We start from the raw sequence: 112,244 nt of genomic DNA, 5'->3' as shown, positions 1-112,244 counted from the left end.
CGCGCGCAATTACGACGCCCTGCTGTCCGCCGCGCGCGAGGCGTTCGCCGTGCACGGCGCCGAGGCGTCGCTGGAGGACATCGCGCGTCGCGCGGGGGTCGGCATCGGCACGCTGTACCGGAACTTCCCGTCCCGTCGCGAACTGTTCGAGACCGTGTACGCGGACGAGGTCAACGAACTGGTCCGCGTCGCCGAGGAGGTCGCCGACCTGGAGCCGTGGGAGGCCCTGACCTCGTGGCTGGCCCGGTTCGCGGGCTACATGGTGACCAAGCGGGCCGTGCGCGAGGCGCTCGACGACGAGTCCGAGATCTTCGACGCCTGCCGCGAGTCGATGTACGCGGCAGGCGGCCCGCTCTTCGAGCGGGCGCAGGAGGCGGGCGTGGCCCGCAAGGACATGGACTTCAACGACCTGCTGCGGATGGTCGCGGGCGTCACCGGGACGGTCTTCAGCGACGACGCCCAGCGGGACCGGATCCTTGCCATCGCGCTGGACGGGGTGCGCGCCGGGCGCTGAGCCTGCCGGCCGGCGGGTGGGGGCGCCCAGGAGCTCGGGGGCTCCGTCCTCGGCGACGGCGCGTGGTCCCTGGCTGATCGCGCGGTTCCCGGCGCGCTCGCTCGGCTCCCTGCACGGGGCGGGTGAACCGGCGTTTCAGCCGCTGGACGGGCGAACATCTCCGCGCCGAGAGCCAGTTGGGTTCGGCCGATCAGGCCCGGCTGCTCATGCGCCGAGGTAGCGCAGTACCGCCAGCACCCGCCGGTTCGCGTCCTCGGACGCCGGGAGGCCCAGCTTGCCGAAGATGGCGGCCACATGCTTCTCCACCGTGCCGGCCGACACCGCCAGCGTCTGGGCGATCGCGGCGTTCGACCGGCCCTCCGCCATCAGCGCCAGCACCTCGCGCTCGCGTGTCGTCAGCGTTTCGAGGGCATCGAGCCGGCGGCCGGCACCGGCGAGTTGGGTGACGACCTCGGGGTCGAGCGCCGTTCCGCCCGCCGCCACCCGGGCCAGGGCGTCGGTGAACTCGGCCACGTTGGCGACCCGGTCCTTGAGCAGATAGCCGACGCCGGCCGCGCCCGCGGCCAGCAGTCTCATGGCGTACCTGGTCTCGATGTACTGGGAGAAGAGCATCACCCCGGTACCGGGATGCTCCCGCCGGATGTCGATGGCGGCGTGCAGTCCCTCGTCCGTGTGGGTGGGCGGCATCCGGATGTCGATGACGCCGACGTCCGGCCGGTGCTCGGCCACGGCCGCGCGCAGCGCGTCGGCGTCACCAACGGCGGCACACACCTCGTGGCCGCGCTCGGTGAGCATCGCGGCCAGCAACTCCCGCAGGACCGCGGCGTCTTCGGCGATCACGACGCGCATACGGGCATGCTCTCACGGCCTCGCTCCCTGATCGTCGCTCACGCGTGCAGCGGCAATGCCACCGTCACTGCGGTCGGCCCGCCCTCCGGGCTGGTGATGTCCAGGGTCCCGTCGACCGTGCGCACCCGCTGCAGCAGACCCGGCAGACCGCTGCCCGCGCCGAGCGTCGCGCCGCCGCCTCCGTCGTCCGTCACCCGCAGCTGTAGCAGGCCCTCCTCCTGGCTGACGCCGAGGACCGCGCGGCGGGCACCGCTGTGCTTGATGACGTTGGTGAGCAGCTCGGCGGCGCAGAAGTAGGCGATCGTCTCGATCGCCGGCGTGGGCCGCTGGGGGACGTCCACGGCCAGCTCCACGGGTACGGTGCTGCGTGCCGCCAGCGTCGCGAGCGCGTCGGGCAGGCCGTCGTCCAGCACCGGCGGGTGGATGCCGCGGGCCAGGTCGCGCAGCTCGGTGAGGGCTTCGGTGGCGTTGCTGTGGGCGGTCTCGATCAGCCGGCGCACCCGCTCGGGGTCGGCGACCGGTTCGCCCTCCGCGCCCAGCCGCTCCTTCGCCATGTCGAGGCTCATGGCCAGCGCGACGAGTCGTACCTGCGCGCCGTCGTGCAGGTCCCGCTCCAGCCGCCGCAGCTGGGCCGCGGAGTCGTCGACGGCGAGGGCGCGGGTCTCCTCCAAGTTCCTTACGCGCTGGGCGAGTTCACCGGGCCCCAGCAGAGCGCGCACCAGCCAGCGGTCCATGGCGACGATGCCGCGGGTGAACCAGGGCGCCGCGAGGAGCGTGGCGACGCCGATCGCGGCGGCCACGAAGGTCCCGGCGAAGGTGGTGCTGTGCGGGGCACCGCCGCCGACCGGGATGGGGGTGATGGTCGGCGCGCCCTCCATACCGTGCTGCGGGCGCTGGCCGAAGGCGGCCCAGCGCAGCGGCGCCGACAGGTTGAACAGGCCGGTGAACCACCAGGCAACGGCATACAGCTCCAGCGCGGCGACAGGCAGCTTGACCAGTACGTACCCCACCGAGCGCCATCCGGCGGCGTCCCGCAGCCGCGCGTCCAGCCGTGCGAAGGCCCTGTCGGCGGGCCTGAGCGGTGGCGGTGCCGGCACCTTCTCCCCCAGCAGCCCTGCGGCCAGCCCGCGGTGCACGGCGGCGAAGGCGCGGGCGAGAGCGGCCGAGGTGACGACGAGCAGCAGCCCGAGGACCGCACCGATGAGGGAGACGGTGAGGCCGGTGCCAAGGGCGAGCAGGACGAGGACCAGGACGAATCCGACTACGGCGACGGGGAAGCCGGCCAGACAGTAGGCGGCCTCGGCCCATGCACGACGGGTGAACGGGGCGACCAGCACGGACCGCAGCCGGCCGACGCCTACTCCCACCGGCCGCCGGCCCGCGGGAATCACGCCGGAGGCCTGAGCCCGACGGGCCCCCGTGGCAGCGCAGGGGGCGGCCCGGCCCTCCGCGGGCATGGTCGCGTCCTCGGCCGCGCGGTCGCCGGTCCCGGAACCGGCGCCGCCGGCGAAAGGTGAGTCGTGCATGGCTCCAGTGTCCCGGCCCCGCGTCCTCTACGGTGGCCGGTTGCCGGTCGGTGCCGGATGGTGCGCCGACTTCGAGGAGCGCCTCGGGCATGAAGCCACTCATCCCCGCTGCGACCTCCCGCCGACTGGCGTGCGCCTCGGCCGCCTGGTGCACGGCCGTCACGCCAAGGCGCCTTCACCCAGGCCCAGTTCATCGGCGGAGTCATCAGCAACCGCCTGGCATCCGGCACCCACGCCCTCCTCGGACGCCCGGTAACCGGCCGCCCCCTCACACCACGTGCACCGGTCAGACGTCGGAGAACTCCGGCGGACCGCCCTCAAATGCCGCCCGCAGCACGGCAAGCGCCCCTTCCACCGTCACCTCGCGCGGGTTGGCGTATGCCTGGCCGACGGTTTGGGTGGCTGCCTTGGTCAAGTCGGCTTCCTTCAGGCCCAGTTCGGCGAGGGAGTGGGGGGCGCCGAGGCTCTCGGCCAGGTCTCTGAGGGCGTTCGGGGCGTCGGTCGTGTCCAGAGCGCGGGCCACGGTGGCGGTCGCTTCGGGGGCCGCGGGCGCGTTGTAGGCGAGGGCGTACGGCAGGACCACCGTGTGTGTTTCGGCGTGCGGCAGACCGAAGGTGCCGCCGAGGACATGGCACAGCTTGTGGTGCAGGCCCATGGTGGTGGCGCCGAGGCAGGAGCCGCACAGCCAGGCGCCGTACAGGGCACGGCCGCGGTCCGGAAGGGAGTCCGGGGCGGCGGCCAGCGCGGGGAGCGCCGCCGCCATGGCCCGTACGCCCTCCTCCGCCATCAGCGCGATCAGCGGTGAGGTGTCGGGGGCGTACAGCGCCTCGACGGCGTGGGCGATCGCGTTGATGCCGCTGGTGACGGAGAGCGGTACGGGGAGGGAGAGGGTGAGGGCGGGGTCGTAGACGACGCTGCGCGGGAGGACGACGGGGTCGCGGCCGGTGCGTTTGACACCGTGTTCGGTCAGGCCCCAGACGGGGGTCATCTCCGAGCCGGAGTAGGTGGAGGGCACGGCGATCAGCGGCAGGCCGGTGCGCAGGGCGATCGCCTTGCCCAGGCCGATCGAGGAACCGCCGCCGACGGCCACGCAGCCGTCGGCGCCCGCCGCCCGGGCCACCTCCACGGCCCGGTCGGCGACCTCGGTGGGCACATGCATCCGGGCGCCGTCGTGCAGGCCCACGCAGGCGGGGCCGAGCGAGTCGGCGACCGCCCGCGCGGTGTCCGCGCCGTGGCTGCCGCACACCACCAGCAGCCGCCGCAGGCCCAGCCCCGCGGCCTCGGCGGCCGTGGCGGTGGTGGCGGCGCCTGGCCGGAAGACCACCCGCACGGGCCGGGACTCGTGGGAGAAGTCGAGGACGTCCTTCACGATCGCTCCAGTACGAGATCGACGCGGGCGTGGCGGAAGGGGTTCGCGACGCCGAACTCCTTCGCCAGCGACGGATCGTCCGTCTCGGTGAAGTCCTGCACCAGGCTCCCCTTGACGGCGAACACCGCGTCCGAGTCGAGGTAGTCGCTGCCCGCGACGAAGATGTGCGTGGTGACCGGCACATGCCCTGCGGCCGAGGCGATGAAGTGGATGTGGGCCGGTCGGTAGGGGTGCCGGGCGGTCGCGCGCAGGAGGTCGCCGACCGGGCCGTCCGTGGGGATCGGGTACGGGCTCGGCACGCAGGTGCGGAACCGGAAGCGGCCCTCGGCGTCCGCGGTGAACAGTCCGCGGCCGTTGCCCGGCGGCTGCTCGTCGGGACGCTGGACGTCGTAGAAGCCGTTCCCGTCGGCCTGCCAGACGTCGACTACGGCGCCCGGCAGCGCACTTCCGTCGCTGGACAGCACACGGCCGCTGACCACGCAGGGCTCGCCGCCGCCCACCAGGTCGATGTTCGCGCCGACTTCGCGCACCGGGGACTCGGTCATGTGGAAGGGGCCGAGGACCGTCGACTCGGTGGCGCCGGGCGCGCGGTCGCCGTTGATCGTCTCGACCAGCATCGACAGGCCCAGGACGTCCGACAGCAGGATGAACTCCTGCCGGGTGTCCGTGCACGCCTGCCCGGTGGCCGTGAGGAAGCCGACGGCCTGCTCCCACTCCTCCTGCGTGAGCCGCGTCTCGCGCGCGAAGGCGTGGAGGTGGCGGATCAGGCCGGTGAGCAGCTCGCGCAGGCGCGGATCGGCGGTGCCGTCGAGGCTGCTCACCGCCTCGTCCGTCACCGTCGCGTCGGTGCCGTGTGTGGCCTTTGTGGCGTCTGTGGTCATGTCGGCTCCCTTCCCTGGTGCTTGGGTCAACCGAACCAGACGACGAGCCGTACGTCCTCGTCGCCGTGCCCGGCCGCCAGGTCCCGCACGGTCCTCCACACCTGTGCCCAGGTTCCCTCGTCCGGCGGGGCGAGCATCCGCGCCGTGAGGACCACCGGGCGGTACACCGCACCGTCGAGAGGCACCTCGGCACCGGGAGGCCATTCCGGCGGCGCGAGGAGCAGGTCCGATCCCAAGGTGCGGGCGGCGGCCTCGCGCAGGGTAGGAGTCACCCGTACGAGGTGCTCGCCTGCCGGATCCGACCTGTGCGCCCAGTACCAGGCGGGGCGGGCCGCGAGCGGCGCGTCCCAGTCGGCCGCGGCGACCTCGGCCCAGCTCACGTAGGTGTGGCTGTGCTGGTAGTCGCCGACGGCTGCTTCCCGTACCGGTTCCGAGACGTCGTCCGGCAGTCCGCGGTCGGCGAACAGCGGACGCTCCACGTCTCCCGTCCCGCGCACGCCGAAGAGACAATCCCAGGCGACGTAGTCCCGCGGCGGCCGGAAGTCCAGCAGATCGACCTCCAACTGCCAGTACCCGTCCGTGTTTCGGCGCTCGATGGCGCCGTCGATGTCCGTCCCCACGCGCAGACCCTAAGGCAGGACGGGGGTAGTTGGCGCCCTCACTTGATGATCGCGTTGGCCACAACGACGATCACGCCCAGCAGAGCGTCCACCAGACCGATCAGAACGGCGACGGGCGGGGAGCGGTGCGACCTCAGCGCCGTCACCAGGCCGAGCGTGAACAGCAGGGCGATGTTCAGGACGAACGCCGCGTACTCCACCCCCTTCGGCGGCCACCAGCCCCAGCCCGCCCCCGCGAGCAGCAGCACCGTCGGCAGCACGGCCGTGACCAGGGGCCACTCGTCGACGAGGGTGCGCAGGACGTCCCAGCGGCGGTGCGGTTCGCGTTCGGCGATGTAGTGGGCGTAGCCGTGGGCGAGGGCCGAGGCGAGCGCGGTCACCAGCAGCCAGAGCGCGTCGTAGCGGCGGCTGGCCCGGGACGTGTGGCCGTACTGGCTGAGCGCCGCGACCATGGAGCAGGCCAGTACGGCGCCGTAGACACCGCCGAAGAGGACGGCCTCGCGGGTGTCGTGCTGCCGTGGCCCGGGGACGGCCGTCGTGGTCTGCGCCATGCCCTCCACGATCACCCGGCGTCCGCGGGGCCGCCAGTCGCGACGAAGTGTCCTCCCGCCTGGGCCGACACCGCACACAGTGTCCACGCACGGCGCCCGGCGATCTCGTTAGGGTCGGCCCATGACCCACAGCTTCGTGGTGCACATCCCGGACGCCGAGCTCGAACCCGATCCCCTCGGCCCGGAGCAGATCGTGTCCGGGACCCCGGAGGTGACCGGCAAGGTCGTCTGGGAGTCCGCGGACGGGAAGCGGATCCGCGGCATCTGGCAGATCACGCCGGGCGTCGTCACCGACACGGAGGCCGACGAGCTGTTCGTCGTCATCAGCGGGTCGGCGACCGTCGAGATCGAGGGCGGGCCGACGCTGACGGTGGGGCCCGGGGACATGGCCGTCCTGCGCGAGGGCGACCGTACGACATGGACGGTGCACGAGACACTGCGGAAGGCGTACGCGATCAGCCTCTGAACGCCATCAGCTGTGGACGGCGTCAGTCCGTGGGCGGTGCGGCTGTCGTGCCGCGGATCTCCAACGTCGGTGCCGTCAGGCTCAGTCGGCCCTCTCCCCCGGGCCGCTCGAAGCGGTCCAGGAGGCAGCGCGCCGCGCGACGGCCCAACTCGTGGCCGTCGCTGTCGACCGTGGTCAGCCAGACGTGGCGCAGGCGGGAGATGCTCGTGTTGTCGTAGCCGACCACGGACACGTCGTGCGGGACGCGCAGACCCAGCTCCTCGGCGGCCGAGATCGCGCCGACGGAGGCGATGTCGTTGACGGCGAAGAGTGCGGTGGGCCGGCCGGGGCGGCTCAGCAGACGCACGGCGGTGCGGTAGCCGCCCTCCTCGGTCATGTCGCTGGGCTCGACCTGCGCCCGGATAGCGAGGCCGTGCGCCCGCATCGTCGCCTCGAAGCTCCGCCTGCGCAGCTCGCCGACGGAGCCGTAGCCCGCGATGTGCGCGATGCGCCGGTGGCCGAGCCCGATGAGGTGCTCGGTGACCAGTCGGGCGCCGTGCTCGTCGTCGCCTGCCACGACGTCAACTCCCGCCGGGACCGGTTCGCGGGCGCCCGCGACGACGACCGGGATGCGCTCGGCGGCCCTGCCGAGGGCTGCCGGGTCGGGCAGGGTGCCGACGACGACCAGGCCGTCCACCCGCAGGTCCAGGAGCGGGTCGGCGGGGTCCTGGCCGGTGCGGCGGTTGAGGCGGGCGTCCGCCAGCAGCATCCGCAGGCCGTGGTCGTGCAGGAGTGAGTTGAGGCCGTCGAGCAGGTCGACGAACCAGGGGTTGCGCAGGTCGTTGAGGAGCACGCCGACCGTGCGGGTGCGCTGCTCGCTGAGGCTGCGCGCGGCCGCGTTGGGCCGGTAGCCGAGCTCCCGCACCGCCCGCAGGACGGCCTCCCGCTTCTCGGGACGCACCTGTTCGGCGCCGCGCAGCACGAGCGAGACCAGCGACTTGGACACTCCGGCGCGTTCGGCCACGTCGCGGATCGTCGGCGCTTTCATGCTGTGGACCGTTCCATGTGCCGCCATGGCTTGTCAAAGGATCCGGCGGTGCTCCGGTGAGGGTTGACAGTCGCTGAGCACGGGCTTCAGGGTGGCCTGGACAGGTTGTGGACCGGTCCAAAGAGGGGCTGTCATGGTGGATTCGCTCGGTGTCGCCGTCGTCGGGTTCGGCTGGATGGGCCGGGTGCACACCCAGGCGTACGCCCGCGTCCCGCACCACTTCCCGCGGCTGGGCCTGCGTCCGCGGCTGGTGACGGTCGCCGAGGAGGTGCCGGGCCGGGCCGAGGAGGCCGCCGCACAGTTCGGGTTCGCCTCGGCGACCCGGGACTGGCGCGAGGTGGCCGGGGACCCGCGGATCCAGGCGGTCAGCATCACCGCCCCGAACTTCCTGCACCGTGAGATCGGTGTCGCGATGGCCGAGGCCGGCAAGCACATCTGGATCGAGAAGCCGGTCGGGCTGAGCACGGCGGACGCGCAGGCGGTCGCAGGCGCGGTGGCCGGAGCGGGCGTCCAGGGCGCCGTCGGCTTCAACTACCGCAACGCGCCCGCCGTCGAGGCCGCCCGCGAACTCATCTCCTCGGGCGGCATCGGCACCGTCACCCACGTCCGCGTGCGCCTGTTCAGCGACTACGCCGCCCACCCCGAATCCGCCCTGACCTGGCGCTACGAGAAGCAGCGCGGCGGCAGCGGAGTGCTGGGCGACCTCGCCTCGCACGGCGCGGACCTGGCCCGGTTCCTGCTCGGCGACATCGCCTCCCTGACCGCCGACACCGCCGTGTTCATCCCCGAGCGGGCCCGCCCCACCGGCGCGACCGCCGGCCACACCCGCGCCACGGGCGGCGAGCTGGGACCGGTCGAGAACGAGGACTACGTGAACTGTCTGCTGCGCTTCGCCTCCGGCGCCCGCGGCGTCCTGGAGGCCTGCCGGGTCTCGGTCGGCGAGCAGAACAACTACGGCTTCGAGGTGCACGGCACCGAGGGCGCGGTGTTCTGGGACTTCCGCCGGATGAACGAGTTGGGTGTCAGCCGCGGCACCACGTACCAGGACCAGCCCGTCAGCACGGTGTACGTCGGCCCGGGCGACGGGGAGTACGGCGCGTTCCAGCCGGGCGCGGCGAACGGCATGGGCTACGACGACCTGAAGGTCATCGAGGCGCACCGCTTCCTGCGCTCGATCGCGGAGGGCAGGCCGCAGGGGGCCACACTCCCGGACGCCGTGCACAGTGCCGCCGTACTGGAGGCGATGGTGCGCTCGGCGGAGAGCGGCGCGTGGGTCAGCGTCGGGTGACGGACCGGGTCGCCAGCAGCCCCACGCCGGTGACCAGGGCGTCGACGACCGCCGGCGGAGGCGTGTCGGGGACCTCCGGGTCCCAGCCCGGCCGCCGGGTCCGGGCGGAGAGCGGGAGTTCCACCTGGACGCCGCCGCCGCGGGTCAGGTTCACCGGGTTCCTGGCGTGCACGCCCCGCAGGGCCGCGGGGATGTCGGCGAGGTCCGTGACCGGGTCGAACTCCGGGCGCAGGGCGCTCAGCCCCGAGGCGAGGAGGTGCGCGGCGGGCCGGTTGGCCCCACCGAGGAAGATGGACCGTGGCGTCGCCCGTCTCCTGTGGCCGTGCAGGGAGACCGTGACCGCGACGTGGGACAGGAACAGCCGTAGGAGTGCGCAGTGCTCCACGGCCATGCGCGGGGACGGGATGTGCACCGGCTCCCGCGCGCCCGGCTGGGTGAAGACCAGGCTGGTGGCGCCGCAGCGCTCGGCCACGGAGCGCGCGAGTTCGGCGGTACCGCCCTCGTTGCTGCCGTGCAGCGCGAGCAGCCCGGTCTCGCCGCCCGTCGTGAGCGTGGCCAGAAGGCGGACACCTTCGATCTCCACGTGCTCGGTCCTCGTCGTCACCCGTCTCCTCGTCATCCGTCTCCTCGACTCGTCGCCTGCGGTGGCATGTTGTACGGCGTCACCACCTGGATCGCCGACGGCAGCGTAGGCCCCGCGGGGGGCAGGGCGCCGTGGGCGCGCATCACGATGTGGCAGGCCTCGCGCATGTCCTGGCGCAGGTCGTGGTGGAGGACGGCGGAGAGGCGGTGCTCGCGCAGCAGGCGGGTGTTGTCGTGGTCGAGGTCGTGGGCGACGAACACCGCGCACTCGCGGTCCAGGTCCTCGAAGGCACGCAGGGTGGCGATGTTGCCGCCGCCGATCGAGTAGACGGCGCGGATGTCCGGGTCGCGTGCGAGGGCGGCGCGGACCAGGTCGTACTGGGTGGCGTCCAGGCCGTGGCCCTCGGTGATCTCGACCAGCGTGCGGTCCGGGTGGTGGGTGCGCATGGCGCTGCGGAAGCCCATCTCGCGCTCCTCCTCGTTGCGGAAGAAGCCGCTGCTGAGGCTGGTGAGCACATTGCCGGGGCGCTCGCCGAGCCACTGGCCCATGAGGTACGCGGCGGTCGCGCCGGCGGCCCGGTTGTCGATGCCGACGTAGCCGAGGCGGGCGGTTGCGGGCAGGTCGGTGACGAGAGTGACGACGGGGATGCCGGATTCGGCGAGCCGGCCGACCGCGGCCGTGACCTCGGGGACGTCCGGAGCCTTGAGGATCACGCCCTGCGAGCCGCGGCGGGCGATCCGGTCCAGGGTCCGGGTCAGCTCGGCCACCGGACCGGTCTCGCGGAAGTGGAAGCGCGAGCGGACGACGGCCGGGTGGAGCGAGGGCAGCTCCGTCTCCAGGGCGGCGCGTACGGCGGTGGAGAACCGCTCCGGCGTCTGCATCACGATGTCGATCATGAAGGTGCGGCCGACCAGCCGGACCTGGGTGCGCTGCCGGTCCAGGTCTGCGATGGCCTGCTGGACCTCCCGCGCGGTGCTCTCACGGACGCCACCCCTGCCGTTCAGGACCCGGTCGACGGTCGCCTCGCTCAGGCCCGCCTGACGTGCGATCTCCCGGATCGGGAAGGGATGGCCCATACCGTGGCTCCTTGAGGGGTTTTTGATGGCCGCGTGCCGGTTGTTCGACGGGTTTGTCATGACAAGAATGACAGCGTGGCCCGACGGTGTCACCGAGAGCCGTGCCGTCCCCCCGACCGAAAGGACGCCGATGTCCGCCACCCCCGTGGACCACCGCGCCTGGCTGTCCGAGCGGGACTGCGACCTGGCCGACTTCCGGGAACTCGTCGAGCGGACCACCGACCTCGCGGACTACCCGCACGCCTCCGCCGTCGAGCAGGGCGTCCTGGTCTACGACAGCGAGCGGCTGCGCAAGGCGGAGCGGCGCCCGGTGCGGGCCGAGCTGGTCCGGGCCCTGACCGACGGCCCCGGCATCGTGGTCCTCGAGGGCGCGTTCCCCGACCCGTCCGTCGTCGACCGGCTCAGCGCGGTCTTCGACGCCCTGATCGCCGAGCAGCGCGCCTCGGGCACGAACGCCGGGGACCACTTCGCCAGGCCGGGCGCCAACGACCGCGTGTGGAACGCGCTGGAGAAGGCGGCCCTGTACGACCCCGAGGCGTTCGCCGACTACTACGCCAGCGACGTCCTGTCGCTGGTCTCGGCGGCCTGGCTCGGCCCCGGCTACCAGGTCACCTCGCAGGTCAACGTGGTCAATCCGGGCGGCGCGGCGCAGACCGTGCACCGGGACTACCACCTGGGTTTCCTGTCCAACGAGGCCGCGGCCGCCTACCCGGCGCATGTGCACGCCCTCTCCCCCGTGCTCACGCTCCAGGGCGCCGTCGCGCACTGCGACATGCCCGTCGGGTCCGGGCCGACGATGTACCTGCCGTACTCGCAGCGGTACGAGCCCGGCTACCTGGCCTGGCGACTGCCGGAATTCCAGGCGTACTTCGAGGCCAACCACGTCCAGCTCCCCCTCTCCAAGGGCGACGCGGCCTTCTTCAACCCCGCGCTGTTCCACGCGGCCGGCACCAACCGCTCGGCGGACATCCGCCGCATGGCCAACCTGCTGCAGGTGTCCTCCGCCTTCGGGCGGGCCATGGAGACGGTGGACCGCGAGGCCGTCGCGAACGCGATGTTCCCCGTGCTGCTCAGGCGCCGCACCGAGGGGGTCGGTGAGGAGTGGCTGGAGAACGTGATCGCCGCGAGCGCCGAGGGCTATCCCTTCCCCACCAACCTCGACAGCGATCCGCCGGTCGACGGACTCGCCCCGCCCGCACAGGCGGACGTCGTACGGCGCGCACTGCGCGAGTCATGGACGCCCGAGGCTCTTCGGGACGCACTGCGGGCCGGCGCCGAGCGCCGTGAAAGCTGAAAGGACCCGGAACGTCATGGGACTTCTCGACGAAAAGGTCGTCCTCGTCAACGGCGGCAGCCAGGGCGTCGGCGCCGCCATCGCACGGGCCGCGGTCCGCGAGGGCGCCGTGGTGGCCGTGACCGGGCGGCGTCCGGCACCGGGCGAGGCGCTGGTGACGGAGCTGACGGCCGCCGGCGGCAAGGCGATGTTCGTGCGCGCCGACCTCTCGGACGCCGAGCAGGCGGGGACCGCCGTGGGTGACGTGGTCGCCGTGTACGGACGGATCGACTGCCTGGTCAACTCCGCCGGGCTGACCTCCCGTGGCACGCTCCTCGACACCACGCCGGAGCTGTTCGACCAGCACATCGCGATCAACCTCAGGGCGCCGTTCTTCGCGATGCAGGCCGCCGTCGCGGACATGGTCTCCCGCAAGGCGCCCGGCACGGTCGTCAACATCATCACCTCCTCGGCGCACGGCGGGCAGCCGTTCCTGGCGCCGTACGTCGCCGCGAAGGCGGGTCTGATCGGCCTGACCCGCAACGCGGCGCACGCGCACCGCTGGGACCGGATCCGGATCAACGGCCTCAACATCGGCTGGACGGCGACCGAGGGCGAGGACGCCACGCAGCGCAAGTTCCACGACGCCGACGACGACTGGCGCGAGGAGGCCGGCGCCAGGCTCCCTATGGGCAAGCTCGGCCAGCCGGACGAGATCGCGGACTTCGCGGTCTTCCTGCTGTCGGACCGCTCGGGCGTCGTCACGGGTTCGGTGATCGACTGGGACCAGAACGTCCTGGGCGGCCTGGACTGATATTCAAGCCCGTCCGGCGGTTGAGGACGGGCCGAAGGGCGACCGGGGTCCGGGACGGGCCCCGGGGCGAACAGCAACCACACACCAGGAAAGCAGCGGAGCTCATGCGTATCGGAATCCTCGGCCTCGGCCGCATCGGCGCCTTCCATGCCGAGACCCTCTCCGGACTCGACGCGGTCGAGTCGCTGGTGCTCACCGACCCGTTCGCGGACGCCGCCAAGTCCGCGGCGGAGCGCTTCGGCGGCGAGGTCGTGGACTCGCCTCAGGCCCTGCTGGCCGCCGGTGTGGACGGCATCGTGATCGCGGCCGCCACGGACGCCCATCCCGGGCTGATCCTGGCCGGGGTCGAGGCCGGTGTCCCGGTCTTCTGCGAGAAGCCCGTCGCCAGGACGATGGCAGAGGGCGTCGAGGTCCTCAAGGCCGTCGAGGGCCGTGACGTGCCGATCCAGATCGGCTACAACCGCCGCTTCGACGCCGGATTCGTCGCCGCCCGCGCCGCCGTGCGGAGCGGCGAGCTGGGCAAGCTGCACACCGTACGGTCGACCACGCTGGACCCGGCGCCTCCGCCGGCCGCGTACATCGCCGCCTCCGGTGGCATCTTCCGCGACTGCTCCGTGCATGACTTCGACATCATCCGCTGGGTGACGGGCCGCGAGGTCGTCGAGGTGTACGCGGTCGGCGGCAACCGGGGCGCCGACTACATCAAGGACGCGGGCGACGCCGACACCACCGGCGCCCTCCTCACCCTGGACGACGGCACGATCGCCGTGGTGTCCAACTCCCGCCACAACGCTCGGGGTTACGATGTCCGCATGGAGATCCACGGATTCCAGGACTCCATCGCGGTGGGCCTGGAGGACAAGCTGCCGCTGCGCTCGGTCGAGCCCGGCGTGACCTTCCCGGCCGGCACCCCGCACGACTTCTTCATGGACCGCTTCACCGAGGCCTACCGTGCCGAACTCACCGCGTTCACCGAGGTCGTGGCCGGTTCCCGGCCCTCGCCCTGCACGGTGGCGGACGCGCTGGAGGCCGGCTGGATCGCCGACGCGTGCACCCTGTCGCTGCACGAGCACCGGCCCGTGACGATCGCCGAGGTCCGCAGCGCCTGACGGTGCCCACAGCTCTCGTGTCCCGGGCGCGGGGTGGCCTCCGCCGGCCCGGAACACGAGTATGCGGAACACCTCGTGAACGCCCCGTCTCCCGCAACGAGTTACCCTGCGCGGCGTGATCGTCATCGGCACGGGCCGAACGGGCTCGCTCTCGCCCGTGGACCGGAGCGCGCCGGACACCGGGTGACCGTCCCGGAGGAGCGGGAGACGGTGGCCGGGAAGTTCCAGAGCGTGCACGTCGACGGCCGGGCCCACGACCAGTAACGCATCGAGGAGGAACGAAGTCATGAGCGACACGGTCCACGAACCCCTGCGCATCGGCGTCCTGGGCGCCGCACGGATCACCGAGCGCGCCCTGATGGACCCCGCCCGCACGGGCGGCCACCGCCTGGTCGCGGTGGCCGCCCGCGACCGGTCCCGCGCCGAGGCCTTCGCCGCCGCGCACGGCGTGGAGCGGGTCGCGGACTCGTACGCCGACCTGCTCGCCGACCCCGAGGTCGAGGTCGTCTACAACCCGCTCGCCAACGGCCTGCACGGCCCGTGGAACAGCGCCGCCCTCGCGGCCGGCAAGCACGTCCTGAGCGAGAAGCCGTCCGCGAGCAACGCGGAGGAGGCCGCCGAGGTGCGGGAGGCGGCGGCGAAGGCCGGCACGGTCTTCATGGAGGCGTTCCACTACCTCTTCCACCCGCTCACCCGGCGTCTGCACGAGCTCCTCGAAAGCGGTGAACTGGGCGACCTGCGGCGGGTGGAGACGACGGTCGCGATACAGGCCCCCGCGGACACCGACCCGCGCTGGTCCCTGCCGCTCGCCGGCGGCGCCGTGATGGACCTGGGCTGCTACAGCCTGCACGCCCAGCGGATGCTGGCGCCCTGGGCGGGCGGCGCGCCGCGACTCGTCCGCGCGCGAGGCGGGGAGCGGGCGGGCGCACCGGGCGTCGACGAATGGCTCGACGCCGACCTGGAGTTCCCGGGCGGGGCCACCGGATCGGCGCGCTGCCACATGGCGTACGACGAGCTGGAGATGAGCTGCCGCATCGTCGGCAGCCGGGGCGAGGTCCACGCCCCGAACTTCGTCCTCCCCCAGCTCGACGACCGGCTGGTTATCCGTACGGCACAGGGCGAGCGGACGGAGCACCTCGGGACCCGGTCGTCGTACACGTACCAGCTGGAGGCGTTCGCCGCGCGGGTGCGGGAGGGTGTCGCGCTTCCGCTGGACGCGGACGACGCGGTGGCGACGATGACGCTGATCGACGCGTGCTACCGGGCGGCGGGGTTCGAGCCGCGGCCGCGATCGGTCGTGGGCGGGTAGGCCAACGCGGTCGGCGTCAGACGCGCCAGCACCGCCCCCATCGCGCGGTGGACGGCGTCACGCCACTCCTCGACGGGGGCGAGCGTCTCGAAGCCGTGGCGGCCGTGCGGTACGTCGACCACCTCGACGTCCGTCCCGGCGTCCTTGGCCGCGGCCAGGAACTCCTCGACGGTGACGGCGATCTCGGGCATCTCCAGGCCCACGCGGGTCAGTACGACCGGCAGGCCGCCCGCGTGTGCCACCGCCTCGGCGGGGAAGAACCTGCTGCCGGCCAGCCCCCAGTTCGGCAGCGGCGCCAGGATCGGATACGTCGCGGCGACGCAGCGCAGCCACACCGGTCGAGCCCGCAGCCAGTCCGCCACGATGAGCCCGCCCGCCGAGAAGAACCACAGCGCGATCCGGTCCGCGTCCACCCGCGGGTGGGCCCGCGCCAGTTCCACCGCGGCGGTCACGTCCTCGGCGGCGCGCTCGTAGTCGGCCACGTCGTGCAGCCGGTGGTCCAGGGTGACGCCCACCGCACCCTGCGCTGCCGCGAGACGGGCGTACCCCCTCAGGGTCGGCCAGTCCCGCGGGGTCGGCCGGACCCCGGCGGGCACCGGTCCGCCGTGCACGAAGACCACCGCCGGGCGCGGGCCATCGGCGTCGGGCGGCAGGTACAGGTCGACGTTGCCCCTGCGCTCGCGCGGCAGTTCGGGTACCTCCAGCGGGAACGGCCGTAGATGCGGGGGCGGTTGGGTGTCGTCGGCCGGCTTGAGCCGCTGCCCCTCGCCGGCCGCGGCCCGCAGCAGGGCCACCGCGAGTTCGGTCGGGCAGGACAGCATCGGCCAGTGTCCGGTGGCCAGTTCGAAGAAGCTCACCCGGGGATCGGTCAGGAACCGCAGGTCGGGGTCGCCCAGGCTCACCAGCTGCTGGACGAGCGCGATGCTCGCGCCGTTGCCGGTGCACAGCACGCCGGTGGTGGGGACCGCGGTCACCGCGCCGGTCAGCCGCAGCGGCTGGAGCAGGGTGGCCGTCGGCTGCGGTGCGGCCAGCGCGACCAGCCGGTCCAGCGCGGTGTCGGAGACGCCGGCCGTGCTGCCCCAACGCTGCCATTCCGCACGGGACTTGGGTGCCTGCGCCCCGTCGGCCCCCTCGACCACCTGCGCACGCAGGTCCGGGTCGGGCACCGCGGCGAGGGCCGGGACGCCGTCCTTCGGCATCCCCGTGTCCAGGCAGACGATCCGGGCGATGCGCTCCGCCCGCCGGTCGGCGGCGCCCACCACGGGATGGACGCCGTAGTCGTGGCCCACCAGCACGATGTCCCCGGCCGCCGCGTCCACCGAGTCGATCGCCGCGATCACATCCGCGATGTGTGTCTCCAGGTCGATGCGGACCCCCGTGCCGCGCCGGGACCCGTCGAGTCCGGTGAGGGCGACCGAGCGCACCTGAGCACCCGACGCGGCCAGCCGCGCGGCCGTCTCCTGCCACACGTGTGCGCCGGTGAACGCGCCTGCCACCAGAACGAATACGGTCATGAGCCTCTCCTCCACTGCGCCGCCGTCCGCGGACCTGGCCCCCTCCGCCAGGTCCGCGCTCGCCGGTACCGTAGGAACTCCCCCTGAGGGAGGTTCAACTGTCCATGCCCTACGACGGCCTGTGGAGCATCGGGGAGCTCGCCGAACATGCGGGCGTCACCGTCAAGACCGTGCGCTTCTACTCCGACCGCGGTCTGCTGCCGGAGACCTCGCGCAGCGCCGGCGGACACCGCCGCTACGGCCACGGCGCCCTGGACCGGCTGCGGCTGATCCGTTCTCTGCGCGGCCTCGACCTGCCGCTGCCCGAGGTACGCCGCGTCCTCGACGAGGCGGAGGGCGAGCCGGGCGGCGCGTTCGAGCACGCGGTGGCCGGCCGGCTGCGCGCACTGGGCTCCGAGCTCAGGGCCCTGCGCTGGCGGGAGGCCGCGCTGCGGCTGGTGCAGGAGTGTCCGCCCGGGGAGCGGGCCGACCGGCTGCGTCTGATCGGTGCGGTGAGCGCCCCGCCGAGCACGGCCCCGCTGGCCCGGTTCTGGCGTGCCTGGCTGCCGGTGCGGATGCCGGCGCGGTCGGTCAAGGCGTTCCTGGAGGTGGCGGTCCCGCAGCCGCCGGACGATCCGGACCCGGCCCAGGTGCTCGCGTTCGCCCGGCTGCACGCCCTCACGACCCGCCCGTGCAGCGGCGCCGGGCAGCCGCAGCCGGAGGCGCACCGGGCCGCGGGGGCCCGCGGATCGGCCGTCCTGTATGCGGGCCTCGCCGAGGCGTACGACCTGGCGGGCGTGCGACTGCGCCGGGACCTCGCCCCGTGCCCCGACGAGGCGCTGGACGCCTTCGTCGCCGCGTACGCGAGCGCGTACGGCACCCGGGACACCCCGGACTTCCGCCGGCTGCTGGCGCGGCAGCTCGCGGCCGACCCGCGGATCGACCGCTACTGGGAGCTGGTGACCGTGGTGGTGACCCCTCCGGGCCGCCGTCCGGAGCCGACCCCCGGATCTGCGCACGACTGGCTGCTCTCGGCCCTGGCCGAGCAGACCACGGCGACCGCCTGAACCCCGGCTCCGGCACGCTCTGTCATGATCGGCGCCATGGCCGCACAGATCGTCCCCGCCCATGTCACCGACATCCAGCAGGTCCTGACGGACCACGCCCGCTACTGGGGCGACCGTGACCTGCGCGCCCTCCATCTCCTGCCCCTGGTGCACGAGTTCGGGTCGACGTGTCTGGTCGCCCGCTCGGACGACGGCATCCTCGGCTATCTCATCGGCTTCGTCACACCCGACCGCACCGGGTACGTGCATGTGGTCGCGACGAGGGACGATGCCCGCGGTATCGGTCTGGGGCGGGCGTTGTACGCGGCCTTCACGGAGGCCGCGCGGCGTCAGGGCGCGGTCCGGCTGAAGGCGATCACGACCGTCGGCAACGAGGGTTCCGTGGCCTTCCATCGCAGCCTGGGCTTCGATGTCCGTGTGGAGGAGGAGTACCACGGCCCCGGTCGGCCCCGGATCGTCTTCACCCGTACGGAGCCCTGAGTACGTCAGCGGTACAGCGCCGGGCGTTCCACCAGCCGCACCTCCGCCCGGCCGCCCTCCTCCAGCGCCCGCACCCCCGCCTCGCACACCGCCGCCACCGCGTAGCCGTCCCACACGCTCGGGCCGGTGACCTCGCCGCGGCGGGTGGCGTCGACCCAGGCCTGGACCTCACGGTCGTAGGCGTCGGCGAAGCGCTCGACGAAGTCCTGGGCGACGGTGCCGCCCCAGCGGCCGGCCATGTTGGTGACCATGGCGTGGCCGTCGCCGATGCGGGCGGTGCCTCGTTCGCACACCACCTCGGCCTGGACCTGGTAGCCGAAGCCGCAGTTGACGAAGATCTCGACGTCGACGACGGCGCCGCCGTCGGTCTCGAAGACGACGAACTGCGGGTCCTGGATCCCGTCCGGCGCGTTGGCGGACGGCGTCGGGCGCAGGACCGTGACGGAGGTGATCTCCTGGTCGAGGAGCCAGCGCGTCACGTCCATCTCGTGCACGAGGGAGTCGTTGATGAGCATCTCGCTGCTCCACCCGGGCGGGGAGGCGACGTTGCGGTGCCGGTTGTGCAGCATCAGCGGGCGGCCCAACTGACCTGTGTTCAGCAGGGACTTGAGTTTCATGTACTCGGCGTCGTAGCGCCGCATGAAGCCGACCTGGACCAGGCGCCGGCCCAGCCGCCGTTCGGCCTCCAGCACGCGCAGCGCGGACGCCGCGTCGGGGGTGAGCGGCTTCTCGCACAGCACGGGCAGATCGTGCTCGAACGCCGCCAGCAGGGCCGCCTCGTGGGCGGGCCCCGGGGAGGCGACCAGTACGGCGTCGACATCGTCCGCCGCCATGGCGGCGGCCGGGTCGGTGTAGGCGGTGCAGCCGTCGACGCGGGCGGCGACGGCCTTGGCGCGTTCCGCGTCCACGTCCACGACGGCACTCACTCTGGCCCCGCTGGTGACCTCCTGGATGCGGCGTACGTGGTCGGCGCCCATCTTGCCGGTGCCGACGACGGCGACTTGCAGTGTTCCGGGCTGAGCCATGGTCGTCCCCCTTGGACGGTCAGGCGCCGCAGGACCTCAGGAACTTGCGTGTCCGCACGGCGATCGGCAGCGGCTTGTCCGGTTCGCAGGGGTACATGTCCTGCTCGACGATGGCGAAGAGCTCCACCCCGAGCCGCTGCGCCGCGGCCAGCACCGGCCCCAACTCCGGCACTCCGGACGGGGGTTCGCACATCACTCCGCGCTGCACCGCAGGGCCGAAGGGGACCTCGTTGCGCACGACGTCCGCGAGGATCTCCGGGTCGACCTGCTTGAGGTGGAGATAGCCGATGCGTTCGCCGTAGGTCTCGATCAGCTTGACGCTGTCGCCGCCGCAGTAGGCGTAGTGCCCGGTGTCCAGGCAGAGGCCGACCAGTTCGTCGTCGGTGGAGTCGAGGAAGCGCTCGACGTGGTCCTCGGTGTCGATGTGGGTGTCGGCGTGCGGGTGGACGACGATGTCGAGGCCGTACGTCTCCTTCACCTCGTGCCCGAGCCGTTCCATGCCCCTGGTCAGATGGGCCCACTGCTCGTGGGTCAGCTCCGGCGGCTCCAGGATCTCGGCGGTCTTGTCGTCCCGCCAGAAGGAGGGGATGACCACCAGGTGCTTCGCGCCCATGGCCTGGGTGAGCGCGGCGACCTGGCTGACGTGCTCCCAGGTGGACTCCCAGACGGACGGGCCGCGGTGCAGTCCGGTGAAGACCGTGCCTGCCGAGACCTTCAGGTCCCGCTTCGCGATCTCGTCGGTGAGGCGGGCCGGGTCGGTCGGCAGGTAGCCGTACGGGCCCAGCTCGATCCACGGGTAGCCGGCCTCGGCGACCTCGTCGAGGAAGCGTTCCCAGGGCACCTGCCGGGGGTCGTCCGGGAACCAGACGCCCCAGGAGTCGGGCGCCGATCCGACCCGGATGCGGTCCAGGGCGCCGGCCATGTCAGGAGGTTCCTTCCTGGGCCTTCGCCACGGTCGCGGTGAGGTCGTCCGCTTCCGGGAGTTCCTCGACGTCGACACCGCTGACCTGGGACAACTCATGCTTGAGTGCGGCGAGTTCGGCGCCGCCCGCCATGTGGTTGGTCAGTTCCTCAAGGGTGATGTCGCTGCGTTCGGCGGAGAGTTCGAGGGTGCCCAGGCGCAGCACGCTGAAGTGGTCGCCGACCATGTAGGCGTGGTGCGGGTTGTGGGTGATGAAGATGACGCCCAGGCCCCGGTCGCGGGCCGCGGCGATGTACTTGAGCACGACGCCGGACTGCTTCACACCCAGCGCGGCGGTGGGCTCGTCCAGGATCAGCACGCGGGCGCCGAAGTAGACGGCTCGGGCGATGGCGACGCACTGGCGCTGGCCGCCGGAGAGGGTGCCGATGGGCTGTTCGAGGTTGTCCAGGACGATGCCCATGTTGCGCAGTTCCTCGTCCGCGGTCCTCTTCATCCGCTCGATGTCGAGGCGGCGCACGGGCCAGGGGCCCTTGGTCATCTCGGAACCGAGGAAGAAGTTGCGCCATACGGGCATCAGCGGGACGGTCGCGAGGTCCTGGTAGACGGTGGCGATGCCCTTGTCGAGCGCGTCACGCGGGGTGGAGAAGCGCACCGGGGCGCCGTCCACGAGGAATTCGCCCTCGGTGTGCTGGTGCAGCCCCGAGATGATCTTGATGAGGGTGGACTTGCCGGCGCCGTTGTCGCCGAGCACACAGGTGACCTGGCTGGGGCGGACCTGCAGGCTCACCCCGTGCAGGGCACGGATGTTGCCGTACGACTTGCCCGCGTTGCGCAGTTCGACGATCGGGCCGTCCTCGCCCTCGGGCACGGTGTCCTGGAGGATGGCTCCGTGAGTTCCGGTTCCGTTGTCTGTCATCGGGTCACCTCCTGGTCATGGCGCGCTGGACCCACAGATTGATCAGGACGGCGCCGAGCAGCATGACGCCGAGGAAGGCCTTGAACCAGTCCGGGTTCCAGCCGGCGTAGACGATGCCCTGCTGCACCATGCCGAACATGAACGCGCCGAAGACCGGGCCGATCGCCGAGCCGTAGCCGCCGGTCAGCAGACAGCCGCCGATCACCGCCCCGGAGATGTAGATCAGCTCGATGCCGACGCCCTCGCCGGACTGCACGGTGTTGAACGAGAACAGCTGGTGCATGCCCACGAACCAGGCGCCGAAGCCGACCAGCATGAACAGCGAGATCTTGGTGAAGGCCACCGGGACACCGACCGCGCGGGCCGACTCCTTGTTGCCGCCGACCGCGAAGGTCCAGTTGCCGTACTTGGTGCGCAGCAGCACCCACGAGGCGATCACCGCGAACAGCAGCCACCAGAAGACGGTGATTTTCACCTGGACGCCGCCGATGTCGAAGCTGGAGGCGAAGACCTTCCTGGCCTGGTCGAAGCCGTCCATGTTGCTGATGTCGTCGGTGGCCACGTTGCCGGTGACCATCTTGGTCACCGCGAGGTTGACGCCCTGGAGGATCAGGAAGGTGCCCAGGGTGACCAGGAAGCTGGGCAGGCCGGTCCTGACCACCATCCAGCCGTTGAAGAACCCGATGCCCAGCGACACGACCAGCGCGGCGATCACGCCGACCCATACGTTCATCGTCAGCTGGTAGCTGATCATGCTCGCGGTCAGCGCAGAGGTGATCACCCCGACACCGGCGGACAGGTCGAACTCGCCGCCGATCATCAGCAGGGCCACCGGGATCGTCACGATCCCGAGCGTGGAGGACTGGTAGAGGATGTTCGCCATCGAGCTGCCGTCGCGCACCGGTGGCGCCGCGATCAGGAAGAACACGTACACCGCGACGGCGCCGAGAAAGACGCCCACCTCGGGACGGGCCAACACCCTGACCATCAAGGGACGTTCGGCCGTACGGCCGTCACTCCCCTTGGGGCCGGGGGCCGGCGGTGTGTTCACCGCCGGCTCGGCGTGCTGGGTCATACGGATCACCGAGTGCCCTTCGCGGCGAACTTGGCGACCACGTCGACATTCGACTTGTCGACGAACGCCGGCCCGGTCAGGACGGGCTGCTCACCGCCGCCGCTGTAGTTGCCGTTGTTCTTGTAGAGCCACAGCGAGTCGACGGCCAGGTAGCCCTGCAGATACGGCTGCTGGTCCACCGCGAACTCGATGGTGCCCTTGCTGATGGCACCGGTCAGTTCCTTGTTGAGGTCGAAGGTGGCGACCTTGGCCTTGCTGCCCGCGTCGCCGACCGACTGCACGGCGATCAGTGCGATCGGGGCGCCGAGGGCGACCACGTGGTCGATCGCGCTGTCCTGCTTGAGCTTGGCGGTGATCGTCGACTGCACGGACGGCGCGTCGGTGCCGTTGACATAGGCCCTCTCCAGCTTGCCGGAGAAGGTCTTCTCCACGCCGTCGCAGCGCTGGGTGAGGCCGACGTTGCCCTGCTCCTGAATGACGCAGAGGGCCTTTTTGGATCCGAGTGCGTTCAGCTTGTTGCCGAGCGCCTCACCGGCCACCGTCTCGTCCTGGCCGAAGAACTCCATCAGGCCGAGCTTCTTCCAGTCGCTGAGACCGGAGTTGAGGCCCACCACGGGTATGTTCGACGACTTCGCCTTGCCGATGACGCTCTTCAGGGCGTCCGGCTTTGCAAGGGTGACCGCGATGCCGTCGACCTTCTGGTCGATCGCGTTCTGCACCAGGTTGGACTGGGTGCCCGCGTTCGGGTCGGCGGAGTAGATGAGCTTGATGTTGTCCTTGTCCGCGGCGGCCTGGGCACCCTTGCGGACGATGTCCCAGAAGGTGTCTCCGGGAGCCTGGTGCGTGACCAGCGCGACGGTCATACGGGGCGTGGTCGCCTTGCCGGCCGAGGCGTTGCCGCCACCCTCCTCGGACTTCTTGCCCCCCGAACTGCTGGAGCAGCCGGCGAGGGTCAGAGCAGCTGCTGCGGCCACCGCCACGACGGGTACGAGTCTGCGGGAGAGGGGGTGAGAAGAGCGGTCCATCTTTCCTGGCACCTCACTGTGCGTTGCGGAGGGAAAGGGAGAGCGGGATCACGAAGATCCAGGGCCCGGGATCTTGGCATGTCCGGGTCGTCGGCCGCAAACGCGGCGGTTGGCCTGGGACGGGATCAAACCCCCGGCCGCGCCCGCTGTCAATACTTTGTTAAGACATCATTTCACGTGCAGGTCCGAATGTAAGTACAAACTATTGACAGCTTCGCCCTTCGAGGCCTACACCTGGGAGGCGGCAGGCCCTTCGGGACCCGCACCCCCACACGAGGAGCGTCGCGCATGGCCGAGTCAGCCCAGCCCTTTGACTTGATCACTATGGGCCGTATCGGGGTGGATCTCTACCCCCTGCAGTCGGGCGTGGACCTGGCGAAGGTCGAGACCTTCGGCAAGTTCCTCGGCGGTTCGGCGACGAATGTGGCGGTTGCGGCCGCAAGGCTCGGCCGCTCCACCGCGGTGATCACCCGTACCGGGGACGACCCCTTCGGCACCTATCTGCACGAGGCGCTGAAGGAGTTCGGCGTCGACGACCGCTGGGTCGCGCCCGTCGCCGCGTACCCGACACCGGTGACCTTCTGCGAGATCTTCCCTCCGGATGACTTCCCTCTCTACTTCTACCGGCAGCCTAAAGCCCCTGACCTGGAGATACACACCGAGGAGCTGGACTTCTTCGCCATTCGGGCGACCCGGGTCCTCTGGATCACCGGCACCGGGCTGAGCGAGGAACCGAGCCGCTCGGCCACCCTCGCCGCCCTCAAGGCGCGCGACAGGGCGGGCACGACCGTCTTCGACCTCGACTGGCGGCCCACGCTGTGGAACGACACAGCCTGGAAGGACCCGGAGGAGGCACGCCCGTACTACGCGGAGGCACTGCGGCACGCCACGGTCGCCATCGGCAACCTCGACGAGTGCGAGGTGGCAACCGGCGTCCGCGAGCCGCGAGCCTGCGCCGAGGCGCTGCTGGCGGCCGGGGTGGAGCTGGCGGTCGTCAAGCAGGGCGCCAAGGGCGTGCTCGCGGTGCACCGCGACGGCACCATCGCCGAGATCGAGCCGGTACCGGTCGAGGTGGTCAACGGCCTCGGCGCGGGCGACGCCTTCGGCGGCGCACTCGTCCACGGGCTGCTGTCCGGCTGGGAGTTGGCTGAAATCGTGCGGTACGCCAACGCGGCCGGTGCCCTTGTCGCCTCCCGTCTCGCCTGTTCCTCCGCGATGCCCACCGAGGCCGAGGTCGAAGACCTCCTCGCGCGCGCCACTGCCTGAACGGAGCCTTTCGTTGACCATCAGCATCCCCGACCTCGTCTCGGTCAGGGCCCGCCACCCCGAAGCCGTCGCCGAAGCGGCCGCCCGGCGCGTCCGCCGCCCGCTCGTCGGCGACAGCGGCCGCCTGATGATCGTGGCCGCCGACCACCCGGCACGCGGCGCGCTCGGCGTCGGCGAGCGCCCACTCGCCATGGCCAACCGGGCGGACCTGCTGGAGCGCCTGTGCATCGCGCTCTCGCGGCCCGGTGTCGACGGGGTGCTGGCCACCGCCGACATCCTGGAGGACCTCCTCCTGCTCGGGGTGCTGGAGAACAAGGTCGTCATGGGCTCCATGAACCGTGGGGGCCTGGCCGGCGCCGTCTTCGAGATGGACGACCGCTTCACCGGCCACCGCGCCGAGGACATCGCCCGCCTGCGCTTCGACGCGGGCAAGCTGCTGCTGCGTATCGACCACGACGACCCGGGCTCGCTGACCACCCTGGAGTCCACCGCCCGCGCCGTCGACGCCATGGCGGCCCGCCGGCTCCCCCTGTTCGTCGAGCCGTTCGTCTCCCGCCGGGTCGACGGCCGGGTGCGCAACGACCTGTCCGCCGAGGCCGTCACCAGGTCCGTCGCCATCGCCTCGGGCCTCGGCGGCACCTCCGCCTACACCTGGCTGAAGCTGCCCGTCACCGACGACCCGGACGACATGGGCGAGGTCCTGGAGACCTCCACGCTGCCGACCGTCCTGCTGGGCGGCGAGGTGGGCGAGTCCGCAGCGGAACAAGCGGGTGTGTACGAGCGCTGGCGCAAGGCTCTCAAGCTCCCCACCGTGCAGGGCCTGGTCGTCGGCCGGTCGCTGCTCTACCCGGCCGGGGGCAGTGTGGAAGCAGCGGTCGACACGGCCGTAGGCCTGCTGTGACGTGGTTGTCGTGACACGGAGGAACGCAATGACGTATCACCTTCCCGCCGGAAAGGCCCTCGGCGGCCCCTACGTCGTGGACATCACGCCGGAGAAGGCCGGCTGGGGCTACTCCAGCCTGCGCGTCCTGGAGCTGCCGCCGGGCGGCACGCACACCTTCGACACCGGCGACAGCGAGTGGATCGTGCTGCCGCTGAGCGGCGGCTGCACGGTGTCGGCCGCCGACGACTTCGGCCACGACACCTTCGAACTCACCGGCCGCGACAGCGTGTTCAGTGGCGTCAGCGACTTCGCCTACGTGCCGAGGGACGCCCGTACGACGGTCACGTCCGACGGCGGCGGACGGTTCGCGCTCACCGGCGCGCGCTGCATCCGGCGGCTGCCCGCCCGCTACGGACCGGCATCGGCCGTACCGGTGGAGCTGCGCGGCACGGGGAACTCCTCCCGCCAGGTCAACAACTTCGGCGCGGCGGCCCCCGCCGGAGGCGCCGATGGACAGGGTTTCGACTGCGACAAGCTGATCGCGGTCGAGGTGATCACGCCCGGCGGCAACTGGTCGTCCTTCCCGCCGCACAAGCACGACGAGCACCGGCCCGGCGAGGAGTCCGTCCTCGAAGAGGTCTACTACTTCGAGTTCGCCGACCACGACGGCACCCCCGGTCTCGGCTACCAGCGCGTCTCCCCGTCCGGGCAGGGCCGTAACACGGACGTCCTGGCCGAAGTCCGCAGCGGAGACGTCGTGTTGATCCCCGACGGATGGCACGGGCCGTCCATGGCCGTGCCCGGCCACCACATGTACTACCTGAACGTCATGGCGGGCCCCGAGCCCGAGCGCGCCTGGCTGATCTGCGACCACCCCCATCACGCCTGGGTCCGCGACACCTGGCCCCAGCAGCCGGTCGACCCCCGCCTCCCCCTCTACACGGCCCCGGAGAAGTCCTGATGAGCACCCCCACCCGCCGTCTGACCGCAGCCCAGGCCCTGGTGCGCTTCCTGTCCGTCCAGTACACCGAGCGCGACGGCGTACGCCACCGGCTGATCGCCGGCACCTGGGGCATCTTCGGCCACGGCAATGTGGCGGGCCTCGGCCAGGCTCTGATGGAGGCGGGCATCGAACCGGGCACCGCGATGCCGTTCCACCAGGGGCGCAACGAGCAGGCGATGGTGCACGCGGCCGTCGGCTATGCCCGCCAGCTCGACCGCCTCTCCGCGCAGGCCGTGACGACCTCCATCGGCCCGGGTGCCACGAACCTGGTCACCGGCGCCGCCCTGGCCACCATCAACCGCCTCCCGGTCCTGCTCCTGCCCGGCGACTACTTCGCCACGCGTGCCGCCGACCCGCTGCTCCAGCAGCTGGAGCACCCGACCGAGGCGGACGTCTCCGTCAACGACACCCTGCGCCCGGTGTCGAGGTACTTCGACCGGGTCACCCGCCCCGAGGCCCTGATCCCCTCCGCGCTGAACGCCATGCGGGTCCTCGCCGACCCCGTCGAGACCGGCGCGGTCACGCTGGCCCTCCCCCAGGACGTGCAGGCGGAGGCGTACGACTGGCCGGAGGAGTTCTTCACCGAGCGCGTGTGGCACGTACGGCGTCCCGCGCCCGACCCGTTCGAGCTGGCGGAGGCGGTGGCGGCGATCCGGGCCGCCGAGCGTCCGCTGATCGTCGCGGGCGGCGGCATCCACCACAGCCGGGCCGAGGAGGCGCTGAAGGCCCTGGTGGACGCCACCGGCATCCCGGTCGCCTCGACGCAGGCGGGCAAGGGCTCGCTGCGCCACGACCACCCCGCCGACCTCGGCGGCATCGGCCACACCGGCACGTCGGTCAGCGACGACATCGCGCGCACGGCCGACCTGGTGATCGGCGTCGGCACCCGCTACACGGACTTCACCACCGCCTCCCACACCCTCTTCCAGAACCCGGACGTCCGGTTCGTCAACCTCAACATCGCCGCGTTCGACGCCCACAAGCTGGCGGCGCGCCCGCTCGTCTGCGATGCGCGGGCCGGTCTGGAGGCGCTCCTGGACGGGCTGGCCGACCACCACGTCGGTGACGGGTACGAGGCCGAGTACCGGGCCGGCCGGGCGCGTTGGGAGCAGGTCGTCGAGGCGGCCTACAGCGCGCCCGACGAGAACGCCGTACCGACCCAGACGCAGGTGCTCGGCGCCCTGGACGCGGTCGTCGGCGACGACGACGTCGTGATCAACGCGGCCGGTTCGCTCCCCGGCGACCTGCACAAGCTCTGGCGGGCGCGCAGCCCCCGCCAGTACCACCTGGAGTACGGCTACTCCTGCATGGGCTACGAGATTCCGGCCGGCATCGGCGTCCAGCAGGCCACTCCCGACACCCCGGTCTGGTCCCTGGTCGGCGACGGCACCTACCTGATGATGCCGACCGAGATCGTCACGGCCGTCCAGGAGGGCCTGCCGGTCAATCTCGTCCTCATCCAGAACCACGGCTACGCGTCCATCGGCGGCCTCTCCGAGACGGTCGGCGGCGAGCGCTTCGGCACCGCCTACCGCTACCGGGCGGCCGACGGGACGTTCTCCGGGGCCCCTCTCCCGGTCGACCTGGCCGCCAACGCGGGCAGCCTCGGCATGGACGTCCTGCGCGCCAAGACGGTGCGCGAGCTGCGCGAGGCGCTCGCCACGGCCCGCGCCTCCGACCGCCCGACCTGCGTCTACGTCGAGACCGACACCGCCACCCCGACCGCTCCCCCGGCCGAGGCCTGGTGGGACGTGCCGGTGGCCGAGGTCGCCTCCCGTGCGGCGGCGGCGAACGCCCGCGACGAGTACGACCGCCAGGTCGTCGACCGGCGCCGCCACCTCTGAACTCCCCGAACTGATTAGGCCCTTCACCATGAAGACCCTCACCCGCCGGGTCGGCGTCAGGCCCGCCGAGTCCGTCTCCGGGCGCCACGACGGCGTTCGAGAGCCGGGGAGTGTCCTCGATCGCCACGACGCGGGCGTCAACCTCGTTTTCCCCAGCCACTTCTGACAGTTCGTCAGCTCATCAGAGGGAGGTACCCGATGGCGAGGACCGGCGCCACCCCACGTGCCACGACGGCCGCACTCGACTCGCTGGACTTCGCCCTGGACCGGGGCAGTCCGGTGCCGCTGTACTACCAGCTCGCCCAGCAGCTGGAGGCGGCGATCGAGCACGGGGTCCTCGCCCCGGGAAACCTCCTGGGCAACGAGATCGACCTCTCGACCCGGCTCGGCCTGTCCAGACCGACCGTCCGCCAGGCCATCCAGTCGCTGGTCGACAAGGGGCTGCTGGTGCGCCGCCGCGGCGTCGGCACGCAGGTGGTGCACAGCCAGGTCAAGCGCCCACTGGAGCTCAGCAGCCTCTACGACGACCTGGAGGCGGCCGGCCAGGGCCCGACCACCCGGGTGGTGCGCCACGAGCACAGACCGGCGCCCCCGGACGTCGCCGCCGCGCTGGGCATCGCGGAAGGCAGCGAGGTCATCGTCCTGGAACGACTGCGCCTCACCCACGGCCAGCCGGTCGCCCTCCTGTGCAACCACCTGCCCGCGACGCTGCTCGACCTCAACACCGAACGCCTGGAGTCGACGGGCCTCTACCGGATGATGCGCACCGCGGGCATCACCCTGCACAGCGCCCGCCAGACCATCGGCGCCCGCTCCGCCACCGCCGAGGAAGCGGCCCGCCTCGACGAGGAGGAGGGCGCCGCCGTGCTGACGATGCAGCGCACGGCGTACGACGACACCGGCCGCCCGGTCGAGTACGGGACGCACATCTACCGGGCGTCGCGGTACGCGTTCGACTTCCAGCTGCTCGTCAGGCCGTGAAGGGAGAGGGCGCCGGGAGAACGCGCGTCCCGGGGGTGCCGCCCCTCCGTCGGCTGCATGTGCCGGGCGTACCAGTCGACGGTGCGCCGTACGCCTTCGTCGAGCGGCACCGTCGGGGCATATCCCGTGAGGGAGCGCAGGCGGGTGAGGTCGGGGCAGCGGCGGGCGACCGAGTGGGCGGGCGCGTGCCTGTACTCGAGTGTCGGGTGGTGGCCGGTGATGTTCAGGATCAGCTTGATCAGGTCACCGATGTTGGTCTCCTCCGTGTCGTTGCCGATGTGGACGATCCGGCCGTCGGCGGCCTCCTCGGCCATCAGCCGGTGAACCGCGTCGACGGCGTCGTCGACATGGCAGAACGCCCGGGACTGTTCGGCGCCGAACACCGTGAACGGGTCCTCTCGACGCAGTGCACGCAGGGCCACCTCCGGGATCACATGGGCGGCGCCCATCCGAGGGCCGTAGACATTGTGGAATCGTCCGATGACGTAAGGCAGGCCCTTCGCCCGGGCCGTGTGGATGACCGCGGCCTCGCCGAGCATCTTGCTGGTCCCGTAGGCGAAGCGCGGGGCCGAGATGTCCCGCACCGTCAGGGGGACGGTCTCCGGGGTGGGTACCGGCACCGTGCCGGCGCTGACTCCGTCGGCGTACACCTCGCTCGTGGAGGCGAAGAAGAGGCGCTCGCCCGGCCGCATCCAGTCCAGTGTGTTGAGCAGGGCCAGGGTGTTGATCCGGATGGCCCTGGCAGGATCCTTGTCGACGTTACGGACCCCGACGACGGCCGCCAGCATGTAGATCTGGTCCCACCCGTGCGGGATGTCCCGATAGCAGGAGGCTTCGGTGAGGTCGGCGTGTAGCACTTCGGCGTCGACGGACGCGAGGTCGGGGTCGTCCCGCCCGCGCGAGAAGTCGTCCACGATCGTCACGGCGTGCCCCTCGGCCAGCAGCCTCCGCGTCAGGTGCAGCCCGATGAAGCCGGCACCGCCCAGTATCAGCGTCTTCATGTCGTCACCGCCGGGGCCGGAGGGACAGTGGCCGCGGGCCGGTAGCCGAGGCCGGCATAGCGCACACCTCTGGCGGTGATCTCGGCGGCGTCGAGGATCCGCCACGAGTCGAACACCAGCTGTACGCGGGAACCGTCGAGTGCGGGTCCCACGTCGAGGTTGCGGTAGTCGGGGTGGTCGGTGATGACAAGCACCGCGTCCGCGTCCTGGAATCCGGCGTGGACGTCGACGGGCTCCCCGCCGTATGCGCGGATCACGTCGGCGCCCACCAGGGGGTCATGGCCGAGGATCCGCAGTCCGGCCGCCAGGAAGACCGGCATCATCACCGCGATCGGAGTACCCCGCATGTCGTCGGTGGGGGGCCATCCCTTGTACGCCCAGCCGAGCACGGCCAGGGTCGTTCCGCCCGCCTCACGCATCATCTCGACGACTCTGCACGCGACATGTACCGGGAGATCCTCGTTCAGCCTCCTGGCAGCACCGACCAACTGCGGTACATACCCGACGCGTTCGGCAGCGGAGGACATGATGTAGGGATCCTTCGACAGGCAGCCGCCGCCCACGTATCCGGGCTTGTGGATATCTGGTCGCGGATAGTCCAGATTCGCCGCCCTGATCACCTCCAGCGGGTCGAGGCCGAACCGTTCGGTGAGTTCGGCCACCTCGTTGCCGAACGCGAAGATCACGTCGGTGTGGCAGTTGTTCGTGAGCTTGACCAACTCGGCGGCTTCGAGGCTGGAGACGGGAACGACCTGGGTGGCGAGGCCGCCGAACAGGTCGAGGCCAAGGCGCAGGCTGTCCTCGTCGAGCCCGCCCACGACCTGGGGCAGCTCCAGCAGTTCCCGCAGGGCCCGTCCTTGGACCGTCCGTTCCGGCGCCATCACCAGCCGGGCCCGGCCCCAGGCGTTCATCAGGTGCGGAAGGACCACCGCACGGCTCGTGCCCACGGGCACGGTGCTGCGTACCACGACGAGGGTGTCGGGCGTGCAGTGCTCGGCCACCTGCTCGGCGGCCGCGGCCAGGTTCTTCAGAAACGGTTGGCGCGTGGCCTCGTCGACGGGCGTGGACACACAGATGACGGCCGCGTCCACAGGCGCATCAGGCAACTCGGACGCTATGAAGATGTTCGTCCCGACGAGTTGGGCGAACGTGTCGTCGACGCCTGGTTCGTAGACGTGGGCCCGCCCCTGCCCCAGGGTCTCCACCACCGAGGGCTGGACGTCGACTCCATGGACCTCAAAGCCTTTGCGGGCCATTGCCGCAGCCAGGGTCAGACCTACGTACCCCATGCCGATGATGCCGACCCGGTGAAATTCTCGCGCTTTTGTTTCCTTCATGACCGGATCTCCTCCTGTTCTTTCACGGACACGGCGGAAGAACCGCATCCAGGTCACGCACCGTCACATATCCGGCAAAACGCTCTTTCCGGTAGTTGCGACAGGCGTCGGCAATGTTCGCCGGGCGCTTTGCGTAGTCGACTGCGAACACGATCTTTCCGGCTCTCCGCAACGCGCGCGTCGCGCGCAGTTTCGGCGCGCAGAAATCTTCGGTGCAGGGGACGTCGGTGGCCTGGAAAAACAGGCCTTCCACACCGATCCCGTCGATGGCATGGAGATAGCCCGGGTAGTGCTGCAGTTCCGGAGCGTTCAGCGGGAAAACCCAGAATCCAGGTTTGGCTGCTTTACCGTACGCGCTGATCCGCCTGATCAGAGCGACCATTTTCGCAGCCAAGTCGCTCTTGCTCTCGCCAGGCACCCACGCCGGGTTGATCTCGTCATAGGCCACCACGGTGTCAAGGAACACACCATCGAACCCGGCGGCTATGGCCCGATCCACCCGCGGCTTGATCGCCTCCTGCCACCATCGCTGATCCCAGTACTTCACGAAGTACTCACCGGGCCAGTCCGACCATTCATGGATGATGAGATCGGGGTTTCTCTTCGTGAAGCTCGGAAAATCAGGCCGGAACCATTCGAGCGAGCCGATCTCGAAGTACGCAAGGACCCTTTTCCCGGACTGCTTCAGTCGGCTGATCTCGTCCGCCGTGAAATATGATCCCCCTGCGTCCCTCGCCAGGTCGATGACGGCCAGTTGGTACGGACCGCGGGCCAACTCGTCGAGGTTCCCGTTCTTGTATCCCTGAAGCTGCACCACCGCATTGGTGATGTCGTCCGGGTTGTCCGGAGGGGGTGTACTGGCGCGTGTCCTGGGCAGTTGGTTCGTACCCTGAGCCGTGAAACAGCCCGCGAACACGACGATGCAGCATGTGAAGAGAATTGCTCTCAAGATCCGCTGCGATTTCACGGGGACTCAGCCTTCCCAGCTCGCCCTGATCGATGCTTCGAGGTCGCGGACGGGCTTCCAGCCGAGCACACTGCGGATCCTGTTCACGTCGGCGGCGATCCACTGCACCTGGCGCGAACGCGCAGGTGCCCCTGCGGACTCGTGTACATGCCCGGTGAACCCCGCGACGCGGGCAAGCAGCGCAACCGCGTCACGCGCCTTGACAGCGACACCACTGCCGACGTTGAACACGGGCTGCGGCAGGCGATCCGCCAGCGCTGCCTCACCGATCGCCGCTGCGACGTCCCGTACGTCGACGAAGTCCCGGTAGGAGTCCAGCGGCCCGAGCGTGACGCCGTCCGCTCCGTTTCTGAAGGCCGTGCGGATGCCCTGCGCTGCGCGGCCGAGCAGGTTCTCGGGCGGCAGTCCGGGGCCGACCGGGTTGAACACCCGCAGCGCCACAGCGTCCAAAGACCCCTCTCGGGCGGCGAGTTCGATCAGCCGGGTACTCGCCAACCGCGTCACCCCGTACGCGCTCACAGGTCTGCCCGGCTCATCCTCGCCGACCAGCGTGCCGCGGGCGACTTCGCCGTACTCGGCCGCCGAACCGAGCACCACCAGCCTCGCGTCCGGAACGACGATCTTCATGACGTCCAACAGGCGAGCCGTGACCAGAGCGTTCGACTCCATCAATGCGACGGTGTCGCCGGACAGCCGACCTGCGCAGTTGATGACGACATCGGGAGCGATCCGCTGCAGCAGCACGGCGAGTTCGTCGGCGGGCCCGTCGACCAGGTCGTGCCGAACCCAGCCGGAGTCGTCCGACCGCTGCTGCCGGCTCGCCCTGATGAGCGCGCCGACGCGCACGTCGTGGGCTAGGAACTCAGCGGCCGCGCGGCCGAGGAAACCCGACGCGCCGAACAGCAGCACTGTCGCGGTCATACGACCACTTCCTCGGCGGCCGGGATGGCCGGCAGCAGTGTGGAGCGCTTTTCCTGGAAGCTGCGGTTGGCTGCCTCGTAGTCGTCCGGGCAACCGATGTCCATCCAGTAGCCGTGGAAGTCGTAGACCCTTGGCTTCTCGTCACAGGCCAACAGGTCGAGCACCAGCTGGTCGAAGCCGAGAGGCGTGTTCTTCGGATACCGGGCGAGCGTCCTGCCGGAAATGGCGTACACGCCCATGCTGACTCCGTAGGACAGCGTCGGCTTCTCGCTGAACCTGACGAGGCGGTCGCCGATCGTCTCCAGCGTGCCGAAGTCGATTTTGACCTTGCGCTGGTAACTGGCGATGGTCAGGGGCGCACCCGACCTCTCGTGGCCCCTCAGGAGCGAGGCGTAATCGAGGTCGGTGAGAATGTCGCCGTTCATCACCAGAAAATGCTCGGGCAGCCGGTCGAGGAAATTGAACAGCGGTCCGATGGTGGACAGCGGCTGGTCCTCTTCCGCATAGTCGGCCGTCACGCCCCAGCGTGCTCCGTCGCCGACGAATGCGCGGATCAGTGAGCTGAGGTGCCCCACCGCGAGCGTCACCCGCCGAAAACCCTGGGCCCGGAGCTGCTGCAGGATGATGTCGATGATGGCGTACTCGCCCCCGATCGGCATCAGCGGCTTGGGGAGTGCGGTGGTGTAGGGCCTGAGGCGCACCCCACGGCCCCCTGCGAGGATCACGACATGCATGACATGGCCTCCTTGGAAATGAAGTCTGCTCCGGATCACCTGTAGTGATGGACATCTCCGATGTTCAGCCGCAGAGCCAACAGCAGCAGCGTGAGCAGAACGGCACAGCTCGCCAGGAAGATCGGCACCTCCCCATAGGGTGCGAAATAATGGGACAGCGAAATCGTGGCGGCGATGTTCAGTACGAGCACCGTCCCCGTGATTTCCAGAATCGAGCGGAAGTGGCCATGATTGGCCGTGATGAAGCCGATGAAATAGGCTCCGCCGAGCATCAGATACGCACCGAGGAGCAGCCCGCCTCGCGGGGTGAGATGCCCGGCCACGGAAAGGGATACGAGCAAGAGGCTGCCGAGAGATGCCACAACCAGGATGCACAGCAACATCTCGCGCAGCAGCAGGCGCCACACACGGTGCTGGAAATCGGTGGTCGTTCGTGCACGCTGCACCAGCTCGACGGCCTCGAGGTTGAACCTGTGCGTGCGCCATTCCACGGTTCCCATGCCCAGCACCAGCGGAGCCATCGCGAGGGCGAGGTCCAGCGGCGCCGTCACGAAGGGGACGGTGTTGTACAGCAGGAACGTTGCGGACAGCATCGCGTAGCCGATGCAGGGCAGCACGGAGAACAGCGCGGAGGCAAAGGGGGCCGGCTGTGCCCGGTCACGCGGCTGCCTCGCCGGTCCAGTGGCCCACCATGCCACTCCCGCCGACAGCGCGCATGAGCCGACGCCCGTGATCAGCACGGCTGTCGCACGGCCGGCGTCGTACCCGTGAGCGAGGTAGGTCCCGCCGGCGACGAACAGGGGCAACGCGATCACCGCAAGGCACCACTCCATGCGGTAGAAGACCAGCACGCCGGACGTGAGCTGGAAACTCATCTGCAGTACGACGAATGCGACCAGCCCTGCTGCCCCTTCGCCGGTGGCCGCGAGCACGGTGGCGTCCGCCACCGCCATGCCCAGTCCGATGACGCCCAGCCAACGCCACAGCCGCGCAGCCGACTGCGGGTATCCCTGCCCCAGCAGCCGGTAGGCGGCAACACTCGTGCCCATGCCCCAGATCCAGCCCAGGGAGGTGGCCATCAGCATTCCGCGCACCAGCGCGGGCTCACCGATGGCGACGAGCAGCGCCGGATACACCGCGCCGGGTGCCGCGTAGAGCAGGCCGTGCGTCAGCAGTACCAGCCGTCGCGGCTGATGCGCGGACGTTTCACCCGGGGACGGGGCCGTGCGGGCGGGCAGACGCCGGAACACCTCCCCGGCCAGCGCGAAGACATCCTCGCGGCCGTACGTGTCAAGGGCATCCTGGTCGGTCACCCCCTGGCGTTCGAGCAGGGTGGCCGTGTGGAGCTCGTCGACCACGACCGGCGGGATCGGCGCCAGTGTCGCCGTCAGCTGCCCGACCGGGTCGGCACGGCCCGACCCGCCGGGGTTCGCATACCCGTTGACCCGTTTCATGGGATCGCCATCCTCTCCGGGTCCGCAGTACGGCGGATTTCGGAACGCGGGTCGGGCACCAGGTCGTCGTACATCTGGCGGTAGCCGTCGTTCCACTGCGCCAGCGTGAACTTCTCCAGCACCCGCGCCCGCGCGGCGGTGCCCAGGCGGCGCCGCAGTGCGGGGTCACGGAGCAGCCGCACGCATGCCTCTGCCACGGCGGCCTGATCGCCGGGCGGCACGAGGATCCCCGCATCCCCGACCGCCTCCGAGACACCGCCGACGCTGGTGCAGACCTGCGGCCGTCCCGTGGACATCGACTCCACGACGGTGTACGGGAATCCCTCCGACACGCTGGTCAGCACGGTCAGATGGCCGGCCTGGTAGGCGTCCACCTGACGAGGCACCCTGCCCTCGAACACCGCGGCGCCCGACAGCCCCAGCTCCTCGACCAGCGCCAGACAGCTCGCGTGGTAGTTCTTGTTCTCCCTCGGGACCGGACCGAAAATACGCAGTCGGGCTTCGGGAACCTCGCGCCTCACCAGGGCGAACGACCTGATCAGGGTGTGCAGGTCCTTCAGCGGGTCGATCCGTCCCACGAACACGATCGTCGGGACGTCCGGCTCCCCCTCGGCCACCGGGTAGTCGGCCGGGTCGATGCCGTTGTACATGGTCCGGATGCGGGCCGGGTCGGCTCCGCCGTACAACTGCCAGCGCCGGTTGTACTGGGAATGCGGGGCCAGCACGTCGACGGCGCGGTAGGCCGCCACCGTCATCGCACGGCAGAACCGGAGCATGAGCAACTGGCCTGCGTCCGGATGCGGTTCGCGGAGCATCTCCATGTACCGCTCCCGGAGATAGACGCCGTGTTCGGACATCACCATCGGAGTGCCGTATGCCCATTTGCTGGTCAGGCCGACGAGGACACTGGACCCGCACATCGCGGTGTGACACACGTCCGCGGCGATCGGGGGGCGGGAGAGCGGGCGCAGTGCGTGCTCCATGAGGTCGGCCGCGGTGAACGCGTCGTACAGGGAGAGCGGGCCGCCGTGCCCGGCCGCGTCGGCCGGACCGTCGCCGTTGGCCTCCTGCCACGCCCGCGCCATCCGGTCCAGCGCGTCATTGGAGACGAACACCGTTCGGACATCGCCGACTTGGGCGTAGTCGTACAGGGCCCGCGCCATGAACAAGAATGATTCTGCAAGCCGACGGTCGTGGTCCGGGTCCTGCACGGGAGGACGCATCAGGATCCGCAGGAAGTTCTCGTGGGCTTCGACGACCGACTCCGGTGGGCGGCCGCAGGAGGGCTTCGGCGGGGCCCACATCGGCAGGTTGACGACCTCGGTGAGGTTGTCGGGAGTGGGCCAGACGCTTGGTTCCGTGCCGTCCACGGTGAGCGCCACGACGGTGAACGAATTCTGCGGCATGCCCCGGATGATCTGGTCGCACCACAGACTCACCCCGCCGGGGTGGTAGGGGTAGGTGCCCTCGGCGACCAGCAGGACACGCAGCGACCGGCCCGCGCGGTCGGGAGCCAGGTCCGCATATCGAGGACCGCCGTCCTGCCCGGGGCGGCCCCGGCCTCGATTCACCCGTACCGGAATGGTCATCGCGGCCTCGCAGTGAGGGTCACGGTGTCGCCCTTGCTCAGACCGAGCCGGGAGACGGTGTCGGAGCCGTATCGCTCCGCCTCATCCGGACCGTGCTGGTCGGAGTCGGTCGCGGGCCTGGTCGCAACGCCGGTGATGAACAGGGAACCGTGGGCGGTCGGGGTGTATGTGATGGCGTTCGTGACCCGGTTCCATATGGCGTCCTCATGGCTCTTGAGCTCGGCGAAATGACTGGTTCGGGCTTCGACGTACTGCGCGAGGGTGAGCCAGTCGGGATTTTCCAGCGGAACCCGGAAGTACGCGCTGTACTTGGCCAGCAGGGCCTGCAACCAGTCGAAGACGAGACACCTGCCGGGCGCGTACTGATGCGCGTTGCCCTGGTGGAGGGTGTGAGCGTAGACCGATCCGGTCATCAGATGCACCAGAGCCAGGTCGGCCTCGTGTTCGATGGCCTTCTTGTAATAACTCGCCGTGTTCTTCTTGCCGTTCGAGTGGGGGTAGTAGTTCTCCACCTGCTCTCGGGGCGTGGTCGCCTCGAAGGCGATGTCGACCGGCCAGTCCGGAACCACCATGACGTCCGGCTGCAGTGGGTGGCGGATGCCGCAGTTGAAGCAGCCGGGCTTGTGGCTGGGGAAGGACAGGTCGCCGTGCAGGTATTTGACACCGAGATCACTCGCCGCTTGGAGCAGTGCCCTGTTGGAGGCTTTGAGACCGTGGTCGACGACCGGCGCGGTCGGTGAGTTCGCTCGGGTGGGATATGCACCGAGCCCTGAGTACTCCGGGGGCTTGAGCACCGTTGTGGGCACCTGGAGACCGATCGCCGCTGCCCTGGTGAGGTTGTCCTGGATCTCGTGGTAATTGCGGTCGTACGATGTCGTGTTCATCGCGGGATGGGTCAACGTGTGGCTGATCCAACGGAATTGGTCCTTCAGACAGCGGCTGTAACTCGTCAGTCCGTCCGGCGTCTTCCCGGGATGGCACATCGCCGGTGCGGCCGGGTTCAGCAGGCTGCCGTTGTAGGCAAGGTTGAGCTTGAAACCCGCGGCGAGTGAATACCGGCGCCCGAACTCGGCCTGCTCCCGGCTGAGTACCAGTGCTTCCGGGCCCGTCAGGCGGAACTTCGCGGCCGGGCCGCGCGCTGTGGACGTACCGTGCAGCGTGGTGAGGAACCAGTCGTCGATGTCGACGTTGAGCCAGTGTCGCTGCTCGCCGAGGAAGACGCCCCTCGTAGCCCACCGGACCAGCCCGAAGCCGAGCAGGTCACCCGCCACGTCATCGGGCCCGACGGCGAATCCCACGCCGAGCTCCTCCCGGCCGTCCGTGCTGGAGAGCGAGCCGACGACCGAGGAGCCGAGGGTCAGGAGTGATTGCGCACGGCAGCCCGCCTTCGGCGTCGAGCGGTACACGTAGCTGTTGATCAGCGGGATGCGCAGGCCGGGTGCGAGGTAGTCGAAGATCTTCCGGCCGCTGTCGGTCAGCCCGACATCGACCGGCGCGGTGCCTATCGGCCCCTCGGATTCGGGACGCAGGCAGGGGGAGCCGACCGCGGCGGCGTTCAAGGAGGCCTGCCGCACCTTGTAGGTGCGTTCGTAGGCCCACAGGACGTCCCACTCCGCATTCGTGACGGTGCTCGCACCCGCGGCATCGGTCAGTGTGCTGTTGGACAGCAGGATGGCGTTGTATCTGCCGGTGCCGTCCGGGCGTACCAGCGTGTGCGCGTCGAACCGCTCGTTCTTCGTCAACAGGATGTCGTAGGGCGTGCCTATCCGGTCCAGGATCGCCCGCCATCCCGGCAGGCCGTAGTCCCGGGCATCGGTCGCGATGATCAGCTGCCTCAGCGCGACCCGGTCGCCCCGCTTCACCGGGGTCGCCGGAACCGCGTCGCTGCGCACCGGCACCAGTTCCTTCCTCGGAACCGGCGGTGCGGGCGGAGTCGCTTCCGTGCCCGGGCTCAGGGGGAAACCCGAGGCCGCCCGCCCGACGGTCGCTCGGGGCGCCACTGCGAGCGTGATGATCAAAGGGATGACAGCGACCGCAATGGCCAAGAGGACCAGCGGACCGCGAGGCTTCCTGATAAGGGCGCTCAATTTCATCGAACATCCTCGAGCGACTTGTTCATGCGGTCACGGTGTGGACTGCGCCGGAGCTCATCTGCAAACCGGTAAACTTACGTCGTATACGCCCACTTTGCTCCTATATGCACGAATGGCCAAGCGGGAGGAGGGAAGCGACAGGACGACCAGAGGTCCCGAGTCGTCCATCTGGTATATTTACGATGTAAACGTACAACCTACAGTGAAAGGTACATACCGTCAAGGCAAAGGCTCTGCACCAGGGCGGTGGCCGCTGGAGGAGGCCCGGGATGGCGAATGGCTCTAGGGCCGACGGCCCGGCCCTCCGCGCCGGCGATCGCGGGCGCCCCGGCCGGCTCAGCCACGAACGCGTACGGACCGCCGCGCTTGACCTGGTGGACCGCGAGGGCCTCCCGTCACTGAGCATGCGCCGCCTCGGCACCGAGCTCGGCGTGGAGGCGATGTCGCTCTACCGGTACGCCTCGAGCAAGGAAGCCCTGCTGGACGGCCTGGTCGATGCCCTGTATCGCGAACTCGAGGAACGCCTGATCACCGAGGACCGCCCGGGCGCGACACCCGGCACGCCCGCCTGGCGCGCCGAACTCCACCGAATCGCCCGCACGACGTACGACATCTGCCTCGCCCACCCGCATGCCGTCCCGCTGCTCACCACGCGCGTGCCGGCGGCCCCGCCGACCTGGCGGCCGACCGCCGTCCTGCGGGACCACGAGAGGGTGCTCCGGCTGCTGCGCGACGCCGGGCTCGACGACGTCCGCAGCGCCACCGCCTTCCAGGCGATCACCGCCTGGCTCCTCGGTTATGTGTCCGTGGAGCTGCGCCCCGCGGTGGACGACCCCGACGAACCGGATCCGGCATTCCGTCTCGGACTGCACCGCTTGTCGGCCCACGAGACGCCCACGCTCCGCGAGACCGCCACCGCGCTCGCCGAGCGGGTCGGACCGGACGGCCTGGCCGCCGGGCTGGACGCCCTGCTCGACCGGTTCACGCGGGAGCAAGCATGAATGTCCTCGGCGCGACCCTCCCTCTTGACACCTACGCACAAAGGGGTAAAAGTCGTATACATACAACGTAAACGTACTGGCGGTCGCAGTCGGGAGCCTGGTGCCATGACACGGAGCGAGCCGGTCTCAGTGGTGCCGTCCCCAGCGGCGCGAACACCGGCGGATCGCCCGCCGCCGGGCCCTCCGTCGACGATCCTCGTGACCGGCGGAGCCGGTTTCCTCGGCAGCCACGCCTGCGTCGAACTGCTCGACCACGGCTACGAGGTGATTGTGGTCGACGACTACTCCAACAGCACCCCGCATGTCCTCCCCCGTGTGGAACGCATCGCCGGCCGCTTCGTGGGCGCCGTCTACGAGCTGGACATCCGTGACCGGTGGGCCCTGTCCGCCGTCTTCGACCGGCACCCCGTGGACGCCGTGATGCACTGTGCCGGCGTCAAGGCCACGGGGCCGTCGACCCGGATACCCGTCGAGTACTACGACACGAATGTCGGCGGCACGACGGCCCTGCTGCGCACCATGCACGACCACGAGGTGCACCAGCTCGTCTACTCGTCCAGCTGCTCGATCTACGGCGATGCCGGACCCGGGCCGCTCGACGAGCGCACCCCCGCTCGGCCCACCAATCCGTACGCGGTTTCCAAGTGGCTGTGCGAGCAGATCCTCGCCGACGTCTGCCGCCTGCACCCCGAGTACTCCGTGCTGTGTCTGCGCTACAGCAACCCGACCGGCGCACACCCCAGCGGGCTGCTCGGCGAGGATCCCCCCGGCAACCCCGACGACCTGATGCCTTATCTCGCCCAGGTGGCCATCGGCCGACAGGCTCGGCTCAGCATCTTCGGCGGGGACTACCCCACGGACGACGGCACCGCGGTCCGGGACTACCTTCATGTCGTGGACGCGGTCGAGGCACACCGCGTCGCGCTCGACCACTTCGGCGACGCACCGGGCCTGCACGTGTACAACCTGGGTGCAGGCCGGGGCACTTCGGTACTGGAGGTCGTCGCCGCGTTCTCCGAGGCGAGCGGCAGGACGATTCCGTACGACATCGAGCCCCGCCGTCCCGGGGACGTGGCCGAACTCGTCGTCGACGCGAGCGCCGTGGCGCTTGACTGGGGCTGGCGGCCCACCCGGGACCTGACGGACATGTGCCGGGACGCGTGGCGGTTCGAGCAGCTCAAACCGGACGGTTACGCGGGCGTCGCGAGCCGTCCGAACCCGAAGCGCTGAGCGCGAACGCCGTCTCCACCAGGGCGATATGACTGAACGCCTCCGGGGCGTTGCCCAGTTGGCGGCCGACGTCCGGATCCCACTGTTCCGAGAGCAGGCCGACGTCGTTGCGGACGGCGAGCACCCGCTCGAAGACCTCCCGGGCCTGTGCCGCGTGGCCGGTCGCGGCGAGGGCGTCGGCATACCAGAAGGAGCACGCCACGAACGTGCCTTCGGTGCCCGGCACGCCGTCCCCGGGGGCACCGTCGCCGCTCGTCGCGTACCGCCGTACGAAGCCGCCGTGGCTCAGTCTCCGCATGGCGCGGACGGTTCCGCGCACCCGCTCGTCCCAGGCCGGCAGGAAGCCGAGCCGGGGCATCAGCAGGGCCGAGGCGTCCAGGGCGGAGGAGCCGTAGGTCTGCACGAACGTCCGCTGCCGAGCGTCCCATCCCTCCCGGCACACCTGGCGATGCACCTCATCGCGCATCGCGGACCACTCCCCCGAGGAGCCGTTGCGGCCGAGCAACTCCCCCATCCGCAGGGCACGGTCGGCGGCCACCCAAGCCATGACCTTGGAGTGGACGAACTGCCGTCCCGGCCCACGCACCTGCCACAGCCCCTGGTCAGGGTCCCGCCAGTGGCGCTGCAGATAACCCATCATCGCCTCCACCAGGCTCCACACATGGGCGGGCATGGGGATCCCGGCCCGCAGCGACAGACAGAGGGCGTCCAGGACCTCGCCGTAGACGTCCAACTGGAGCTGGTTCATCGCGGAGTTGCCGAACCGGACGGGCCGCGATCCCTCGAAGCCGGGCAGCCACGGCGCCTCGGTCTCCGGCAGCAGGCGCTGTCCGCCGACGCCGTACACGGTCTGCAGGTCGGCGGGGTCGCCCGCGATGGCCCGGACCAGCCAGTCCAGCCAGGCCTTCGCCTCGTCGCGGTAACTGCTGCGCAGCAGACAGTTCAGGGTCAGGGTGGAATCGCGCAGCCAGCAGTAGCGGTGGTCCCAGTTGCGCTCGCCGCCGATGCATCCGGGCAGCGACGTCGTCGGCGCGGCGACGATGCCGCCCGTGGGTGCGTAGGTGAGCGCCTTCAGCGTGATCAGGGAGCGCACCACGGCGTCCCGCCACGGTCCGGTGTAGCGGCACTGAGCGCTCCAGCGCCGCCAGAAGTCGGCGGTCTCCTTCAGCAGCGTCTCGGCCGGGACGCTCAGCGGCGCTGGTGACTCCGGCAGATGGGACGGCGACCATACGAGCGTCAGTGCCAGGCGTCGGCCGGCCGCGACGGTGAAGTCGTACACCAGGGAGTCCGCGCGGTCGAGCGCTCGTACCGGGCCGTCGGCGTCCAGCCAGACGGCGTCCGGGCCGGCGACCGCCACCGTGCACTGGTCGACGGCCCGGATCCAGGGCACCACCCGGCCCTGGTGGAAGCGCAGCCGCAGCTCGCTGCGCAGAGAGACGGTGCCGGAGAGTCCCTCGACCACCCTGACCAGGCAGGGAAGTTGGGCGCGGGGCGGCATGAAGTCGGTGACCCGTACGGTTCCTGTCGGGGTCTGCCACCGGGTGTCCAGGACCAGTGTGTCGGGCCGGTAGGTCCGCTGGGTGCAGCGCCCGCGGGCCACGGGGGCGACCCGCCAGAAGCCGTTGTCCTCCGTGCCCAGCAGCGCGGCCAGACAGGCCGGCGAGTCGAAGCGGGGCAGACAGAGCCAGTCGACAGAACCGTCCCTGCCGACCATGGCCGCGGTCTCCAGGTCGCTGATGAGGGCGTAGTCCTCGACGGGAGCACTCATGATCGCCAGTCACTCGGTAGTCGGGACGCCAGGAGCAGTGCGTCGAGCCACATCCCCGATCACCGCCGTGGCCAAGTCGTATATTTACGACGTATACATATATCTTCGCGCCGTGCGGGCCCGGAGTCAACCCGGAACACCCGCACGGCGGTCGGTCACCGGTATCCGTTGCCGGCTGCCAGTGCGGCGCTGATCCGCCGGGCGGTGAATCCCGTGCCGCACACGAAACGCAGCAGCGGTCCGAAGGTGGGTGCGGCGGCCAGGCCCGCGAAGTACAGACCCGGCACCGATGCCTGGAAGTCGGCGGACAGCTGCGGCGCACCGGCCAACTGGGGCGGATCGGCGGCGCACTTGCGCACCGCCCGTCCCAACTCGGGGCTCAGCAGCTCCACCCTGTCGATGTCGACCAGGTATCCGGTTCCCGCGATGACGTGGTCGGCGTAGAGGGTCTCCACGTCTCCGCCCGCATTGCGCACCTTCAGCAGCACCCCGCCGTTCCGACGCGCCGCCGAGTGGAGGCTGCGGCCGGACAGCACCGGGACGGTGCCCTGCACGCGCTCCCGCAGCCACCATGCACCGGACGGCCCGAGGACCGTGCGCAGCAGGTGGGCACGGATACGGGCCGGCATGTGCCGGATGGCCCCGGGGCCGCGACTGCAGACCACCAGCGGCCACCCGGTACCCATCACGGCCTCCGGCCACAGCAGCCGGGCGTGCAGCGAACGGTCCTTGGCCCAGTCGGCCTCGGGGGGAGGACCGAAGGACGGACGGGTGCGGGCGACCACGGTGGGCTGCGCTCCCGTCTCGTGCAGCAGAGCCGCGGTCTCCAGGGCGGACTGCCCGCCTCCCACCACGACCACTCGCTTGCCCGCGAACACCGACAGGTCGGTGTGATCCGCCGTGTGGGAGACAAGGCCGTCCTCCCGCTGCAGCCCGGTCAACTCGCGCGGGACGTACGTGAAGGGGTTGACTCCGGTGGCGACGACGACAGCGGGAACGGTGAATTCCTCCCCGGAGGCCAGCGCGACCCGGAAGCGGCCGTCCGGGGGGCGGTCGATGCGGCGCACCGCGGTCCGCTCCAGCTCAGGGGCGCAGTTCTGCTGGAACCAGAGCCCGTAGCGGACGAATTCGGGCAGCGGCACCGGTTCCCGCTCGCGGCCCGGGTGGCGCCCTTCCTGGGCCCGGAATTCGCCGAGCCCGTACCCGGGCTCGGGGGCGGAGATCGACGAGGAGAACGGGGACGACTTGAGGTACATCTCGCGCGGCATGTGCGAGCGCCAGCCCTCCATCGGTTCGCCGAAGATCCGGTACGGCACTCGGCGGGCCTGGAGGTGGGCGGCGACGGCGAGCCCATAGGGGCCCGCTCCGACGACGGCGACTTTGGCGTGGGCTGAAGGCTTCATGGCGTGCGGGCCCTTCCCATCGACGACTTCTTGACTATTGCCCGATATGGGGCGTATGTATATATACATCGTAAACATACGCGATAGGGCAATCAAGACGGTCCGAGAGGTGAGGTAGCGAGCCGTGGTCGTCGTAAGCGATACGACCAGCACCCGACCGGCGAAGAGCGCGGGAAGGACGCGCAGGCGTCGCCGACGCGGTTCTTCGGTGCCGGTCCTGCTCGTGGCCGACACGGTCGCCGCTGCCGCCGCCGCGGGCGGTGTGTATCTGCTCTTCCACCGCTGGTTGGTCCCTGCCGTGCTCGTCCCGCTGTGGCTCCTGCTGCTGGCGTCACAGCGGGCGTACGGGCCCGATGCCGACGCGGAGTGCTTCCGCCGGGTTCTGCGGGCGGCCTGCGCGGCCTGCGCCGTGGCCGGCGCCGCATGGTGGTGGGCACCGCGCGACGAGCTGCTGCACGACGCGTTGATCGCCGTGCCGCTCGCCGCCGGGATGACGCTCGGGCTTCGCCAACTCCGGCAGGCGAGGATGCGCACCGGCGGGGGCCGGGGCCGCAGCCCCTGTCGTGTCCTCGTGCTCGGACCCGTCGAGTCCGCGGTCGAGTTGACCGCGGCACTGCGCAGAGGGCACGACCCCAGGCCTCAGATCGTCGGCGTCTGCCGCACCGGCCGTGCGGCCCCCGAGGGCGATGGCGTCGACCTGCTCAGCGCGGTCCGACGATCCGGCTGTGACGCGGTCATCGCACTGCCGGGCCCCGACCTGGGCGCCGAGAGGCTGCGGCGGCTGTCCTGGGAGCTGTGGGCAGTGGGCGTCGACCTGATGCTGGCGCCGGTCCTCGCAGATGTCACGGCCCGCAGGCTGGTTCTGCGTCCGGTCGCCGGCGTGCCCCTGCTGCAGCTGCGAGCACCCGGACTCCCCCCGCTGCCCCGCGTCCCCAAAGAGCTGACCGATCGTCTGCTGGCCCTGATCGGCATCCTGCTGCTGGCTCCGCTGATGGTGGCCATCGCCGCCTGGGTACGGCTCGACAGCCCAGGACCCGCGTTCTTCCGGGAGCGCAGAATCGGGCGCGACAGCCGTGAATTCACGCTTCTGAAGTTCCGGACGATGCACCGTGGTGCGGATCGGCGCAAAGCCGAGTTCGCCCATCTCAACCGCTACGGCAGCGACCGGTACTTCAAGATCACTGACGATCCGCGCATCACCGGAGCAGGGGCATTCCTGCGCTCGTCCTCACTGGACGAGCTGCCGCAGCTGTTCAACGTGGTGGCGGGCCATATGTCCCTCGTCGGTCCGAGGCCACTGGTGAAGGACGAGGTCGCCGCCCTGAGCGAGGACGGCAGTCACCGCCTTCTGGTGAAGCCGGGAATGAGCGGGCTGTGGCAGGTCAGTGGCCGCTCCTGCCTGCCGACCGAGGAGCGCGACCGGCTCGACGTGAGCTACGTCGAGAACTGGTCGCCCGCCCTGGACCTGTCCATCCTGCTGCGGACCCCTTCCGCAGTGGTGCGCCGAACCGGCGCCTGCTGACAGGAGCCCCCATGAGCGACCAAGTACCGGCACTGCTCGTCAAGTTGGGGCGCTTCCCCCAGCTCCACGGCGGGCTGGCGGTCGTACGCACCCTGGGTCGCACAGGCGTCCCCACGTACGCCATGGTCGAGGACCGCTTCACCCCGACCGCCCTCTCCCGCCATCTCGCCGGCCGCTTCGTCCACCCGACGACCGGTGCGGAGGATCCGGAGGAACTCGTCGCGGCACTCCTGCAGATCGGCCGACAGATCGGGCGCCCCACGGTCGCCGTCGCGGAGGGTGACGAGGCCGCCGTGCTGCTGGGGGAGAACGCCGATCGCCTGGCCGAATGGTTCGTACTGCCTCCCGTGCCGCCCACGCTCCCCCGCAGGCTGGCCAGCAAGGAGGGACTGCACCAGATCTGCCAGGAGCACGGGGTGCCGACTCCCCGGACCCGATCCCCGGCCGACCGGACCGAGTTGGTCTCGGTCAGTCGTGAGTGGGGCTTCCCGGTAGTCCTGAAAGACCGGGAGGCGTTCACCAAGCTCAACGGCTCCGCCATGGGCCACACCACCGTCGTGCACGACGAGGACGAGTTGCTCGCCAGATGCGGGGCGACCGAGTCCCCCTCCGTCATCGTGCAGGAGTACATCCCCCTCGAGATCGCGGAGGAATGGTTCACCCACCTGTACTGCAGCGCAGGCGGCATCCCCCGACTCGTCTTCACCGGCCACAAGTTCCGCTCCTGGCCCCCCAGGACGGGCCTCACCACCAGAGCCTGGGCCCGGCCCAACGCCGCCCTCTCGACTCTCGCCGGCGAACTGTGCCGTGCGATCGGCTACTGCGGGATCGCCGACCTCGACTGGCGGTTCGACCGGCGCGACAGCCGCTACAAGCTGGTGGACTTCAACCCTCGCTTCGGACAGCAGTTCCGGCTCTTCAGCACCGCGCGGGGACTGGACGTTGTCCGGGCGCTCTATCTGGACCTGACCGGCCACCGCTTTCCGGACGAGGCGCAGATCCACGGCCGGGGCTTCATCGTGGGCAATCTGGACGCGGTGTCGGCCACGGTGACCGCTTGGCGCGACCGCCGACTTCCGGCGGCCCTGCCCCGGCACAACCTAGAGCGGGCCTGGCTGAGCCGGGACGATCCCGTGCCCGCCGTCGCCGAGGCGGTCCGCTTCAGCGGCACCGTGGCACGGCGGGTCACAAGACCGCTGCGGGTATTGGCACAGAAGGGCGTGGCGCCGTGAGGCGGACCATTCTGCACATTGCGCAGTCGAGCGAGGCCGGCGTCGCCCGAGTGGTCACGGACCTGGCCGCCGGGCAGTGCGCGCGCGGTGACCGGGTGGTCGTGGCATGTCCCATGGCCGGCACACTGCCCCGGACGGCCGGACAGTGCGGGGCCCGAGTGGTGCAGTGGGACGCCGTACGCTCCCCCGGCCCGGCGCTCTGGCGCGAAGTGGCCGGAGTGGGGCACATCGTGGGCATGGTGCGTCCGGACGTGGTGCATCTGCACAGCGCGAAAGCAGGTCTCGCGGGCCGCATGGCGATACGCGGGCGCCTCCCCACCGTCTACCAGCCGCATGCCTGGTCCTTCGACGCCGTGCCCGCCGCCCTGCGGACGGCCACTGTGCAGTGGGAGAGGGCGGGAGCGCGCTGGGCGCACCAAGTGGTGTGCGTCAGCGAGGGCGAGCGCGCCCACGGGGTGGCCGCCGGCATCCGGTGCCGGTACACCGTCGTACGCAATGGGGTCGACCTCGAGTGGCTCGACCCGCCGGAACCCTCCGCGCACAGGACCGCGCGGCACCGGCTCGGCATCCCCCGCGCCGGGCCACTGGCCGTGTGTGTGGCGCGTCTTTGCCGTCAGAAGGGGCAGGACGTGCTGCTCGACGCCTGGGTCGAGGTCGAGGCCGTGACTCCGCGGGCGCGACTGGTACTCGTCGGAGGCGGGCCGGACCGTACGGTCCTGGCGGCGCGGGCATCGTCGACCGTCCGCTTCACCGGAGCCGTCGCCGACCCCCGCGACTGGTATCTCGCGGCTGATGTCGTGGTGCTGGCCTCTCGCTGGGAAGCGGGGATGGCGCTCGCCCCGCTGGAGGCCATGGCCTGCTCCCGCCCCGTCGTCGTCACCGATGTGCCGGGAGCGCGGGAATTCCTCCCGCCCCGTCATGTGCCGTACGCGGTCGTGCCGTTGGAGGAACCCGGTGCGCTCGCAGTCGCGGTGGCACGCCTGCTGGCCGATCCGACGACCAGCCGTGCACTCGGCGAGGAGGCCCGGGCACATGTCCGCCGCCACCACGACGTGCGGCAGGTCGTCGGGCGCATGTACACCGTGTACGACGACGCCCGGCATGTCTGGGCCGCGGGCACTCCAGGGCAGGACCGTGCGAGGATCGACGCCCGGCATGCATGAACTTGATCACGGCCGCTGGGCGCAGCCGATCAGCGAGTGCAGGGCCGGGCGCAGCGACGGCACCGCCCGGGACATCCGGCGGACGGCGGGGTAGCCTCGCCAGGTCTTCACGCGGAAGGTCGCGGCGACCTCGGTGGCGTTGATGTCGACGCGCGGGACGGCGTAGCGCCCGGCACCCTCGTGCACGCTGAACGCGATCTCGAAGCCGGCTTCGGCCACCGCGCTGCGGGCGGCAGCGTCGTGCGTTCCGTAGGGGTAGGCGAAGGCGCGGGCGCGTCTGCCGGTGATGTCGGCCAGCGCCGCCGCGGCATCCGACAGGTTGCGGGCGAGGGTCGCGCGGTCGGCGTTCGCCAGGTCTCTGTGATCCCATCCGTGGCATTCGACGTCCAGCCCCGCATCGGCCAGCGCGCGCACTCCGTCGGCGTCGAGCAGGGGCTCGTCCGGCATCTCGGCCATCCAGGTGGAGGTGCCCCCGAGTACGCCGCTGAGCACGAAGGCGGTGGCCGGGAACCCCAGCCTGCGCAGGACCGGCAGCCCCTCGTCCAGCAGGGCCTGATAGCCGTCGTCGAAGGTCACCAGCACGCTGCGCCGGGGGAAGGCACCGCGCAGGTACCGGCCGAGCGTCAGGGGTGTCCACCCTCGGTCGAGGAGCCCTCGCAGCTGTCGGTGCAGCGTGTCCGGCGGAACGAACAAGCAGAAGGGGTCCTGGCGGGCGGGCCGGCTGCCGACGCCGTGGTACATCAGCACGAGCGCTCGCCTGGCCGTGCCGACGTGACTCACCGTGTGCCTCCCGGATCCCGATCGTCGGCAGGGGCGCAGCCCGCTCTCACCCGACCGGCCAGCCCACGCCCGGCCCCCGCCGCCTTGGCGAGGTCGCGCACGGCCGCGGCGAAGGGGATGAGGGGCAGCGCCGTCCAGTCGCGTCGGCGGACGGCCCGGATGAGCGGCAGCGACACATAGGCCGCGAACGCGGTGGTGGCCACGGACCGGGCGTGCCGGCCCGTCACCACCGAGGCAAGGGCGCCGGCGTAGGCGAACGCCCGGACCGTGTCCCGTCCCCACAGGCGCGGGTCCGCCGAGCGGCCGTCGCCCTCGCCGTATCGGTAGTACATCGCCACTGTCTGACGCAGCGTCGGCCGCTGCTCCCAGCTCACCTCGGCGGAGGTGGCCAGGATCGCCCGGCGGCCGGCCGCGAACACGGCGCGGCCGAAGAGCACGTCCTCCGCGGTCCGCAGGTGTTCGGGGAAACCCCCGGCGTCCTGCCAGGCGGCGCGGGAGAAGGCCATCGAACGCCCGGTGGGCATGGTCGCGTCGAGTCCCCGGCCGAAGAGCCGACAGTACACGCGGGTCCAGGGTCCGGGATGACGGGCCTCCTCGGGCACTGGATAGCTCACCGCCGACATCGCCCGCGCGGCTGCTCCATGGCCGTCCGCCCGGTAGACGCCGGTGATGAGGTCGGCCGGGACGGGCTCCGCCGCCGCGGCCCGCAGCCGGTCCAGCCAGTCCGGATCGGGGTAGCAGCCCGCGTCGGTGCAGGCGATCAGCGAATTGAGCGCCGCGTTCACGCCGGCGTTGCGGCCGGCCGATATGCCCGCGCCGGGGAGCCGGAGCAGGCGGATCCGGGCGTCCTTCGCCGTCCATGCCTCGACCCGCTCGGTCGTGTCGTCGCTCGAGCCGCCGTCGACGACGACGATCTCGTCGCCGTCCTCGGCCAGTTGAGGAGCCAGCAGGCCGAGCAGCCGGTCGATCGCGGCGGCCTCGTTGAGCACGGTGGTCACCACGGAGACGGGCGCGGTCCCGGTGAGCCCCGCACCGGGCAGCCGCGCGGCCTCGGACAGGATCTGTGCCAGCCGTCCGGCGCACTCGGCCGGGCCCGGATGGGAAGCGGTCAGCCGCTGCCCCACCGCGCCCATGGCGAGGCGGGTGTCGCGGTCCGCCAAGCGCCGCAGCGCCAGGCCCACTTGGGTGGGGTCGCTGGGCGGCACGGCGACCCCTGCGGGTGCCGCACCCGGCTGCGCGACCCGGTCGGCGACGGGGCCGGGCGTGGCGATCACCGGGATCCCGGAACGCATCGCCTCCAGTGCGACGGCGCCGAACCCCTCCGGATGGGGCATGGCCGGGGTGGGCTTGGTCAGTACCGCGACCGCGTCGGCGCCGGGGATGCTCCGCCAGGCGTCCTCGATCCAGCCCGTGAAGTCGACGCGGTCGGCCACTCCCAGGCCGGCGGCCAGCTGCGAGAGCCGGCTGCGCTCGCCCGGTTCGGCCGGGTCGTCGCCGCCGACCGCGACCAGCCGCCATCGCTCGCCCCCCGGCTTGGCCAAGGCCTCGATCGCGTCGTCAACGCCCTTGTTGGCGACGATCCGGCTGAGGGTGAGCAACAGCGGGTCGTCGTGGCCGTTGAGCCGCACGCCCTGGCGTACCAGATTCTCGCGGGCAGCCTCGCGGGGCAACGCGGTGCCCTCCGGAGCGGGGAACGGTACGAGGACGGCTCGGGGATGCCGCGAGGCGGCGACCAGTCCGTCCGCCGTCGCCATGCAGTCGTCGATGAGCGCGGCCAGGAGCTTCATCAGACGGGGGTGGGTGTAGTCGTGCTTGGCCCACACGCAGCGCACTCCGGTGAGCCACGTGGCCGGGCCGCACACGCACGCCGCCTTGATCCCGTTGGCGAGGACCACGTCCGGGGAGTCGGCCCGCAAGCGGCGCGCGAACCATGCCGCGGAGGCCGCGACCGCCGCTCCGGTCCGGCCCGTCCGGTGCGTGACGCAGGGGATGCCCCGGCGGCGAAACTGCTCGCCCAGCGGCCCTTCGCCCAGCATCACCGCGTCCACGTCCAGCCGGTCTGTGGCGTCGAGGAGCGCCAGCAGCCAGAGTTCCGCACCGCCGAGGATTCCGGCAGTGGTGACCACCGTGATGCGCAGCGGACGGTTCATTTGGCCCTCCTCGATGAGGTCTTCCTGCGTGGGAACCGCAGGATCGCGGCGCCGGCCTGCCGCGGACCATCGGACGGCAGACCAGCGCCGACCAGAGGATTACGGCAGCTGTCTACGTATATTTACGATGTACACGTACAGACTAGGGCGAAAGCGACATGCAGTCAAGGCCAGGGACTTCCCCTACATCCGAGTAGCGTGTTTACGTCGTATGCGGATGCCGTAGTCCACGCAGGGGCCCTACGGTCACAGCACGAGGAGACGCGGAATGGCGACCGACTCAGATCCCACCCCCAGGCGTCGCGCCAGCGACCGCGGCCGCTACGGCAGGCTCAACCGTGAGCGCGTCCTGGCCGCCGCCCTGGCACTGGTGGACCGCGAAGGCCTCTCCGCGCTGAGCATGCGCCGGCTGGGCGCGGAACTCGGAGTCGAGGCGATGGCGCTCTACCGGTACGCGGCGAGCAAGGACGCTCTTCTCGACGGTCTGGTCGAAGCGCTGTACCTGGAGTTGGAGGAGCATCTGACGGCCGAACCCGAAGCGGGCCGGGCCGACGCCGCGACCGCCTGGCGGGCCGGACTCCACCGGATCGCCCGCGCCACATACGACGTCTGCCTCGCCCACCCCCAGGCGGTCCCGCTGCTCACCACGCGCATGCTGGCCGTGCCGCTCGCGCGTCGCCCGCTTGCCGTGCTGAAGGACCACGAGAGGGTGCTCGCCCTGCTCCGGGAGGCCGGGCTCGACGACACCGGCACGGCGGCCGTCTTCCGCGCCTTCACCGCGTGGCTGCTCGGCTATGTGTCCGTGGAGCTGCGGCCCGTGGTGGACAACCCCGACGAGCAGGAGCCGGCGTTCCGCCTCGGCCTGCACCGCATGCCGCCCCAGGAACTGCCGGGGCTCCGGGCAGCCGCCCCCACCCTCGCCGAGCCCGGCGGACCCGAGGGCCTGACCGTGGGGCTGGACGCGCTGCTCGACCGATTCACCGAGATCGCCGGGAAGGGCACCCCGGGTTCGGCCGGTATGGCGTGACCGTATTCTTCGACGGTGGCTGACACCGAGCTGGTGCGGCTTCCCGGCATGCCGCTGCACGATCCCTTCGTCGTCGTCGCCGACGACAGGACCCGTACGTACTGCCTCTACACGTCCAACGAGCCGTCCAGGCTGTACGAGATGCGGCTCGTCGGCCACGAGCTGCGGGTGCTGCGCCGGCGCGCCGACCTCGACGGCGGCGGACGACGCCGGCGCACCGCGTGGACGGCGGGGACCAACCCGCCGTCCACGGTCGGAGCCTGTCCGGGTTCCGCACGACCCGGACGAGTCCTCAAGGGCAGGGCGATCATCAATCGTGCGGACTGGGACGTCAGTTGGCGCCGGGGCCTCCGGTTCGGTTCAGAGCAGGTCGGCGCCGGCGGGGCTGTCGGTGACGGGACTGTCGGGGATGGGACTCTCGTCGGCGGAACCGTCCGTGAGGAAGCCACCGGACTGGTGCTGCCACAGCTTCGCGTAGGCGCCGTCCGTCGCGAGCAGCTCCTGGTGCGTGCCCTGCTCGACGATCCGTCCGCGGTCGAGGACGATGAGCCGGTCCATGCCGGCGACCGTGCTCAGCCGGTGCGCCACCACGAGCGCTGTGCGCCCCTCCATGAGCCGCCACAGCGCCTCCTGGACGAGAACCTCGCTCTCGGAGTCCAGGGCGCTGGTCGCCTCGTCGAGCAGCAGGATCGGCGCGTCGCGCAGAATGGCCCGGGCGAGGGCGACCCGTTGGCGCTGGCCGCCGGAGAGCTTGACGCCGCGCTCGCCCACCATGGTGTGGAAGCCGTCCGGCAGCGCGTCGGCGAACTCCGTGACGTGCGCCGCCTCGGCCGCCCGGCGGATCTCGGCGTCCGTGGCGTCCGGGCGGGCGAAGGCGATGTTGTCCCGCAGCGTGCGGTGGAACATCGCCGGATCCTGCGGCACATAGGCGATCAGCCCGCGCAGGTCGGCCTGGCGCATCCTGCTGATGTCCTGTCCGCCGATCAGGATCCGGCCTCCGTCGATGTCCGTCATGCGCAGCAGCAGCCGCGTCAGCGTGGTCTTGCCCCCGCCGGACCGGCCGACGAGACCGATCTTCGTCCCGCTGCGGACGGCGAGGTCGAGGCTCTCGAAGAGCGGATCTCCGCCCCCGTGGGCGAAGGTGACCTGCTCGAATTGGACGTCGGCGGGCACCGGAAGCAGCGGCTCCGGGGATGCCGGGTCGAGCACGGTCGGCCGGACCAGGAGCAGCTCGGTGAACTGTGCGGCCTCCGTCATCGAACGCTCCAGACGGCGGTAGATCTGGTTGAAGTCGAACATGATCTTCGTCGCGTTGGTGTAGTAGGTGAACGCGACCATGACGGCCTCGACGCCGTGCTCGCCGCCGCCCAGCGCGACCGCGAGCAGCAGGCCGAGCACGTTGGTCAGGACGGACATCGGTGCGACGAGCGTGTCGATGCGCAGGTTGCCGTAGTCCCACGCCCTCAGCATGAGGCGGCGTGAGTTGGCGACGCGGGTACGGTGTTCGGCGGCCTCGCGGTGTTCGGCGGCGAACGCCCGGACCGTGTCCATGTTCATGAGGCTGTCGGCCACATGGCCCGACACCCGGGCGATGGCCTCCTCTCGCTGGTCGACGAGTGCCTGGCGGCGCCGGATGAGCGGTGCGACGCACAGCGCTGTCAGCCCGATCATCACCAACAGCCCGACGACGAGCAGCGGTTCGTAGCGCCACAGCACCACCGAGCCGAACGCCAGCGGCACCAGGCTGCCCACGATGTTGAAGGTCAGGGTGTCGGCGAACTCCTCGAAGCGGGAGGCGAAACTCAGCACCCGCTTGGTCAGTGCCCCGGCGAAGTTGTCGTGGAAGAAGGCGGCGTCCTTGGCGAACAGTTCGTCCATGCCGATCACGTAGAGGTGCTCGATGCCGAGGGCGTCGAGGCGGTTCAGACAGTGCAGGCCGATGCGCCACACCCCCTCCGACAGCAGCAGGACGCCGGCGAAGCCGAGGACGTAGGGCAGCGTGGAGCCGATACCGATTCCGGAGTCGTCGGCGATCCGGCCGACGAGCTTCGCGACGACCAGCGGCGCGATGTAGTTGAGGCCGATGTTGCCCAGGGCCGGCAGCAGCATGGCGGGCAGCGCCATCTGCCGGAGCCGGGCCAACTCCCGTCCGTAATAACGCAGTGCGAGGAGTACCGCGCCCCTGCGCGGCGCATCCTCGCGCGATTCAGGTAATCCCATCCCGATCCCGTGTGGTCGTCCGGCGGCCCACGCGTGCTTCGGCGGAAGAGGTCGGTCGAGTGAGCGCCCTCGCTCGGCTCACGGCGACGTCATCGCGCGAGTACGCGCAGGCCAGGGAATGGGAGTGTCCCGCGCCGGACCCCACGGAGTCCAAGCATTTTCCGGGCAGAACGGACGCCGTTCAGCTCAGGATGTCTCGCGCGTCGCCGGTCTCATCCCTCGGCGGGGATCGGCACAGCCGTCACCCGGCTGTGTGCTGCGGGAGACAGGGTGTCACTCCATCCTGCAGCCCCTTGGTGAAGGCGCTTTCCCGCTGTGCGACATCGCCGTGGTCCGAAGGATTGGTCCATGGCGTGGCATCGCCCAGTTTCTGAAAGGCGCTGATGATTTCCTGGGTGTCACCTTGCTCCCACTGAATGGCACCATCTCTCGTGGCACCCATCAGTTCCGCACCCGCAAGGCAGTCGGCCTGCAACTCGCTGCCCACGGACTGGAGTTCGGCATTCAACCTGGCCTGGACGGCGTGTCCCCATTCATGGGCCACTATGACGTACACCCATGAATCACCTACCCAATTGAATCCCACGTCCATGAAATCGACACTCCACGCGAGATAGTCGCCCTGCGCACAGTAGAAGGCGTTGTATTTCTGCGGCGCCTCGCCGTTGCACACAGGGGCGTCAGAACTCGACACATCGTAATACCCCAACCCCATGCTGTCGTGAATCTGAGGCGAATCATAGGAGCCGGTGAAGTACTCCGACCAGTGCGACTGCCAGAATCCATCAACAGCTTTGATGGCGGTAGTGGTGTCGTCGACCATTTCGGGATCGACCTGAGTCGACACACTCGTCTTCGAGTTGCCCGCATCTGACGATGCGATCGGGGCACTCCATACGGCCGTGCCGCCAAACACACAAGCGGCCGCAGCCGCCAGGAAGACGCTGCATACAGGGCGACGCATGACACTACCCCTTCCCTGCACATGTGACGCATCCATGAAGGGTGAATTAATGCAGGTACCCGTGCCACCTGCCCGACTGCCATTCCATTTGCGATGGGTCAGGGTGCTTCACTGCCCAGCAACCGGCGTCAGAGTTTTTCCTCTCTCAGCATGCGCCTGACGCCGATGTCCTGCATTTCGAAGAACCAGAACCCACGAACACAACCTGCGAGCGGGGTCAACTGTCCTTCTGTCGGCCGGCATCAGCGTTCGCCATCCGCGCGCCCGAAGGCCTGAGGCGGCGGCCCTCGAACGGCTCACCGGAGATCCCGAGGCAGCCCAAACCGCATGACGTCAATCGCCAAAGCCGTCCTCACCCTGTAGCGGCAACACCGAAGAAGCTCATTGACTCACGCACCGCCGCCGGGAAGGACTCCAGCAAGCGCACGCTCGGGGCGACGAGCGCGGCCATGGTCATGATGCCCATCCGTTTGCGGTGGCCCTCAATTGTCATCGCCCTCAGGACTCTGGTGTACAGCGAGTCAGGCGGCGCCGTCCGGGACGGCTACAGGGGGAAATCCAGCCACTTGGCGGGGGTTCACCCGACAATCGCCGGATGGCCGATGGCATGTCCGGAAGCCCAGGCAGGACACCGTGCGCACGCCAGGAAGTTCCCTCGGCGTGGCAGTGACGCGGGCGGCTCCGACCCCACCGTCGTACGCCTGAGCTGCTCCCTGCCGCGGTGGGCACCACACGCCTCGTGAGGCTGAGGACAGCGCCCCTGCCACCAGGCAGCTCGCGCCCCTCCCGAGCCACCCAACCACTCACGGAGTCCCCATGCCCGTACTCATGGCCAAGGGCCGGCGGGTCCCGCTGAACGGGTCAGACCGCCGCCCGCTCAACCTGATCAGCATGGGCATCGGCTGGCGGCTCCCGGTGCGATACGGAGGCAGACCATCAGGCGGACTTCGGGGACAACCCCGCCGACTGTCCGGGCTCACCCCGCCGACCGGCGGGCCCGGACGCCGGCGCGTCACAGGTGACGGTCGATGACGGGCAGGAGTGCCTGGAAGGTCTTCCCGGAGGCGGGTTCGCCGAGGCGACCAGCTGCCACCCTCCGCCCGTGCGGCAGACCTTGGCCATGATCTGGGCAGTGTGGGAGCCGCCGCCGGAGAGGGTGTAGCGGGCGAGTTCGGCTCCCGTGGTCTCGTCGACCAGGCGGCAGTAGGCGTTGTCGACCTCGTCGAAGGTCGCCCCGGTGAAGGAGTTCACGGTGAAGACGATCTGGTCCACCTCCGCCGGCATGCGCGTGAAGTCGACCGTGATGACCTCGTCGTCGCCCGGTCGGTCGCCGCCGGTGCGGTTGTCGCCGGAGTGCTTCACCGCGCCGAAGATGCTGCCCAGGTGCTGGAAGTAGACGACTTCCGCGACCTCCCGGCCCGAGTACAGGACCGCCGAGGCGTCGAGGTCGATCGCCGCGGGTCCCATCAGTTTCCCGAGGAAGCCCGTGCGCGACCTCGCCTGCCAGCCCAGGCCCATGCGGACGCGCCTGAGGGGGGTCGTGTCGGACTTGGCCAGGGTGATTCTTTGGCCCTTGGTGAGGGTGATGGACATGAGAGCTCCCGGGGTGGGTCGAGTCGGAGGACGGGGTGGACGGGCCGATGCGGCGGGCCCGCCGCCCCCGCACGCGCAAGAGGTGCCCCGCGCGGGGGCGGCGGGCGAAAGGACAGGTACCTGAGGGGACTTGCGGGTCAGAGGCTGACGCCGAAGTCCTGGGCGATCCCCGCGAGGCCGGAGGCGTAGCCCTGGCCGACGGCGCGGAACTTCCACTCCGTGCCGTTTCGGTAGCGCTCGCCGAAGACCATGGCGGTCTCGGTGGCGGCGTCCTCGCTGAGGTCGTAGCGGGCGATCTCGACGCCGTCGGCCTGGTTCACCACCCGGATGTAGGCGTGGCGCACCTGACCGAAGTTCTGCGAGCGGGCGACGGCATCGTGGATGGAGACCGGGAAGACGATCTTCGCCACGTCGGTGGGGACGGTAGCGAGGTTCACGTTGATGACCTCGTCGTCGCCGTCGCCTTCACCGGTGAGGTTGTCACCGGTGTGCTCGACCGAACCGTCCGGGCTCTTGAGGTTGTTGTAGAAGAGGAAGTGCGCGTTGGAGACGACTCTGCCGCTCTCGCCGCACAGCAGCGCACTCGCGTCCAGGTCGTAGTCGGCACCTGTGGTGGTGCGCACGTCCCAGCCCAGGCCGACCTGTACCGCGGTGAGACCCGGTGCCTGCTTGCTCAGCGAGACGTTGCCACCCTTGGACAGCGACACACTCATGACATCTTCTCCTTGCTGGTGGTGGTGAACACGCCTGCCCTACCGGGGGCCGCGTGCACGGTCCGCTCCGGGACCGTGACGCGATCGGACGCGGCGCCCTCGAAGGCGCCGGGGTGGCCGACGGCCGTCGCCAGAACGGTGATCAGTACGACGAGGGCCGCTGCCACGGCCCTGGCGAGCAGGGTTCGGCTGGTGACCGACATGGGAGTTCCCTGCTTCTGTTCCTGGCCGACTCACGGCCACAGTTCGAGGGAAACCGGGCCGATCCGTCCGTCGGGCAGGGCTGACACTCACGATGTCCCGGTTTACGTATCCCCAACCTCGTCGGTGCCGCGGGCTTTCGGTATCCGACGGGTGGCCGGTCACCCCCCGCCATGCGGCGGGATGATCACCCGCCGCCCGGCGGCGCGCGGTTCCCTCGGCTCCGACCCACCTCGCCGCATCGCCAGAGCCCCGCCGTTCGACGGGGTCAGGGCCACCACCTGGCGGGCCCGCACCGGCCCCCTGGCGGATACCGCCTGCCCCGTGCCGTCGCCACCGTGGATGTCCTACGGCTCTAAGGCCCCACGGCGACCACGAGGCACCCGATGAAGATCACTTTCCTGCTGTTCGACGCGTACGGGATCGGCGGCATGATCCGCACGACGGCGAACCTGGCCACTGCCCTCGCCGAGCGCCACCACGTGGAGATCGTCTCCTACTACCGCACGGCCGAGCGCATGGCTGTGCCCGTCGACCCGCGGGTGCGCGTGCGCGACCTGGTGGACCTGCGGCCGGGTGCCCGCGATGACGTGGGGGCCGAGCCCGCGTTGCAGGCCCTGGGGGCCGTCTGCCCGTACGACACCGTTTACGCGAGCAGGACGCCGCCGAGCGCACTGGGAGAGCAGCGCCTCGCGCACCTCCTGCGCCGGACCGACAGCGACGTCGTGATCGCCACCCGCCCCTATCTGGTGTCCTTCCTGGCCGAGCACGGCCGCGCCGGCGCGTATCTGCGCATCGGCCAGGAGCACCTCACCCGCGCTTCCCACGGCGAGGAGTTGCGCCGCGACCTGGACGCGGCCCTCGACCGCCTCGACGCCTTCGTGACCGTTTCCGAGGGTCAGGCACTCGCCTACGACCGGGCGCTGCCAGGGCGGCAGGCCCTGATCACCCACATCCCCAACTGCTGCCCCGCACCCGAGGTCGAGGCCGCCACCGGCTCCTCCCGGATCGTCGTCGCCGCCGGCCGACTCATCCCCGCCAAACGCCACGACCGCCTCATCAGCGCCTTCGCCAAGGTGGCCGCCCGCCACCCCGACTGGACCCTGCGCATCTACGGCAGCGGCCCGCAGCAGGCCGCGCTGCACCGCCGTATCGACGAACTCGGCCTGCACACCCACGTGTTCCTCATGGGCCCGCACCCCCGCATCGACACCGAGTGGGCCAAGGGTGCCATCGCCGCCGTGTCCAGTTCCACCGAGGCGTTCGGCATGCCCATCGTCGAAGCCATGCGCCTGGGCGTCCCGGTCGTGGCGACCAACTGCGACTACGGTCCCCGCGAGATCATCAGCCACGGCAGGGACGGTCTCCTCGTCCCGGCCCACGGCCCGGTGGAGGACCACCTCACCGACGCGCTGTGCCGCCTCATCGAGAACGACGCCGAGCGGTTCCGCATGGCCGAGACAGCGCGCCGCACGGCCCGCCACTTCCTGCCCGACCACATCGCCCGCCAGTACGAGGCGCTCATCGAGGCGTTGACCCCGGACGTCAACACCCTGCCTCCGCGGACCCCCGCCCGTCCTCCCGGCCCACCTCTGCGCCGCCGCGCGGGCGCGCTCGTCGAACGCCTCCACGTCGCGGCGCTGCTCGGCAAGCCGCTGGCACCCGTCACAGTCGACTGCCGCGCGACCGAGGACGGCACCCTCACCCTCAGCGTTCCCACACGTGAACTCGTACCAGGCGCATGGGCGTTGGAGCTGCGGCCGAGGGAGGCGGAAAAGGGCGAGCCCCTGTCCCTGGCCTTCCGTGTCGGAGCGGGCCCGGACGCAGGTCCCAAGGCGCGCCTGCTCCTGCACCGCGGGGGCCGGCCCCTCGCCGAGGGCCACTGGGACGTGCACCTCCGCCAGGGCACGGACGGGCGAAGCCGTCGCGTGCGCGCGGGATGGGTGGAGACCAGCCGCCTGGTCGGCCTGGCCCTGCCGCACCCGTCCGGAGCCGGATGGGCAAGCACCATCCCCTACGTCACCACCGACGGACACCTCGCCCTGCGCACCTGGAACCGGCCCGAACACGCCGAACTCGGCACGGTCACGGCGACGCCCGAGACCCTGACCCTCACCGGCACCCTGCACGGAGCGGAACTCTCCGGCCGCGGCTACCGGCTCACCGTCCGCCTCCGCGAGGCCAACGGCCCCTGGTTCCACACACATTGCCGTCTCGACGCCGATGGCGCGTTCGCGGCGGACATCCCGCTGGACCGCCTGGCCGACCTCCAGCCGGGGCGCAGAGCCGTGTGGGACATCGACCTGACCCCGTGCGCCCCGGGCCGTTCCCTGCGTCCCGCCCGCCTCTTCGGCGACCTTCCGGAACGCAGCGGCATCGACCGGTTCCCCACGGCCCACCATGCGATCCCGAACCGGGCCTTCACGGTCCAGCCGTATCTCACGGGCGACAGCAACCTCGCAGTGCGCACGGTCTTCAGCACGCGCCCACGCCCAACCACCGACCTCGCCCCGGAGGAACGACCCAGGAATCACACATGAACCGTCAACCGGACATCTCGGTCGTGTTCATCGTCCACGACGACGCAGACCGGCTGTCCAGCGCCGTCCAGTCGGTCCTCGACCAGACGCTGCGCGGCGTCGAGGTCGTCATCGTCGACGACTGCAGCACGGACCGTTCCTAAACAGTGTCCAGGAGTGACATTTGCTGCCAGCTCCTGGAACTGCGCGCATCCCGAACGGTGTTGGATGCGCTGGTCTCCCGCGTTCGCTGTGTCCCCGTCCGGCTGCGTGCATCGTGTGCACGCTCCGTGACGGGTGGGCGGGTTCCCTCATGCCCTCGTGCGCCTGGTCCGGCCTGGGCGGTCCGATGCCCCACAGCATCGCTCTGGTGCTGCGGGGGCGGTGCCGTCCGTCGCCGGATCGGGTGCCCGAGGGCGCGCCTGCCGATCGCGATGCCGGCGGCATCGTGACGGGACAGCTTTCGTTTCTTCGAGGTGAGGGGCTTCTTCCAGTGCTGACCGCCCCACATCGACGTGTACGCCGGGTCCACGGCAACGATCGACAGGCCGTGTTCGGACGCCATGGACACGAGCCGGGCCTTGAGCTTGCCGGTGGGGATGCCGGAGATGAGCTGCCGGAAGCGCTTACGTCTGCCGTGCTTCTCGCGGGTCTTCTCGGCGGCGAAGTCCAGGTTCTCCAGACCGATGGCTTTGACGCCGCACCGGTGGGCCCAGTGCAGCAGCCGGCTGATGGCGTGCCGGACCTGGGCGTCACGGTGGTCTGCGGTGCCGGACAGGTCGTAGAAGAACCGCCTGGGGTCGCCGACCGGGTTGCCGTGCCCATCGAGCCGGTAGGCGGCGAAGTGGTCGGCGTTGGTGTCCACGCCGACCATGCCCTCGGAGCGCGCCGTCTGAAGCGGGACCGTCCGGACAACGGGCCGTGTCCACGACGCTGTCAGGTACCAGCGGCCCCGCTGCACGTCCAGGTGGATACGGTAGGCCACGGCCCGGTTGTCTTCGATCCGGTCGCGCCACTCGGTTCCCCGGTGCTGGAACTGCACGCGGGTGGCGAGGACGTACCGGCCGTGCTTGCTGTTGGCCAAGTGGGCGAGCGGGGCGGGCAGCTTGATGCTGACCTCGCCGTCCGGCGTGACGCGGACGGTCTCGTTGCCGAAGCGTTTGCCGGATTCGCCGTCGGCGGCGAGGAACCACCGTTCGGCTTCCCACCGCTCACGCCACTGCTCGGCGGCGAGCTGGGCGGCTTCGAGGTGGTGACGGTTGTTGATCAGGCGCCGGCCGCCGCGCACGACGTGCACGACACCGGCCTCACGCTCCACGCGGGCGACATCGAGGCGGTGTTCCAGGGTCGCCAGACGGCGGGACTTGTGGCACCACTCGCCCCGACTGCGGTATCCGCCGGGTGCCCGCTTGGTGCCTTTCTCCCCGATCGGCTGCGCCAGTCGGTGCATCAGCGTCCGCACACCGGCCTCAAGCCCTTGGATGTGGGCGAGCTGACAGCGGCGGGACAGCGCCCACTGATCGTGAGTGGCCTTCGTGATCGAACCGGCCCACCGGGACGAGGAGCCGGCCGTCAGGCCCTGCTTGCGGGCGGCCCACGTGTCGCTGTCGTGGTCCAGGCCGTCGGCGCAGCGGTTCTTGAGGTCCAGCGAGGCGAGGCGTCCGAGGTGTTCACCGACCAGCCGCAACACCTTGTCGTCCACGTCGGTGAGGTGCTTGAGGCGGTCGCGTATCGCCACCCCGGACGGCCCGGGCGCGACGAACGGTGCGTCGATGGTGCGGAGCTGCTTCTTCTTCTTCTTCGGCTCACTCATCGCCGGCCGCCGCTTCGAGAGCCTTCCTCGCCCGGTTCTTCGCCGACCGACGGCCGTACAGGCGGGCGCAGAACGACGTCAGCACCTCCACCATGTCCCGGACCAGGTCGCCTTCGTCGTCTTCGACTTCGCCGTCATCGAGGACGACCAGTCGGCGGCCAGTCGCGGACAGGGCGGCCTCGATCAGCTCCACGTTCATCCGCCCGAGGCAGTCCTTGTGCTCGACCACGACCGTGGTCACCGCCGGATCGGCCAGCAGCCGCTTCACCTTCGCGCGGCAGCCGTTCATACCCGAGGCGATCTCGGACTCGATCCGCACAACCTTCTGTCCCGCCTCCGCCGCCCATGCCGACAGGCGAGCGGTCTGCCGCTCCAGGTCCGGCTTCCGATCGTGCGAGGAAACGCGGGCATACAGACCTACACCACCGGTCACCGAGGGTGAGGTGTTCGCTTCGATGTTCACCAGGATCGTGCGCGGCCCCACCCGGCGCGCGGGCACCGGCAAGGCGCCCTCATGAAACCAGCGATATGCCGTATGCGGGTTCACCCCCCGCGCCCGCGCCCACTCCGTCAGGTTCATATGCTGATAACGCCACCACTCCCTCATGGTTACGCACACTCAACAACCTTCCGCTGCCAGCAGTTGGCAACCCCTTGCCGTTCTTCCCTGACGAGCCTTCGCCGCGCCGCGCGAAGACGGTGGTGAGCATCGGCCGGCTGCACGAGGAGAAGGGCGTCGACCTGCTCCTGGAAGCCTGGGCCCTTCTCGCACCGGACCACCCCGACTGGACCCTGTCCGTCTTCGGAGCGGGCGAGGAGGAACACGCCCTGCGGCGCCGGTGCGCCGCCCTGGGCATCGAGGAGTCCGTCGAGTGGCGGGGCCGAACCACCGACGTGCCGGGAGCGCCGCGCGAGAGCTCCGTCTTCGCCCTGAGCTCGCGCGGCGAGGGCTTCCCGCTCGCCCTCATGGAGGCGTTGGCCGCCGGCGTGCCCTGTGTCGCCTTCGATGTGGCCTCCGGAGTACGCGAGATCGTCACGGACGAGGTCGACGGCCTACTCGTCCCTCCAGACCGGATCGTCGCCTTCGCGCCGCAGCGCAACGGTGACCCGTCGTGCGGCACTCTCCGCGCACCTCAGCGTGCTGCCGCCCCGCGCACGCTTCCCGCAGATCAAGGGCCGGTTTCGGATGCCTCCGAAACCGGCCCTGACCTGCGACTGTCTCCAGTCGGGACGACAGGATTTGAACCTGCGACCCCTTGACCCCCAGAATCTGACGCCCAGATCAGGGCGTCCATACAGCCCAGGCAGTCCCACAAACGTCCAGGTCAGATGCGGTCTTCGTGATCGCTCACGCCGGAGTCTGTGAGAAATGCGTGAGATACCTTGGCGTTTGGGTCACTTTCGTCTTGGCCTCCCGGACCCTGCCACTGCGACAGGGGGCCAAGACCCCGCAGTCCTTGGCGACCTGCTCAAGCTCCGTCGTCCACGGCTTGCCCATCAGCAGTTCGTTGACGAGGGCATGCCGGAGGACGCAGTTCGTGGCACCGGTGACGGTGACGGCCGTGCAGGCGGGAGGGAAAGCCCGTGTACAGCACGGCCTGTGCGGGAGGTTCACAGGACTTCCCCCCCTTCCTGCCTCGTACCGATCGCTTGCAGGTAAGGGAATTGACGGCCGTTCAGGGGGCGAAAGTCACGACTTGTTCCAGGTCAGGCTGACGGTCAACTGAGCGGAGGCGCCGACCGCCGTGACAATCGCTCCCGCTTGGGCGTTCAACTCGACGCCGAACTGCACGACGAGGGCGTCCGGCCGCTGCGGGAATGCCTCCACTTGCGCAGCCACGCCATGAGTGACCGCCCGCACGGCCTGCATGACGGACTCGAACGTGCCCTCGGCCTTCTGAATCACGGCGGACGCCGACGCACCCCGGGTGAGCACGGAGCTCTCCGTCTGCCCGTCGGAGACCCGGACGAGCACAGCGCTGCCGTCCTGTAGCGGGAACTCTACAATCGCCATAAACTACTGAATAACATGAAATCTTAGATGATGCGAGATAGTTGACGGTTCTTCCATTCTTGGAACGTGTGCCGAAAGGCGAGGGCAGGGTCGGTGGGCTTCGGCCGCAAAGTACGACTCCCACACGAAGGAGCTGAGTGATGCCTCTCGTCGTCGAGATCATTCTCATTGTCATCGGAATTCTGCTCCTGGCGGCTGCCCTGATCGGCAGCGGCATCTCGCGACGCCTGATGACGATCCCGAAGATGAAGCGGGCGCCGCGCATAGGGATCGCGCTTCTGGGCGTACTGCTGTTGGTCGGCGGGATGTGGGGGGTGACGACCAAGAAGGAACAACATCACGGCCCGACCCTGGCCGCGCTCCGGGAACACCTTCCGGACGGCGTCAAGGCGCTGAACTGCGCCGAGACTGCCGAGTCCCCCAAGAAGGCGGTGGAGCTGGACTGCAGCCCAACAAAACCAGTAGAAGGAGTCCCGGCGGAGGGCATCTGGTATTACATGTTCGACGACGTGAACTCCATGCAGAAATGGTTTAGCGATCAGACCAGTTCCTTGACGCCGGGAAACGACTGCAGCACGCTGACCGCCTTCAAGGCGGGGACAAGTCATCAGTATTACATTGACGACCCATCCGTCACCATCGGCGACCAGGCCTGCTACATGGACGGGAACACCCTCTGGGACATGTACACAGACCGGCGTTTCAACATCGTCGTCTTGGCCGAGATCTCGGACGCACAGAATTTCTCCGCATTCAAGCAGTGGATCAACGGCGACGCCTCGCAACCGAAAGGCGCGGGTGACGCCAGCCCCGCAACTCCCTCGCACACCATAAACGGGAGTTGACCCGGTCGGCCCGGGGAGAGAAGGGCACCATGGCGGCCGAATTTGATTTCGTCCTCGAAATGAGCGAAGCGCCTGACGGCTACCGCATCGACGTGACGTCGCCGTCCGGTGAGGACACCCTGGTCGCCGCCATCGACGCGCATGAACTGCTGGACCGGCTGCCCTCGCTAGAAGCAGCCGTCCTGGGGTCCGCCGCCCGCTCGCGGAGCATAGGGACCGGGATGGAGCTGCCCGCCATGGAGGTCGGCGGCACGCTGTTCGAATCCGTCTTCCAGAGCGGGATCAAGGCGCTGTACCTGTCCAGCAGACAGAAGGCGCAGGAACGCGGTCGGCGGCTGCGCATGATCCTCCGGGTCCGTTCCCCGGAGCTCGCGGCGCTGCCCTGGGAGCTTCTGTACGACGAGAAGCTGGGGGGCTATCTGTGCCTGCATCACCCGGTCATCCGCCACGTGGAGATGCTGGAGCCGGTCGCGCCCCTGCGGGTGGAGCCGCCGTTGCGCATCCTCGGGATGGTGTCCCTGCCCGGTTCGTTCACGCCCCTGGACGCCGAGGTCGAACGGGAAGGGCTGACCACCGCGCTCAAGCCGCTCATCGACGAGGGAAGGGTGTGTCTCGACTGGGTGGCCGGCGGGACCAAGCAGGATCTCTTCAACGCCCTGTTCGCCGGCTGTCACATCTTCCACTTCATCGGCCATGGAAAGTTCGACGATCAACGACGCCAGGGGATGCTCGTCTTCTCCGACGAGCAGGGCAGGGAGTCGCCGCTGCACGCGGAGGCGCTCGGCTCGCTCATCTCCGTCGCCGACCCCTCCCCGCGCCTCGTCGTGCTCAACAGTTGTGAGACGGGAACCTCCCATGCGCGTGATCTGTTCTCCAGCACGGCGGCCAAGCTGGAGTACACGGTGCCGGCCGTGGTCGCCATGCAGTTCGCGGTGACCGACAAGGCCGCTGTGCTCTTCTCCCGGTCCTTCTACCAGGCCCTCGCGGCCAACCGGCCGGTCGACGAGGCGGTCCGCACGGGCCGTATCGCACTGCGGGCCGACAAGGACGACAGCCTCGAGTGCTTCACACCCGTCCTCTACCAGCGGAGTGGGGACGCCCGCCTCTTCGACTTCACGTCCCTGCGGAAACCCACATCCCCGCTGACCGTGGTCGAGCAGATCAACGGGGCGGAGCAGGGGGCACGGACCGACCGGCCCACCGAGCCCTCGCACGCCTCCCCTCCTCCCGAGAGCGTCTCCCCTCCCCTCAAGGCTCCCTCCCCGGATCTCGCACCGACGCCGGAGATCGACACCGGGCACTGGGTGGTCAGCATGGCCATCCATCCTTCCGGGCGGCTGCTCGCCACCGGCTCCCGCAAACTCGTCCGGGTCTGGGACGTGATCACCGGCCAGCCGACCTGGCAGCGCCGACTCGGCGGGTGGAGCACGATGGTCAACGCCCTCGCCTTCAGCCCCGGCGGTGACAGCCTGGCGATCGGCAGCACGGACAATCTCGCCCGCGTCTGGAAGATGACGACCGAGGCCAGCCCCCTGAAGTTCACTCACCGCCATTTCGTCAACACGGTGGCCTACGACAGGAGCGGGCGGCTCCTGGCGACCGGGAGCGCCGACGCCACAGCCTGCGTGTGGGATCTCGGCACGGGCAGCCGTGTCCTGTCCCTGCGCCATGCCCGGGCCGTCAAGGCCCTGGCGTTCAGCCCGGACGGGCGCCTCCTGCTCACGGGATCCGAGGACAGGAACGCCTACATCTGGGACACGGAGACGGGTCGGCAGGAGGCACAGATCGAGCACGGGGATTTCGTCCTCGGTGTCGCCTTCTCGCCGGACGGGCGGACGGTCGCCACCTGCAGCCAGGACCACACCGCTCAGATCAGCGAAACGCAGACCTGGACCCCGCTCTTCCGCGTGGAGCACCAGTGCGGTCTAAGGGCCGTGGCCTTCAGTCCCGACAGCCGCAGGATCGCCACCGGGAGCGAGGACGGAGCCGTCCGCGTGTGGCGGGCCGACTCGGGGCAATCACTGCTCGCCCTCAAGTACAGCCGCTCGGTGAACGCCGTGGCGTTCTCGCCGGACGGCCGGTTCCTCGTCAGCGCGGGTGAGGACAAGGTCGTCCACAGCGTCCGGGTGCCCGAAGCCGATCGATGAGCGGCCGGTAACGCGGCGAGGCTCCGCTCCCGCAGTGGGAACAGAGCCTCGAAAAGGACCGACGGATCGACTTCACCGTCGGGACGACAGGATTTGAACCTGCGACCCCTTGACCCCCAGTCAAGTGCGCTACCAAGCTGCGCCACGTCCCGGTGCGCTTCCGCGGTGAACCGCGTGATCGCGCGGACTGCACTTTACCCCACGTGCGGGGTGGCGCCGAAGAGGGCCCGGGGCGCGGGACAATCGGGCCTATGGGCAGCACGGGACGCAGGAGCAGCGCGCCGTCGGGCCGGGTGGCCGGGGCGCGGGACCGGGACGACGAGGGGCGGGCGCGCAATGCACGGCCGCGGGACGGGCTCGGGCGGCCCCTGCCGTACGGCGCCGAGGGGGTGGCGCGGCAGCCCGAGGGTGTCGTACGTACGCCGGAGCAGAGCGTCGCCGAGGCGCAGGAGTTGCTCGACGCGGGGCAGCCCTTCCATGCGCACGAGGTGTTCGAGGATGCCTGGAAGTCCGGGCCCGAGGAGGAGCGGGGGCTGTGGCGGGGCCTGGCGCAGGTCTCCGTGGGGCTCACTCATGCCGCCCGGGGCAATGTGACCGGCGGCGCCCGGCTGCTGCGGCGGGGCGCCGGGGCCGTGACGGAGTGGGCTGCGGAGTCGGGGCGGCAGCGGCCGTACGGGATGGATCTGGTGGGGCTGGCCGGCTGGGCGCGTGAGCTGGCGGACGACGTGGAGGGCGGCGGCCGGGCCGTCGATGCCGGGGCGCGGGCGCCGCGGCTGCGCGGGCAGGTGCCGTGACAACACCTACGCCGCAAGGCCCGCGTCCGTGCCGCGTCCGCGCCGTATTCGCTCGGTGCCGACGCGGTGTACGGACTGTCAGTGGCGTGCGGCAGACTCGGGGTGTGCGAAAGATTCATGTCATCGGTATCGGCGCGGGCGACCCCGACCAGCTCACCCTGCAGGCGGTCAGGGCGCTGCGGAGTACGGACGTGTTCTTCATCCTCGAGAAGGGTGAGGTGAAGGACGACCTCACCCGGCTCCGCCGGGACATGCTCGACGCGCACCTCCCGGACGGAGCCTCGTACCGGGTGGTCGAGGCGCGGGATCCGGAGCGGGACCGCAGCGCGGGGGGTGCGGCCTACTCCCCCGCCGTCGGGGACTGGCGCAGTGCCCGTGCCGACATCTACGAGCGGCTGATCGCCGAGGAGCTGGGCGAGGACGAGAGCGGCGCGTTCCTGGTGTGGGGGGATCCGGCGTTGTACGACAGCACGCTCGGGATCCTGCAGGAGATCCTGGGGCGGGGCGGCGTGACGTTCGAGTACGACGTCGTGCCCGGGATCAGCAGCGTCTCCGCACTCGTCGCCCGGCATCGTACGGGGCTCAACCGGGTTGCCCGGCCCGTCCAGATCACCACCGGGCGCCGGCTCGCCGAGGGTTTCCCGGAGGGGGTGGACGACGTGGTGGTGATGCTGGACGCCCAGCGGACGTTCCGGCAGTACGCCGACCAGGACATCGACATCTACTGGGGCGCGTACATAGGCACTCCGGACGAGATCCTCGTCTCCGGGCCGATCGGCGAGGCTGCGCCGCGGATCGAGCGGTTGCGGGCCGAGGCCCGGGAGCGCAAGGGCTGGATCATGGACACCTATCTGCTGCGCCGTAACCCCGGGGAGTGAGCACAAGCGGCGCCCGGCCCGTATCCGACGTCCGTCTTCCCTTGTCCCTCTACGAGTTGAAGCCCAGCCGTGCCAGGACACCCGCCACGTCCGGCACCGCGCTCACGCCCCTCGGCAGCGGCGGTCGACGTACGACCACGACAGGCAGCCCGAGTTGGCGTGCGGCCGTGAGCTTGGCGGCCGTCGCCTCCCCCCCGCTGTCCTTCGTGACCAGGACGTCGATCAGGTACTCGCGCAGCAGTGTCGTCTCGTCGGCGACCGTGAACGGCCCGCGCGTGAGCAGCACTTCGGTGTGCGGCGGCACAGGTGGCTCGGGGGGCTCCACCGACCGTACGACGAAGTGCGTGTCCGCGAGGTGTGCGAAGGCCGACAGGCCGAGGCGGCCGGTGGTCAGCAATGCCCGGGAGCCGAACCGCGGCAGCGCGTCGGCCGCGGCGCTCAAGGACGTGACCAGGTGCCAGCGGTCCTCGGGGCCCGGCCGCCAGCCGGGGCGGCGCAGCACCACCGCTGACACTCCACTGGCCTCCGCGGCCCGCGCCGCGTTGGCGGTGATCGTCTCGGCGAAGGGGTGCGTCGCGTCGACGAGGGCGTCCACGTGCTGTTCACGCAGCCAGTCGGCCAGCCCTGCCGCCCCGCCGAAGCCCCCGACACGCACGTCTCCCGCCAGGGCGCCCGGCCGTGTCACGCGCCCCGCGAGGGAGGTGGTCACCCGCACGCCGGGGCGTGCCGCGAGCACGGCGGCCAGTTCGCGGGCCTCGGCGGTGCCACCGAGGATCAGCACGTGGAGGGGCATGGGGCGAGCGTACGAGGTCGGGTGCGGGTGCGGACGTGGAGGGCCCGCCCCGAGGGGAGCACATGACGGGACGGCCGCCCGGCGGGGACGCCGGGCGGCCGTCCTGATGTGTGGATCTTCGTCAGCCCTGGCGGGCCTTGAAGCGGGGGTCCTTCTTGTTGATGACGAAGACCACGCCGCGTCGGCGGACCACCTGGGCCCCGGGCCTGGACTTCAGTGAGCGCAGGGACTTGCGCACCTTCATGGTTCTGCTCTCCTAGTCGCGTGGGGCGGCACGGCCGTAGCGACGCTCGAAGCGCTCCACTCGGCCCGCGGTGTCCATGACCCGCGTGTTGCCTGTGTGGAAGGGATGGGACGCCGAGGAGATCTCGACGTCGATCAGGGGGTACGAGTGACCGTCCTCCCACTCGATCGTCTTCGACGAGTCGGCGGTGGAACGGATCAGGAACGCGACGTCCGCGGCGCGGTCGCGGAAGACCACGAGCCGGGAGTCGGGATGGATGCGGGGCTTCATGGGGTTTCCTTCCTCGGAGCCCTGCGCCGGAATGGCGGCGCAGGTTCGGTCAGCGCTCCTCGCGGAACGGGACGTGCTCGCCCGCCACCGGGTCGTACTTGCGCAGGACCAGCCGGTCGGGGTGGTTCCGGCGGTTCTTGCGGGTCACGTAGGTGACACCGGTTCCGGCCGTCGACTTCAGCGTGACGACGGGGCGCGCGGTGCTGCGTGCCATGAGGTCCTCCCTTCGCCCACACCACGGATCTTTGATCCGAGCATGTCAATCACATCCCGTCCAACAACGCATGCCTCCATCGCATTCCCGCCCGCCGGCGGAGCACTGGTCGACGCATCAGGGCAGTGTGCGGAGGGCGGCTAGCGCAGCAGCAGCTGCAGGCCGCCCACGATCGTCGCCGCGATCACGAGTTGTTCGAAGAGACGCTGGTTGATTCGGTTCACAGCCCATTTGCCGAAGAACGCACCAGGTACGACGAACACCGCGAGTGCGGCGTCAAGGAGCAGCGAGTGGCCGTCGATCAGGCCGAGGCCGGCGCTGAAGGGCACCTTCGACACGTTCACGATGAGGAAGAAGAACGCGGACGTCCCCAGGAAGCCGAGCTTCCGGAAACCTGCCGACAACAGGTACATCGACATCACCGGGCCGCCCGCGTTGGCGACCATCGTGGTGAAGCCGCCGAGGACGCCGTACGAGCGTGCCTTGACCCGGCCGGACTTCGTCGCCACCGAGTCCGGCTCCTCGTCGGGCTCCGCCGTACGCCGCCGCCACACCGTCACGCCCGCCATCAGGAGCAGGATCGCGCCGATCGACGTCCGTACGACTCGGTCGTCGGCCCACACCAGGAACACCGTGCCCACGACCACGCCCGCCGCGACCGCCGGGAACAGCCGCCACAGTGTGGGCCAGTGGGCGTGCCGCCGATAGGTCACGACCGCGAGGACGTCGCCGACGATCAGGATGGGCAGGAGTACGCCGGTGGAGGCGCGAGCGGGCAGGACCGCCGCGAAGACGGCGAGGCTCACCGTGTTGGCCCCGCTCACCGCGGTCTTCGAGAAGCCGACGAGGAGGGCCGCGAAGGCGAGGGCGGCGAACTCCGAGCCGGATATGTGCCAGAGCGTCATCGTGTCCATGCGGAGACCGATGCTATGTGCAGCCAACGGGGCGTGTAAGTACCGTCTCGCTGAGTGGCACGCGGAGGTGGCGCGCTGGGGGCAGCCGCCCCCAGGCCCCCGCTTCGGCCTGGACGGCCTCGTCCTCAAACGCCGGACGGGCTGAATTGCCCTGCCGGCGTCGAGCCGTGCCCTTTTGAGGCCCCTCACGAGCCATGCGTTCTAGCGCCTCTCCACCAGCACCGCACTCCCCTGCCCCACCCCCACGCACATCGTCGCCAGCCCTCGCTCCGCGCCCGTGCGGCGCATGCGGTGCAGCAGTGTCGTGAGGATCCGGGCTCCCGAGCAGCCGAGCGGATGTCCCAGGGCGATCGCGCCGCCGCTCGGGTTGACCAGGTCCGGGTCGATGCCGAGCTGGTCCACGCAGGCCAGGGCCTGGGCGGCGAACGCCTCGTTGAACTCGGCCTCCTGGATGTCGCCGATGCTCCAGCCGGTGCGGGCCATGGCCTTGCGGGTGGCGGGGACGGGGCCGATGCCCATCACGTCGGGGTGGACTCCGGCCGAGGCACCGGCGACATAGCGCCCCAGTGACTCCAGACCCAGGTCGTCGAGGGCCTCCTCGCCGACCAGAAGGAGGCCCGCGGCGCCGTCGTTCATCGGCGAGGCGTTGCCCGCCGTCACCGTGCCCCCGTCGCGGAAGACGGGCTTCAGACGCGAGAGCTTCTCGTACGACGTGTCCTCGCGAATGCACTCGTCGGCGCCGACGAGCACACCGTCCGGGCGCTCCACGGGCAGGAGTTCGTCGTCGAAGTGGCCGTTCTTGCGGGCGTCCGCGGCGCGTTGGTGGCTGCGCAGGGCGAACGCGTCCTGGCGTTCGCGGCTGACGCCGTGGCGCCCGGCGACCTCCTCCGCGGTCTCGCCCATGGACAACAGGCCGTGCAGGTCCTTCATCGCCGGGTTGACCAGGCGCCAGCCGAGGCGGGTGTCGACGGTCTCGATGCGGTGCGGGAGGGCCTCGTCGGGGCGGGGCAGGACGAAGGGAGCGCGGCTCATGGACTCCGAGCCGCCCGCGAGGACGATGTCGGCCTCTCCGGCGGCGATGGTGCGGGCGGCCGACGTCACCGCCTCCAGGCCCGAGGCGCACAGGCGGTTGACCGTGGCCCCGGGGACGGACTCGGGAAGGCCCGCGAGCAGCGCGGCCATGCGGGCGACGTTGCGGTTGTCCTCGCCGGCCTGGTTGGCGGCACCCCAGTAGACGTCGTCGATACGGGCCGGATCGAGGGCGGGGACGTCCGCGACGAGGGCGCGGATCACGTGTGCGGCGAGGTCGTCGGGGCGCACGGAGGACAGGGCGCCGCGCAGCTTGCCGATGGGGGTGCGGCGCGCGGCCGCGAAGTGGACGGGACGCACGACAGGACTCCTGACCGACGACGCTCTACGAGGCCGCACGCGGCTCTACGGGTGTCGACCTGCAGGACCGGCCGATCGGTGGCTGCCCGGCCCGCAGGACCTTAATTAGCGCTGCTAGTTTTGGACTATAGACCTCCGCCCCACCCCCTGGGAAGATCGCCGGACCTTCCACCGACGCAGTTGGAGGACACATGGCCGACGCCCACGAGCACGTCCTGCCCGGCGCCCACGGCTCGATCACCGTCCGCGAGTGGCCTCACGAGCGGCCGCGGTACATCGCTCTGGTCGCCCACGGCTACGGCGAGCACATCGGCCGGTACGAGGAACTGGCCGACGTCCTGACCGGCCACGGCGCGGCCGTTTTCGGGCCCGACCACGCGGGCCACGGCAGGTCGGCGGGCGAGCGGGTGCTGATCGAGGACTTCGAGGACGTGGTCGGCGATGTGCACTCCGTGGCGGGACTGGCCCGGTCCGCGCACCCGGGCGTGCCGGTCGTGCTGATCGGCCACTCCATGGGCGGACTGATCGCGGCCCGCTACGCCCAGCGCCACGGCGCAGGGCTCGCAGCCCTCGTACTGTCGGGGCCGGTGATCGGCGCCTGGGAGCTTCCGGGACGGCTGCTCGCGCTCGACGAGATCCCCGACACGCCCATCAGCCCGGCCTCGCTCTCCCGGGACCCGGCGGTCGGGGCGGCGTATGCCGTGGATCCGCTGGTCTGGCACGGCCCGATGAAGCGGCCGACCGTGGAGGCGTTCGCGCGGACTCTGGAGACCGTCGCCGAGGGTGGCGACGTCGGCCGGCTTGCGCTGCTGTGGCTGCACGGCGACGACGACCGGCTCGTTCCTCTGGCCGGCAGCCGTACCGGCGTCGAACAGCTCAGCGGCGGCAACCTCACCGAGCGGATCTACCCCGGTGCCCGGCACGAGGTCTTCAACGAGACGAACAGGGCGGAGGTCTTCGCGGACCTGACCCGGTTCCTGGACGGCGTGCCCACGAGCTGAACGGTGCATCCACGGACTGAGACCGGGTGGGACCACGTCGGCGGCCCGGGCGTCGCGTTTGCGCTGGTCCGCCCTGGGCACCCGCGCGGTAGCTGCGGGCACCAGCCAGTCCGCCCGTACGGGCCCGCGCGACAGCTGGCCGGCGAAGCGCAAAAGCACATACGTACACGTACGGAAAGGGGGACACGATGACCGACGCCCTCGAACTCGACGCGCTGTGGGAGGACTTCCACCGCGTGGTGAACATGACCTCACAGGAGCTGGCGGCCTGGCTGCGGGTCAGTGACGCCGGCGAGGTGACGGAGCCCCTGCCCGACCAGGCGGGCAGCCCCGTCGGGCAGCACGTCCTCGCGATCCTGCAGAAACGGCGCACGGACCTCACCGACGACGACCTCCGAGTGATGTACGAGGTCGTGGACACCGTCGAGGAGCAGGCGGACCTGGAGAACGAGCCCATGGCCGAGGACTCCGACCGCCGTCACCGGCTGATGACGATCGGCCACGATCCACTGAAACCATGACCGGAACCGTGACCGGACCAATGACCGGCCGGAAGAGCTCTGGGCATCGGGCCACCGGGGGCGTTGTCAGGCCCGGGAGCGCAGGAAGTCGGCCAGGGCACTCAAGTCCCGCTCGCGTACGGTTGTACGCCGTCACCGCGCACCCTGTCGCGCGCAGCCGCACCGACATGGCCGCACCCATCCGGCCCATGCCGATCACCGCGACCCGCGGTTCAGGGTCGCTCATCGCCACGCGCGGTTCCGTGTCGCTCACCCCAGCAGCCACCCCCCGTCCACACTCAACTCCACCGCGTTGACGGAGCTGTTGCGCAGCAGGAAGTCCACGGCGTCCACCACGTCCGCCATGGTGGCGAGCCGACCGGTCGGGGTCCTGGCGCGCAGACCGGCCAGCACCTGCTCCGGCTTGCCTCGCCAGTAGGGGCTGTCGCCCACGACACCGGGATGCACGGCGTTGACCCGGACCGGCGCGAGTTCGACCGCGAGGGTGTTCACCAGGCCCCGTACGCCCGCGTTGACCGTCGCGACCGTCGTCGCGCCCGGGTAGGGGCGCTCCTTGGCCTGGCCGCCGAAGATCACGATCGCGCTGTCGTCGGTCATCCGCTGCCGCAGCACGTGCACGACTTCGGTGTAGCCGACGAGCTTGAGGGTGACCAGTTCGAGGGCGGCGGCGATGTCGTAGTCGGTCGCCCGGTTCTCGTCACGGGAGACGCCCGCGAGGACCAGGTGGTCGACGTGTCCGACGTCCGCCAACGCCCCTGCGATCTCGCGTGGTTGGGACAGGTCGAGGGCGAGGCCGCGGGCGCCGAGTTCCTTGGCGACGGCGTCGGCCCGCCCGGGGTCGCGGCCGGTGAGGACGACCTCGTCGCCCTGTTCGGCGCGGACGAGGGCGAACTCTCGGCCGATGCCGGACGTGCCGCCGACGACCAGGACGCTGCTCATGACTCCAGGGCCTCCCTCAGGTACTCCCAGTCGCGCGTGAACCGGTACGAGTGACGCGGCGGCGGCTGCGGCGCCTGCGTCTCCAGCCAACGCAGCGGTCCCTGACCGGCGTTGGCGAAGCCGTGCACACAACCGGCGCCCGCCCAGGCGCAGTCGCCGGGTCCGAGGCGGTACCGTTCGCCGTCGAACACGGCGACCGCGTCGCCGTCGAGGAACAGGTACGTCTCCTCGAAGGGGTGGTCGTGCGTGCCGGCGACGCCGTCGGGGGCGTACTGCACCATGAACATCGTGGAGGCGACCGCGCCGAGGTCGCTGTCGACCATCATCTTGACCGTGATGCCGCTGTAGACGAGCAGTGCGGTGCGCATGCTCGCCGAGACGGCCAGGAGATCCTGGGACTGTTTGCCCGGGTCCATCTGGGCGGGCTCGAAGTGGCCGAAGGAGCGGGTGCGCGGGTCGCGGACGTCGATGTGCGCGGGAGGCCTCGCCGGCAGGTCGGGCACGGGCTGCGTGTCGTGTCCGTAGCGTGCCCGTGGCACCGGCGCGAGCATGTCCGCCCAGCGTGCGGCCGTGTCGCCGGCGCCGCGCCAGGCGTGCGGTACACCGGCCGGGAGGATGCCGTAGTCGCCCTCTTCGAGGAGGTACGAGCCGTCGGGCACGTCGAGGACGGCCGTCCCGTCGAGGATGTGGAAGCTCTCCTCGTACGAGTGCACATGCGCCGACACTCCACCGTCCGGCCGTAGTTCGCAGAGGCCGAAGCCGGAGTGCACGCTGCCGTCGTCCTCGCCGACCAGCGTGCGGCGCCGGTAGCCGTGTGCGTCGTACGGCGGCTCGGCCACGTCGGCGGCCCGCCGCACCAGATGCCGGGTCATACGGTCGGCTTCCCCTCCTTCGCCTTCGCTTCTTCCTTCGCCGCCTCTTCCTGCGCCTTCGCCTCCTTCGCCGCCAGGAGTCGGTCGCGGGACTCCTCGACGAGCCGTCGGGCCCGCTCGACGTCGGCCGTCAGCCTGCCGTCGCGCTTGCGGACCACGCCGTCGACGATGACCGTCTCGACGTTCGAGACGTCCGCGCACAGCGTGACCGCGGAGGCCGCGTCGTGCACCGGCGCCATGTTCAGCGCCGTGGCGTCGAGGGCGACGACGTCGGCGCGCTTGCCGGGGGTCAGGGAACCGGTGCGGTGCTCCAGTCCCGCGACATGCGCGCCGTTGCTCGTGGCGATCTCCAACATCTGACGTGCCGTCAACATCGTGCTGGGAACCGGCATGTTGGCCTGCCAGCAGTCCGCGTTGACCCGGGCCCGCTCGGCCCCGAAGGCCGCGCGGATCTGGGTGAACATGTCGCCGGGCACGGTGGTGAGGACGTCGATGCTGAGCGAGGGCCGCAGTCCGTGCTCGATCGCGCTCATCACGGGCGGCCAGCCGTGCCCCATCTGCGTCTCCACCTGTGGCGCGATCGACACCGTGCCGCCGGTGTCGGCGACCATCCGCCACTCCTCCTCGCTGAGGTAGCAGCAGTGGACGTAGGTGGTGTCCGGGCCGAGGATCCCCAGGTGGTGCAGTTGCCTGACCATGCCGAAGCGGCCGGCGAGCCGCCCCATCGCCACGTGCACGGTGATCGGGATGTCCAGCTCGCGCGCGAGGGCCCACTCGGAGGTGACGACGTCGTTGACGCAGAAGCCGGGGCCGCGGGTGGCGAGCCCCATGGTCAGCAGGCCGTCGTCGGAGGCGAAGTGCCTGGCGCGGATACGGCGGACATCGTCGCCGGGAATCGCGATCTTGCTCTCGAACCAGTAGTCGGCGAGGGAGGTGTTGGCGCTGCCGTAGGCGTACTGGGCGCGGATGCCGGTCTCGCCGAGCGCCTGGATCGCGGCGTCCGGGTGTTCGGGGGTGTTGTTGATGTGGGACCAGTCGACGAGTGTCGTGATTCCGGCGTTCAGACACTCCAGAGCGCCGGCGAGGTTGCCCGCGTACACGTCCTCGGGGGTGTACAGCGGGGCGAAGGTGTCGAGGATGTCGACGAAGTAGTCGTCCAGGGTGGCGTCCGGGGCGACGCCCCTGATGGGGGCCTCCCAGGTGTGGCGGTGGGTGTCGACGAAGCCGGGGATCACGATGCGCCCGGTCATGTCGAGGACCTCGGCGTCCGCACTGATCTCCGGCTGCACGGCCGCGATCCTGCCATCCTCGATGAGGACGTCTCCCTTCGGCAGTTCCCCGACGGAGGGGTCCATCGAGATCACGTGCCCCGCGCGCAGCAGTATCCGATCGGTCATCGCGCTTCCTCCTCAGGGGTGTCAGGGGTGTCAGGGGTGTTCAGTACGCGGCGAGACTCCGGACGGCCGCCACGACCTTGTCCACGGTGGGGATGACCTGTTCCTCCAGTACGTCGGCGAAGGGCAGCGGCACGCACTCCGCCGCCACCCGGCGCACGGGCGCGTCCAGCAGTTCGAACCCCTCGTCGGCGACGACCGACACGAGGGTGGCGCCCCAGCCTCCCTGGTAGGGGTTCTCCTCGACGGTCACGAGCCGCGAGGTCCTGCCGACAGAGGCGAGGACGGTGGAGACGTCGAGCGGGACGAGACAGCGAAGGTCGACGACCTCCAGGCCGATGCCCTCGTCGGCGAGGACGTCGGCGGCCTTCAACGCCAGCGGCACCGTGGAGGCGAGGGCGACCAGCGTCACGTCGGCGCCCTCGCGCACGACGGCGGCCCGCCCCAGCTCGACCACGTGCCCCGGCGGCGCGGGGGCGCCCTTGCTCGCCAGCAGTCCCTTGTGCTCGAAGAACACGACCGGGTCGTCGCTGCGGATCGCGGCCGCCATCATGCCGATGACGTCGGCGGGCGTGGCGGGGGCGGCGATCTTCAGCCCGGGGACGGTCAGCGCCCAGTTCTCCGTGGCCTGCGAGTGCTGGGCGCCGAAGCCGAGCCCGCCGCCGTTGGCGGTGCGCACCACGAGCGGGACGGTGACCTGACCGCCCGTCATGTAGCGCACCTTCGGTATCTCGTTGGCGAGGTAGTCCCAGCAACAGGCCAGGAAATCCGAGAACATGATCTCCGCGACCGGCCGCATCCCGGTCATCGCGGCGCCCATCGCCGCACCCACGATGGCCTGTTCGGAGATGGGCGTGTCCCACACCCGCTCGGGCCCGAACTCCTTCAGCAGCCCGACGGTCGTCTTGAACACCCCGCCCGCCTCGCCGATGTCCTCGCCGAGGCACACGACGGCCGTGTCCCGGCGCATCTCCCGCGCGATGCCCTCGGCGACGGCCTCCCGATAGCTGATCACGTCCGCCACGCCGCACCCCCGTCCGCCCACACGTCGGTCAGCGCCTCGCCCGGATCGGGCGGCGGCGCGGCCTTCGCCGCCTCGACCGCCTTCTGTACGACATCACGGGCGCGTTCGTCGGCCGCGGTGACCGTGTCCTCGGGCACCCCCAGCTCGACCAGGCGTCCGCGCGCGAGGTCCAACGGGTCGTGCTTGAGCCAGCGTTCGACCTCCTCGGCGGGACGGTAGGTGGCCGGGTCGGCGCGGCTGTGCCCGTAGTGGCGGTAGGTCTCGGCCTCCAGCAGAGCGGGCCCGTCTCCCGCTCGGGCCGGCCGTGCGAGCCGCGTCACCGCCTCGTGGACGGCGACGACGTCGTTGCCGTCCACGACCTCGCCCGTGATGCCGTACGAGGGGGCGCGGTCGGCCGCGGGCCGGGCCACCGCCGTGACGTCGGCGATGGGCGTGTACTCCATGTACAGGTTGTTCTCGCAGACGAACAGCACGGGCAGCTTCCATACGGCGGCCAGGTTGAGGGCCTCGTGGAAGGCGCCGATGTTGGTCGCGCCGTCACCGAAGAAGGCGACCGCGATCTGCCCGGTGCCGCGCAGCCGGGCCGACCAGGCGGCCCCGACCGCCATCGGGAGGTGGGCGCCGACGATGGCGTAGGAACCGAGCATGAAGGCGTCGGCCTTGGTGAGGTGCATGGAGCCGCCCTTGGCCCCGCACAAGCCGGTCGCGCGGCTCATGAGTTCGGCGAGGCACTCCTCGGGGGTGGCGCCGCGGGCCATCGCGTGGTGGTGGCCGCGGTAGGTGGCGAAGACGTAGTCGTCGGGGCGCAGGGCGGCGCTCGTGCCGACGGCGATCGCCTCGTGGCCGGCGGCGAGGTGGGTGGTGCCCTTGACCAGACCGGACAGGAACAGGTCGTGGGCGGCCTTCTCCGTACGGCGGATGACGGCCATCTGCTCGTAGAGCGTGAGGAGTTCGTCGCGGTCGACCATCAAGCGCTCCCGTTGGTACGGGTGTTGAGGTGGGACTGGGACTCGCGGCGGGTGTTGAGCTCGCCGCCGACCGTCCAGTACTTGCGGCCCGCGACCAGCAGTTCCTCGGCCGGGAACTTGGTGATGACCTCGCAGCCGTCGGCGGTGACGACCAGCTCCTCCTCGATACGGGCCGCCGACCAGCCGTCCGCTGCCGGCCAGTAGGTCTCCAGGGCGAACACCATGCCCTCCTGGAGGACTTCGGGGTGGTCGAGGGAGACCAGGCGGCTGAAGATGGGCTTCTCCCAGATCGACAGGCCGACCCCGTGGCCGTACTGCAGGGCGAAGGCGGCGGTCTCGTCGGCGAAGCCGAACTCCTCGGCGCGCGGCCAGACTTGGACGACGTCGGCGGTGGTGGCCCCTGGCCGGACGAGGGCGATGGCCTGGTCCATGTACTCGCGGCAGCGGACATAGGCGTCCCGTTGCGCGCGCGAGGCGCTGCCGACGGCGAAGGTGCGGTAATAGCAGGTGCGGTAGCCGAGATGGCTGTGCAGGATGTCGAAGAAGGCGGGGTCGCCGGGGCGGATCAGGCGGTCGCTGTAGACGTGCGGGTGGGGTGAACAGCGTTCGCCGGAGATGGCGTTGACGCCTTCGACGTACTCGCTGCCGAGGTCGTAGAGGACCTTGCTGACGAGTCCGACGCACTCGTTCTCGCGGACCCCCGGGCGGAGGTAGCCGTACAGCTCCTCGTACGCCGCGTCCACCATCGCGCAGGCCTGGGTGAGCAGGGAGATCTCGTCGCGGGTCTTGGTGCGGCGGGCCTCCAGGAAGACCTGCTGGCCGTCGACGACGTCGATGCCCTCGGCGCGCAGGGCGGCAAGGATCGGCATCTCGGCGACGTCGATGCCGAGGGGCTCGCCCGCGAGACCGTGCTCGCGCAGTTCGGTGGCGATCTTGCGGGCCACGTCCTCGGCGATCCCCGCGTCCGGATGGAAGGCGCCGCGCAGGGTGGAGATGCCGGCGCGAGCGCCGGTGGGCGGGCCGTCCTTGCCGTCGCTGTAGTCCAGCCACGGGTTGTGGAGCTGGTGGTGGCGGGCGGCGGAGCCGAAGTCCCAGACGACCGGTTCGCCGCCGCGCACCAGCAGGGCGAAGCGGATCAGCTTGTCCATCGCCCAGGTGCCGATGTGCGTGGCGGTCATGTAGCGGATGTTGGCGAAGTCGAAGCTGAGCACGGCGCCGAGCGACGAGCCGTTCAGCGTCTCGTGGAGCCTGGCCAGCCGCTCCTTGCGGAGCCGGTCCAGGTCGATGCGCTCTTCCCAGTCGACGGCATTGGGTCCGAACGTGCGGATCGCCATGGCGACCACCCCCACTTCGGAGTAGACGACCGTGCCGCGCGAGTGTCAAGTGCTACTGAACGCCTGCTGCAGAACGCCCGCTACAGAACCTCTTGGCCGGCACTTTGGCCGAACACGAACCACACCCCTACGGCCGGCTCGGCGCCGTCGTTGCGATAGCGGTGCGGGGTGGTCGACTCGAAGCAGACGGTGTCGCCGGGACCCAGCGTGTACTCGTCGAAGCCGAGGGTGAGGACGAGGGCGCCGGAGGTCAGACAGCCGTACTCGGTGCCCGCGTGCCGCATCAGCCCGCCGGAGCTGGAGGAGGAGCCACCGGGCCGGTAGGTCACCTGCAGGAAGTCGACGTCCGTGCCCGGGACATGCCCCAGCCGCTCCCACACGACCCCCGAGTCCAGCTCCAGCACCTCCCGCTCACCCGGCGTGACCAGCGGTCCGATGCGCCGTCCCGGGTCGGCGGCGAAGGCGGCGAGGGCGTGCAGGACGGTGGCGGGAGCAGCGGATCCGGCGGACGCGGTCACGGTCGGAGGCGCGGTGATGTCGTCCTCGTAGGCGTCGAACAGCGACTCGACGGATATCGACAGTGCGGTGGTGATGGCGTACAGCGTGCTCACGGACGGCTGGCTCTTGCCGGTCTCGATCTGGGAGACCAGGCTCGCGGAGACGCCGACCTCCCGCGCGAGGGCGCGCAGGCTCACGCCTTTCGCGAGGCGGGCCTGCCGGATGCGCGCGCCGACGGGCGGCACGGCGGCAGGAGACACGGCGGCTCCTCTCCGGGACGGACGTGTTCAACACCATTGAACAGCCGGGGCCGTCCGTGGCGCCAGGGTCTCAGGTGAGCCCGAAGTCGGTCAGTTTCCGGACCGGATCAGTCCCGCGAGGTATCGCCACAGCGAGGAACGCCGTCTGGCGGCCTGGTCCGGTGCGGCGGGTGCGTCGGGCAGGCCGGGGGCGGGCGCCGTCGGTACCGGCAGCGCCGGTCCGGAGAGCTGGTAGCGCACGGGCAGCGAGCGCAGTCCCCGCATGAACGGCGAGGAACGCCACGGCAGTTGGTCGACGGGCAGGGCGAGCTCCAGATGCCCGAACCGTTCGAAGACACGGCTCACGCCGGCCGCCGCGATGGTGGACGCCAGCTCGCGGGCCGGGCACTGGCGGGGTCCCGCGCCCCATGACAGGTGGGCCCGGCTGCTGATGCTGGAGCCCGGTGCCATCCGGCCGGCGAAGAGAGGGTCGGCGTGCGCGGCGGCGGGCGAGACCCACACGGGGTCGCCGGCGCGGATGGTGTAGTTCCCGAGCCGGCGGTCCTCGGCCGCGAACCTCGGCACGAAGTTGACCAGGGGCGGCTTGCGCATGACCACGCGGTTCATGGTCTCCCGGACCATGCCGGCGGACTGGGTGGCACGCACTCCGCCGTCGGCGTCCCCGGAGATCACCTCGACGACGGTGTTGGAGATGAGGATGCCGACGTGGTCGGAGGTCATGCCGAGCAGCATGAACAGTTCCCGGGCCAGCGCGTCGACCGAGAGGTCCGGGTGGGCGGCGAGCAGATGGGAGGGGAAGTCGTCCCCGGGCTTCGCGATCTTGGCGGCGGCCAGTTCGGAGAGCGTCACCAGCAGGCGTGCCAGGGCGGGTTCCGCGTCCGGGCCAGCGTCCAGTACCCGCCACATGTCCATGAGGGCCTCGTCGCCCTGCGAGCCGGGGAAGCCGAGCAGATGGCTCGCCGCCATGAGCGGCAGAGGGCGGGAGAACTGCGCCGACAGGTCGGCCAGGCCCGTACGGCCGCCCTGCGCGAGGAGGGTGATCAGCTCGTCGGCACAGCCGGTGACGGCCGACTTGAGTCGCTTGGCCTGCGGGTTGCGCGGATCCTGGAAGGGGCGCAGGGCCACGTCCCAGGCGCCGCGCAGGGTGCGGTGGCCGGAGCCGCCCTGGATCAGCACGTGGTTGACCTCCAGGGAGGGGCCGAGCGGCCAGTCGGCGGGCACCCGGCCTTCCGTGCGGGCCCGCCAGTTCTCCAGCCCCTTGGGCCAGCCGGCATCGTCCTGGAGGACCTGGAGCGACTCGCGGTAGCCGAGCACCAGCCACGCGGGCACGCCCAGCAGATCGACCGGCGCGACCGGGCCGTGGCGTTCGCGCAGCCACTCGTAGACGAGTGCGGGACGCGTCTCGTAGTCCCGGGTCAGCAGGGGCTCGGGAGCGAGGGCCTCCAGCGGCGTGCCGTCGGACTCCGCGTGCCCTTCGCCGCCCTCGTCGCCCAGGTGGAATCCCATGCTTCCGCCGCCCCCGTCCACACCGTCCGTAACGGTCCGCAACCTGTGGGTGCTTGCGGACTCGGGAGGGACCGTACCTCAGGTGTCAGGCAGGTGACAGGTCGGGGTACTCACCGGTAGCAAGGCGTGCTCAAGCCCTCGTTCGCGCTCGTTCTTCCCTGCCGTCATTCGTTCTTCCCGGCCATCATCCGCTCGATGCGGTCGAAGCGCTCGTGCAGGGCGTGGACGGTCTCCTCGGTCAACTCCTCGGCGCGATGGGCGAGATGGTGACGGCGTTTCTGTTCCCGCCCGACGAACCAGGTCGCCAGGGCGGCGGTGACCATGCCGTATGTCGTGATCCCGACGATCATCATGACCGTGCCGATGACACGGCCGCCGAACGTCACCGGGAAGAAGTCGCCGTATCCCACGGTGGTCGCCGTCTCGATGGACCACCACAGCGCCTGCGGGTACGTCCGCAGATTGGCGCGCAGTGCTTCGTGCTCGGCGACGACGACGGCCCACGAGCCGATGAGCATCACGGTGCCGAGGACGGCCGTCGCGGCGCCCGCCGCCTTCAGATGCAGCGAGCGGCCCTCCCGGCCGAGCAGCAAGTCGACCGCCCTGGCGAGGAATCCGGGCAGCATGGTCACTCCTTGGGATACGTCGGCATGGGGTCAGTGTGGTCGGGGGCGGGTGTCCGGGCATGTCGGGCGGGGCGTTCGAGTTGCCGTCCGAGCTGCGGCGTTGTGGGCTGAGGACAGGAAGCGGCGGGCCACGGCAGGAGGGCGGTCCCATGGCGGCGGAACCCCGCGAGGTGGCGGAGACCTTCGCGTTCGCCTGCGGCGACTGCGGTCATGCCTGGGAGGCCGGCTTCCGGGTCATGTTCTTCACCGACCCCCTGGACACCTCGGGCCTGACCACCCAGGAGTACGTGGACGAGGCGGGCCGGGCCGTCCGGTCGCCGCTCACGGAGGCGGTCTGCCCCGAGTGCGGCGGACGCCGGGTGCAGGTGCGCGCGGCCGGGCCCACCCCCGAGTCGCCCTGACCAACCCACGTCCACCCCGAACCGGCCGGGCCCACCCCCGCCCCCACCTGGCCGAGCGCTCCCCCGAACGGACCGGTGCGCTGGCGGGCCGGGCCGTCCCGTCGCCGCTCACGGAGGCGGTCTGCCCCGAGTGCGGCGGACGCCGGGTGCAGGTGCGCGCGGCCGGGCCCACCCCCGAGTCGCCCTGACCAACCCACGTCCACCCCGAACCGGCCGGGCCCACCCCCGCCCCCACCTGGCCGAGCGCTCCCCCGAACGGACCGGTGCGCTGGTGGGCCGGAGCCGCCGATGGTGCGCTGAGGAGAGCCCTGCCTGTCGCGGCTTCTCTGGAGGCATCCGCCATGACCCGACGTCCGTCCCTCCCCGTGCGCGTGCTGGTGTCAGCGCTGGCCGCGGTCGCGCTGCTGACCACCGCGGCCTGTTCGGGCGACGGTGACAGCTCCGGTTCCAAGGCCTCGGACGCCGCCGCGTCGCCCCTTGCCCAGGAGTCCCGGCCCGCCTCGCCCCTGGCCGCGAAGACGCCCTCTCCCTCGGCCTCGGCCCGCCTCACCGAAGCCGGCGCACGGGCCGCGCTGATCACCGAGGGCGACATCGAGGACGACTGGAACCAGGTCAAGGACGCCGCCCAGTGGGGCGACACCCTCCTCATCGGCAAGGTCGACGTCGCCGCCCTGCTCACCGCGAAGGCGAACGGCGCCGACTGCCAGAAACTCCTCGACGCGCTCTACGACGACGTCCTGCTGGGCAAGCCGTCCGGCGCGTCCGCGCTGACCGGCTTCGAGCAGGACGACTCCCGCCTCCTCTACCAGGTCGCCGCCTACGACCACGCACGCCTCGACGCCTCCTGGGCGTGGCTGAAGACACTGCCGGTCAAGTGCGACCAGTTCACCGCGATCGACTCCAAGGGCGGCAAGCGGACCGTCCAGGTGACCACGGGCTCGCTGCCCGACGTGGGCGACGCCCGGCAGGATCTGCACGTGACGGTGCAGGGCACCTCGAACGGCTCGCCCGCCACCCTCTCCCTGGACGTCGCCGTCGTACGCGTCGGCGACGACGCCATCACCGTCACCGCCGGCGGGCTCGACGGGGACGAGCACCAGTCCACCGAGCAGGCCGTCCAGAAGGGCACCCCGCGGCTGAAGGACGTGCTCTCCGGGAAGACACCGGCCCCGGGCCCCGGCCGAACCGGCTGACGCGGGCCGATGCGGCCGACCGATCGGGCACAGCCCGATCCCGCACAGCCGATTCCGCACACCTGATCAGCCGATTCCCGGGACAGCGTGATCACCGGGCGGCACAATGGCGACGACGGTCACAGGTGCGTGCGAAGGAGCTGAGTCGTGAGTGAGAGCCACACCCCGGGCGGGTCGGCGAGGCTGAACACCGGGGTGGCGCACAACGCGCGCGTGTGGAACTACTGGATCGGCGGCAAGGACAACTACCGGGTCGACCAGCAGGTCGGCGAGCAGGTCGCCGGGATGTTCCCGATCATCCGGGACATCGCCCGCGCGGACCGCTGGTTCCTGGGCCGGGCGGTGCGGTTCCTGGCCGAGGAGCGTGGCGTGCGGCAGTTCCTGGACATCGGGACGGGCCTGCCGACGGCGGACAACACCCACCAGATCGCCCAGCGGATCGCACCCGACGCGCGGATCGTGTACGTCGACAACGACCCCATCGTCCTGGCCCACGCCCGCACCCTGCTGACCGGCACCCCCGAGGGCGTCACCGACTACGTCGACGCGGATGTGCACGACCCGGCCGCGATCCTCGAACGCGCCGCCGGAATCCTGGACTTCACCAAGCCGGTCGCGGTGATGATGCTGGGCATCCTCAACTTCGTGCTGGACACGGAGAAGGCGCGGGAGATCGTGGCGAACGTCATGGCCGAGGTGCCCTCGGGCAGCTTCCTGGTGCTCACCCACCCCACCTTCGACGCCGACCTCGGCGGTGCGGGCCAGATCCCGGCCATGAAGTTCTGGAACGAGAACGCCACCCCGCCGATCACCGCCCGCAGCGGCGAGGACATCGCGGCGTTCTTCGAGGGGCTGGACCTCCTGGAGCCGGGCCTGGTGTCGTGCTCGCGGTGGCGCGCCGATTCCGAATCGCCCGCCGTGGTCCCGCAGTTCGGCGCGGTGGCCGTGAAACCCTGACACCCGTGCCGACCGTCGCCGACGTGCCAGTGGAGGATGTATGACCACCCTTGCCGATCCCGTCCCCGGCGGACGCCCCGGTGACGTCGAGCGGGCCGGAGCGCTCGCGGAGGAGCTGTCCGGGCAAGGGGTGCACGGCGTCGTCCTGTCCTACGTCGACACCGCGGGTGTGGCCCGGGTGAAGTCGGTCCCGACGGCCCGGCTCGCCTCGGCCGCGGCCTGGGGCGTCGGCATGTCACCGGTGTTCGACACGTTCCTGGCGAACGACTCCATCGTCTCCACCGACGTCCTGGGTTCCCCTGACGGCGACCTGCGCCTCTACCCCGACCTCGACCAACTCGTCTCCCTGGCCGGGCAGCCCGGCTGGGCGTGGGCGCCGGTCGACCGGATCACGCAGGAGGGCGAGCCGCATCCCGGGTGCAGCCGCACCGCCTTGCGCCGCGTCGTCTCCGAGGCCGCCGAACGGCACGGCCTCACCTTCAAGGCCGCCATCGAGATCGAGTGGGCCGTCGGGGAAGGCCCTGCGGAGGGCGGCGAGTTCGTCCCCGCGCTCTCGGGGCCCGCGTACAGCGCCACACGCCAGGTCGAACTGAGCGACTACACCGCCGACCTGCTGGCCGCGCTGGCCACGCAGGGTGTGGACGTCGAGCAGATCCATCCCGAGTACGCGGCCGGGCAGTTCGAGATCTCGGTGGGCGCCCTCGACCCGGTGGCGGCGGCCGACCGCAGCGTGCTGGTGCGGCAGACGATCCGGGCGGTGGCCCGGCGCCACGGGCTCGTGGTCTCCTTCGCCCCGGCGGTCTTCGCCCAGGGCGTCGGCAACGGCGGCCATGTCCATCTCTCCGCCTGGCGTGAGGGTGTCAACCTGCACGCCCGCGGCGAGGGCAGGTACGGCATGACGGCCGACGCCGAGTCGTTCACGGCCGGAGTGCTCGCTCACCTCCCGGCCCTCACGGCCGTGACCGCGCCCAGCCCGGCGAGCTATCTGCGGCTCAAACCCTCCCAGTGGGCCGGGGTGTTCACCGCCTGGGGCCGCGAGACACGCGAGGCCGCGCTGCGGGTCGTCACGGGGACGGCGGGCCTGCGTGACCAGGCCGCGAACCTGGAGGTGAAGCCGGTCGACCTGGCCGCCAACCCGTATGTGGCCCTCGTCTGCCTCCTCTCGGCCGGGCTGGAGGGCCTGACGTCGTCCACTCCCCTGCCCGAGGAGATCACCGGCGATCCCGCCCGTCTCGACCCCGCGGACGCGGCCGCCCGAGGCGTACGACGCCTGCCGACCTCGCTGATCGAGTCCGTCGAGGAGTTCCGCAAGGACGAACGGCTGCGGGCCGCGCTCGGTCCGGTCCTCGCGGACGCCGTGATCGCCGTACGCCAGGGGGAGATCGCGGCGGTCCACGGGCTGGACGACGAGCGGGTCGCGGCGGCGTACCGCTGGAAGTACTGACGTGGGCGCGGTCGACGGGGCCGTCCAGGAGGCGCTCGCCGCGCTGCCGTTGGTGGACCACCACTGCCATGGTGTGGTCACGGCGGACCTGACCCGGGAGGGCTTCGAGGAGCTGATCACCGAGGGTGCCGCATGGCCCGGGATCTCGCCCTTCGACAGCCCCGTCGGCGTGGCCGTCCGTCGCCACTGCGCCCCACTGCTGGACCTGCCGCGCCACGCGCCGGCCGACGTGTACCTGGCCCGGCGGGCCGAGTTGGGCCGGCACGAGGTACAGCGCCGCTTCCTCGCCGCCTCGGGGACGGGCACGTTCTGCGTGGACACCGGGTACGCGCCGGAGGGCCTCACCACTCCGGCGCAGCTGGCCGGGATCGCCGGCGGTTCGGCGCACGAGGTCGTACGGCTGGAGGGCGTCGCCGAGGCGGTGGCGGCAAAGGGGGTCGAGCCCGACGAGTACGCCGACGCCTTTCGCACGGCTGCGCGGGAGGCCGTGGGGCGGCCGGGCGTGGTGGCGGTCAAGTCCGTGGCCGCCTACCGCACCGGCTTCGACCTGGACCCCGCCCGCCCCACGGACGCGGAGGTCACCGCGGCGGCCCGGCGCTGGTCGGCGCGCGGCGGCCGGCTCGACGATCCCGTGCTCGTACGGCATCTGCTGTGGACCGCGGTCGACCTCGGCCTCCCTCTCCAGCTCCACACCGGCTTCGGCGACAACGACATCCGGCTGCACCGGGTCGACCCGACCCACCTGACCGACTGGCTTCACCTGACCAGCGGCACGATCCCGGTGCTCCTGCTGCACTGCTGGCCCTACCAGCGCCAGGCCGCCTACCTGGCCGCGGTCTTCGAGCACGTGTACCTGGACGTGGGCCTCACCCTTCACTACGTCGGGCCGGCGCGCGCCCGTGCCGTCCTGGAGGAGGCCCTTGAGATCACGCCGTTCCGCAAGCTGCTGTACAGCTCGGACGCGTACGGTGTTGCCGAGTTCTACTGTCTGGGCGCGCTCGCCTTCCGCCAGGGTCTGGCCGGTCTGCTGCAGGACCGGGTGGACGCCGACGAACTGAGCCTGCCCGACGCACTGCGCATCGCCGAGTGGGCAGGAGCACACAATGCCCGCCGGGTCTACCGCCTGTCCGGCACCACCTGAAAGTATGATCAAGCAATGTCTGACATGACCGAAACCACGCCGGGCTGGCTGAGCGCCGACGACCTCGAACTCGCACGCGCCCGTATGCCGATCCTGTACGTCGAGGCCGTGCCCGTGCGCGTCGACGACAGCGGCGAAGTCACCAGCGTCGGCCTGCTGTTGCGCATCGGCCCGGACGGGACGGTCAGCCGGACGCTGGTCTCCGGGCGGGTCCTGCACCACGAGCGGGTCCGTGACGCCCTGCTGCGGCACCTGGAGAAGGACCTCGGCCCGGTGGCGCTGCCCCGGATCCCGGCGTCCCTCCAGCCCTTCACCGTCGCGGAGTACTTTCCGACGCACGGCGTCACGCCGTACCACGACCCGCGCCAGCACGCGGTGTCCCTGGCCTATGTCGTCCCGGTCACCGGCGACTGCCGACCCCGGCAGGACGCTCTGGACCTGGTCTGGTTCAGCCCGCAGGAGGCCGTGTCGCCCGCGGTGGAGAGCGAGATGCCGGGGGGCCACGGAGTGCTGCTCAAGCAGGCGCTGGCCCACGTGGGCTGCGCGGTCTGAGCATCGCACTGAACGGTGTGACGGGGCGCTCCAGCCGTTCCCCGTCCACGGTGATGTCGACCGCCTCGTTGAAGAAGGCGAGCAGCCCCTGGACGGGGCCCACCGCGGGCAGCGGCTCCGGGTAGCTCCAGACGAGGTTGGGCGGCACGTCGGCACCGGCATGCCACGACCAGTACTGGGCGGTGCCCTTGTAGGGGCAGCCGGTGTGGTGGTCGGTGGGTTCGAGCAGGTCGAGGCGGACGTCCTCGGGCGGGATGTAGTACCGGGTGGGCAGGCCGGTCTCGAACAGCAGCACCGGGTGGCGGGTGTCCGCGACGAGCATGCCGTCGATCTCGACCTGGACGTGGCGGCTGCTGGCCATGGCGTCGACGCGTTTGTGCGGGTCGCGGGGGTGGATGAAGATCTCTTCCTCCTCCTCGTACCAGTGGTCGAGTCCCCTGCCGCTGCGCCGGAACCACTCGAAGGCGATGTGGTCGGCCAGGTCCTCGGCCGCGAAGGTCCAGGCGGCGTTCGCCACCGGCTCGCCGTCGACTTCGAGGTCGTAGAAGACCTGCGATCCGGTGTGGGTGCCGATGTGCGGGTTCCTGGCGGGGCGCAGAAGGTCCTCTCGGACGTCCGCGCGCGGGAAGGCGTACTGCGGTACGGGCAGGTCGGGCTCCCAGACGAGGACAGGGTGCCGGCTGTCGACGACGGTGACATCGCCCTTGCGTCCGCGCACCCAGCGCTCGCTGGGCTCCCACGTGAGGCCTTCGGGGGTGGTGCTCAGGGACCGCTCTGTGGGAAGTGGGCTCATGCCTCCAGTCAGGCACAGCGGGCGCGAGGTCGCCAGGGCTACGCCATGGTGGCGCCCATGGACCTTGAGCCCTTCGACGGCCTGACGCGCCGGACGCGCCTGACGCCCCGGGCTCCGGGGGTCAGGCCGGGTCCTCCTCTGTCAGTGCGCCGCGTCCAGCCGCGCGCGCTGGTCCGCCGTGAGGTCCAGGTCGACGGCGGCCAGGTTCTCCTCCAGCTGGGCCACCGATGACGCCCCGACCAGCGGGATGATCGGGAGGGCTCCGCCGAGCTGCCAGGCAAGGACGACCTGGCTGGCGGTGGCCCCGGTCTCCCGGGCCACGTCCCGCAGCGCCGCGAGGCGGGCCGGGGTGCCCGGGTGTTCGTAGTCGGACGGCAGCCGGTCCGGGCGGACATAGGCGCCCTTGAGGAGCGGCGAGTACGCGACCAGGGTCAGGCCGGGCTCGGCCCGCAGATAGCCGAGCAGATCGGGGCCCACCGCGCCGAGGGTGCCGTCGGGGAAGAGGTCGGAGGGCAGGTCGGTCCGGGGGCGCAGATAGCTGTGCTCGTACTGGAGCACCTCGTAGCCGGGCAGCCCGCCCCCGGCGGCGAGGGCGCGGGCCCGCTCGACCCGCCAGACGGCCTGGTTGCTCACGCCGAGCAGCCCGACCGTGCCTTCGGCGACCAGTGCGGCGAAGCCCTCGACGGTCTCGCGCTGGGGGACGGTGGGGTCGTCGATGTGGGCGTAGAGCAGGTCCAGCCTGTCCATCCCGAGCCGTTCCCGGCTGCGCTCGGCGGACTCGCGGATCACCTTCGCGGACAGGCCTTCCGGGTTGTCGACGTAGCTGGTGCCGGGGGCGAGCGGGCGGGCGCCGAGCTTGGTGGCGATGACGATCTCGCCGCCGATGCCGCGGCTGCGCCGCCAGCGCCCGAGGAGTTCCTCGCTCTGGCCGCCCTGGCTTCCGTCCTCCCAGAAGGCGTAGTTGTCGGAGGTGTCGATGAAGGTGCCGCCGGCCTCGACATAGCGGTCGAGCACGGCGAAGGACGTCTTCTCGTCCGTGCGTGAGCCCATGAGCATCGCCCCCAGGGCGAGGACGCTCACCTCACGGCGGTTGTTCGGGTCGGTTCCGATCGTGCGGTACTTCATGGGTGTCCTCCCGTTCGCACCCGGGTGTCCGGGTACGAACGGGAGTCTTCATGTTGAAGCGCACGCGAAGTCAAGGGAGTGCGCGGCTATGCGGCGAACGGTCCGTCCAGGGCAGCCCACTGCAGCAGCATGATGGTCTTGGCGTCGGCGATCTCGCCGCTGCGGATCATCTCCAGGGCCCGGCGGAAGGGCAGTTCGACGATCTCGATGTCCTCGCCCTCCTCGTCGAGTCCGCCGCCCTCGTGGGTGCGGGTCGAGGGGCCGTAGGCCGCGGCGTAGAAGCTGACGCGTTCGGTGACCGAGCCCGGGCTCATGTAGACGTCGAAGACGTGCCGGACCTCGCCGATGGTGTGCCCGGTCTCCTCCACCACCTCGCGCCGCACGGCGAGTTCGGGATGCTCGTCATCGTCGTCGAGGAGTCCGCCCGGCGTCTCGACGAGCATGCCGTCGGGGTGTCCGTTGACATATACCGGGAAGCGGAACTGCCGGGTGAGCAGGACGGTTTCGCGCTCGGCGTCGTACAGCAGCATGGTGGCGCCGTTGCCGCGGTCGTGCGTCTCGCGCTGCTGGGTGCTCCAGGTGCCGTCGGCGCGCTGGATTTCGAAGGTGGTGGCGCGCTCCACGTACCAGTGGCTGGAGAGCAGCTTCACGTCCCGCACCTTCACGCGGGGGTTGCCGGTCAGATCCAGGCCGGTCCGGTCCAGGCCGGTGCGGCCGCGGCTGTCCGGGGTGTCGATGCCGGCGGTCATCGTGGACCGCCGGCCGTGTGTGCGTAGGTCATGGTCGCTGTCTACCACGGCCGCCGGTCAGGTCAGGGACAGTACGTGGGTGTGCCAGGCGGGCAGGTCGACGAACAGGCCCGGGGCGAGAAGGTCGTCGCCGCCTCGGTCGTACGTCTGTGCCGAGAGCAGGTCGGTCAGCCGGCAGGGGCGGCCGGCCAGGTCGGGCCAAGGCAGGGGCACGTGTCCCTGCGCCGGGGCGTCGGAGTGGTTGACGATCACCAGGTGGCGGGTGCCGGGTCCGGTCCAGCTCCAGGCGAGGAGGGTGCGGTGGGTGTCGTTGTCCGGCCAGCCGGTGGTGGCGAGCAGGCGCCAGTCGCCGTCGCGCACGGCGGCCGCCGCGGGGAGCAACCGGCCGTAGAACTCCCGCAGTCGCTCGTCGGCCGGTTCCTGCGGCCGGCGGGAGAGGAACACCGGCAGGCGTACCCGGCGGCCCTCGAACTGTCCCTCGTGCCAGAGCGTCGCGCCGGGCAGGGTGGCGACGGTGACGGCCGCGGCGCGGTGGCGGGCGTCGGGGAGGGCGGCGGCCGCACGGGGCTCGTCGTGGTTCTCCAGGAAGCGGACCAGGCCGCGCTGGTAGGTGAGGTCCGACTGGAGGTGGCTGCGGGTCGAGGCGGCGTCCTCGTGGAGCAGACGGTCGTAGAGCCGCTTGTCGTAGCAGTGGTCGAAACCCTGTTGCTGCAGGGCCCATTCGAGGTCCCAGTACGCCTCGGCGACGAAGAGGAGGTCCGGGTGGTGCGCGCGTACGCGCTCGATGACGTACGGCCAGAAGTCCTCGGCGGGGTGGGGTCCGGCGCGGTCCCCCCAGGTCTTGGCGAACACGTCGTTCATCATCAGCATCGCCATGTCGCAGCGCACACCGTCCGCCTGGTCGCCGAGGGAGACGAGCGTGTCCACGGCTGCCGTGCGCAGGTCGTCGCTGAAGGCGTTGAGTTGGACGACGTCCGGCCAGGGTGCGAAGTACGGGTCGCGGCCGCGGGCGTAGATCTGCCCGGCGACCTCGACGAAGGCGTCGGGCGCTCCGGCCAGGTCGTCGCGCGTGCCGCGGACCAGGCAGTGCGGGCGTGCGTTGGGCCAGGGGTGGTCGGGGGCCACGTGGTTGGGGACGTAGTCGAGGATCAACCGCAGTCCTCGGGCGGCCAGTTGCGAGCGGGCCTCGGCGAGCCCTGCCGGTCCGCCGAGGGTCGCGTCGACGACGTAGTCGCGTACGCAGTACGGGGATCCGGCGATGTCCGCCTCGGTGAGGTCGGGCAGGGCGTCGCGGAACGAGGCGCGAAGGGGCTCGTTCCGCAGGGCGATCGCGAGGCCGGCCGGGCTGCGTTGCCACACACCCATCAGCCAGACCGTGTCGACGCCGGGCCGGGCGACCTCGTCCCAGACCTCGGCGGGTACGTCGCCCAGGGTGACCCGCCGCCCGTACCGTCCGCTCAACTCGCCCAGCCAGACAAGGGTGTTGATCTCGTACACGACCGTCATGAGTCCTTCCAGTGCGGGTCCTTGGCGAACTTGGTCTGTGCGCCGTGCACCGGCCGGTGACCGTCCGGACCGACGAGGAAGGTCGCGGTGTGCCGGTCGGAGATCTCGCGGGCGACCTCGGAAGACGTTGTTGCCGTCGACGTCCTTGCGGTTGAGCCACCAGGTGAAGTTCTTCGTCAGCTTCTGGAAGGCGTTCTCCAGGAAGGCGCGGTCGGCGTGCCCCGTGCGGTGCTTCTCGAGTTCGTGGACGAACAGGACCGCCCAGGCGTGGACGGGCGGGTTGACGTCGCCGAAGTTCCATTCGTACGCGGGGATCTGGCCGTTGGGGTGCAGGGAGAGGCGGCGCAGGAGCAGCTCCAGCTGGCCCTTGGCGAAGCCGATGTCGACCATGGACAGGGCGACGGTGTGGAAGGCGAGGTCCCAGGCCGCGAACCACGGGTACTCCCAGGTGTCCGGCATCGACATGATCTCGTCGTTGACCATGTGGTACCAGGAGCTGTTGCGGATGCCGGGATCGGCGGCGAGCGGGTCGACGCCGTGCTCGGCCAGCCATCGCTCGACGTCGAGGTAGTAGTACTGCTTGCTCCACAGCATTCCGGCCAGCGCCTGCCGCACCAGGCGGCGCTCGTCCTCGCCCATGCCGTCCGGGACCACGTCCTCGTAGAAGGCGTCGGCCTCGGCCCGCCGTGCCTTAATCGTGGCGGTGAACTCGGCCCAGGGGTCGGCGAGTTCGGTGTCGGCCAGCCGCAGCCGCAGGGTCGCGCTGCCGCCGGCGGGGATGGAGACCACGTGGTGGACGGCGGCCTTGGTGCCGGTCCGCGCGGGGTTGACGGCCGTGCTCTCGCCGTGGACGACGTAGCGGTCGATGCCGTCCTTGACGTACGGCGTGCTGTTCCGGCTGCCGAAGACGCGCTCGTTGTTCGTCTCGTTCTCGGTGAACAGGACGGGGGCGTCGGTGTCGATGTACAGCCGGCGTGGGCCGAGTTCCTCGTGATCGGCGCGGACGGAGTCCTCGGTCTGGTGCAGGCTCGGGACGGCGGCGGGGCCGGCCCAGGACCAGGTGTGCCGGAACCAGAGGGTCGGCAGCAGGTGGAGGGTGGCCTGGTCGGGGCCTCGGTTGTGCGCGGTGATCTCGACCAGCAGGTCCTCGGGGCCGTGTTTGGCGTATTCGACGAAGACGTCGAAGTAGCGGTCCTCGTCGAAGATGCCGGTGTCGAGCAGCTCGTACTCGAATTCGCCGCGGCCGCGGGCCCTGTTGGTGTCGACGAGGTCGGCGTAGGGGAACTCGCCCTGCGGGTACTTGTACAGATACTTCATGTACGAGTGGGTGGGCGTGCTGTCGAGGTGGAAGTAGTACTCCTTGACGTCCTCGCCGTGGTTGCCCTCGGCGTTGGTCAGGCCGAACATCCGTTCCTTGAGGATGGGGTCCCGGCCGTTCCACAGGGCGAGCGCGAGGCACAGCCGCTGCTTCTCGTCACTGACGCCGGCGATGCCGTCCTCGCCCCACCGATAGGCGCGGGAGCGTGCCTGGTCATGGGTGAAGTACGACCAGGCGTCACCGTCGGGGCTGTAGTCCTCCCGGACGGTCCCCCACTGGCGTTCGCTGAGGTAGGGGCCCCACCGGCGCCAGGCCGCCCGGGCCGCGTCGGCCTCCTGGAGCCGCTGCCGTTCGGCACCTGCCGCACCGCTGTCCGACACCATCGCCGCCTCCCTGGGACAGGCCCTGCCGACCCGGCATTGCTCCCAGACTCTGGCGTGTCGGGCGTGCCCGCAATGGGTGGGCGGCGGAGGGATGGGTTCCCTGTCCGTCGGACGCTCGGACACCCTGCTGTCCGGCGTGGACGAACGGCGGCAACAGGGCCGAGCCGACGGAAGTCGAGGCTCAGCCGGCCGGTGCCGGGAACAGCATGCAGCTGCTGGTCGCGTGGGCCAGGAGTCGGTCGGTCGGGTCGAGGAGCCGAGCCTCGGCGAGGGCGGTGCGCCGGCCGCTGCTGAGGACACTGCCGACGGCGCGGACCTTGCCCGTGTCGGCCGTGATCGGACGCAGGAACTTCACGGTCAGGTCGAGCGAGGTGTAGGCCATGCCCTGCGGCAGGGTGGACTGGACGGCACAGCCGGCCGCCGAGTCGAGCATGGTCGCGTAGATCCCTCCGTGGACGCTGCCGATGGGGTTGTAGTGCTCCTCCCCCGGCACCACGGAGAACACGGCGTGCCCGTGGTCCACCTCTTCGAGGTCCATGCCCAGGGTGGCGGCGATCGGCGGCGCGGGCAGCCGACCGGCGAGTATCTCCCGCAGGAAGTGCAGGCCGGAGCCCTGCCCGACGGCGGCCGCCGAGATCGCGGGGTCGTCCCAGTCGTACGTACGAGAGCGTTCCATGCGGCTGTCGTTCCTCCCTGGCCTCTGACTCTGCTTCTCGAAGCTAGCCGTCTCCTCCGCTGACTGTCAATGACGAAGTCAGGTGCCCTACGATGGGCCGTATGAAGTGGCTCGAGACGAGCACCGAGAACTGCACGGTCCAGCGCACCCTCGACCTGGTCGGCGAGAAGTGGACGCTGCTGCTCGTGCGCGACGCCTTCAACGGGGTCCGTCGCTTCGACGACTTCCGCCGTCATATGGGACTCTCCGAGGCGGTCCTCGCCGACCGGCTGCGCAAGCTGGTCGCTGCCGGGATCCTCGCCGCCGTCCCCTACCAGGAGCAGGGCAGCCGGACCCGGCACGAGTACCGCCTCACGCCCAAGGGCCGCGACCTGTGGCCCGTCCTGGTGGCCCTGCGGCAGTGGGGCGAGACCTATGTCGGCGATCCCGAGGGGCCGGTCCTGGACATCCGGCACCGTGACTGCGGCGCCCCGGTCCGCGTGGTGGTCGAGTGCCCCGACGACCACACGGCGCTCTCCCCGCGAGAGGTCACGGTGTCGCCGGGACCGGCTGCCCGTCCGCGCGTCTGAGCCGCGTGGGCGCGGACGAGGCCTGTTCGCAGCCGGTGCGGTCGGCGAGCCCCGCCCAGCCGCCCACCTCGCGCACCTGTCCGCCGTCCGGCCGTCGCTGACGAGCCCTGTCGCTTCGAGTACCGCGGCGACGGGGGCCACTGCGGCGGGGGCGGCTGCGGCGACGCGGGCCGCCATGGTGAACCACGCGGCCGACGACACCCTCGAGGTACCGGCCGCCGGCCGAGCGGCGAGGACCCGGACCTCACTGCCGGGCGTCGCCGCAACGCCGGGCGCGCAGGGTCAGGGCAGAGAGCACGTCACTCCCTGCGGGGCAGGGAGGCGGGGTGCTGGGCGTCCGGCTGCCGGACGGCCGGTCGGCGCGTGTCGGTGCGGTGGCGGCCGCGGAGCAGCAGACGTCTCGCGGGCCGTTCCACCGCCTCGTACAGGATCCAGGACAGGCCGAGCGAGACGGCGAACGCGACGGCGGTGACGGTCAGGCCCTCCGTCACGCCGTAGCGGGGTTTGACGCCGAGCAGGTTGGTCCCGGCCCGCAGGACCAGCAGGTGGACCATGTAGAAGGCGAACGAGAGCTCCCCCAGCCGTACCAGTCGCCGGTGGCGCCACAGCGACGGCAGGCCGCGCAGATCCGCGACGGCCGCCGCGGGGATGAGCAGCGCGAAGCCGATGACGGTGCAGGTGGTGGCCGGGTAGCCGGCGGTGACCTGCGGGACGAAGAAGTAGCCGATGATCGCCAGGGCGAGCGAGGCCTCCAGGCCGGGTCCGCGCCACCGGTCGAGCAGCACCAGCCGGGCGACGGCGGCCCCGAGGACGAACTCGGGCAGACGCGCGGCGGGGAGGGAGTCGATCGGCTGGCCGAGCCGGTGGTGTGTGTCCACCCAGGCCAGAGCCAGGACCGCCAGCACCGACGCCCCGGCCAGCGCCGCCGCTCCCCGGCCGCCGAGCCGGCGCAGCAGGAGGGCCAGCAGCGGGAAGGCGGCGTAGAAGAAGGCCTCGCAGGCCAGTGACCAGCTGACCGGGTCCAGGGTCTGCCACCACGGGCGCCACCAGGAATGCACCAGCAGGACGTTGGCCAGTCCTTGGCGCAGCGTCGGCTTCGTCTGGTGGGCCAGCGTGTAGGCCATGAGCAGCGCGATCGCGGCGGTGACCAGGTGCACCGGCAGGATGCGCGCGATGCGCCGCCGCCAGAACGCGGGTGCACGGTCGCCCGGACGGGCGGACCAGGTCAGGACGAAGCCGGACAGCACGAAGAAGAACGACACGCCTGTGGCGCCGGCCCCGAACGCCCATTTCACCGCGCGGCCTGCGGTGCCGTCGAAATAGCGGAAGTTGTTCACGTGCAGTCCGAAGACCAGCAGCGCGGCGACCCAGCGCAGCCCGGTGAGGGACGGCAGCGAGGGCGCCGCGGCGGCCGAAGGACTCTCGGTGGTGGCGGTGGCGGCGGTTTCGGTGACGGACGTCGGCCGGGGGGCCCTGGTCGCCGTCGTCATCGAATCACCTGCCGGGGGCTGTGAGTACGGGGCGTGAAACGGGGCATGAAGGGGAACGTTGCCCGTTCAGCACCTTTCATTCCGCCCCGTACCCAACGTCACACCAATGCCGACGAACATCGGCGGCACACCGCTCAGCGACGGCCGTGCCCCTTGCCCAGACGTTCGAGTACGGCACGCGCCATCGCTTCCTCGCCCTTGGCGTTCGGGTGCGCGGGAGCGGCGGGTGAGGCCGGCTGGAGTGGTTCGATCCAGCGGTCCGCGGGCGCCTTGCACATGTCGTGGCCCCGCGTGGGCCCGTACGTGTCGACGTACTTGGCTCGGTTCCACTCGGCGACCAGGCGAAGCATCAGGTTCAGTCGCTTGCCGGTGTCCCGCAGATAGGGGAAGTCCCCCGCCGCGAACGGCACCGAGGGGTAGCAGCCGCTTCCGTCGTCGGGCAGCAGGTCCGGGTAGCCGACGACGAGCACCCGGGCGTGCGGCGCCCTGGCGTGCACGGCCCGCAGCACCGCGTCGACCTTCGGCGCCGTCTGCGCGATGTTGACCGCCAGCTGGTCGATCCCGGAGGAGGCGTAGTAGCGCCGGCACGGGTCCCCCGTCGGATCCTGGGGGCCGAGACGAGCGCAGGTGCCGATGATGGGGCCGAATCCGACGTCGTTGCCGCCGATCTGGACCGTCACCAGATCGGTGTCCCGGTGCAGCGCGTTCAGCTGCGGGTCGTTGGTGCCCTGCGCCTTCCACATGTTCTCGGTCGTCGCTCCGCTGCAGCTCACGTCCTTGAACGCGGTCACCCTGCGCTCCGCCGCCACGATCGAGGGGTAATTGTGATCGGAGCGGGCGCAGTTCGCGTCCACCTGCGTCGGGATGAGAGGGCCCGCCGTGTACGAGTCCCCGAGCGACACGTAACGCGTGTCGCGGCCGCCTCCCTGGCCGTGCGCCGCGGCAGGAGTCGTCGATACGGCGACGAGGGCACAGCCGCCGAGTGCCGCCCCCATCGCGATCCCGCGCCGCCGACGTCTCCCAGCTGTGCCCGAACCCGTGTCGTCCGCCATGCGAATCCTCCCCCTGAGGCCCCTGAGACATGGACGTCGCGCGGAGCCGGCACCAGGGGGCGCGGGCGTCACACGCGACGGAGCCTGTATACCGTTCGGTATGTCCCCGGGGCCAGAGGCAGGACACAAGCAGCTGATGCACGGGAGGCAGAAGCCGTCGTGGACGGGGATCGATCATGACGCGCGGGCCGAACTCCCCGCCGGACAGAGACGATACGTCCCTGTGACGAGGTCGGAACCGGCGGGCCCGTTGGGTCTCCGACCCAGGTAGGTCTATCGTCTGAATCGTGGGCCAGAACATAGAGGAGCGGCCATGATGCCGCAGGACGAAGCCGTGATCGGCTGCACGGGCGCAGTACTCATCGCAACCCGCGGATCCGCGGGCCCCGGCGAGGTCCTGGTCCGGGTCAGGGGCGGTTCCGAAACCTTTCTCGCCTGGTCCGAAGATCCCCTGCCCACGGGGGCGACAGTGCTCGTGATCGAGTCGCGTGGATGTCGTGAGGTCAACGTCATCGAGTGGGTGGATCCATTGGACGCGCTCGGCGGCGACGCCGTGGGCGCAGATTGAGGAGTAAGCAGCATGTTCGGATACCGCGTTCCCGCTCCCGACGAGGCGATGTTGATCTCGGGCGGGCGGCGGGGACTGGGGGGCGCGCCGTTCCGAGTGGTGACGGGGCACGGAAAGTTCGTGATCCCGTTCTTTCGCAAGACCCGCTTCCTGACCCTGTCGATGTGTGAGGCCGAGGTCACCGAGACCTGTGTGACCCGGCAGGGCATCGCGCTGCACGTCCGCGCGGTCATCGCCTTCAAGGTCGGCAACGACCACGAGAGCATCATCAACGCAGGCCAGCGTTTCCTCTCCGACCAGGAGCAGATGTCGGTCCTGACCGGCCGGATCTTCGCCGGTCACCTGCGGTCGATCATCGGCTCGATGACCGTCGAGGAGATCGTCACCGAGCGGCAGAAGCTCGCCGCGGAGGTGCTGGACACCTCGAAGACCGAGATGGCGAAGATCGGTCTGATCGTGGACTCGCTGCAGATCCAGTCGATCGACGACGGCGACGCCGGCTACATCGACGCGATGTCCGCGCCCCACAAGGCGGCCATCCAGCGGCAGGCCCAGATCGCCCAGGCCCAGGCCACGCAGGCCTCGGTCGAGGCGGAGCAGGTAGCGGCCCGCAAGCAGGCCGAGTACGCCCGGCAGACGGCCGTCGTCAAGGCGGAGTACTCGGCCGAGGTGGACCGCGCCCAGGCGCAGGCCTCTCAGGCCGGACCGCTGGCTCAGGCGCACGCCCAGCAGGAGGTGCTCGCCGCCCAGACCGAACTGGCCCAGCGGCAGGCGAAGTTGCGTCAGCAGCAGCTGGTGGCCGAGATCGTGAAGCCCGCCGAGGCCGAGGCCGAGCGGATCAGGGTACTCGCCGCCGCCGACGCGCAGCGCATGAAGATCCAGGCGGAGGCGGCTGCCTCCTACGACCGGGTCGCGCTCGACCGGATGCTGATCGACCAGCTCCCGCAGATCGTCAAGGAGGCGGCCGGCGGTCTGGCCGGGGCCAACGTCAACGTCCTCAACGGCGCTGACGGCCTGGGCGAGATCGCCGCGGGCCTGGTGTCCCAGGGCCTGACCATCCTCGACTCCGTCCGCCAGAACCTTGGCAACCAGGACGCCAACGAAAACCGCCGCCCCGACGAGAGCAGCGCCAACGGCCTGCTCCAGCTCCGCTCGGGCAAGGACCGCAAGACGGACGACGGCCCGGTGGACGTGGACTAGCGGGATCTTTGCAGAGCCTGAGCAGCGCATGAACTGAGCCTGAGCTCGGGGGCTGGGTGCGGGGCGGTTCCCGGGCGCGGCACGGTCCCCGGGCTCGGTCCGGATTCGGCGTCTCACGTGAGGTGCCGACCCGGGCCGGCCCGATGTGGCGGCGGGCCGGTTCTTCGCGACGCGTCCGGTCATCGCCGACGCGCTCAGCAGGTGGGGACCCGTCCTGCTCCCGCCGCTCCCGCTTCTCCTGATCGCCCTCGGGCTGCTCATCCTCGTCGACGGAGGGGCCTTCGGCCTGTGCCGACACCGCCCGTGCGGGTTCAGCCGAGGGTGAGCAGTTCCTCGTAGAAGCCGCCGAACTCCCGCTCCCGGTCGATGAGATGGATCTCCAGGATCCAGTGGCAGCGGCGCCCGGCCTTGTCGGTGCGGCGCAGCGGGGTGTCGTTGGCGGGGGTGATGTACGACTCCGTGTCCGCGCCGTCGATCGTCTCGTGCGGGAACTCGCCGACCAGGTGCCCGGCGTGCCAGCCGCCCAGCTGCCACCCGCACGCGGCGGCCAGCCGCTCGACCTCGTCGTACAGCTGCTGCCCGGTGATCTCCGGATTGCGGCCGAAGTACTGCTTGCCGGCCGCGAAGACCTTCGCCAGGTCGTCCCTCAGCCGCCCCTTGTCCGGGTCGTCGCCGAGGACGAAGGTCCGTCCGAAGTCGGCCTCGTATTCTTCGAAGATCGGGCCGAAGTCGGCGAACACGATGTCGTCCGCGCCGATCGCCCGGTCCGGCGGGTTCTCCCGGTACGGCATGAGCGTGTTCGGCCCGGAGCGCACGATGCGCTTGTGCCAGTGCCGGGTCGTGCCGAACAGTTCATTGGCCAGGTCCCGGATCCGGTCGCTGACCGCCCGCTCCCCCTCGCCCGGCGCGACGAGACCGCGCTCGTCGATCTCCGCGAAGAGCCGTTCGGCCTTGGCCTGGGCGTCCAGCAGCCGTTCCGCGCGCGTGAGTTCGTCGTCCGCCATGCGACCGACCGTAGATGTGGTGATCACTCTCCGGCAAGCGAAATTGTCACCGCCGGGACTCGGCGCGGGCCGTCAGGCGGCGCGCACGGCACGTGCCCGGAACCGGCGCGTCCTTCATGGCCCTCCCTCCTCCCCGCGGGGCCGGGCCGGCCGGCCACGGGCGACAAGACACGCCGGTACGGCCACGGCGGCGCCGATGTACAGCAACGCCTGGTAGTCCAGGGCATGCACGATCTGGCCACCGACGGCGCCGGCCAGGGACAGGCCCACGAACAGCGCGCTGTTGTTCCACGACAGCATCGCGGTCGCCCGCTCGGGGAACATGTCGACCAAGTGGCGCTGCTGGGCGGGGAAGAAGGCGTAGGCAGCCAACGCGAACAGGGCCAACGCGCAGGCCAACGCCCAGGTGGCGGAGAACACCAGGGCGACGACGGCTTCCAGCGCTGCCGTCAGCGCCAGCGCCGTCCCGGTGACCCGCACGGCATCGGCCCGGTCCGCGATCCGGCCACCGACCTGCCCGCCGACGACGGCGCCGACGCCGTAGACGACCAGCAGCCACGTCACCGCGGTGGCCCTGCCGTCGGAATGCAGGGCGACGGCGAGGAAGGTGTAGAGGCTGTACACGGAGAATGCCCACAGGCTCGTCACCGCTACGGCGGACACCGCGACGCCTGTACGGGGCCGCCCGGAACTGTGGGGTGCGCTGGGCGGGGAGAGTGCCGCCGGGACCGGAACAGCGCGCCAGACGAAAGCGTGCGGGAAGGCCAGAAGGAACGTGCCCGCCGCCAGGATGACAAATGCGGCCTGCCAGCCCACGTACCGCCCCAGGAGCGACCCGGCCGGCGCGCCCACCCACAGGGCGGTCAGCAGACCCGATCCCACCACGGCCAGCACCTGCGCCCGTGCCTGAGGCCGCGCACGGGTGCTGACCAGGGCGTACACCGTCGGGCCGGTCGCGGCGGCGGCAAGGCCCGCCACGACGCGGGCGACCAGCAGCACACCGAAACCCGGCGCCAGGGCGGTGCCGACGTTCGAGGCAGAGAACAGCACCAGAGCGACGACGAGTACCGTGGCGCGGTCCCATCGGTCGGAGACCCAGCCGGCGAAGGGTGAGGCCACCACGTAGGCGATGGAGAAGGCCGTGACCAGCAGGCCGGTACTGGCTGCGGAGACATCGAACGACGTGGCGATATGAGGGAGCAGCGGCGCCACCACGAAGAGATCGGTTCCCACAAGGAACTGCGTCAGCCAGGCCAGCGCGACCGGTCCGGCGGACAGAGCGGGCACCGTGTCCACGGCCGGCTCGCTGCGGGGCGAGTGCATGGTGTCGACGCTAGGGCCTCCGCCGAGGAGCGGCCATCGGGGACGGGCAGAGGCGTGGGTACGAGTCCGGCAGTCTCGCCCGAGCTCAGGACACTCCGTCGCGATCAGGGCTTCGGCATAGTCAGGTGGCGTCCGGTTCCTGACGGCCTGCCGGCCGAGCGCGGGCTGCGGCTGAGCTTCGACGAGGTCGTCCACCACGCCGGCAACGACGCCCTGCGGCAGAGACTGGCCGGCCCGGCCTGAGGGCGTAGCACCGGCGGCGGTGTCAGGTGTCCAGGTGCCGCCGGCAATGACCGCCTACGGCTCGGATGGCGGGATCTTCAGGACCGCAGCGCCACTGTTGTTCGACGATCAGTTCCGCAGGGGCTGTTACCGACTCGATCCGGCCGCCGGAGTCGATGGTGATGTCGAGCCGTTTTCCCGAGTCGGTGAGTGCGCCGACGGGACGTGGGCCTGTCGGTCGGAAGTGGATGCGGCCTGTGGGGACGTCGGGATCGAGGCCGATCGTCCCGGTCATGAGGGCGACGGCTGCTGCGGCCGACCGGGCTTGTGGTCGGCAGGCGGCCGGAGAGGGGGCGGGCACGGGAGTGTCCGTGCGGGCGTCGCCGCCCCAGAGTTCCGGCAGCGGGTGGTCGAACGCCGGTACGGCGGCGGGGATGCCCTCGATGAGGCGAGCGGCATCTGCGGAGTCTTTCCGTCAGTATTCGCTGCCCACGCATGCGCGGTGGAGATCTTGGATGCGACTTTGCGGCGGAGCGGCGGAGTGCCGGGCCCCACCCCGGCAGCTCCACTCACACCCAGGCGCGCGTAGGGAGCCCGACTGCGGTCAGTCACCGGATTTCTTGTGTCACCGCGGGTGTCACTCCGCGTCGCGGGGGGCCTGGCCGCGGCGGCGAAGCAGCAGGAGGCCGCCGGCGACCGCGGTGACGCCGGTCGCCGCCGTCCACAGAGGGAGGTCCGAGGCGCCGGTGGCGGCCAGGTCCTTGTCGCTCTTTCCGCCCTGGGCGCTGACGTCCCCGGAGGACTGCCCGGCCGAGGACTTCGATGAACCGGACGTTCCGGAGGTACCGGACTTGGCGGCCGCCGACTTCGACGGGGACGGTGAGGCCGCCGCCTCGGCCGCGGCGGCCTTGTCCCGGGTGTACGCCAGTGTGCCGAAGCCGAGTTCGTCGAATCCGCCGCTGTTCGGGCCGTAGTCGCCGCCGCCCCCCTCGGGCCCGCTGCGGGCCACCAACTCGCGGGTGTTCGGCATGGCCATGCCGCGCCTGTTGGCGTAGTGGTTGTAGACCCGCGCCCAGACCGGGCGCCCACCGCCACGGCCGCCTTCGGAGATGGCGGTCTCCTCCGTGTTCAAGCAGTGCACGCCGTTTGTCCAGGTGTAGGAGGTGTAGGGCACCTCGTGGCCGAGGTTGTACCGGGCGACGTACTCGCACGCCTTGCGGAACTTGGAGTCCTCCGCGCCGTAGAGGTCGACGCCCTGGTTCCAGGCCATCTCGCAGATGGTGCCCATCAGGCCGATGCCCAACAGGCTGTGGCCCTGGTCGCGCCCGCTCTCCTGCCACTGGGCCAGGTCGTTGCCGTAGACGTGGGGGATCGCCTTGTTCAGCGCGCCGTTGCCTGCGCCGTGGTAGAAGTAGTCGACCGTCTCGTTGAACTTGGCCCGGTCGTCGCAGAGGATCCCGATGGCCATGACCGAGGCCATCGAGCACAGGTCCCAGTTCGCCCAGTAGTGGCCGATGCAATTGGTCTTGCGGTTCATGAAGTCGTGGTTCATCGGATAGAAGTGGTTGACCAGCATGTCCTGGAAACGGGCCAGGTCGAAGCCGGGGTAGCCGCGCATGAGCTCGCCGGCGTTGGCGAACTGGTACCCCTGGATGCCAGCCATGAGCACGACTTCGGAGCCTCCGGCGATGCCCGTCAGCGTCCCCGACCAGGCGTTGCAGATGTCCCGTGCGGTGTCGGCGTGTGCGGTGTCGCCGGTGATCTTCCAGCGCAGCGCGTTCTGGTAGGCGGCGTGGGCGTCGTGGTAGAGAGCCCCGTAGTTCTGGACGTAGCTCCCTCCCCGGGCCGGGGTCGCTTGCGGGTTGGGCAGGTATGTGCTCTGCGAGTGGCGGTTGGCGGTGAGCCTGGCGAAACCCGCCGTGTAGGGGGCGGCGCCCGCCTTCACCTTGGCGGCCATGCGCTCGAGATCGGCCCGGGTGTGGAGCATCCCGGGGTGTGCGAAGGATGTGCGCGCCGCCGTCGCGGGGGAAGCGGCCACGCCCGTGCCGATGCCGACCGCGCCGGTCGCCGCTCCCGCGGCTTTGAGCATGGTGCGTCGGCTGATCTGAAGTGTCACTGTGTCGTTCCTTGGGCTCTTGTGGGGACAGTGCCTGGGTAGGGAGACGTGATACGGAGCGGGCGATAACACAAAGTGGGCACCACCGATGAAAGGCAGGTGGTTTTGACAGTCCTCCGTCATGGGACTCAGCGTCACGCGGAGGAAGCTTCCCTGGCCCACGAGACAGCCTGCGCCCTGCGCGACATGGGCCAGCCACCGGACGCGGAGATCCGAGAACGGCACCACAGGGCGCCGTGGGTCCTCGACGCCCAGAACCGCGACCCGCCCCAACTCGCCCAGCAGGCGCCGCAGCGGGGAGGAGACATCGGGCAGGACCCGGTGAGCATGCCGAGTGCCTGAGTGCAGTCTCAGCGCACCGCCGCGCTCGCGGCCCACGGCATGGCCGTACGCCACGACGGCCCCCGGGAGCGTGCGGGCCCACGCTGCGGAGCGCGAGCACGGGTGCGCACACAGGAGGGAAGAGAGTGGCGCAGGTGCCCCGAGTCGAGCGAGCAGGCGCCGCGAAGGTGGACGGCCGGAAGGCACGATGCGTGCTGCGCGCGCCGCGCTCGCTGCCGAGCCCGATCGTCGTGACCCGCTGACCTCGGTCAAGGACCCCGGTCCCCAACTGGCCCCAAGAATGATCAAGGGCCGGTTTCGGATGCCTCCGAAACCGGCCCTGACCTGCGACTGTCTCCAGTCGGGACGACAGGATTTGAACCTGCGACCCCTTGACCCCCAGGAGTGAGAGCTTGGGGTATTTTCTGGATATAACAGACTTAATATGGGCACAAGTTGTGTGCAGCAGCCTCCGTCTTGCGCCATCGCGCGCGCCGTGTGGTCCCCCACTGGTCCCCAAGCCGCTTCAGAACAGCGTCTTGCACCGGCCGCCGGTGGCGCCTGAACACCACGCGCCCCCTCCACAGGGAACACCCCTGTCCGGGACACCTGCACAGTCGGCAAAGACCAGCCGCCTCTTGAGTCGCCGGGTACATGGATGCGGATCGCGCCCTGTGTGGTGCATCGTCAGTCCGCCCTCACTGGATGCGTGAGGTTCGCTCCGGTCGCCGGGTCGAACACGTGAGCCTTGGCGATGTCGACCTGCAGCTCTACCGGTTCGCCCTCACGGGCACGCGTGGCGGCGTCCAGGCGGGCCACGATGTGATGAGTGTCGGCGCCGGTGTCACGCAGGCCCGAGTCCTTGGCGAGCTCCTCCAGTTCGGCGGTCGTCGCGGGCCCGCCTTCCGCGGTGAAGTAGACGTACACATCGGAGCCCAGCGACTCCAGTACCTCCACGGTGGCGGTGAAGACCGGGCCCGTCCGATCCCGGTCGTGTGACACGGCCACGTCCTCGAATGCCTCCGGTCGTAGCCCGACGATGACCTCACGGGGCGCGTTCTGCCTTTCCAGCGCCTGCCTCGTACGGTCGTCGAGGATCAGGTCGCCCAGGGGCGAGCGCAGGGCACCACCCTCGAAAGTGGCGTTCAGGAAGTTCATCGCCGGGGAGCCGATGAAGCCCGCGACGAAGATGTTGCGCGGCAAGTCGTACAGTTCGGCAGGTGTGCCGATCTGCTGGACCAGGCCCTGTCTCATGACCACGACGCGGTCGCCGAGCGTCATCGCCTCGGTCTGGTCGTGGGTGACGTACACGGTGGTCGTGCCGAGGCTCCGCTGCAGCCGGGAGATCTGAGTGCGCATCTGTACCCGGAGTTTGGCGTCCAGGTTGGACAGCGGCTCGTCCATCAGGAACGCTTTGGGATCACGGACGATCGCCCGCCCCATGGCCACCCGCTGGCGCTGACCGCCCGAGAGGTTGGCGGGCTTGCGGTCCAGGTGCTCGGTGAGGTCGAGGATCCGGGCGGCTTCCGTCACCTTGGCGTTGATGGTGTCCTTGTCCACCTTGGCCAGGCGCAGCGGGAAGCCCATGTTCTCCCGGACGTTCATGTGCGGGTACAGGGCATAGCTCTGGAACACCATGGCGACGTCGCGTTCCTTGGGAGCCAGGTCGTTGACGACCCGGTCTCCGATGCGCAGGGTGCCCTCGGTGATGTCCTCAAGTCCGGCGATCATGTTCAGGGTGGTGGACTTGCCGCATCCCGACGGACCGACCAGGATCACGAACTCCCCGTCGGCGATCTCGAGGTCCACGTCCTTCACAGCGAGGGCCCCGTCGGGAAAGCGCTTGGTGACTCCCTCGAGGATGATCTCGGCCATGGATGGTGCCTCCTTGCCTTGATGCCTTCCGGGTCCGAGCACTGCGGTCGGTGTCCCGGACCGGTGGCCTGTCTGCCGCGGTCGGCCCGTTCACCCCTTGACTGCCCCGGAGGTCAGTCCGGCGACGATCCGCCGCTGGAAGAACAGGACGAAAACGATGATCGGGATGGTGATGACGACAGCGGCGGCGGCGATCGACCCTGTGGGCTGCTGGAACTGGGAGCTCCCGGTGAAGAACGCGATCGCGGCCGGCACAGTGCGCGCGGACTCGGTGGAAGTCAGCGAGATCGCGAACAGGAAGTCGTTCCAGCAGAAGATGAACACGAGAATGGCCGTGGTGAACACGCCCGGCGCGGCCAGCGGCACGATGACCATCCGGAATGCCTGCGCGGGCGTCGCCCCGTCGACCTTGGCAGCCTTCTCCAGATCCCAGGGGATCTCCCGGAAGAAAGCCGACAGGGTGTAGATCGCGAGCGGCAGGGAGAAGGTCATGTACGGGATGATCAGCCCGACCCAGGTGTCGAAGATCCCGATGATCCGCTCGATGTTGAACAGTGGTGACACCAGGGAGATCGGGGGGAACATGGCGATCAGCAGTGACATGCCGATGAGCACCCGCTTGCCGGGGAAGCGCAACCTGGCCACCGCGTAGGCGGCCATGGTGCCCAGTGCCACCGCGATCACCGTGGCGATCAGGGCGATACCGATCGAGTTGATCAGCGCGCGGGTGAACTCGGAGGTGTCGAAGATGCCCCGGTAGTTCTCCAGGGTCCAGTCCCTGGGGATGTAGTCGCCGTCCGTGAGGGTGCTGGGATCCTTGAACGACAGCGCGGCGATCCACCACACCGGGAACAGGGCGTACAGCACCACCACCACGTTCAGGACGCCCCATCGGGCGGCATGCGTCTTTCCTACGGCGGCCATCAGCGCTTCACCTCCGCGCCGGGTGCGGCGGCGCCGAACAGCTTGACGAAGGCGAAGGCGATGATCCCGACGCAGATGAAGATCAGGACCGAGATCGCCGACCCGATGCCCAGGTTCAGCGCGGTGAACAGGTTGTCGTAGCCGAGGATCGACAGGGAGCCCGTGTCCTGGGCGCCGGCGGTCAGGATGTAGATGTTGTCGAAGATCCGGAACGCGTCCAGCGTGCGGAAGAGCAGTGCTACCAGGACGGCCGGTTTCATGAGCGGCAGCATGATCTTGGTGAAGCGCTGCCAGGCGGTGGCACCGTCCACCATGGCCGCTTTCAGCGTTTCCTCGGGGACGAGCGCGAGGCCCGCGAGCAGGAGCAGGGCCATGAACGGCGTCGTCTTCCACACCTCGGCGAGGATGATCAGCCAGAGGGCGGGCCACTGCTCGGTCAGGGGCGCGTCTCCGCTGGGCAGCAGCCCGGCGAGGTATCCCAGCTCCGGGGTCCAGGCGTACTGCCAGGAGAAGGCGGCGACGACGGTGACGATCCCGTACGGAATAAGGATCGAGGTGCGTACGGTGCCGCGCCAGAAGATCGTGCGGTGCATCACCAGGGCGAGCCCCATGCCGAGGACCAGTTCGATCGCCACGGACACGGCGGTGATGAACAGCGTGACCCAGAAGGCGTCCCACCAGAACGGGGAGGACAGCACCGCCCCGTAGTTGCTCAGGCCCACGAACTCGGCCTGTCCGGGGAAGCGAAGGTCGTACCGCTGGAGGGACAGATAGATGGCGTACCCGATGGGGTACGCGGTCACGGCGATCATGACGACGACGGCGGGCGCGCAGAGCAGCCAGCCGAGCCGCCGCTCCTGCCTGGCGCCCGCCGAGAGTGCCGCCCGGTCCGGCCCGGTCTGCTCGGTCTCCGCCTCGGGGGGCGGCGGGGTTCCGGCCGGTTGCGCCCGCGTGCTCATCTCGGGCCGTCCGAGGACGAGGCCCGCGCGCTGCGGCATCGGGCGGCAAAGTGGTGCGGGAAGTGGTGGTTCACGGGATCACACCCTCGGATCGCAGGGCATCGTCGATCTGGTCCCTGATGGTGTTGACCGAGCTCACCGGTTTGATCCCGGACGGCGGAGACAGTGTGTGGGAGACCGCGATCGACACGTTCTGGTAGGCCGGAGTGATCGGGCGCACGCTCGCCGACTGCAGGGCGTCCAGCACCTCCCGGGAGAAGGGGTACTCCTTCATGAAGGCGGGCTCGTCGTACAGGGCGCGCAGGGTGGGCGGCAGACCGCCCTCGATCGCGGCGGTGAGCTGGTTCTCCCGGTTGCGCAGGCACAGGGCCGCCTCGAAGGCCAGGTCCGGGTGGCGGGAGTAGGCGCTCACGGCCAGATCGATGCCGCCGATGGTGGGCCGCGCCGGGCGGTTCGCGTCGACCCGGGGGTACGGCGCCCAGCGGAAGCTCTTGAACAGTGCGGGGTTGTTCGCCTTCATCGACGGATAGACGAACGGGTAGTTGAGCTCGAACGCCGCCGTCCCCGACTCCATGGCGAGGCGGTTCTGGTCCTCCATCTGGTTGGGCAGGGAGGGGTCCGCGGCCGGGGAGTTCGCCAGGTCACGCATGATCCCGGCGGCCCGCACGGCAGGAGGGCCGAGGGAGGGCTCGGTCGCGCTCGCGTTGAGGATGGAGCCGCCCGCACTGTTGATCAGCGTGTTGAACCAGACGGTCAGGCCCTCGTACTGGGCGCCCTGGATCTCCACGAAGTGCGGTTTGCCCTGGCGGGCGAGGGCGCCGGCCAGGGCCAGCATCTCGGCCCAGGTCCTGGGCGGGGTGGGCACCAGATCCTTGCGGTACCAAAGGAGCTGGGTGTTGGTGTTGTACGGGACGGCGTACAGCTTGCCTTTCCAGGTCGAGGTCTGCAGCGGTACGCGCAGGGTGCCCTTGATGGCCTGCTGCTTCGCCGCCCCCGTCCATTCCCGGATCCAGCGTGCCTCGGCGAACTCCGCCGCCCAGGTGACGTCCAGGCCCAGGATGTCGAGCGAGTCGTCCTCAGCGGCGAGCCTGCGGACAAGCTGCTGGCGCTGGCCGTCCGCGGCGCGCGGGAGCTTGTTGTAGCTGATCCTGTAGCGGCCGCCCGACGCCTGGCTGCACCGGTCGGCCGCCTTCTGCAGCGCACCGGAGTCGTCGGGGAAGTTGTACCAGTTGAGGGTGGGCCTGCCGGAGCCCTCGTCACTGCCACAAGCAGCGAGAACCGACGCAAGCAACGGCAGTACGGCGAACGCCCGCAGCCATCGCGTCCCCCTGGGGCGTCCCTTCTGACCCGAAACGGGCCGGCAGCCGCACTTCGCGTGCACGTGCTCCACACCTCTCTTCCGGACGGTGGCACGGGGCTCGGACCTCGCAGCGTTTACTGCCAGCGAACACTAAAGGCCACATAAAGCAAGATCAAGCACATATCGCACCCAATCGCCCAACCACTGGGCCCTGGACCCGGCAGCGTCCAGCGGCGCCGAGGCCCTGATCCTCGAACCACGGCCAGACGATCCACCCTCCTTCTTCAGGTAGCTCGCCGGCGGTGAGGTGCGGCTGCACTTCGACTTGAGGGTCGGCTACGACCCCGCCGGAGCCCAGCCGGACTGGTGCGCCCGGCGCTGGAAGCGGCCGGAGTCATCCCGCCGGAAGACTCCATCGATGACCTGCTCGGCGCGGACGAGGAGCTGTCCCCTTCCAACAGACGCGTCGGGTGGTGACGGTCGTCGGTGAGCACTTCGGACGGTCACTGCCGCGGCAGGTGATCGAGAGCGGGCGGCTTCCTGCCGTGGTCACCCGCACCTCACCTCCGTCCTCCTGGTGACCGCGAGCGTGTTCAGAGATCTGATGGACGCCCGAAGGGCCGCAGCATCGGTCACGTCCACGGACGTGACCCGGACGACACGGGGCCAGCAGCATGGACAGGCGCAGCCAATGCCGTACCAAAGGGGCAGCGTGGGCAGTCTGCGCACACACCTTGGCGCACCGGAAAAACTGGCGCATCCTCATCAAGGTCCACCTGGGAATCCGTCACGCCACCACGCTGATGCGTGCTCTGCTCGTCCTGACGAACCTCGAAGTCACCCGCCGACAGATGACCTTGCGCCCCGACAACCGCCCACGACCCGGACAAGAACACGACCGACAACCCACACCAACCGCATGCCCAGCAACGTCAGGTTGGTGCATCTCCATCGGCCGGGACCCGGAACACAGACACGAGCACAGGCCGCTCCCGGCAGGGGCGTTGG

Annotated in this window: 103 protein-coding genes, 1 tRNA gene and 4 pseudogenes (1 of these 108 cut by a window edge); 41 read left to right on the top strand and 67 right to left on the bottom strand. The window is 70.5% G+C overall.

The annotated features are described in order from the left end of the window. Positions 1-514: the 3' portion of a TetR/AcrR family transcriptional regulator gene (locus tag ACYUED_RS41210; protein ID WP_491289511.1), read on the top strand. The gene continues 65 nt to the left of window position 1, outside the view; the window shows 514 of its 579 coding nt (coding positions 66-579); the start codon falls outside the window, past its left edge; the stop codon is at positions 512-514. A gap of 204 nt (positions 515-718) precedes the next feature. On the opposite strand, the gene ACYUED_RS41205 is transcribed toward ACYUED_RS41210, so the two are convergent. The 6 genes from ACYUED_RS41205 to ACYUED_RS41180 form a co-directional block, all read right to left on the bottom strand. Next, complete coding sequence (locus tag ACYUED_RS41205; RefSeq protein ID WP_491289510.1) at positions 719-1,363, bottom strand: response regulator; 645 nt, start codon at positions 1,361-1,363, stop codon at positions 719-721. Between the two features lie 38 nt (positions 1,364-1,401). Beyond that, on the bottom strand, positions 1,402-2,889 hold the full coding sequence (locus ACYUED_RS41200; RefSeq protein ID WP_491289509.1) for a sensor histidine kinase: 1,488 nt from the start codon (positions 2,887-2,889) through the stop codon (positions 1,402-1,404). 286 nt (positions 2,890-3,175) lie between these two features. Beyond that, entirely contained in the window at positions 3,176-4,258 is a 1,083-nt protein-coding gene (locus tag ACYUED_RS41195; RefSeq protein ID WP_491289508.1) for a maleylacetate reductase, read from the bottom strand. After that, a complete protein-coding gene (locus tag ACYUED_RS41190; RefSeq protein ID WP_491289507.1) occupies positions 4,255-5,139 on the bottom strand; it encodes a dioxygenase family protein in 885 nt (294 codons plus the stop codon). Before ACYUED_RS41190 ends, ACYUED_RS41195 begins: the two co-directional genes overlap by 4 nt. Before the next feature lie 26 nt (positions 5,140-5,165). Continuing rightward, positions 5,166-5,759 carry a hypothetical protein gene (locus tag ACYUED_RS41185; RefSeq protein WP_491289506.1) on the bottom strand — a complete coding sequence of 198 codons (594 nt, stop codon included), beginning with the start codon at positions 5,757-5,759 and terminating at the stop codon, positions 5,166-5,168. Between the two features lie 38 nt (positions 5,760-5,797). Then, a complete protein-coding gene (locus ACYUED_RS41180; RefSeq protein ID WP_491289505.1) occupies positions 5,798-6,310 on the bottom strand; it encodes a hypothetical protein in 513 nt (170 codons plus the stop codon). Between the two features lie 121 nt (positions 6,311-6,431). Between ACYUED_RS41180 and ACYUED_RS41175 the strand changes: the two genes are divergently transcribed. Continuing rightward, a complete protein-coding gene (locus tag ACYUED_RS41175; RefSeq protein ID WP_491289504.1) occupies positions 6,432-6,776 on the top strand; it encodes a cupin domain-containing protein in 345 nt (114 codons plus the stop codon). 22 nt (positions 6,777-6,798) lie between these two features. Here the strand turns inward: ACYUED_RS41175 and ACYUED_RS41170 are convergent, their stop codons facing one another. Continuing rightward, positions 6,799-7,803: a LacI family DNA-binding transcriptional regulator gene (locus tag ACYUED_RS41170; protein ID WP_491289503.1), complete on the bottom strand. Its 1,005-nt coding sequence runs from the start codon at positions 7,801-7,803 to the stop codon at positions 6,799-6,801. Positions 7,804-7,936: 133 nt separating this feature from the next. Between ACYUED_RS41170 and ACYUED_RS41165 the strand changes: the two genes are divergently transcribed. Then, entirely contained in the window at positions 7,937-9,091 is a 1,155-nt protein-coding gene (locus ACYUED_RS41165; RefSeq protein WP_491289502.1) for a Gfo/Idh/MocA family protein, read from the top strand. On the opposite strand, the gene ACYUED_RS41160 is transcribed toward ACYUED_RS41165, so the two are convergent. Then, positions 9,078-9,695: a poly-gamma-glutamate hydrolase family protein gene (locus tag ACYUED_RS41160; protein WP_491289501.1), complete on the bottom strand. Its 618-nt coding sequence runs from the start codon at positions 9,693-9,695 to the stop codon at positions 9,078-9,080. The genes ACYUED_RS41165 and ACYUED_RS41160 overlap by 14 nt on opposite strands. 11 nt (positions 9,696-9,706) lie before the next feature. Then, entirely contained in the window at positions 9,707-10,750 is a 1,044-nt protein-coding gene (locus ACYUED_RS41155; protein ID WP_491289500.1) for a LacI family DNA-binding transcriptional regulator, read from the bottom strand. Positions 10,751-10,880: 130 nt separating this feature from the next. Here ACYUED_RS41155 and ACYUED_RS41150 point away from each other — a divergent pair, with 130 nt between their 5' ends. The 4 genes from ACYUED_RS41150 to ACYUED_RS41135 all read left to right on the top strand — a co-directional run bounded on the left by ACYUED_RS41150 (position 10,881) and on the right by ACYUED_RS41135 (position 15,255). Beyond that, entirely contained in the window at positions 10,881-12,044 is a 1,164-nt protein-coding gene (locus tag ACYUED_RS41150) for a phytanoyl-CoA dioxygenase family protein (protein ID WP_491289499.1), read from the top strand. Positions 12,045-12,060: 16 nt separating this feature from the next. Next, complete coding sequence (locus ACYUED_RS41145; RefSeq protein WP_491289498.1) at positions 12,061-12,837, top strand: SDR family oxidoreductase; 777 nt, start codon at positions 12,061-12,063, stop codon at positions 12,835-12,837. Positions 12,838-12,941: 104 nt separating this feature from the next. Then, positions 12,942-13,946, top strand: coding sequence for a Gfo/Idh/MocA family protein (locus tag ACYUED_RS41140; RefSeq protein WP_491289497.1), 1,005 nt, complete (start codon positions 12,942-12,944; stop codon positions 13,944-13,946). A gap of 286 nt (positions 13,947-14,232) precedes the next feature. After that, the gene (locus ACYUED_RS41135) at positions 14,233-15,255 is read left to right on the top strand and encodes a Gfo/Idh/MocA family protein (RefSeq protein ID WP_491289496.1); all 1,023 of its coding nucleotides are present in this window, start codon (positions 14,233-14,235) and stop codon (positions 15,253-15,255) included. Here the strand turns inward: ACYUED_RS41135 and ACYUED_RS41130 are convergent. Next, positions 15,204-16,769: an alpha/beta fold hydrolase gene (locus ACYUED_RS41130; RefSeq protein WP_491289495.1), complete on the bottom strand. Its 1,566-nt coding sequence runs from the start codon at positions 16,767-16,769 to the stop codon at positions 15,204-15,206. The two genes, ACYUED_RS41135 and ACYUED_RS41130, sit on opposite strands and share 52 nt — an antisense overlap. 104 nt (positions 16,770-16,873) lie before the next feature. Between ACYUED_RS41130 and ACYUED_RS41125 the strand changes: the two genes are divergently transcribed. Continuing rightward, positions 16,874-17,815 (top strand): MerR family transcriptional regulator, encoded by a 942-nt coding sequence (locus ACYUED_RS41125; RefSeq protein WP_491289494.1) that lies wholly within the window; start codon positions 16,874-16,876, stop codon positions 17,813-17,815. Positions 17,816-17,851: 36 nt separating this feature from the next. Beyond that, positions 17,852-18,295, top strand: coding sequence for a GNAT family N-acetyltransferase (locus ACYUED_RS41120; RefSeq protein ID WP_491289493.1), 444 nt, complete (start codon positions 17,852-17,854; stop codon positions 18,293-18,295). Positions 18,296-18,300: 5 nt separating this feature from the next. On the opposite strand, the gene ACYUED_RS41115 is transcribed toward ACYUED_RS41120, so the two are convergent. Genes ACYUED_RS41115 through ACYUED_RS41095 form a run of 5 tightly spaced genes read right to left on the bottom strand, consistent with a single transcriptional unit; the run spans position 18,301 to position 23,258 of the window. Next, positions 18,301-19,320 carry a Gfo/Idh/MocA family protein gene (locus tag ACYUED_RS41115; RefSeq protein WP_491289492.1) on the bottom strand — a complete coding sequence of 340 codons (1,020 nt, stop codon included), beginning with the start codon at positions 19,318-19,320 and terminating at the stop codon, positions 18,301-18,303. Positions 19,321-19,339: 19 nt separating this feature from the next. After that, positions 19,340-20,242, bottom strand: a complete 903-nt coding sequence (locus ACYUED_RS41110; protein WP_491289491.1) for a sugar phosphate isomerase/epimerase family protein — start codon at positions 20,240-20,242, stop codon at positions 19,340-19,342. Position 20,243: 1 nt separating this feature from the next. After that, on the bottom strand, positions 20,244-21,158 hold the full coding sequence (locus ACYUED_RS41105; protein ID WP_491289490.1) for an ATP-binding cassette domain-containing protein: 915 nt from the start codon (positions 21,156-21,158) through the stop codon (positions 20,244-20,246). A gap of 4 nt (positions 21,159-21,162) precedes the next feature. Beyond that, positions 21,163-22,239: an ABC transporter permease gene (locus tag ACYUED_RS41100; protein ID WP_491294667.1), complete on the bottom strand. Its 1,077-nt coding sequence runs from the start codon at positions 22,237-22,239 to the stop codon at positions 21,163-21,165. Continuing rightward, the gene (locus ACYUED_RS41095; RefSeq protein ID WP_491289489.1) at positions 22,239-23,258 is read right to left on the bottom strand and encodes a substrate-binding domain-containing protein; all 1,020 of its coding nucleotides are present in this window, start codon (positions 23,256-23,258) and stop codon (positions 22,239-22,241) included. Before ACYUED_RS41095 ends, ACYUED_RS41100 begins: the two co-directional genes overlap by 1 nt. Before the next feature lie 288 nt (positions 23,259-23,546). Here ACYUED_RS41095 and iolC point away from each other — a divergent pair, with 288 nt between their 5' ends. The 6 genes from iolC to ACYUED_RS41065 are packed head-to-tail and all read left to right on the top strand — an operon-like array spanning position 23,547 to position 29,235. After that, positions 23,547-24,524 (top strand): 5-dehydro-2-deoxygluconokinase, encoded by a 978-nt coding sequence (gene iolC, locus ACYUED_RS41090; RefSeq protein WP_491289488.1) that lies wholly within the window; start codon positions 23,547-23,549, stop codon positions 24,522-24,524. 13 nt (positions 24,525-24,537) lie between these two features. Further along, positions 24,538-25,425 carry a Cgl0159 family (beta/alpha)8-fold protein gene (locus tag ACYUED_RS41085; protein WP_491289487.1) on the top strand — a complete coding sequence of 296 codons (888 nt, stop codon included), beginning with the start codon at positions 24,538-24,540 and terminating at the stop codon, positions 25,423-25,425. 28 nt (positions 25,426-25,453) lie between these two features. Then, positions 25,454-26,368, top strand: a complete 915-nt coding sequence (gene iolB / locus ACYUED_RS41080; RefSeq protein WP_491289486.1) for a 5-deoxy-glucuronate isomerase — start codon at positions 25,454-25,456, stop codon at positions 26,366-26,368. Beyond that, a complete protein-coding gene (gene iolD / locus ACYUED_RS41075) occupies positions 26,368-28,254 on the top strand; it encodes a 3D-(3,5/4)-trihydroxycyclohexane-1,2-dione acylhydrolase (decyclizing) (RefSeq protein ID WP_491289485.1) in 1,887 nt (628 codons plus the stop codon). Before iolB ends, iolD begins: the two co-directional genes overlap by 1 nt. Before the next feature lie 28 nt (positions 28,255-28,282). Next, entirely contained in the window at positions 28,283-28,420 is a 138-nt protein-coding gene (locus ACYUED_RS41070) for a hypothetical protein (protein ID WP_491289484.1), read from the top strand. Between the two features lie 32 nt (positions 28,421-28,452). Continuing rightward, positions 28,453-29,235: a GntR family transcriptional regulator gene (locus tag ACYUED_RS41065; RefSeq protein WP_491289483.1), complete on the top strand. Its 783-nt coding sequence runs from the start codon at positions 28,453-28,455 to the stop codon at positions 29,233-29,235. Here the strand turns inward: ACYUED_RS41065 and ACYUED_RS41060 are convergent. The 8 genes from ACYUED_RS41060 to ACYUED_RS41025 all read right to left on the bottom strand — a co-directional run bounded on the left by ACYUED_RS41060 (position 29,184) and on the right by ACYUED_RS41025 (position 39,130). Further along, positions 29,184-30,236 carry an NAD-dependent epimerase/dehydratase family protein gene (locus tag ACYUED_RS41060; RefSeq protein ID WP_491289482.1) on the bottom strand — a complete coding sequence of 351 codons (1,053 nt, stop codon included), beginning with the start codon at positions 30,234-30,236 and terminating at the stop codon, positions 29,184-29,186. The two genes, ACYUED_RS41065 and ACYUED_RS41060, sit on opposite strands and share 52 nt — an antisense overlap. Continuing rightward, on the bottom strand, positions 30,233-31,573 hold the full coding sequence (locus tag ACYUED_RS41055) for a nucleotide sugar dehydrogenase (protein ID WP_491289481.1): 1,341 nt from the start codon (positions 31,571-31,573) through the stop codon (positions 30,233-30,235). Before ACYUED_RS41055 ends, ACYUED_RS41060 begins: the two co-directional genes overlap by 4 nt. 22 nt (positions 31,574-31,595) lie before the next feature. Further along, entirely contained in the window at positions 31,596-32,540 is a 945-nt protein-coding gene (locus tag ACYUED_RS41050) for a glycoside hydrolase family 191 protein (RefSeq protein WP_491289480.1), read from the bottom strand. Positions 32,541-32,546: 6 nt separating this feature from the next. Beyond that, positions 32,547-33,461, bottom strand: a complete 915-nt coding sequence (locus ACYUED_RS41045; RefSeq protein WP_491289479.1) for an NAD-dependent epimerase/dehydratase family protein — start codon at positions 33,459-33,461, stop codon at positions 32,547-32,549. Continuing rightward, a complete protein-coding gene (locus ACYUED_RS41040) occupies positions 33,458-34,195 on the bottom strand; it encodes a nucleotidyltransferase family protein (protein ID WP_491289478.1) in 738 nt (245 codons plus the stop codon). The genes ACYUED_RS41045 and ACYUED_RS41040 overlap by 4 nt, the downstream gene beginning before the upstream one ends. Before the next feature lie 35 nt (positions 34,196-34,230). After that, positions 34,231-35,553 carry a hypothetical protein gene (locus ACYUED_RS41035; RefSeq protein ID WP_491289477.1) on the bottom strand — a complete coding sequence of 441 codons (1,323 nt, stop codon included), beginning with the start codon at positions 35,551-35,553 and terminating at the stop codon, positions 34,231-34,233. 92 nt (positions 35,554-35,645) lie between these two features. Continuing rightward, complete coding sequence (pelF, locus tag ACYUED_RS41030) at positions 35,646-37,220, bottom strand: GT4 family glycosyltransferase PelF (RefSeq protein ID WP_491289476.1); 1,575 nt, start codon at positions 37,218-37,220, stop codon at positions 35,646-35,648. 14 nt (positions 37,221-37,234) lie between these two features. After that, positions 37,235-39,130, bottom strand: coding sequence for an Agd3-related carbohydrate-binding protein (locus ACYUED_RS41025; RefSeq protein ID WP_491289475.1), 1,896 nt, complete (start codon positions 39,128-39,130; stop codon positions 37,235-37,237). A 470-nt stretch (positions 39,131-39,600) separates the two neighbouring features. On the opposite strand from ACYUED_RS41025, the gene ACYUED_RS41020 reads away from it, so the two are divergent. Further along, positions 39,601-40,332: a TetR/AcrR family transcriptional regulator gene (locus tag ACYUED_RS41020; protein ID WP_491289474.1), complete on the top strand. Its 732-nt coding sequence runs from the start codon at positions 39,601-39,603 to the stop codon at positions 40,330-40,332. Positions 40,333-40,524: 192 nt separating this feature from the next. Then, a complete protein-coding gene (gene galE, locus ACYUED_RS41015; protein WP_491294664.1) occupies positions 40,525-41,562 on the top strand; it encodes a UDP-glucose 4-epimerase GalE in 1,038 nt (345 codons plus the stop codon). Here galE and ACYUED_RS41010 read toward each other — a convergent pair. Continuing rightward, the gene (locus ACYUED_RS41010) at positions 41,510-43,330 is read right to left on the bottom strand and encodes a glycoside hydrolase family 15 protein (protein WP_491289473.1); all 1,821 of its coding nucleotides are present in this window, start codon (positions 43,328-43,330) and stop codon (positions 41,510-41,512) included. The genes galE and ACYUED_RS41010 overlap by 53 nt on opposite strands. 155 nt (positions 43,331-43,485) lie before the next feature. Continuing rightward, positions 43,486-44,733: an FAD-dependent oxidoreductase gene (locus tag ACYUED_RS41005; RefSeq protein WP_491289472.1), complete on the bottom strand. Its 1,248-nt coding sequence runs from the start codon at positions 44,731-44,733 to the stop codon at positions 43,486-43,488. Between the two features lie 208 nt (positions 44,734-44,941). Here ACYUED_RS41005 and ACYUED_RS41000 point away from each other — a divergent pair, with 208 nt between their 5' ends. The 3 genes from ACYUED_RS41000 to ACYUED_RS40990 are packed head-to-tail and all read left to right on the top strand — an operon-like array spanning position 44,942 to position 48,650. Further along, positions 44,942-46,255 (top strand): exopolysaccharide biosynthesis polyprenyl glycosylphosphotransferase, encoded by a 1,314-nt coding sequence (locus tag ACYUED_RS41000; protein WP_491289471.1) that lies wholly within the window; start codon positions 44,942-44,944, stop codon positions 46,253-46,255. 11 nt (positions 46,256-46,266) lie between these two features. Continuing rightward, positions 46,267-47,487 carry a carboxylate--amine ligase gene (locus tag ACYUED_RS40995; RefSeq protein WP_491289470.1) on the top strand — a complete coding sequence of 407 codons (1,221 nt, stop codon included), beginning with the start codon at positions 46,267-46,269 and terminating at the stop codon, positions 47,485-47,487. Then, positions 47,484-48,650, top strand: coding sequence for a glycosyltransferase (locus ACYUED_RS40990; protein WP_491289469.1), 1,167 nt, complete (start codon positions 47,484-47,486; stop codon positions 48,648-48,650). The genes ACYUED_RS40995 and ACYUED_RS40990 overlap by 4 nt, the downstream gene beginning before the upstream one ends. A gap of 6 nt (positions 48,651-48,656) precedes the next feature. Here ACYUED_RS40990 and ACYUED_RS40985 read toward each other — a convergent pair whose 3' ends face one another. Both ACYUED_RS40985 and ACYUED_RS40980 read right to left on the bottom strand, forming a co-directional pair. Further along, the gene (locus ACYUED_RS40985; protein ID WP_491289468.1) at positions 48,657-49,430 is read right to left on the bottom strand and encodes a polysaccharide deacetylase family protein; all 774 of its coding nucleotides are present in this window, start codon (positions 49,428-49,430) and stop codon (positions 48,657-48,659) included. Further along, on the bottom strand, positions 49,427-51,580 hold the full coding sequence (locus ACYUED_RS40980; protein WP_491289467.1) for a glycosyltransferase: 2,154 nt from the start codon (positions 51,578-51,580) through the stop codon (positions 49,427-49,429). The genes ACYUED_RS40985 and ACYUED_RS40980 overlap by 4 nt, the downstream gene beginning before the upstream one ends. Positions 51,581-51,848: 268 nt before the next feature. On the opposite strand from ACYUED_RS40980, the gene ACYUED_RS40975 reads away from it, so the two are divergent. After that, positions 51,849-52,607 carry a TetR/AcrR family transcriptional regulator gene (locus tag ACYUED_RS40975; protein WP_491289466.1) on the top strand — a complete coding sequence of 253 codons (759 nt, stop codon included), beginning with the start codon at positions 51,849-51,851 and terminating at the stop codon, positions 52,605-52,607. 360 nt (positions 52,608-52,967) lie between these two features. Here the strand turns inward: ACYUED_RS40975 and ACYUED_RS40970 are convergent, their stop codons facing one another. The 6 genes and pseudogenes from ACYUED_RS40970 to ACYUED_RS40945 form a co-directional block, all read right to left on the bottom strand. Continuing rightward, on the bottom strand, positions 52,968-54,827 hold the full coding sequence (locus ACYUED_RS40970; RefSeq protein WP_491289465.1) for an ABC transporter ATP-binding protein: 1,860 nt from the start codon (positions 54,825-54,827) through the stop codon (positions 52,968-52,970). Positions 54,828-55,068: 241 nt separating this feature from the next. Then, positions 55,069-55,791 carry a neutral zinc metallopeptidase gene (locus ACYUED_RS40965; RefSeq protein ID WP_491289464.1) on the bottom strand — a complete coding sequence of 241 codons (723 nt, stop codon included), beginning with the start codon at positions 55,789-55,791 and terminating at the stop codon, positions 55,069-55,071. Between the two features lie 352 nt (positions 55,792-56,143). Further along, positions 56,144-56,284, bottom strand: a complete 141-nt coding sequence (locus ACYUED_RS40960; protein WP_491289463.1) for a hypothetical protein — start codon at positions 56,282-56,284, stop codon at positions 56,144-56,146. Positions 56,285-56,803: 519 nt separating this feature from the next. After that, positions 56,804-57,384: pseudogene (locus ACYUED_RS40955) on the bottom strand (TerD family protein). A 137-nt stretch (positions 57,385-57,521) separates the two neighbouring features. Then, positions 57,522-58,097, bottom strand: a complete 576-nt coding sequence (locus ACYUED_RS40950) for a TerD family protein (protein WP_491289462.1) — start codon at positions 58,095-58,097, stop codon at positions 57,522-57,524. Then, positions 58,094-58,300: a hypothetical protein gene (locus ACYUED_RS40945; protein WP_491289461.1), complete on the bottom strand. Its 207-nt coding sequence runs from the start codon at positions 58,298-58,300 to the stop codon at positions 58,094-58,096. Before ACYUED_RS40945 ends, ACYUED_RS40950 begins: the two co-directional genes overlap by 4 nt. Before the next feature lie 384 nt (positions 58,301-58,684). Here ACYUED_RS40945 and ACYUED_RS40940 point away from each other — a divergent pair, with 384 nt between their 5' ends. Next, positions 58,685-60,838 (top strand): glycosyltransferase family 4 protein, encoded by a 2,154-nt coding sequence (locus tag ACYUED_RS40940; RefSeq protein ID WP_491289460.1) that lies wholly within the window; start codon positions 58,685-58,687, stop codon positions 60,836-60,838. Next, positions 60,835-60,978 (top strand): annotated as a pseudogene (locus ACYUED_RS40935) (glycosyltransferase); the annotation flags it as partial. The gene ACYUED_RS40940 and the pseudogene ACYUED_RS40935, both read left to right, overlap by 4 nt. On the opposite strand, the gene ACYUED_RS40930 reads toward ACYUED_RS40935, so the two are convergent. Continuing rightward, on the bottom strand, positions 60,978-62,630 hold the full coding sequence (locus ACYUED_RS40930; RefSeq protein WP_491289459.1) for a nuclease/transposase family protein: 1,653 nt from the start codon (positions 62,628-62,630) through the stop codon (positions 60,978-60,980). The pseudogene ACYUED_RS40935 and the gene ACYUED_RS40930 overlap by 1 nt on opposite strands. Then, positions 62,623-63,210: an IS607 family transposase gene (locus ACYUED_RS40925; protein WP_491289458.1), complete on the bottom strand. Its 588-nt coding sequence runs from the start codon at positions 63,208-63,210 to the stop codon at positions 62,623-62,625. Before ACYUED_RS40925 ends, ACYUED_RS40930 begins: the two co-directional genes overlap by 8 nt. A 68-nt stretch (positions 63,211-63,278) precedes the next feature. Between ACYUED_RS40925 and ACYUED_RS40920 the strand changes: the two are divergent. Further along, a pseudogene (locus ACYUED_RS40920) lies at positions 63,279-63,719 on the top strand (glycosyltransferase); the annotation flags it as partial. A gap of 601 nt (positions 63,720-64,320) precedes the next feature. Here ACYUED_RS40920 and ACYUED_RS40915 read toward each other — a convergent pair. After that, complete coding sequence (locus ACYUED_RS40915) at positions 64,321-64,644, bottom strand: CU044_2847 family protein (RefSeq protein ID WP_491289457.1); 324 nt, start codon at positions 64,642-64,644, stop codon at positions 64,321-64,323. 140 nt (positions 64,645-64,784) lie between these two features. Here ACYUED_RS40915 and ACYUED_RS40910 point away from each other — a divergent pair, with 140 nt between their 5' ends. Together ACYUED_RS40910 and ACYUED_RS40905 are read left to right on the top strand one after the other, a co-directional pair. After that, positions 64,785-65,489 (top strand): hypothetical protein, encoded by a 705-nt coding sequence (locus ACYUED_RS40910; protein WP_491289456.1) that lies wholly within the window; start codon positions 64,785-64,787, stop codon positions 65,487-65,489. Between the two features lie 59 nt (positions 65,490-65,548). Then, positions 65,549-67,636: a CHAT domain-containing WD40 repeat protein gene (locus ACYUED_RS40905; RefSeq protein WP_491289455.1), complete on the top strand. Its 2,088-nt coding sequence runs from the start codon at positions 65,549-65,551 to the stop codon at positions 67,634-67,636. Between the two features lie 78 nt (positions 67,637-67,714). Here the strand turns inward: ACYUED_RS40905 and ACYUED_RS40900 are convergent. Beyond that, positions 67,715-67,788, bottom strand: a tRNA-Pro gene (locus tag ACYUED_RS40900). Between the two features lie 99 nt (positions 67,789-67,887). Between ACYUED_RS40900 and ACYUED_RS40895 the strand changes: the two genes are divergently transcribed. Both ACYUED_RS40895 and cobF read left to right on the top strand, forming a co-directional pair. Beyond that, the gene (locus tag ACYUED_RS40895; protein WP_491289454.1) at positions 67,888-68,430 is read left to right on the top strand and encodes a DUF309 domain-containing protein; all 543 of its coding nucleotides are present in this window, start codon (positions 67,888-67,890) and stop codon (positions 68,428-68,430) included. Between the two features lie 104 nt (positions 68,431-68,534). Beyond that, positions 68,535-69,308 carry a precorrin-6A synthase (deacetylating) gene (gene cobF / locus ACYUED_RS40890; RefSeq protein WP_491289453.1) on the top strand — a complete coding sequence of 258 codons (774 nt, stop codon included), beginning with the start codon at positions 68,535-68,537 and terminating at the stop codon, positions 69,306-69,308. Positions 69,309-69,357: 49 nt separating this feature from the next. Here the strand turns inward: cobF and ACYUED_RS40885 are convergent, their stop codons facing one another. The 6 genes from ACYUED_RS40885 to ACYUED_RS40860 all read right to left on the bottom strand — a co-directional run bounded on the left by ACYUED_RS40885 (position 69,358) and on the right by ACYUED_RS40860 (position 73,132). Further along, positions 69,358-70,101 (bottom strand): cobalt-precorrin-6A reductase, encoded by a 744-nt coding sequence (locus ACYUED_RS40885; RefSeq protein ID WP_491289452.1) that lies wholly within the window; start codon positions 70,099-70,101, stop codon positions 69,358-69,360. Positions 70,102-70,222: 121 nt separating this feature from the next. Next, positions 70,223-70,345 (bottom strand): type B 50S ribosomal protein L36, encoded by a 123-nt coding sequence (gene ykgO / locus ACYUED_RS40880; RefSeq protein ID WP_266801006.1) that lies wholly within the window; start codon positions 70,343-70,345, stop codon positions 70,223-70,225. Between the two features lie 12 nt (positions 70,346-70,357). Continuing rightward, on the bottom strand, positions 70,358-70,615 hold the full coding sequence (locus ACYUED_RS40875; RefSeq protein WP_491289451.1) for a type B 50S ribosomal protein L31: 258 nt from the start codon (positions 70,613-70,615) through the stop codon (positions 70,358-70,360). Positions 70,616-70,664: 49 nt separating this feature from the next. Beyond that, on the bottom strand, positions 70,665-70,829 hold the full coding sequence (rpmG, locus tag ACYUED_RS40870; protein WP_491289450.1) for a 50S ribosomal protein L33: 165 nt from the start codon (positions 70,827-70,829) through the stop codon (positions 70,665-70,667). A 140-nt stretch (positions 70,830-70,969) separates the two neighbouring features. Further along, positions 70,970-71,743: a sulfite exporter TauE/SafE family protein gene (locus tag ACYUED_RS40865; protein ID WP_491289449.1), complete on the bottom strand. Its 774-nt coding sequence runs from the start codon at positions 71,741-71,743 to the stop codon at positions 70,970-70,972. Between the two features lie 201 nt (positions 71,744-71,944). Next, positions 71,945-73,132, bottom strand: coding sequence for a thiolase family protein (locus ACYUED_RS40860; protein WP_491289448.1), 1,188 nt, complete (start codon positions 73,130-73,132; stop codon positions 71,945-71,947). Between the two features lie 191 nt (positions 73,133-73,323). On the opposite strand from ACYUED_RS40860, the gene ACYUED_RS40855 reads away from it, so the two are divergent. After that, complete coding sequence (locus tag ACYUED_RS40855; protein WP_491289447.1) at positions 73,324-74,133, top strand: alpha/beta hydrolase; 810 nt, start codon at positions 73,324-73,326, stop codon at positions 74,131-74,133. A 188-nt stretch (positions 74,134-74,321) separates the two neighbouring features. Further along, complete coding sequence (locus ACYUED_RS40850) at positions 74,322-74,654, top strand: DUF3140 domain-containing protein (protein WP_491289446.1); 333 nt, start codon at positions 74,322-74,324, stop codon at positions 74,652-74,654. A 121-nt stretch (positions 74,655-74,775) separates the two neighbouring features. On the opposite strand, the pseudogene ACYUED_RS40845 reads toward ACYUED_RS40850, so the two are convergent. The 10 genes and pseudogenes from ACYUED_RS40845 to ACYUED_RS40800 form a co-directional block, all read right to left on the bottom strand. Then, positions 74,776-74,880 (bottom strand): annotated as a pseudogene (locus ACYUED_RS40845) (NAD(P)-binding domain-containing protein); the annotation flags it as partial. Positions 74,881-74,903: 23 nt separating this feature from the next. After that, on the bottom strand, positions 74,904-75,593 hold the full coding sequence (locus ACYUED_RS40840; RefSeq protein ID WP_491289445.1) for an SDR family NAD(P)-dependent oxidoreductase: 690 nt from the start codon (positions 75,591-75,593) through the stop codon (positions 74,904-74,906). Then, positions 75,590-76,465 (bottom strand): cupin domain-containing protein, encoded by an 876-nt coding sequence (locus tag ACYUED_RS40835; RefSeq protein WP_491289444.1) that lies wholly within the window; start codon positions 76,463-76,465, stop codon positions 75,590-75,592. Before ACYUED_RS40835 ends, ACYUED_RS40840 begins: the two co-directional genes overlap by 4 nt. Continuing rightward, entirely contained in the window at positions 76,462-77,862 is a 1,401-nt protein-coding gene (locus ACYUED_RS40830) for an amidohydrolase family protein (RefSeq protein WP_491289443.1), read from the bottom strand. Before ACYUED_RS40830 ends, ACYUED_RS40835 begins: the two co-directional genes overlap by 4 nt. Before the next feature lie 40 nt (positions 77,863-77,902). Continuing rightward, a complete protein-coding gene (locus ACYUED_RS40825; protein ID WP_491289442.1) occupies positions 77,903-78,883 on the bottom strand; it encodes an alpha-ketoacid dehydrogenase subunit beta in 981 nt (326 codons plus the stop codon). Then, positions 78,871-79,851 (bottom strand): thiamine pyrophosphate-dependent dehydrogenase E1 component subunit alpha, encoded by a 981-nt coding sequence (locus ACYUED_RS40820; protein WP_491289441.1) that lies wholly within the window; start codon positions 79,849-79,851, stop codon positions 78,871-78,873. The genes ACYUED_RS40825 and ACYUED_RS40820 overlap by 13 nt, the downstream gene beginning before the upstream one ends. Next, entirely contained in the window at positions 79,851-81,185 is a 1,335-nt protein-coding gene (locus ACYUED_RS40815) for a M24 family metallopeptidase (protein ID WP_491289440.1), read from the bottom strand. Before ACYUED_RS40815 ends, ACYUED_RS40820 begins: the two co-directional genes overlap by 1 nt. Positions 81,186-81,265: 80 nt before the next feature. Next, a complete protein-coding gene (locus tag ACYUED_RS40810) occupies positions 81,266-81,943 on the bottom strand; it encodes a helix-turn-helix domain-containing protein (protein ID WP_491289439.1) in 678 nt (225 codons plus the stop codon). A 90-nt stretch (positions 81,944-82,033) separates the two neighbouring features. Next, complete coding sequence (locus ACYUED_RS40805) at positions 82,034-83,449, bottom strand: cytochrome P450 (RefSeq protein WP_491289438.1); 1,416 nt, start codon at positions 83,447-83,449, stop codon at positions 82,034-82,036. A 164-nt stretch (positions 83,450-83,613) separates the two neighbouring features. Beyond that, the gene (locus ACYUED_RS40800) at positions 83,614-84,075 is read right to left on the bottom strand and encodes a potassium channel family protein (RefSeq protein WP_491289437.1); all 462 of its coding nucleotides are present in this window, start codon (positions 84,073-84,075) and stop codon (positions 83,614-83,616) included. A gap of 149 nt (positions 84,076-84,224) precedes the next feature. Here ACYUED_RS40800 and ACYUED_RS40795 point away from each other — a divergent pair, with 149 nt between their 5' ends. The 6 genes from ACYUED_RS40795 to ACYUED_RS40770 all read left to right on the top strand — a co-directional run bounded on the left by ACYUED_RS40795 (position 84,225) and on the right by ACYUED_RS40770 (position 89,763). Next, positions 84,225-84,476, top strand: coding sequence for a hypothetical protein (locus ACYUED_RS40795; RefSeq protein WP_491289436.1), 252 nt, complete (start codon positions 84,225-84,227; stop codon positions 84,474-84,476). A 341-nt stretch (positions 84,477-84,817) separates the two neighbouring features. Next, complete coding sequence (locus tag ACYUED_RS40790) at positions 84,818-85,669, top strand: hypothetical protein (protein WP_491289435.1); 852 nt, start codon at positions 84,818-84,820, stop codon at positions 85,667-85,669. A gap of 147 nt (positions 85,670-85,816) precedes the next feature. Beyond that, on the top strand, positions 85,817-86,626 hold the full coding sequence (locus ACYUED_RS40785; protein ID WP_491289434.1) for an SAM-dependent methyltransferase: 810 nt from the start codon (positions 85,817-85,819) through the stop codon (positions 86,624-86,626). 40 nt (positions 86,627-86,666) lie between these two features. After that, a complete protein-coding gene (locus ACYUED_RS40780; RefSeq protein ID WP_491289433.1) occupies positions 86,667-88,070 on the top strand; it encodes a glutamine synthetase family protein in 1,404 nt (467 codons plus the stop codon). Position 88,071: 1 nt separating this feature from the next. Further along, on the top strand, positions 88,072-89,211 hold the full coding sequence (locus tag ACYUED_RS40775; RefSeq protein ID WP_491289432.1) for an amidohydrolase family protein: 1,140 nt from the start codon (positions 88,072-88,074) through the stop codon (positions 89,209-89,211). 24 nt (positions 89,212-89,235) lie between these two features. After that, positions 89,236-89,763 carry an NUDIX hydrolase family protein gene (locus ACYUED_RS40770; protein ID WP_266529846.1) on the top strand — a complete coding sequence of 176 codons (528 nt, stop codon included), beginning with the start codon at positions 89,236-89,238 and terminating at the stop codon, positions 89,761-89,763. On the opposite strand, the gene ACYUED_RS40765 is transcribed toward ACYUED_RS40770, so the two are convergent. From ACYUED_RS40765 to ACYUED_RS40745, 5 genes are all read right to left on the bottom strand, one after another. Continuing rightward, on the bottom strand, positions 89,726-90,556 hold the full coding sequence (locus tag ACYUED_RS40765; protein WP_491289431.1) for a DUF427 domain-containing protein: 831 nt from the start codon (positions 90,554-90,556) through the stop codon (positions 89,726-89,728). The two genes, ACYUED_RS40770 and ACYUED_RS40765, sit on opposite strands and share 38 nt — an antisense overlap. Before the next feature lie 141 nt (positions 90,557-90,697). Continuing rightward, entirely contained in the window at positions 90,698-91,681 is a 984-nt protein-coding gene (locus ACYUED_RS40760; RefSeq protein WP_491289430.1) for an aldo/keto reductase, read from the bottom strand. Between the two features lie 86 nt (positions 91,682-91,767). After that, on the bottom strand, positions 91,768-92,430 hold the full coding sequence (locus ACYUED_RS40755) for an NUDIX domain-containing protein (protein ID WP_491289429.1): 663 nt from the start codon (positions 92,428-92,430) through the stop codon (positions 91,768-91,770). Between the two features lie 57 nt (positions 92,431-92,487). Then, on the bottom strand, positions 92,488-95,637 hold the full coding sequence (locus ACYUED_RS40750; RefSeq protein WP_491289428.1) for an MGH1-like glycoside hydrolase domain-containing protein: 3,150 nt from the start codon (positions 95,635-95,637) through the stop codon (positions 92,488-92,490). 181 nt (positions 95,638-95,818) lie between these two features. Next, a complete protein-coding gene (locus ACYUED_RS40745; RefSeq protein ID WP_491289427.1) occupies positions 95,819-96,313 on the bottom strand; it encodes a PaaI family thioesterase in 495 nt (164 codons plus the stop codon). A 101-nt stretch (positions 96,314-96,414) separates the two neighbouring features. Here ACYUED_RS40745 and ACYUED_RS40740 point away from each other — a divergent pair, with 101 nt between their 5' ends. Continuing rightward, the gene (locus ACYUED_RS40740) at positions 96,415-96,882 is read left to right on the top strand and encodes a winged helix-turn-helix transcriptional regulator (RefSeq protein ID WP_491289426.1); all 468 of its coding nucleotides are present in this window, start codon (positions 96,415-96,417) and stop codon (positions 96,880-96,882) included. Between the two features lie 299 nt (positions 96,883-97,181). On the opposite strand, the gene ACYUED_RS40735 is transcribed toward ACYUED_RS40740, so the two are convergent. Both ACYUED_RS40735 and ACYUED_RS40730 read right to left on the bottom strand, forming a co-directional pair. Beyond that, a complete protein-coding gene (locus ACYUED_RS40735) occupies positions 97,182-98,372 on the bottom strand; it encodes an acyltransferase family protein (RefSeq protein ID WP_491289425.1) in 1,191 nt (396 codons plus the stop codon). A 134-nt stretch (positions 98,373-98,506) separates the two neighbouring features. Then, a complete protein-coding gene (locus ACYUED_RS40730) occupies positions 98,507-99,424 on the bottom strand; it encodes an SGNH/GDSL hydrolase family protein (RefSeq protein ID WP_491289424.1) in 918 nt (305 codons plus the stop codon). A gap of 316 nt (positions 99,425-99,740) precedes the next feature. Between ACYUED_RS40730 and ACYUED_RS40725 the strand changes: the two genes are divergently transcribed. Together ACYUED_RS40725 and ACYUED_RS40720 are read left to right on the top strand one after the other, a co-directional pair. Further along, positions 99,741-99,992, top strand: a complete 252-nt coding sequence (locus tag ACYUED_RS40725; RefSeq protein WP_491294662.1) for an NfeD C-terminal domain-containing protein — start codon at positions 99,741-99,743, stop codon at positions 99,990-99,992. A 12-nt stretch (positions 99,993-100,004) separates the two neighbouring features. Then, entirely contained in the window at positions 100,005-101,192 is a 1,188-nt protein-coding gene (locus ACYUED_RS40720; RefSeq protein ID WP_491289423.1) for a flotillin family protein, read from the top strand. A gap of 311 nt (positions 101,193-101,503) precedes the next feature. Here ACYUED_RS40720 and ACYUED_RS40715 read toward each other — a convergent pair whose 3' ends face one another. Together ACYUED_RS40715 and ACYUED_RS40710 are read right to left on the bottom strand one after the other, a co-directional pair. Beyond that, positions 101,504-102,196 (bottom strand): M24 family metallopeptidase, encoded by a 693-nt coding sequence (locus ACYUED_RS40715; RefSeq protein ID WP_491289422.1) that lies wholly within the window; start codon positions 102,194-102,196, stop codon positions 101,504-101,506. Positions 102,197-102,310: 114 nt separating this feature from the next. Then, positions 102,311-103,519 (bottom strand): MFS transporter, encoded by a 1,209-nt coding sequence (locus ACYUED_RS40710; protein WP_491289421.1) that lies wholly within the window; start codon positions 103,517-103,519, stop codon positions 102,311-102,313. 54 nt (positions 103,520-103,573) lie between these two features. Between ACYUED_RS40710 and ACYUED_RS40705 the strand changes: the two genes are divergently transcribed. Further along, a complete protein-coding gene (locus ACYUED_RS40705) occupies positions 103,574-103,762 on the top strand; it encodes a hypothetical protein (RefSeq protein WP_491289420.1) in 189 nt (62 codons plus the stop codon). 616 nt (positions 103,763-104,378) lie between these two features. On the opposite strand, the gene ACYUED_RS40700 is transcribed toward ACYUED_RS40705, so the two are convergent. After that, positions 104,379-105,857: an alginate lyase family protein gene (locus tag ACYUED_RS40700; RefSeq protein ID WP_491289419.1), complete on the bottom strand. Its 1,479-nt coding sequence runs from the start codon at positions 105,855-105,857 to the stop codon at positions 104,379-104,381. A 186-nt stretch (positions 105,858-106,043) separates the two neighbouring features. Here ACYUED_RS40700 and ACYUED_RS40695 point away from each other — a divergent pair, with 186 nt between their 5' ends. Beyond that, entirely contained in the window at positions 106,044-106,199 is a 156-nt protein-coding gene (locus ACYUED_RS40695; protein ID WP_491289418.1) for a hypothetical protein, read from the top strand. Positions 106,200-106,865: 666 nt separating this feature from the next. Here the strand turns inward: ACYUED_RS40695 and ACYUED_RS40690 are convergent. The 4 genes from ACYUED_RS40690 to ACYUED_RS40675 all read right to left on the bottom strand — a co-directional run bounded on the left by ACYUED_RS40690 (position 106,866) and on the right by ACYUED_RS40675 (position 111,317). After that, positions 106,866-108,053, bottom strand: coding sequence for an ABC transporter ATP-binding protein (locus ACYUED_RS40690; protein WP_491289417.1), 1,188 nt, complete (start codon positions 108,051-108,053; stop codon positions 106,866-106,868). Between the two features lie 90 nt (positions 108,054-108,143). Continuing rightward, positions 108,144-108,977, bottom strand: a complete 834-nt coding sequence (locus ACYUED_RS40685) for a carbohydrate ABC transporter permease (RefSeq protein WP_491289416.1) — start codon at positions 108,975-108,977, stop codon at positions 108,144-108,146. Further along, complete coding sequence (locus tag ACYUED_RS40680) at positions 108,977-109,936, bottom strand: carbohydrate ABC transporter permease (protein WP_491294661.1); 960 nt, start codon at positions 109,934-109,936, stop codon at positions 108,977-108,979. The genes ACYUED_RS40685 and ACYUED_RS40680 overlap by 1 nt, the downstream gene beginning before the upstream one ends. 70 nt (positions 109,937-110,006) lie before the next feature. Beyond that, on the bottom strand, positions 110,007-111,317 hold the full coding sequence (locus tag ACYUED_RS40675) for an ABC transporter substrate-binding protein (RefSeq protein ID WP_491289415.1): 1,311 nt from the start codon (positions 111,315-111,317) through the stop codon (positions 110,007-110,009). Positions 111,318-112,244 lie beyond the last annotated feature (927 nt).

This window comes from Streptomyces sp. DF42 (assembly GCF_058267695.1).
The sequence above is the reverse complement of the archived record's forward strand: the minus strand, read 5'-3'. Positions and strand labels throughout refer to the sequence as shown.

Excerpts from the sequence above, each read along its gene's own strand:
- ACYUED_RS41205 (WP_491289510.1), bottom strand. The coding sequence starts at position 1,363 with ATGCGCGTCGTGATCGCCGAAGACGCCGCGGTCCTGCGGGAGTTGCTG.
- ACYUED_RS41200 (WP_491289509.1), bottom strand. The coding sequence starts at position 2,889 with ATGCACGACTCACCTTTCGCCGGCGGCGCCGGTTCCGGGACCGGCGAC.
- ACYUED_RS41190 (WP_491289507.1), bottom strand. The coding sequence starts at position 5,139 with ATGACCACAGACGCCACAAAGGCCACACACGGCACCGACGCGACGGTG.
- ACYUED_RS41180 (WP_491289505.1), bottom strand. The coding sequence starts at position 6,310 with ATGGCGCAGACCACGACGGCCGTCCCCGGGCCACGGCAGCACGACACC.
- ACYUED_RS41175 (WP_491289504.1), top strand. The coding sequence starts at position 6,432 with ATGACCCACAGCTTCGTGGTGCACATCCCGGACGCCGAGCTCGAACCC.
- ACYUED_RS41170 (WP_491289503.1), bottom strand. The coding sequence starts at position 7,803 with ATGAAAGCGCCGACGATCCGCGACGTGGCCGAACGCGCCGGAGTGTCC.
- ACYUED_RS41165 (WP_491289502.1), top strand. The coding sequence starts at position 7,937 with ATGGTGGATTCGCTCGGTGTCGCCGTCGTCGGGTTCGGCTGGATGGGC.
- ACYUED_RS41155 (WP_491289500.1), bottom strand. The coding sequence starts at position 10,750 with ATGGGCCATCCCTTCCCGATCCGGGAGATCGCACGTCAGGCGGGCCTG.
- ACYUED_RS41150 (WP_491289499.1), top strand. The coding sequence starts at position 10,881 with ATGTCCGCCACCCCCGTGGACCACCGCGCCTGGCTGTCCGAGCGGGAC.
- ACYUED_RS41145 (WP_491289498.1), top strand. The coding sequence starts at position 12,061 with ATGGGACTTCTCGACGAAAAGGTCGTCCTCGTCAACGGCGGCAGCCAG.
- ACYUED_RS41140 (WP_491289497.1), top strand. The coding sequence starts at position 12,942 with ATGCGTATCGGAATCCTCGGCCTCGGCCGCATCGGCGCCTTCCATGCC.
- ACYUED_RS41135 (WP_491289496.1), top strand. The coding sequence starts at position 14,233 with ATGAGCGACACGGTCCACGAACCCCTGCGCATCGGCGTCCTGGGCGCC.
- ACYUED_RS41130 (WP_491289495.1), bottom strand. The coding sequence starts at position 16,769 with ATGACCGTATTCGTTCTGGTGGCAGGCGCGTTCACCGGCGCACACGTG.
- ACYUED_RS41125 (WP_491289494.1), top strand. The coding sequence starts at position 16,874 with ATGCCCTACGACGGCCTGTGGAGCATCGGGGAGCTCGCCGAACATGCG.
- ACYUED_RS41120 (WP_491289493.1), top strand. The coding sequence starts at position 17,852 with ATGGCCGCACAGATCGTCCCCGCCCATGTCACCGACATCCAGCAGGTC.
- ACYUED_RS41115 (WP_491289492.1), bottom strand. The coding sequence starts at position 19,320 with ATGGCTCAGCCCGGAACACTGCAAGTCGCCGTCGTCGGCACCGGCAAG.
- ACYUED_RS41110 (WP_491289491.1), bottom strand. The coding sequence starts at position 20,242 with ATGGCCGGCGCCCTGGACCGCATCCGGGTCGGATCGGCGCCCGACTCC.
- ACYUED_RS41105 (WP_491289490.1), bottom strand. The coding sequence starts at position 21,158 with ATGACAGACAACGGAACCGGAACTCACGGAGCCATCCTCCAGGACACC.
- ACYUED_RS41095 (WP_491289489.1), bottom strand. The coding sequence starts at position 23,258 with ATGGACCGCTCTTCTCACCCCCTCTCCCGCAGACTCGTACCCGTCGTG.
- iolC (WP_491289488.1), top strand. The coding sequence starts at position 23,547 with ATGGCCGAGTCAGCCCAGCCCTTTGACTTGATCACTATGGGCCGTATC.
- iolB (WP_491289486.1), top strand. The coding sequence starts at position 25,454 with ATGACGTATCACCTTCCCGCCGGAAAGGCCCTCGGCGGCCCCTACGTC.
- iolD (WP_491289485.1), top strand. The coding sequence starts at position 26,368 with ATGAGCACCCCCACCCGCCGTCTGACCGCAGCCCAGGCCCTGGTGCGC.
- ACYUED_RS41070 (WP_491289484.1), top strand. The coding sequence starts at position 28,283 with ATGAAGACCCTCACCCGCCGGGTCGGCGTCAGGCCCGCCGAGTCCGTC.
- ACYUED_RS41065 (WP_491289483.1), top strand. The coding sequence starts at position 28,453 with ATGGCGAGGACCGGCGCCACCCCACGTGCCACGACGGCCGCACTCGAC.
- ACYUED_RS41060 (WP_491289482.1), bottom strand. The coding sequence starts at position 30,236 with ATGAAGACGCTGATACTGGGCGGTGCCGGCTTCATCGGGCTGCACCTG.
- ACYUED_RS41055 (WP_491289481.1), bottom strand. The coding sequence starts at position 31,573 with ATGAAGGAAACAAAAGCGCGAGAATTTCACCGGGTCGGCATCATCGGC.
- ACYUED_RS41045 (WP_491289479.1), bottom strand. The coding sequence starts at position 33,461 with ATGACCGCGACAGTGCTGCTGTTCGGCGCGTCGGGTTTCCTCGGCCGC.
- ACYUED_RS41040 (WP_491289478.1), bottom strand. The coding sequence starts at position 34,195 with ATGCATGTCGTGATCCTCGCAGGGGGCCGTGGGGTGCGCCTCAGGCCC.
- ACYUED_RS41020 (WP_491289474.1), top strand. The coding sequence starts at position 39,601 with ATGGCGAATGGCTCTAGGGCCGACGGCCCGGCCCTCCGCGCCGGCGAT.
- ACYUED_RS41010 (WP_491289473.1), bottom strand. The coding sequence starts at position 43,330 with ATGAGTGCTCCCGTCGAGGACTACGCCCTCATCAGCGACCTGGAGACC.
- ACYUED_RS41005 (WP_491289472.1), bottom strand. The coding sequence starts at position 44,733 with ATGAAGCCTTCAGCCCACGCCAAAGTCGCCGTCGTCGGAGCGGGCCCC.
- ACYUED_RS40995 (WP_491289470.1), top strand. The coding sequence starts at position 46,267 with ATGAGCGACCAAGTACCGGCACTGCTCGTCAAGTTGGGGCGCTTCCCC.
- ACYUED_RS40980 (WP_491289467.1), bottom strand. The coding sequence starts at position 51,580 with ATGAACCGTCCGCTGCGCATCACGGTGGTCACCACTGCCGGAATCCTC.
- ACYUED_RS40975 (WP_491289466.1), top strand. The coding sequence starts at position 51,849 with ATGGCGACCGACTCAGATCCCACCCCCAGGCGTCGCGCCAGCGACCGC.
- ACYUED_RS40970 (WP_491289465.1), bottom strand. The coding sequence starts at position 54,827 with ATGGGATTACCTGAATCGCGCGAGGATGCGCCGCGCAGGGGCGCGGTA.
- ACYUED_RS40965 (WP_491289464.1), bottom strand. The coding sequence starts at position 55,791 with ATGCGTCGCCCTGTATGCAGCGTCTTCCTGGCGGCTGCGGCCGCTTGT.
- ACYUED_RS40960 (WP_491289463.1), bottom strand. The coding sequence starts at position 56,284 with ATGACAATTGAGGGCCACCGCAAACGGATGGGCATCATGACCATGGCC.
- ACYUED_RS40950 (WP_491289462.1), bottom strand. The coding sequence starts at position 58,097 with ATGAGTGTGTCGCTGTCCAAGGGTGGCAACGTCTCGCTGAGCAAGCAG.
- ACYUED_RS40945 (WP_491289461.1), bottom strand. The coding sequence starts at position 58,300 with ATGTCGGTCACCAGCCGAACCCTGCTCGCCAGGGCCGTGGCAGCGGCC.
- ACYUED_RS40940 (WP_491289460.1), top strand. The coding sequence starts at position 58,685 with ATGAAGATCACTTTCCTGCTGTTCGACGCGTACGGGATCGGCGGCATG.
- ACYUED_RS40930 (WP_491289459.1), bottom strand. The coding sequence starts at position 62,630 with ATGAGTGAGCCGAAGAAGAAGAAGAAGCAGCTCCGCACCATCGACGCA.
- ACYUED_RS40925 (WP_491289458.1), bottom strand. The coding sequence starts at position 63,210 with ATGAACCTGACGGAGTGGGCGCGGGCGCGGGGGGTGAACCCGCATACG.
- ACYUED_RS40915 (WP_491289457.1), bottom strand. The coding sequence starts at position 64,644 with ATGGCGATTGTAGAGTTCCCGCTACAGGACGGCAGCGCTGTGCTCGTC.
- ACYUED_RS40910 (WP_491289456.1), top strand. The coding sequence starts at position 64,785 with ATGCCTCTCGTCGTCGAGATCATTCTCATTGTCATCGGAATTCTGCTC.
- ACYUED_RS40905 (WP_491289455.1), top strand. The coding sequence starts at position 65,549 with ATGAGCGAAGCGCCTGACGGCTACCGCATCGACGTGACGTCGCCGTCC.
- ACYUED_RS40895 (WP_491289454.1), top strand. The coding sequence starts at position 67,888 with ATGGGCAGCACGGGACGCAGGAGCAGCGCGCCGTCGGGCCGGGTGGCC.
- ACYUED_RS40885 (WP_491289452.1), bottom strand. The coding sequence starts at position 70,101 with ATGCCCCTCCACGTGCTGATCCTCGGTGGCACCGCCGAGGCCCGCGAA.
- ykgO (WP_266801006.1), bottom strand. The coding sequence starts at position 70,345 with ATGAAGGTGCGCAAGTCCCTGCGCTCACTGAAGTCCAGGCCCGGGGCC.
- ACYUED_RS40875 (WP_491289451.1), bottom strand. The coding sequence starts at position 70,615 with ATGAAGCCCCGCATCCATCCCGACTCCCGGCTCGTGGTCTTCCGCGAC.
- rpmG (WP_491289450.1), bottom strand. The coding sequence starts at position 70,829 with ATGGCACGCAGCACCGCGCGCCCCGTCGTCACGCTGAAGTCGACGGCC.
- ACYUED_RS40865 (WP_491289449.1), bottom strand. The coding sequence starts at position 71,743 with ATGGACACGATGACGCTCTGGCACATATCCGGCTCGGAGTTCGCCGCC.
- ACYUED_RS40855 (WP_491289447.1), top strand. The coding sequence starts at position 73,324 with ATGGCCGACGCCCACGAGCACGTCCTGCCCGGCGCCCACGGCTCGATC.
- ACYUED_RS40850 (WP_491289446.1), top strand. The coding sequence starts at position 74,322 with ATGACCGACGCCCTCGAACTCGACGCGCTGTGGGAGGACTTCCACCGC.
- ACYUED_RS40840 (WP_491289445.1), bottom strand. The coding sequence starts at position 75,593 with ATGAGCAGCGTCCTGGTCGTCGGCGGCACGTCCGGCATCGGCCGAGAG.
- ACYUED_RS40835 (WP_491289444.1), bottom strand. The coding sequence starts at position 76,465 with ATGACCCGGCATCTGGTGCGGCGGGCCGCCGACGTGGCCGAGCCGCCG.
- ACYUED_RS40830 (WP_491289443.1), bottom strand. The coding sequence starts at position 77,862 with ATGACCGATCGGATACTGCTGCGCGCGGGGCACGTGATCTCGATGGAC.
- ACYUED_RS40820 (WP_491289441.1), bottom strand. The coding sequence starts at position 79,851 with ATGGTCGACCGCGACGAACTCCTCACGCTCTACGAGCAGATGGCCGTC.
- ACYUED_RS40815 (WP_491289440.1), bottom strand. The coding sequence starts at position 81,185 with ATGGCGATCCGCACGTTCGGACCCAATGCCGTCGACTGGGAAGAGCGC.
- ACYUED_RS40805 (WP_491289438.1), bottom strand. The coding sequence starts at position 83,449 with ATGGGATTCCACCTGGGCGACGAGGGCGGCGAAGGGCACGCGGAGTCC.
- ACYUED_RS40800 (WP_491289437.1), bottom strand. The coding sequence starts at position 84,075 with ATGCTGCCCGGATTCCTCGCCAGGGCGGTCGACTTGCTGCTCGGCCGG.
- ACYUED_RS40795 (WP_491289436.1), top strand. The coding sequence starts at position 84,225 with ATGGCGGCGGAACCCCGCGAGGTGGCGGAGACCTTCGCGTTCGCCTGC.
- ACYUED_RS40790 (WP_491289435.1), top strand. The coding sequence starts at position 84,818 with ATGACCCGACGTCCGTCCCTCCCCGTGCGCGTGCTGGTGTCAGCGCTG.
- ACYUED_RS40780 (WP_491289433.1), top strand. The coding sequence starts at position 86,667 with ATGACCACCCTTGCCGATCCCGTCCCCGGCGGACGCCCCGGTGACGTC.
- ACYUED_RS40770 (WP_266529846.1), top strand. The coding sequence starts at position 89,236 with ATGACCGAAACCACGCCGGGCTGGCTGAGCGCCGACGACCTCGAACTC.
- ACYUED_RS40765 (WP_491289431.1), bottom strand. The coding sequence starts at position 90,556 with ATGAGCCCACTTCCCACAGAGCGGTCCCTGAGCACCACCCCCGAAGGC.
- ACYUED_RS40760 (WP_491289430.1), bottom strand. The coding sequence starts at position 91,681 with ATGAAGTACCGCACGATCGGAACCGACCCGAACAACCGCCGTGAGGTG.
- ACYUED_RS40755 (WP_491289429.1), bottom strand. The coding sequence starts at position 92,430 with ATGACCGCCGGCATCGACACCCCGGACAGCCGCGGCCGCACCGGCCTG.
- ACYUED_RS40750 (WP_491289428.1), bottom strand. The coding sequence starts at position 95,637 with ATGGTGTCGGACAGCGGTGCGGCAGGTGCCGAACGGCAGCGGCTCCAG.
- ACYUED_RS40745 (WP_491289427.1), bottom strand. The coding sequence starts at position 96,313 with ATGGAACGCTCTCGTACGTACGACTGGGACGACCCCGCGATCTCGGCG.
- ACYUED_RS40740 (WP_491289426.1), top strand. The coding sequence starts at position 96,415 with ATGAAGTGGCTCGAGACGAGCACCGAGAACTGCACGGTCCAGCGCACC.
- ACYUED_RS40735 (WP_491289425.1), bottom strand. The coding sequence starts at position 98,372 with ATGACGACGGCGACCAGGGCCCCCCGGCCGACGTCCGTCACCGAAACC.
- ACYUED_RS40730 (WP_491289424.1), bottom strand. The coding sequence starts at position 99,424 with ATGGCGGACGACACGGGTTCGGGCACAGCTGGGAGACGTCGGCGGCGC.
- ACYUED_RS40725 (WP_491294662.1), top strand. The coding sequence starts at position 99,741 with ATGCCGCAGGACGAAGCCGTGATCGGCTGCACGGGCGCAGTACTCATC.
- ACYUED_RS40720 (WP_491289423.1), top strand. The coding sequence starts at position 100,005 with ATGTTCGGATACCGCGTTCCCGCTCCCGACGAGGCGATGTTGATCTCG.
- ACYUED_RS40715 (WP_491289422.1), bottom strand. The coding sequence starts at position 102,196 with ATGGCGGACGACGAACTCACGCGCGCGGAACGGCTGCTGGACGCCCAG.
- ACYUED_RS40710 (WP_491289421.1), bottom strand. The coding sequence starts at position 103,519 with ATGCACTCGCCCCGCAGCGAGCCGGCCGTGGACACGGTGCCCGCTCTG.
- ACYUED_RS40695 (WP_491289418.1), top strand. The coding sequence starts at position 106,044 with ATGGGCCAGCCACCGGACGCGGAGATCCGAGAACGGCACCACAGGGCG.
- ACYUED_RS40690 (WP_491289417.1), bottom strand. The coding sequence starts at position 108,053 with ATGGCCGAGATCATCCTCGAGGGAGTCACCAAGCGCTTTCCCGACGGG.
- ACYUED_RS40685 (WP_491289416.1), bottom strand. The coding sequence starts at position 108,977 with ATGGCCGCCGTAGGAAAGACGCATGCCGCCCGATGGGGCGTCCTGAAC.
- ACYUED_RS40680 (WP_491294661.1), bottom strand. The coding sequence starts at position 109,936 with ATGAGCACGCGGGCGCAACCGGCCGGAACCCCGCCGCCCCCCGAGGCG.